Below are 115343 nucleotides of genomic sequence, written 5' to 3' on the forward strand. Positions count from 1 at the left end.
GCATCAGTTGGGACCACCAGGCAACGCTCTTCTTCTCCGCCTTGAACGAAGACAGCATGTATTCCCCGGACGGGATCTTGTAGGCAGCCGGATACCGGTAAAGCTCAGCGAGCTTAGCGGCCAGGACCTCAGGGCTGGCCTTCGCAGCCGCCGAGTTCGCGTCCAGGTTGGGGACGATCTTGAAGTTGCGACCGGAGAGCTGTGCCGCCTTCATCAGGCCGACCGTGATATCCCAGTTCCGCCCTGACAGACTCATGATGTTGACGGTGAAGCCATCGATACCGGCGTCCGACGCCTGCGTGATCTCGGTCGTAAGATCTGCGGTCAGCCAGTCCCCCGACCGCGCGGGTCGCGGTAGCGGTCGGTCCCGGAGCAACCCTCCCACCGAGGCGAACTTTCCGCCCTCGCCCGTCGGTGACAAGTAGTGGCGCGCGTAGTAGTCAGCGGCGGGCGGCTTGTTGTCCAGTGAGATGGGATAAGGCGGGAAGTAGTGAGCGAACACCTTCTTGCTGGAAGAATTAGAGGCGGCGATGCTGTACGCGCGGGCACTGGATGCTGGCGCCGCTGCCTGTGAAGCCGCGGCCTTCGGTGCCGGAGCGGTGGCCGGACTCGGCGCGGCCTTAGTCTCGATGGTCACTCTGAGCACAGGCCGCCGCGTCTTGTCGGTCCAGAAGGTATTACCTACCGCTGATTGTGAGTACCGCAACTCGAAGGCAGTGGTGCCCTTGACATTGATCGTCGTCAGCTTCGCCAGCTTGACGCTCAACTTCCGTCCAGCCACCGGCTTGGCCGATGGCTTGCTCAGCTTGGTGCTGCGGTGCTTCGGTGCCGTCTTCCGCGTCAGGGATTTCGTCGACCAGCTGGCTGATGACCCGAACACCACGAGTCCGGGCTTAGTGGCTCGCGTTGTCTTGGTGATGAGTTCCAGGGATGCCGACTTCACCTTGGCTCCAGCACCGAGAGAGGCCGTGTTGAATTTGAGGTAGCCGCGGTCCTGCTTTTTGGTGACGCTGATGTATGAGGTGCTCTTCTGCACCGCGCTGGGTCGTCGACTCGTGGTCCACGCCGCTTCGGAGGCCACGAGGGCAACCGTCCGGGTGACCGTCTTCGGTGCGTCCGCGTCCGCAGCCGGCGCCCCGAGGACCTGGGAGGCGAACAGCAGGACGACCGCCGTGACCAAGGCCAGCGGAACGTGCGACCTGCGGGTGGCGTGCGGGGGTACGGTGGCGCGTACGTCATTCATATTCATGTGAATCCTGACCGCGACTAGGCCCGAGAGTCGAACGCGCGGGGGCGCCTCGACCGACTTGCCGGAAGAGTACAGGAGATCTATAACAACCCGGTAACAGGTGTCTCAGTCCGGTAACACTCCGCGATGCACGATTCTCACCCGAAGGACGTGCTGGGCTTCCTTGTCGTCGTCGCGCTCTATGCCGAGTCGCCCACCTCGGTCACGGTCTTCACGCGCATTGTGCGAGGTCTAGAAGGCACCCCGCTTAGCCAGTACAGCGACCACCGTCTTGCACAGGATCAGCAGGTCGAACGTCAGCGTCCAGTTCTCGACATAGCGCAGGTCGAGTCTCACCGTCTCCTCCCAGCTGAGCAATGACCGACCGCTAACCTGCCAGAGCCCAGTCAGGCCGGGCGTAACCAAGAGCCGCCGACGGGCATCGTTGGCATATCCCTCCACTTCCGAGGGCAGCGGTGGACGGGGCCCAACCAGAGACATCGATCCGGCCAGCACGTTGAACAGCTGGGGCAGCTCGTCCAGGGAGAACTTCCGCAGGAGGCGGCCAACTCTGGTGATGCGCGGATCGTCCACCATCTTGAACATGACACCCATCTCCGGGTGCTGAGCCCGAAGCTCGATCAGCCGCGCTTCAGCATCCGTGTGCATCGACCGGAACTTCCACATCGTGAACTCCGAGCCGTCGAGGCCGACCCTCGTCTGCCGGAAGAACACAGGACCGCGGTCCGTCGCCTTGATCGCTGCAGCGATGAGCAGCATGATCGGGGCGATAACAACCAGCCCTACGCTCGTGAGGAGCAGGTCGGTAGTCCGCTTGATGACCCGCCGCCAGCCCTTGAACTTCGGCTGCTCCACATAGAGGAGCGGCAATCCGACGTGAGGCCTGATGTGCATGCGGGGACCAGCGACCTCGACCAAGCCGGGATGGACCAGCAGTTCGACGTCTTGGCCTTCGAGCGACCACGCAAGGCCTCTGAGGAAGTTGTGACGGGTGGCTTCGCTGCTCGTGACGGCTACCGCGTCACATCCGACTCGGCCAACCAATTCCGCAACATGCTCGAGGCTGCCCAGCACGTTGAGCCCTCGCTGACGAGCCCACCCGATCTCCTCGGCCGGAACACACACGCCCAGCACCTTCATCCCTGACTGTGGGTTGTCCGCGAGCAGCCGACCAAGGTCGGCAGCCCCGGCCGCGCTTCCGGCGATGAGAACACTGCGGAGTCCGTGGCCCTTGCGCTGGCGGGCGCGCAGGATGTAACGCGCGGCAAGCCGCACGCCAACACTCAAGCCAACCGCGATGGGCACAGCCACGACGCACAGGGTGAGGAGGCCAACCCGATTCATCAGACCGGCAGGAAAGGCTCCCGCCAAGATTGCGAGACCGCCGGCGCGGAGGACGGCCCTCAGCTCGTCTCCGCCCACCCCTACCTTGATGCGGTCGTAGCCCCGATTGGAGGCCACGGCCACCAGCCACAGCAGCGGGGCCGACGCCACCAGGGCAACGTTCTTCAGTGGGCTGAACCCGAACGGCCCGGTGACCAGGGACAGCGCGACTGCTAAGAGCGCGACAACCATGTCCGCGCCCATCAGAAGTCCGACATAACGGCGGCTCCACACCGAGAACCGGCCCGCGGCGGCGGTGCCACCGGCAGCGTCTACTCGGGCCTGCTCAACGGAATCCGCAACAATCGATGGGGTGGACGACTGGTCGTCGTGAGCCGTCTTCTCGGTGACGGTCCGGCCTTCGTCCGGCCAGGACTCGAACAGCTCCGCCACCGGCTGCGTCATGACGCTGTCGGCCTCGTGCCGCTTGGGCTCGAGCAGGACAGCGCTCTTGAGTTGTTCCATTTCCCTGTATCCCCCGATTAGTACGTCGCCCCCGCTGACGACTACCTAAATTATTTGGGGGATCATGATCAAGAGACCATGGACCAAGAGCATGAGCTTCACTCTCCAAGCAGGCGAGCTGCTTGGGGCCTCGATCGAATCTCCCCCGAGATATCTAGGCCTGGCCAGACTATCGCGATTCGGTCACCCATAGGGCGTTGAGACCGAATCGTAACCTTCAACTTCTGTCGATCGCGCGCGGAAGTTGATCATGATGACATGATCAACTTCACCCCGGCATCAGACCTTTACGCCAGGCGTCCGCGCGGTCGCCAGGCATTCGCCAGAGTCACCCCGAGTGTGCCGTGAACCACCGACTCCGGGTTGATCAAGATTAACCTCGCTGAGCGATCAACTCCCGCAGCGCAGAACTCGAAGTATGGGACGTATAAGGGAAGTAGCGGACTTCAGCGCCCACCGACGCCATGTCCCGCTCCAGCTTCAAGCCCTTGGGTGTGCCCCGCCAGTCGTCGCCCTTGAAGATCACATCGAAGTGGTGCTGCTCCCAAGCGGCGATCTTGTCATTCGCATACTCCGGGACGACCAGGTCAACCACATCAAGGGCCGCAACGACCTCAATTCGCTCCTCAAGCGGCACGATCGGATATTTATTCTTCATGCCGTACAGAACGTCGTCGCTCACCACGGCCGCAATAAGTCGATCACACATTTCCCGGGCACGCAGGAGAATATTGAGATGTCCAATGTGAAACATGTCCCATCCCCCGGGCACGTATCCAATTATTGGTCGATTCGGTTGTTTCATAATCGTGCTCTCCGTGCTCGCATGCACTGCGGACTAGTAAACGTGGATTCTTGCGAAGAACCGGGCCCCCATTGGGGACGTGATCAAAGATGCGAGCTCACCCTTGCGGGTGACCGACGCTCGGTCAGGCAACGGCGCTGCGTGTCACCGGCAGCAGTGCAGCATGCAGCTTCCGGCTCGACGTGGTGCGCATGGGAGCCAGCCGGATGAGCTGAGGGGCCTCGAGCGGCACGAGCTCATCCACCGCGCCGAAGATCACAGCGCCCTCCGGCGCATGGACCTTGGTTGACGAGACTTCGATGACGCCATCCACCCCGCGGACGTGCCTCAGCAGCGCCATGCGCTCGTGCAAAGGCACAACCGGTGGCCGACCATAAGTGATCTCGACGAGTTCGTCAGAGAAGGCTCCGACGATGAGCTTGGTGCATCGGCGGCGGGCCTCGGAAATCAGCCCCAGATCGCGCACGTTGAGCATGTCAAAAGAGCTGGCCAAAAAGCCGAGCATGAGAATCCCCCGAGTCTCTGTTGTCCCCCCGAATGGACCGCAACCTTCTCCAGTCCGAGACGAACGATACAGGACCCTGAGCTGTCGTGATAGTAGATGTCAGATGTGAGGTTCAGATCACACCGGCACCATGAGGCGGTGCGGCTCACCACCGTGCTCGAGGCGCCGACAACGGCCCGTGCTGGCGCTCAGCTGATGCGGAGAACATGGTCCGCACGACCAGCGCTACCCCGGACGATGCGGGCGTTGTCCTCGTCGTTGCCCAAGGTCCGGTCGAGCGCGCTCTCCGGCCCGAGACCGAAGCGGCGGTGCCGCGCGACCAGCCGGTGCTGGCGTACTGCGTCATCCAGTGCCACGAACCACGCCTCGTCCAGCATCGGCCGCACCTGGTCCCACGGGGGATCGGCCAGCAGTAGGTAGTTGCCCTCGGTGATCACCAGGCCCACCTCGGGGCCGATCTCCACCTCGTGTGCGATCGACTCCTCGATCTCCCGGTGGAACTCCGGCGCGTAGATCGTGTCGCTCGACTCCCGAATCCGCCGCAGCAGCGCCACGTAGCCGACCGCGTCGAACGTGTGCGGCGCTCCCTTGACCGGGGTCAGCCCGCGTCGTTCCAGCACCCGCTGGGACAGGTGGAAGGCGTCCATCCCGACCAGCGCGACCTTGCCCGGGTGCCGCCTCGACAGCTCGGCATACAGCTGGTCGGCGAGCGTCGACTTGCCTGAGCCCGGGGCGCCGGCGATGCCGAGCACTGACCGCCGACCTGAGGTCAGCAACCGCTCCGCCCGCTCCAGCAGTCGGGCCTCGCCGGGCCCGGGCCAGCTGATCGTCTCGGGCCCGCTCGGGTCACTCATGCGCTCAACGCTATCGGGCGCCCGCGGCTGCGGGTCAGCCGGCGAGCCGGTCGGCAGCGATGATCACGGCGGCGGCCGTCCAGGCCAGCGGAGCGACCGAGGCAGGGCTGCCGTCGGCCAGCACCTTCTCGGGCAGCGATCCCGCCGCTGTCCGGTGCCCGTCCAGCCAGCGCAACCGCTGCACCGTCGCCGGGCGCTCCTCCACCCAGGCCGAAGCCATGGCATAGCTGGAGCCGGCGGTGGTCCAGCTGACCCCGTCGTCGCGCCACGACCCCCCGGGCGCGAGACCGCCGGCGGGACGAGCCATCGCCGACTCCGCCTGCCGCCACGCCGCCACGACCTCCGGATCGGCCGACGCCGCGTACGGGGGCAGCAGGAAGGTGATCCCGAGGTCGGCGGTATCCGCCCCGTTCCCGGGGTGGCGGGGATAGCCGTCCGAGCCGAACGCAGCGGTGATGGACCCGGCCAGCTGGTCCGCGACGGCGGCGAACCGGTCCCGGGCCACCGGCTCCCCCGCGATCGCGTAGAGCGACGACGCGGCAGTCAGCCCGGCGCGCAGCAGTGCCGCCGTGGCCAGTGTCGGCTTCCGCTCGGACACCTCCCAATAGTCCGGCGAGGCGGGGGGCAACCCCGACGTCGGGTCGAGGACCTCCACGGCAGCAGCGGCTGAGCGGTCGAGCAGCTGGCGGTACCGCGCGATGAAGGACGCCCGCTGCTCGACCGGCAGTGCGGTCACCACCTCGTTCATGCCCCACAGTGCCCAGCCCAGGCCGTCCAGCTGGACCCCTCGGTCGTCGGGTACGCCGCTGCCGTCCGGCCGATAGCGGGCCTCGAACCGCCCGGACTGCGGCTGCACCGCCTGCAGGAAGGTCAGCACCCGCTCCGCGTCGGCCGCATGACCGGTACGGGCCAGGGCACTGGCGACCAGCGCCGCGTCGCGGGGCCAGACATAGCGCCAGGGCTCCGCCCACCCCGCCACCGCAACCCCGTACGGGCTGCTCAGCACGTGCAGATCAAGCAGGGCGTCGCGGACCATGGTCGACGAACCGAGCTCGGCCACCACGGGTACGCTGCCCTCAGCCAGCCAGGCACGCTGCTCAGCGGCCAGCCGCGCACTGTCCGCGGTGCCGGCGAGCACCCGGGTGCCGGGGACCAGGCTGGCCGGATCCGACACCTCCACCACCGCACCACCGGCCCCGAGCGCGAGCGTGGCCGAATAGAGCGGCCAGTACGCCGGTCGGGGGCGGACCACCGCGACGGCGACGACCGCACCCAGGACCAGCGCCATCGCGATCCCGGCGATGACGATGGCGCGCCGCCGCTTCCGCGTACGCCGGGCCGGGTGCTGTGCGATCGGCCGACGGGTGCGCGCAGTGCTCAGCCCGACGCTCATGCGCCCGAGCCTAGACGGCGATTCCCCGCCCCACTCGCCGGAAGCCGACTGCACGCGCTACTCTTCCCTCACGTGAGGGGAGAGTTTGCCCCTCATCGGCGTACCCAGCGACGATGCTGACCACCGGGCCATCCCTCCCCACCCGATCGGAACAGCATGAGCGTCTCCGTCCCCGCCCGACCCCCGGCCGACAACCCCGACCAGATCTCCGTCCTGCAGGCGCTGCGCTCGCCGCGCCGGCTGCGGACCGAGGTGCTGGCCGGCCTGGTCGTGGCCCTGGCCCTGATCCCTGAGGCCATCTCCTTCTCGATCATCGCGGGAGTCGACCCGCGGGTCGGGCTGTTCGCGTCCTTCACCATGGCGGTCACCATCGCCATCGTCGGCGGTCGGCCGGCGATGATCTCTGCGGCGACCGGAGCGGTGGCGCTGGTGGTGGCCCCCCTTACCCGCGAACACGGGATCGACTATCTGGTGGCCACCGTCATCGTGGCCGGCGTCCTGCAGATCGCCCTCAGCGCCATCGGGGTGGCCAAGCTGATGCGGTTCATCCCGCGGAGCGTGATGATCGGCTTCGTCAACGCCCTCGCCATCTTGATCTTCACCGCCCAACTGCCGCAGCTGATCGGGGTGTCGTGGCTGGTCTACCCGCTGGTCGCGGTCGCGCTGGCGATCATGGTCCTGCTCCCCCGGCTGACCACTGCGGTCCCGGCACCGTTGGTCGCCATCGTGGCGCTGAGCGCCTTCACCATCGCGTTCGGGGTCGGCGTGCCGACCGTCGGCGACCAGGGCGAGCTGCCCGACAGCCTGCCGGGGCTGTTGATTCCGAATGTGCCGCTCACGGTGGAGACCCTGCGGATCATTGCGCCGTACGCCATCGGCGTCGCCCTGGTCGGTCTGCTCGAGTCGCTGATGACGGCCAAGCTGGTCGACGAGGTGACCGACACCCGCTCCGACAAGACCCGCGAGGGCTGGGGCCAGGGAGTCGCCAACGTCGTCACCGGGTTCTTCGGCGGCATGGGCGGCTGCGCGATGATCGGTCAGACCATGATCAACGTCAAGGTCTCGGGTGCGCGGACCCGGATCTCGACCTTCCTGGCCGGGGTGTTCCTGCTCATCTTGGTCGTGGTCCTCGGTGACGTGGTCGGACTAATCCCGATGGCGGCCCTGGTCGCCGTGATGATCATGGTCTCGGTCGGCACCTTCGACTGGCACAGCATCCGCCCCGCCACCCTGCGCCGGATGCCACCGGCCGAGACCTCGGTGATGGTCATCACCGTCGCTGTCACCGTCGTGTCGCACAACCTCGCCTTCGGTGTCGTGGCCGGCGTACTGACTGCCATGGTGCTGTTCGCCCGGCGGGTCGCCCACCTGACCGAGGTGGTCCCGGTCAGCGACGCCGCCGACGGCACCCGGACGTACGCCGTTCGGGGAGCGTTGTTCTTCGCCTCCAGCAACGACCTCGTCGGCCAGTTCGACTATCGAAACGATCCCGAGCACGTGGTCATCGATCTGTCGGAGTCGCACGTCTGGGACGCCTCGAGTGTGGCAGCGCTGGACTCGGTGGTCAGCAAGTACGCCGCCCGCGGCAAGCGCGCTGAGATCGTCGGCCTGAACGAGGCCAGTGAGCAGCGGCACGCCCGGCTCAGTGGACAGCTGGGGGCCGAGAACTGATGGCTCACCTGCAGATCGGCCAGGTGGCGCAGCAGACCGAGCTCTCCATCCGGACCCTGCGCCACTACGACGAGGTCGGGCTGGTCACCCCGTCCGCGCGCAGCGGCGGGGGGTTCCGCCTCTATACCGACGAAGACGTCCAGCGGCTGCTGGTCATCCGCCGGATGAAGCCACTCGAGTTCACCCTCGAGGAGATGCGTCGGCTGCTGGCCGCCTTGGACGGGCTGGACGATCCCACCACCGATCCGGCCGGCCACGCCGAGGCCGCCAGCTTCGTGGCGCAGTGCCACGAGAAGGCCCGGCTGAGCTGTGAGCGACTGCAGCGGCAGCTGGCCTACGCCGAGGAGCTGACCGGGGTGCTCGGGAGCCGACTGCAGCAGCGCTAGCCGGTCTTCGCGGTGATCTGCGAGGCGGCGTCGCGGACCTCGCCGACCAGCTCCTCCAGCACGTCCTCGAGCACCACCACGCCCAGCAGCGTGCCCTGGTCGTCGACCACCCTGGCCATGTGCGACCCGCGCGCCTGCATCGTCTTGAGCGCGTCCCGCAGCCGGCTGTCGCAGCCCAGGGTGGCCATCGGGCGTACCCACTTGGCAGCGATCGGCAGCTCCCGCCGCGCCGGATCGGCCTCCAGCACGTCCTTGATGTGCAGATAGCCCAAGACGTTGACGGCGCCGTCGTCGTCGGTCCGGGTCACCGGGAACCGCGAGTAGCCGGTGTCGGCACACAGCTGCTCGACGTCGGCCAGGGTGCACTCCGGTCCGACCGACCGCAGCGTGGCCGTGGGCAGCAGGACCGCGGCAACCGTGCGACCACTGAAGTCGAGCGCACCGGACAGCAGGTCGTACGCCTCCTGGTCGATCATGCCCTCCCGCCGTGACTCGTCCACCAGGCCGCGGACCTCGTCGCGGGTGTAGGTCGACCCGACTTCATCCTTGGGCTCGACCCGGAGCAGCTTCAGCACCAGGTTGGCCAGGGTGTTCAGCAGCCACACCAGCGGACGCAGCACGGTCACCAGCAGCATCAGCGGTGGCGCCAGCAACAGCGCAGCCTGCTCCGGCTTGGCCAGGGCGATGTTCTTGGGCACCATCTCCCCCACCACGACGTGCAGGGTGACCACGATGGCCAGCGCCAGCACGAACGACACCGGATAGACCACCATCGGTGGCAGCCCGATGGCGGCGAAGACCGGCTCCAGCAGGTGGGCGACGGCGGGTTCGCCGATGGCGCCCAGCCCCAGGGTGCAGACGGTGATGCCCAGCTGGGAGCCGGCCATCATCGTCGACACGTCCTCCAGGGCTCGCAAGGTGGTGCGGGCCCGCCGCGAACCAGCCAGCGCCAACGGCTCGATCTTGGTCCGGCGCGCGGAGATCAGGGCGAACTCCGCCCCGACGAAGAAGAAGTTCAGTGCCAACAAGCCGACAGCGACGGCGACCGCTCCGAGGCTGGTCATGGGTGGCTCCGTCCGGCGCGTCGACCTCGGGGGGTGCTCGGCAGCGGCTCCTGCACCGACATCACGATGCGATCGATCCGTCGGCCCTCCATCCGCTGCACGGTCAGCGTGATGACGCGCTCACCGATCGGGTCCGGACCGTCGTCGTCCAGGTCGATCGCGTACGGCAGGCTGAACTCGACGTGGTCGCCCGCCACCGGCAGGGAACCGAGCCGCTCCTGCACGAGACCCGCGATGGTGTCGTAGTTCTCACCCTCCGGCACCGCGATGCCTGTCATGTCGGCCACCTCGTCGGGACGCAGCAGTCCCGACAGCGTCCAGCTGCCATCGCTGTTGTGCCGGCCGTTGACCCCCAGCCGATCGTGCTCATCGACGATGTCGCCGACGATCTCCTCGACCACGTCCTCCAGCGTCACCACCCCCGCGGTGCCGCCGTACTCGTCGACCACCACCGCGAACTGCATACCCCCGCCGCGCAGCAGGGTGAGCAGCGGATCGAGCTCCAGCGTCTCCGGCACCAGCACCGGTGGCTGGGCGACGTCTGCGACCCGTACCCGGTCGCGGTCGGCCACGTCCACCGCGACCGCATGCTTGATGTGCACCGCCCCGACCACCTCGTCGGTGTGAGCGCCGACCACCGGAAAGCGGGAGTGGCCGGTGGTGCGAGCGGCGTCGATGATCACCGACACCGGGTCAACCGCGCGGACGCTGTGCATCCGCACCCGGGGGGTCATGATGTCGTCGGCCGTCTTGTCCCGGAAGGCGATCGAGCGCTCGACCAGCGAGGCGGTCTCGTGGTCCAGCACGCCCTCGCGCGCCGACCGGCGGACCAGCGATCCGATCTCCTCGGCGCTGCGGACCGAGCGGAGCTCCTCCTGTGGCTCGATGCCCAGCGAGGACACGATGGCGTTGGCGGTGTTGTTGCACAGCCGGATCGGCCAGATCATCACCTTGGTGAAGCCCCGCTGGAACAGCTGGGTGGCCTTGCTCACCCGCAGCGGGTCGGCGATGGCGAGGTTCTTGGGCACCAGCTCGCCGAACACCATGGTCCCGACGTTGGCCAGCACCAGAGCGAGGGCGAGGGCCACCGGGGTGACAGCCCCGTTCGGCAGCCCGATCCCGGTCAGTGGCGTACGCAACAGCGCAGCCAGCGCCGGCTCGGCGAGGAAGCCGATGGCCAGATTGGTCACGGTGATGCCCAGCTGCGCGCCGGACAACTGGGTTGACAGGGAACGGAGCGCGGTCAGCACCCCCGCCGCCGAGGTGTCTCCGCCGGCCGCTGCGCGTTCGACTGTCGACCGGTCGACGGTGACGAAGCCGAACTCGGCCGCCACGAACACCCCGCAGGCCACGACCATGGCCACCGCAACCGCGAGCAGGATCCACTCGGTCATCTCACGTCCTCGGCTGAGTGGTGGACCGGGGACGGATGGTACTGCCGGGGGGCGCGCTGGGAGGACTGGTCATAGCCATGATCATCCAAGTTTAGCAACGCTGGAAAGCCCGAGCCGGGACCCGCCACGGCTCAGAAGGGGAACAGCGCGATGTAGATCACCAGGGCCAGGCAGAACGTCGCGGGCACCAGCAACAACCACCACGACCCGTCGTTCCCGGCGGCGTCGAGGACGGCCGGCGGGCTGGTGCGCTCGGCGGCACCAGGAGTGACGGCCTCCACCGCAGCGGAGGGGTTCGCCGCCGGGCCCGTGGCAGAGAGGTTGGTTGCCGCCATTGCGGTGCGTCGAGTGGCTCGCCTAGGCATCTGAAGTTCCGTCCCGCCGGGAGGAGCACAGCTGCTCCTCGGATACAGAGGTGACGACGCCCCGACGCCTGCCATTGCCGACTATAGGTTCGCCCCGACGCCGCTGCGGGCCGAGACCAAACCGAAACGCTGCGCCGTCGTCGGTCCCGGCAAAGGCCTGCGGGCCGAGACCAAACCGCAACGCTGGACCTAGGCTCGGCCAGGTGAACACTGACCCGGCGTACCCGGTCCAGCCGGTATCCAGCACCGCTCCTGCACTGGCCGGGCGGGTCGCTTTGGACCAGGAATGGCACGACCTCAGCTTCCTGCACTGGCGGGTGGACCCGGCGGCGGTGGCGCCGCTGCTGCCCGCCGGCACCCGACCCGACACGTACGACGGCTCGAGCTGGGTGGGACTGATCCCGTTCGAGCTGACCCGGGCCCGGTTCGGTTCCGGCCCACCGCTGCCCTGGGTCGGATCGTTCCCGGAGACCAACGTGCGGCTGTACGCGGTCGATGCGGCCGGCCGGCGCGGTGTGGTGTTCTGCTCCCTGGAGGCGTCCCGGCTGCTGTTCGTCCTCGGCGCCCGCTGGACGCTGGGGCTGAACTACACCTGGGCCCGGATGCGGATCGAGCGGCAGGAGGACCTGCTGACCTATCAGAGCCGCCGCCGGTGGCCGGGCCCCCGCGACGCCCGGACCCGGGCCGTGGTGCGGGTCGGCAGCACCGAGGTCCACGACGACCCGTTGGCCGACTTCCTCACCGCCCGGTGGGGACTGCACACCCGCCGCCTCGGGCGTACGTTCTTCCTGCCCAACATCCATCCGCGCTGGCCGTTGCTGACAGCCGAGCTGCTCGAGCTCGACGACACCCTGCTGGCCACGGCCGGCTTCCCCCAGCTGGCGGGGCGCGCCCCGGACTCGGTGCTCTTCTCGCCCGGGGTGCGGACTCAGTTCGGCTTTCCCGCCCGTCGCCCACCGTCGGAGCCGCCACGGGCCGACCAGTCTGTCGCCCAGGGGGACCCCGACTGGGACCGACGTCAGACCTAGCGTCTATAAAGGGCAGATGGACTTTCGCTATCTGGGCAACTCCGGACTCAAGATCTCTGAGATCACCTACGGCAACTGGCTGACGCACGGCTCCCAGGTGGAGAACGACATCGCCACCTCGTGCGTGCACGCCTCGCTGGACGCCGGCATCACCACCTTCGACACCGCCGACGTCTACGCCAACACGAAGGCCGAGACCGTCCTCGGCGAAGCGCTGAAGGGCACCCGCCGCGAGTCGGTCGAGATCTTCACCAAGGTGTTCGGCCCCACCGGGCCGAAGGGCCCCAACGACTCGGGCCTGTCCCGCAAGCACATCCTCGAGTCGATCAACGGCTCACTGACCCGGCTGCAGACCGACTACGTCGACCTCTACCAGGCCCACCGCTACGACTATGAGACCCCGCTCGAAGAGACCATGCAGGCCTTCGCCGATGTGGTTCGCGCCGGCAAGGTGCTCTATATCGGGGTCAGCGAGTGGACCGCGGACCAGATCCGGGCCGGACACGCGCTCGCCACCGAGCTCGGCGTCCAGCTCATCTCCAACCAGCCGCAGTACTCCATGCTGTGGCGGGTCATCGAGGGCGAGGTCGTGCCGGTCTCCACCGAGCTCGGCCTGAGCCAGGTCGTCTGGTCGCCGATCGCCCAGGGCGTGCTGACCGGCAAGTATCTGCCCGGCCAGACCCCGCCCGAGGGGTCGCGAGCCACCGACCAGGCGGGCGGGGCCAACGCCATCAAGCGGTTCATGAATGACGACACCCTCACCCGGGTGCAGGAGCTGAAGCCGATCGCCGCCGACCTCGGCCTGTCGATGGCGCAACTGGCCATCGCCTGGACGCTGCAGAACCCGAATGTGGCCACGGCCATCATCGGGGCGTCGCGGCCGGAGCAGGTGCAGGACAACGTCGGCGCCGCCGGAGTCAAGCTGTCGGCCGACGTGCTGACCCGGATCGACGAGGTGCTCGGCGACACGGTCGAGCGCGACCCGGCCCGCACCTTCGACAGCTCGCCGAAGACCCGCGAGACCTGAGCAGCCAGCCCGGGCAGGCGGGCCGCGGAATAGCGGCCCGCAACCCGGTGCTGGAATGACCATGAAGTCCATCGGGTTCTTGTCCTTCGGCCATTGGGGTCGCGTCCCCGGCTCCGCCACGCCCACGGCCGCCGACGCCCTGCGCCAGACGATCGAGCTGGCGGTCGCCGCCGAGGAGATCGGCATCGACGGGGCGTACGTGCGGGTGCACCACTTCGCCCGTCAATCCTCAACGCCCTTCCCGCTGTTGGCGGCGATGGCCGCTCGAACCAGCCGGATCGAGCTGGGGACCGGCGTGATCGACCTGCGCTATGAGAACCCGTACGCCATGGCCGAGCAGGCGGCGGTCGCGGACCTGATCAGTGGCGGCCGGCTCCAGCTCGGCGTCAGCCGGGGATCGCCCGAGACGGTGCTGAACGGCGCTCGGGTGTTCGGCCTCCAGCCACCCGAGGGCGTCTCCGAAGCTGACGATGCCCGCGAGCGAGCGCGCGTCTTCCGGGCGGTAGCCAGCGGGGCGAAGGTCGCACCGGCGAATCCGACCATGACCGGGTCGAGTGGCCTGGTTCCGGTGCAGCCACAATCACCCGGGCTCAGCGAGCGCATCTGGTGGGGGTCGGGCACCCGCGACACTGCCCGCTGGGCCGGCGAGCAGGGCTACAACCTGCAGAGCTCGACCCTGCTCAGCGAGGACACCGGCGTGCCGTTCGGCGACCTCCAAGCGGAGCAGATCGCCATCTTCCGCGATGCGTTCCAGGCGGCCGGGTGGTCGCGCACGCCGCGGGTCTCGGTCAGCCGCAGCATCATCCCGCTGGTCACCGACGAGGACCGGCACTACTTCGGCGGCTCGGCGGATGAGGATCAGGTCGGCCTGCTCGACGGCGTCCGCAGCCGGTTCGGCCGCAGCTATGTCGGCGAACCGGATGTGCTCGCCGAGGAACTGGCCCGCGACGCCGCCGTCCGCGAGGCGGACACCCTGCTGATCACGGTCCCCAATCAACTCGGGGTGGCCTACAACGCCCATCTGCTGGAGTCGATCGCGGAGCACGTGGCACCGGCGCTGGGCTGGAAGCCGAACACAGCGGTATCCGTCGGCGGCGATCCGGTGTCGTCCGCCTAGGTCAGCGGGGCGGTCCGGTGGATCGTCAGCTGTTCCTCACGCAGGTCTGGAACGATCGCCGACTCCTCAGGCGGTCTGGCGCGCCAGCCGCTGTTCGAGCTCGGCCACCCCGTCGCCGTGCAGCGATGCGAGGTACGCAGGTCGTCCCGCCATCGCCATGACCAGGTCGAGCTGCTTTCCTCGTACGGCCGGACCCTGGCCCGCTTCGAAGGACGAATCGCCGGCTTTCAGCGTGAGGCCGCTCACCAGGCTCTTGCTGTTGACCGCGAAGTCGCGCGTCGCGAAGAAGCGCGCGACCTCCTGCACACCTGACGGATCGGGCACCAGCTCCAGGCCGGCGGGGCGGGCGATGTCTTGGCCGTGGACGATGACTTCGCCCAGCATCGCCGCGTAGTGCTTGGTCGGCGACACCGTCTTGTCGGCAGCTGCCCGAAACATCGCCAGCGTTTCTTCCGGTGCGGCCCCGAGGTATCTGCTCAGCCGGCGCTCATTGTGCAGCTTCGAGTTGAACCCCGCCAGCACGATGCTGCGCAGCCAGGCTCCCGTTCCCGTGGTGGCCGCTGCGCTCAGATGCGCCACGACCTGGGACACCGACCAGTCACCGCACAGCGTCGGTTCTCGCCAGCGCTCGGTGTCCAACGACGACAGCGCATCGATCAGGCGGAATCTCTCCGCATGAATCGCTGCCCAGAAGTCGCGCTTGTCCATGGGTGTCTGCCTCCGTACTGGGCAACGATCGAGCTGCATCGCAACGATTCCGCGCCCGGGGTGCAGCCTCCCAAACCCCGGGGCGGCGGTTCGAGCGAGATCCGCCGGCCGACCGTTGCTTTACACTGTAATCACAGCCGTACCGTCGGCCAGGAAGTCAGGACACGTGCCTTGACGCCTGCCGCGCCCCGGACCCGATCCGCGGACGGCCCGCCGCTGGGTCCCCGCCCCAATTTCGACGCTCCACGCACGACCTGGCCAGAAAGTGTCTGTCATGACCGAACCCGAGTATGTGATCGGCGAGCGCTATCGGCTCCGCTCACGGCTGGGCAACGGGGGCATGGCCGAGGTGTGGTCAGCCGACGACCTGCGACTGGGCCGGGTCGTCGCCATCAAGCGGCTCTCCCCCGCGCTGGCCCTTGATCCGGTCGCGCAGGAGCGCTTCTCCCGTGAGGCCCAGACCTCGGCCGGGCTGAGCCATCCCGCCATCGCTGCCGTGTACGACACGGGCGCGGAGGTCGACGCGAGCGGCCTGAGCCTTCCGTACCTGGTGATGGAGCTGGTGGACGGCCCGACCTTGCGTGAGGTGCTGGAGCGGCGCGGGCGGTTGCCGGCTGCAGAGGCCCTGCGCCTGGTCGACGGGGTGCTGGCCGCCCTCGCCCACGCTCACTCCCGTGGTCTCATCCACCGTGACGTGAAGCCCGCCAACATCATGGTCAGCTCCAACGGGCAGGTGAAGGTGGTGGACTTCGGCATCGCCAGGACCGTCACCGATGCCGCGACCCGGCTGACTCAGACCGCAGCCGTCATCGGCACCGCCAGCTATCTGTCGCCGGAGCAGGCCAGCGGCAGGGCGGTCGACATCCGGAGCGATCTCTATTCCGTCGGCTGTCTGCTCTACGAGCTGGTCACCGGCCGCGCGCCGTTCGTCGGCGACTCGGCCATCAGCGTCGCCTATCAGCACGTCCGTGAGGCTCCAGTGCCCCCGTCTTCGCTGCGGCCGGAGCTGCCGGCCGGGGTGGACGCCGTCATCCTGACCGCCATGGCGAAGGACCCGGACCACCGGTTCGCTACGGCTGGCGCCATGCGGACCGCTATCGCCGCTGTCGACGTGGCGGGCGTCGTCGACGCAGCGTCCGCGGCCGGCTTGGTGAGCGACCAGACGGTCATCGCTGCGCGCCCGACCGCGCCGGTCCCGCCCGCCACCGCAGTCACCCAACCGGTCCTGCCCACCACCGCAGTCACCCGCCCGGTCCCACTGCCGGACGACTCAGGCTCGCAGCCACCCACGGCACTCCCAACCACCCAGGCCCTCGACGTACGCCCCGGACCGAAGCGCCGGCGCGGTCGGGCACTGCTGGCTGCCCTGTTCATCTCGGCCGTGGTGGCCCTCGGCTCCCTCATCACCGCGCAGGTCTGGGCGCCCGGACAGGCTTCGGCGCGGACGGTGCTGGTGCCGCTGGTGATCGGCCACTCGCCCCGAGACGCAGCGAAGGTGCTCAGTGAGACCGAGCTCACGATCGAGCGACTGAACGAGCCTGCGGACGACGACGTGGTGACGAGCCAGAGCCCGGAGGCCGGGCAGACCGCCGAGCGGGGCACGACCGTCCGGGTGACCTTCGGTTCCGGCGTACGGACCGGCACCGTCCCGGCCGGGCTGCGGGGCACCTCGGTGGAGCGCGCCGAGAAGCTGCTGGAGAAGGCCGGCTTCGACAAGCATGAGCGGCAGCAGAACGGCCGCCCCGGGGAGGCCGACGACGACGCCATCGTGGTCGGCGTATCGCCGGCCGAGGGGGTCACGGTCAGCGTGGACACCGTGGTGCTTCTGGTGCTCGGGCCGACGACGCGGTCCGCGCCCGAGCCGTCCACGACACGGAGCAACACGTCGACCGATGACAAAACGGCGACATCGACACCGGACGCGAAGGCGTCGGCGACGCCGAGCCCCACCCCGACAGCTGATCCCACGACCACCGCGCCCACGACCGCCACGCCCCGCCCGTCCGCCACGAGCACGACGACCCGTCCTCCGACACCGACCGCATCCAGCACGGCGGGCCCGGGACCGGACCCCACGACGCCGCCCGCGGGGAAGCCGACGAGCTCGAGACCATCCGCGAGTGCGCCGACCACGAGCGCGGCGAGCGAGCCTGCGGACGCGCCGGTGGGCGGCGGCTGATCAGCTCCCTGGGCGCCAGCGCAGCACCGGTACGCAGAGCAGCCCCGAGGCGACGCCGTCCCCGGCCCGGTCCAGCTCCTGCATCCGGAACCGTCGCCCGTAGCGCCGCACGCTGCGCTCAACCAGCTCGCCGACGACCGTGTCCTGGGCCAGTGCGTTGGCGGCGGTGTTGTGCACCGTGACCTCCAGCTCGTTGGCCCCCGTCCGTACCGCCGAGGTGAGCTCGACGACGTACGGCGGTTGCCACGCCACCCCACACTCCACCCCGTTGACCGACACCACGGCCACCTCGCCCACGGGCGGCGTCACCTGGACGCGATACGAGCTGCCCCGGATGCCGTCGGTGTCAGCCGTGCCCGCCGAGGTCGCTGCCACCGGACCGAGGTCGAGCAGCACCCGCTCCGCTCCCGCCGCGGACTCGAACGTCGTCGTGTAGGTGGCGGCGCCGGCGAACCCCGCCCGGGCCGGGTCGTCCTCCCACCGGTGCGGCAACGACACGGCGACCGCCGGTTCGGCCGCGAACCGCACCCGCCAGCCGCCGTCCAGGACCACGACGCGGTCGGGCCCGAGTGCCCCGGCTGCAGCCGGCGCCGCCGTGGCCGCGCCCGCGTCGGTGATGGCGTCGGACAGGATCAGCACGGTGGCCTGGTAGGCGTCGAGCTCGATCGGGATAGCGTCCCGTGCCGTCCCCGACCGGCGGACCATGCCGGTGCCGGCGTCCCACTCCTCGAACCCGGCGCGCGGTTCACGTGGGTGGACGGCGACCGACTGCTTGGCGCCGCCGGTGTTGACCACCAGATAGAGGTCGGTCGGCTGCTCGCCGTCGATGCGGCGATGCAGCACGCCGAGATCTGCCGAGGCCGGTTCGAGCCGGACGTCAGGAGCGACGACCCGGCTCAGCGCCGCCGGCAGCGCGCTGACGTCAAGATCTGCTGGTCCGACGGCGATCACCGTCCCGCCGGCGTCCGCCAGGGCGTCCAGCCACTCCTGCGTCGCCGCGGGGACGGCAGTGACGAAGGGCAGCACCACCACCGGGGCCGGCGCAATCGCACCCTGCATGACCGCGTCGTCATCGACGAGGTCGTAGTCCCAGCCACCCTGGCGCAGCAGCCGGGGGATGTCGGGCCCGACCTGGCGCCGCGTCTCCCGCCACAGGTCGAGCGACCCGCCGACCTCGGGACCGAGGCCGGGAAAGATGTCGTCGGCGGGGAGGTAGAGGCTGACGTCGGCCACGTGCGACCCCTGGCGCATCAGCCAGCACAGCCGGGTGAGGTACGCCGTGAGCTGCGGCATCGCAGGCCACCACGGGTTGCGGTCGTCCAACGCTCCGGCGGCGTAGAAGAACCAGCCCAGCCCGGGCGCATCCGCCGGTGAGTACGGCCAGCCGTGGCCGACCAGCTGGTTGACCCCGGACAGCAGGTGCTCGTGCGCCTCGCCCTTGAGGTCCAGCGGGGTGGCCCGAAACGATGGCGAGTGGACCCAGGTCCACACCTCCGAGGAGACCACGTCGCGGCCGTAGAGGTGCGCAGCCGAGGAGGCCCAGCGGGTCTGGGTGATCTCGGTCCAGCCCCACCCCTCCCCCTCGAAGCGGTCGGCGAACCGATAGCTGCTGACGGTGGCGGGCGGGACCCCGTATCCCTGGATTCGGAAGGCGACACCGTGTCCGGCCGCCCAGCGCTGGACGACGGCGACGAAGTTCTGCTCGTACAGCTCGATCAGGGTGCGGTAGTAGTCGCGGCGCAGCTGGTCCGATCCTGGCGCGTCGACGACCAGCTGGTACAGCCTCGGGGACAGCGGATAGCCGCGGCGGCGCTCGAACTCCGCCGGCAGCGCCGGAGTCCAGTTGGCGCCGTAGACCTCGAGGCTGTCGCAGAACACCGACCCCACCAACTCAGCCGGGACCGCGGCCAGCAACGCGTCCCCCACCACCCGCAGGTGGTGCTCAGTGGCCGCCCGGCTGTAGTGGTCGAGCACCGGACCCTCGGCGCCGGCGGCCGCTCGCTTCACGTTCTGCCCGGTCAGCTGCGCGTATGCCAGCAGCACCTGCCGCGGACCGACCCCGACCGGCACCCGGATCGTGCCGTCCACGACCGGGAGCGGACTGCAGTCGTCCGGCGGCTCCTGCACCGTGCCGGGGCCGACGAAGGCGGCGACCAGCTCGTCGCCCGGGAAGGGTGCCACCACAGGGACGTCCAAGGCGTTGGGACCGATCTCGCGGCGGTCCCAGTGCAGGCGGCGGGCGGCATGCTCGGCACCGATGTGGGGACCCCCGAAGGACCAGCCGCTGCCGAGGGTGAGGTCCAGCTGCAACCCGAGCTCGGCCGCCCGCTCCGCGGCATACCGCAGCCGCTCGCCGAACTCCGCCGACAGCAGTCGAGGGCTGCCCTCGCCAAGTGGATAGACGTAGGACACCTCCACCCCGCCGATTCCGGCCGCGGCCATCGCGGTGAGCTGGCGGTCGAGGTCGGCGGGCTGGACCTCCGGACCGAACCACCACCACCGCATCCGGGGCCTGCAGTCGGGTGGCGGATCGGCGAACCCGGCCCGCAGGTCGTCGAGGGTGGTGCGGCTCAACGTCGGCTCCTTCGCCGTGGGGGTCGTGCGTCAACCGGCCGGGGAGTCCCAGCCGGTCTGCGCAGTGGCGCAGGTGCCACGGAAGACGTACTGCGACGGCAGCTTGCGCTGGTGACTGGACCAGTCGATGGCCGGTCGGCGCTGCTCCTCGGGCAGATAACCGAGCCGATAGACCGCCATCAGCTCCAAGTCGTCGGGCACCGCGAGGAGCTTCTCGATCCGCTCCCAGTTGCCCGGCACCTCCATCGGGAAGGACACGAACTGGATCCCCATGCCGATCTCGACGGTCGTCAGCCAGACGTTCTCCATCGCCGCGCCCATGCTGAACACCGAGTAGAACGACGACAGCTCGCCAGGGCGATACTCGTTGCGGTCCAGCATCACCCCCAGCAGCAGCGGCGATCCGGCGACCAGCTTGCGGTTCTCCTCCCCGAGGGTCTGCGGCACCCGTAGCCGGTTCATCAGCTTCTGGCCTCGGGCGGTGAACACCTGGTTGGTGAACGGCCGCAGTGGTGCCGGCAGCTTGTCGAACAGCATCCCGTCGCGCCGGGTCTCCATCTCCTTGGCGCTGAAGCGGAAGTACGGCTTGTAGCGCTCGAAGAAGGTGCCGTTCGACATCGCCTCGGTCATGCTTTCGCCGCTGATGGTGGCGATCGCCTCGATGGTGGGCCGCTCCTCGACGATCACGAACCGCCACGGCTGACTGTTGAGCTGCGACGGGGCGCGGCCCGCCACCTCCATCAGCAGCCGTTGGTGCTCCTCGCTGACGGGATCGGGCAGGAACGGACCGTTGGTGGTCTTGCGTCGACGGACGACGTCGAGGAACTCCATGGTCTACCTCCAGGCCTTGACCAGCGCGGTGACGAAGAACGGTGCCGCCGACAACGCCACCATCGGGTGACGGCCAGTGTGCGTGCCGACGTACGGGATCAGCGCCAGCGGCACGACGGTGGGCAGCAGCGGTCGGGCCACCCGGCTACGGCTCCACAGCAGCGAGGTCAGCGCGGCACCGGTCAGCGTCGCCGTGGTGACATAGAGCGCGTGGTGCACCCAGTGCATCCCAGAGGTGTCCACCAGCCGGGCGGCAACGCTGGCGCCGAGGGCACAGTTGGCCAGGTAGCCGGCGGTGGCGGCTGTGACCAGGGCAACGGGAGCGGCGGTTCTCATGCCGCGACGCTAGCGCCCCCGTCGCCGGCCCGCAGCAGCAGGAGGCGGGCGGGGTGGCGCCGCTCGACCTGCCACCCCCGGCCGGCGACGGCAGCCAGCTCCGCCGCTCGATAGCTGCGGCGGATGGACAGCAGCCCGTCGTAGCGGACGAACGAGCCCCCTCCGAAGACCCGACTGGCCACCGAGTACCCCGCGTAGGCCGCCGCGCTGCGGGCCAGATCGCTGTGCACCACCAGCCGGCGCGCCAGCCGCTCGCTGTCGCGCAGCAGTCCGGCCAGCTCGGCGTCGTCGAGATGGTGCAGCACGTGGTTGGACACCACCACGTCGTACGTTCGTCCCTCGGCCACCAGCTCGCGACTGGTGGCACATCGGAAGCTGACTCCCGGCACCGGTGGCTGGGCCGAGGCGTACGCGTGGGCGCGCTCGTCCGGGTCGAGACCGACGACCTCCAGGCGCAGCCCGTCGCGCCGCGCCCAGCGGGCCAGCGACCGGGCCACGTCGCCGCCGCCGGACCCGACGTCAAGCACGGTGGTCGGCGTCGCCGCCGACAACAGCGGACGCAACCGGGCGGTGTACACGCCGCGCCAGCCGGCGACCAGAGCGTTCACCAGCCGGAACTGGGCGTACGTCCGCCGCAGTGCGTCCGGATCGCAGTCGGGGTCGTCCATTAGCTCGCGGGCGTCCCGGTCCCGGACGGCGAGTGGGACCCTCACGCGGTGACCCGGCGGGTCAGCAGCGCCGACTCCACCGTCAGCCCGGGGCCGAAGGCCATCGCAGCAATGCGCTGCGTGGAGGGGCTCGCAGCGATGCGCTGCGTGGAAGGGCTCGCAGCGTCGTGCAGGAGCGTTCGGAGAATGAACAACACGGTGGCGCTCGACATGTTGCCGAAGCGGCGCAGCACCTCACGCGAGGGTGCCAGCTGCTCATCGCTCAGCGCCAGCTCGTGCTGCACCCGGTCGAGGATGCTGCGACCGCCCGGATGAATGGCCCAGCGGTCGATGGCGCCGTACGGCTGCCCGCTCAGCGCCGGGTCGGCGGCGAGCAGCGGGGTCAGAGCCGACCGAATGTGCTCTTCGATGATCCGAGGGACATAGCTGCTGAGCACCATCTCGAAGCCGGCGTCGCCGATCTTCCACGCCATGTCGGTCTGGCCGTTGGGAGTCAGCACGGTCTCCATCGCGTCGACCTCGATCACAGGCGTCCCCGCCGGTACGGCCCGGGCGGAGACCACCGCCGCCGCAGCACCGTCGGCGAACACCGAGGAGGCGACGATCGTGTCGGCGTCGTTGGCGGAGCGCAGGTGCAAGGTGCAGAGTTCGGCGCAGACGATGAGCACGACGGCCTCCGGTTCGCTGCGACAGAACGACGTCGCGACGCGCAGGGCCGGAAAGGCGCCATAACAGCCCATGAAGCCGAGGTGGAAGCGCTGGGTGGCCGGGCTCAACCCGAGAGCGCGGACGACGAGGTGGTCCGGGCCCGGGGCGAAGAACCCGGTGCAGGAGACGGTGATGACGTGGGTGATGTCAGCCGCCTCGATGCCGGGGGCGGCCCGCACCGCCTGCTCGGCGGCGGACACGAACAGGGCCGGTGAACGCTCGACGTACACGTCGTTCCGGGCCCCGGTGGCCGAGCTGACGATGGCCTTCTCCCCCGCGTCATAGAAGACCGCGGCCCGATCAGGGTCCGCGACCGCCGTGGCGGCCAGCTCGTCGATCACCGTGTAGCGGGTCTCGATGGCGGAGGCGTCGAAGACGGCGCCGATGAGCCGACGACCGAGCCGGGTGATGTTCGGCTGCCCGGCGAACAGGTCCCGGATGTCAGCCTGTTGCATCGCGGTAGCCGGCACGGCGGTCTCGATCGATCGGATGCTCACTGTCATGCAGTCACCCGTTCGGGCACGGTGGGGCCTTTCGTCTGAGCGGCGTGCGTCCTCATGAGGCGCGGCACCTGCCAGCGTACGGCGGGCTTCCAGAACTGGTCAGCGCCGGTCGGCACCGGCACCCGGCTATCTCGAGCCACTCCAGCAGCGGGTCACGGCGGCGGGCTCGCTGCTTCGGCCGCCGTCACCCGCCTAAACTAAGAGGCTAACGATCAATGCACGAACAATGAGGAGTCCGGATGAGCCGTCGAGTCCCCCGCGGTGAGGGCTACTCCTGGCCGTGGCGCATCGGTTGGCGGGTGGAGTACGCGCTGATGCACATCTACGGCCCGGCGACGCTGGACGACGACCGCGATCCCAAGCGCCAGATGCGGGAGGAGCGCGACCGTCGCAAGGCCGCGTACGCCGCTCGCAAGGCCGCGCGCCGCTCCTGAGGCTCCGACGGCCACCATCCGATCGGCAGCAGTGCGCCCGGGTCGCCGGTGGAGTCGTCGTAGGCGGCGGGGTGTCGTCGATGGCCGTCTCACCTTGGAAATCTCGCAGTCCATGGGCCGAGTGAGGTCTTGGCGCAGGGCCGGCCGACGGCGGCCCCGGAACGCTGGAGCGGGCACCGCACACTTGGATCGGCTCGTAGTCTGTCCAGAGTGGTTTGAACCGAGCGTGACATAGTGGTCCCGCATTTTGGCAACAACCGGGTCACGAGCGCACGTCGACAGGTGGGTGCGACGGCGTGCCCTGGGGTAAAGGGATTCTCATGAGCGGCAATGCGACCTATCGGCACAGCAACGTGGCCATCTTGTCGGTGGCTGGGGTGGAGGCGCCGATCGTGGCCACCTCCGCGTCCTTCGACGAGCGGCTGGCAGCCACCTACGAGCGCACCGGGATGCGCTCGGGGATGCTCGAGCAGCTGGCCGGCGTACGCGAGCGCCGATGGTGGCCCGAGGATGTCAGCTTCGCCGATGCTGCCGCGATGGCTGGCGCCAAGGCCCTCGCCGAGGCCGGGATCGACCCGTCCCAGATCGGCATCATGATCAACAGCTCGGTGTCGCGCGCCTACCTCGAGCCGTCCTCGGCCGTGGCGGTGCACCACCAGCTCGGGCTGCCCACCAGCTGCCTGAACTTCGACCTGGCCAACGCCTGCCTCGGCTTCGTCAACGCCATCCAGCTCGTCGGCACGATGATCGACGCCGGTCAGGCCGACTACGCCCTCATCGTCGACGCCGAGGGATCGCGCCATACCCAGGAGGTGACCCTGGAGCGGCTGGCCGGTGAGGCCGCCACCGCCGACGACCTCCGGGCCGACTTCGCCACCCTCACCCTCGGATCGGGCGCCGCCGCCATGGTGCTCGGTCGCGCCGACCGCCACCCCGAGGGCCATCGGGTCATCGGCGGCGTCAGCCGAGCGGGCACCGAGCACCACGACCTGTGTGTCGGCGACCTCACCCGGATGCGGACCGACACCAAGAAGCTGTTCGAGGCCGGACTGGCGCTGGCCGTCGACACCTGGAAAGACGCAGCCGAGGACTTCGACTGGGCCGGCTTGGACCACATCGTCGCCCACCAGACGTCGGTGGTTCACATCCGCGGCCTGTGCAAGGTGCTCGGGGTGGACGAGTCGATGTTCCCCCTCACCCTGCCCGAGTTCGGCAACATGGGCCCGGCCGCCGTGCCGTTCACCCTCGCCCGCCATCTGGACCGGTTCGCCCCCGGCGAGCGGGTGCTGTTGCTGGGCATCGGCTCGGGACTGAACACCTCCTACGCAGAGATCGCTTGGTGACTGCCGCACCCCCCCGGTCCCTGCCGGACCGGCTGTCGACGATGCCCGGCATCGATCCGCGCTGGTCCCGCCTGGTCACCGCGACCGACAGCGAGGGCGTACGGCGCACCTGGCACCTGCTCGACACCCACGCCGGGCATAGCGGCGACCTGCCCGCGCGGACGCTGCTCTGCGTGCACGGCAACCCGACCTGGTCCTATCTGTGGCGTCGCTTCCTGGCCGAGGCCCCGGCCGGCTGGCGCGTGGTCGCCGTCGACCAGCTGGGCATGGGCTGGTCGGACCGGACCGCCGCGCCCCGGACGCTGGGCCAACGAGTCGACGACCTCGGTGTGCTCACCGACGCCCTGGGCCTGACCGGTCCGGTGGTCACCATCGCCCACGACTGGGGCGGGATCATCTCGCTCGGCTGGGCGCTGGCCCACCGCGAGCAGCTGGCCGGGGTGGTACTGACGAACACCGCCGTCTTCCAGCCCGCCGACTCCGCTCTTCCGGGGCTCATCCGCCTGGCCCGCAACCCGGCGCTGCGGACGACCGCCTGCGTCACAACCCCGACGTTCGTCCGCGCCACCACGGCACTCTCCCGGCCGGCCCTGTCCCGCGCGGTCCGCGACGCCTTCGCCGCCCCGTACGCCGACGCCGAGCAGCGTCAGGCCGTCGGTGACTTCGTCGCTGACATCCCCTTGGAGGCCGACCACCCCAGCCGCGCAGTGCTGGATGCCATCGCCGCCGGCGTCGAAGGACTCGACGTGCCCGCGTTGCTGCTGTGGGGGCCGCGTGATCCGGTGTTCACCGAGCGGTATCTGCACGACCTGCTGCAGCGGCTGCCGCAGGCCGACGTGCATCGCTACGCCGGCGCATCCCACCTGGTCACCGAGGACGCTCCGCAGGCGGCAGCCGACACCTGGCGTTGGATTCTCGACCACACCTACGACCCTCGGCCAGCCGTGACCCGACCCACACCGTTGTCGACGGCCGCCGACCAGCGCGATGTACCGCTGTGGCTGGCGACCACGGCCCGCCGTGACGACTCCGCCGTTGCGGTGGTCGAGCTCACCGCGGGCGCCGAGCCCGTCCGGATCAGCTTCGCCGAGCTGGACCGCCGGGTCCGCGACCTCGCCGCCGGCTTGGCCGCCGCCGGTGTCCGCGCGGGACAACGCGTCGCCCTCCTCGTCCCGCCCGGGATCGACCTCACCGTCGCGGTGTACGCCTGCTGGCGGATCGGCGCGGTCGTCGTCGTAGCGGACGCCGGCCTCGGCCTCACCGCCATGGGCCGGGCCCTGCGTGGCGCTCGTCCCGACCATGTGATCGCGATCCCCAAGGGTCTGGCCGCCATCACCGCCCTCCGGGTTCCCGGTCAGCGCATCGTCGCCGGCACGCTGCCGGCGTCAATCCGCCGCGCCTTCGGCGGTCCTCACACCCTGGCCGAGCTCACCGAGCGTGGCCGCGGCGCAGCGCTGCCCGCCGGTCCGGCGCCGACCGATGAGGCCGCTGTGCTGTTCACCTCCGGGGCCACCGGGCCGGCCAAGGGCGTGGTCTACCGCTTCGAGCAGCTGCAGGCGCAGCTCGGGCAGATCCGTTCGGGCTACGGCTTCGGCCCCGACGACCGCTTCGTCGCCGCCTTCGCCCCGTTCGCGCTGTATGGCCCCGCGCTCGGTGTCGCCGCCGCCGTCCCCGACATGGACGTCACCGCGCCGGCCACGCTGACCGCAGCCGCGCTCGCGGACGCGGTGGTCGCCGTGCAGGCCACGGTGGTCTTCGCCTCGCCGGCCGCGCTGCGCAACGTGGTCGCCACCCGCGCCGACCTGACCGACGAGCATCGGACTGCGCTGGCCGGCGTACGCCTGGTCATGTCGGCCGGTGCACCCGTACCGGTGTCGCTGCTCCGGGCCGTGCAGGAACTCGCGCCGAACGCCGAGGTCCACACTCCCTACGGGATGACCGAGGCGATGCCGGTGGCCGACGTCACGCTGACCGAAGTGGCGGCGGCCGGTCCCGGCAACGGGGTGTGCGTCGGGCGGGCGTTGCCCGGGATACGACTACAGGTCAGTCCGCTGTCCGGCACCGGCGTGGCCGACGGCGAGCTGACCGACCGACCGGGGGTGACCGGCGAGCTGTGCGTGTCGGCCGCCCACGTCAAGGACCGCTACGACCGGCTCTGGGCCACCGAGCGGTCGAGCTCTCGCACTCCCGGCTGGCATCGGACCGGTGACGTCGGACACTTCGACGATGCCGGACGGGTCTGGGTGGAGGGCCGGCTGGTGCACGTGATCACCACCGCCGACGGCCCCGTCACCCCGGTCGCGGTCGAGCAGCGGGTCGAGGAGCTGCCCGAGGTACGCGCCGCCGCGGCGGTCGGGGTCGGACCCGCCGGCACCCAGCAGCTGGTGGTCGTGGTCGTACCGGAGGCGCAGCTGCGCCGCTCGACGGTGCTGGCCACCCCCGAGCTCGCAGCGGCGGTCCGAGCCGCGGCCGGGCTGCCGGTGGCCGCCGTGCTGACCACCGCCGCGTTGCCGGTCGACATCCGCCATGCCTCCAAGGTCGACCGGGCAGCGGTGTCCCGCTGGGCGGACCGGGTGCTGGCCGGCCGCCGGGTGGGTCGACCGTGAAGGTGCTCGTCACCGGGGCCAGCGGACTCCTCGGCGCCGGCGTCGCCCGAGCTCTGGCCGAGCGCGGCGACCAGGTCACCGTCCTGCAGCGGCGTCCCAGTGGCCTCGGTCTGGCTGAGGTCCTCGCCGATGTGGCCGACGCCGCAGCGGTGTCCACCGCTGTCGCCGGCCACGACGCCGTGGCGCACCTGGCCGCGAAGGTGGACATCGTCGGCCACTGGTCGGACTACGAGCGCGTCAATGTGGCCGGCACGCAGTCGATCATCGATGCCTGCCGCACCCACGGAGTCGGGCGACTGGTCCAGGTCTCTTCTCCGTCGGTGGCCCACGGCGGATCCTCCCTGGTCGGGGTGGGTGCCGGCCCGGCGGATCCCGACCGGGCCCGTGGCCACTACGCCCGCAGCAAGGCGATCTCGGAGCGATTGGCTCTGGCCGCCGACGGGCCCGACCTGGCCGTGGTGGCGATCCGCCCACACCTGGTGTGGGGGCCCGGCGACACCCAGCTGATCGGTCGGATCGTGGAGCGAGCGCGCTCGGGCCGGCTGCCGGTGCTCGGATCGGGTGCGGCGCTGGTTGACAGCACCTATGTCGCCAACGCCGTCGACGCCCTGGTCGCCGCAGTCGACCACGCGCCGAGTGCCGCCGGACGGGCGCTCGTTGTCTCCAACGGTGAACCGCGACCGATCGCCGAGCTGATCGGCGACATCTGCCGTGCCGCCGGCGTGACGCCGCCGTCACGCCACCTGCCCACCGTCGTAGGACTGGCTGCGGGCAGCGTGGTCGAAACGGTGTGGCCGGTGGTCACCCGCATCACCGCCGCGGCCGATGAGCACCCACCGCTGACCCGCTTCCTGGCCGAGCAGCTCTCCACTGCCCACTGGTTCGATCAGCGACAGACCCGCGCCGCGCTGCACTGGACGCCGCGGGTGTCGCTCGACGAAGGTCTGACCGAACTGGCAACCTGGTACGCCCAGCACACTCCCTAGGGGTTCTGGCGGACCTCAGGGACGGTGGCCGTAGCCCTCCGCCTCGGCCAGATGCTCCATCGCATGGTCCGGGGACGCCGTGCGCCAGTCCGGCCAGGTCCGCGCTTCGTTGCGGGCCTGCTTCGCTCGAATGGCGGCGATGATCTCCTCCGGTTCCCAGCCGGCCCGCCACGCACCGTCGAGCGCCAAGATGATCACGTCGACCCACTCGGTCAGGTCCCGCGGGTCCTGTTCGATCTCCGCCAGCTCCTTGCGGATGTGGTCCAACACCCCATGGGTCCTCGGTCCGGGCCCGAACGTCTCGCGGCTCCAGGCGCGCTGCCGTTCCAGGTGAGCCGCGTCGATCGCCGGCGCGCCGGCGGGGTCGGACGCGGCACTCGGGTGGGTCACGTCCTCCTGCATCGGCACCGTCCTGGTCTCGCATCGTTGGTTGGTCGTTGCCCCGACGCTATCGTCGACCGGCGGTGCCGGAGTCGCAGCCTCCGAACCACGTCAGCGGCCCACGGCGGTGCAGACGCAGACACGATTGCCCTCGGGGTCGGCCAGGACGGTGAATGTCGGCGCCTGGTCGGCATCGACGACGGTGCCGCCGGCGGCGACCGCCGCAGCGATCCGTTCGTCAGCCACCTCGGCTGCGAGCCACAGGTCGAAGTGCCAGCGCTGCCGCGGCGGCTGATGCGGCTCGGTGCCCTGGAACCACAGACTGGGCACCCGCCCGGTCGGGTCGAAGACGGTGTCGTGGACGCGGTTGTCAGCGTCACCAGTGAGCAGGGCGGACCAGAACGGAGCGACGGTGTCCTCATCGGCCGTGTCGAGCGCGAGCTCCAGCTGCGTGACGGCGCCCGGCTCAGCCACCAGTCCCTGCTCCCTGGCCACGTCACTGATCCGCCGGGCCAGGTCGACATCGACCTGTGTCACCCACAACCCGGCCTCGCGGGTGCACACCGAGACGTCGACGATGCCACTGGTCAGTCGGAGGTCCGGCTGGTGAGCATCGGCTTCGGGAAGGGCGGTCACCGCAGTCACGAAGGCCGCAGCCGTGTGGGCGTCCGGCACGCGATAACGGGCGTGCAGCGCCTGCGCCAGCTTGCGCCAGTCGGCAAGGTCCGCGTCGAAGATCTGCTCGTTGGTGAGATGGTCCATGACGCCACGGTCGCACGCGGCACTGACAGTTCCGGCCACCGGACGACCCGTCGGCCACGGGTTCTCTACCGTGGTGCCTGGAGAACACGGGTTCTCCCGGACGAGGGGACAGCTCATGGCATTCATCACCGTCGGCACCGAGAATCGCACCGACATCGATCTCTACTACGAGGACCACGGCACCGGCCAGGCAGTGGTCCTGATCCACGGGTATCCGCTGGACGGATCCTCCTGGGAGAAGCAGACGACGGCACTCCTGGGTGCCGGCTACCGCGTGATCACCTACGACCGCCGCGGCTTCGGTCGCTCGAGCAAGCCGACGATCGGCTACGACTATGACACCTTCGCCGCCGACCTCAACACCGTGCTCACCACCTTGGACCTGTCCGACGTGGTCCTGGTCGGGTTCTCGATGGGCACCGGCGAGGTCGGCCGTTACCTCGGCACGTACGGCTCGGCCCGCGTCGCCAAGGCTGCCTTCCTCGGGTCGCTCCAGCCCTACCTGCTGCAGACCGACGACAACCCCACCGGCGTACCCCAGACGGTGTTCGACGGGCTGCTGGAGGCGGTGACCGCCGACCGCTACGCCTTCTTCACCGAGTTCTACAAGAACTTCTACAACACCGACACGTTCCTCGGTACGCCCCGACTGAGCCAGGAAGTCGTCGACGCGAGCTGGAACCTGGCCGCCAGCGCCGGCCCCACCGCCTCGGTGGCCGCGCAGCCGACCTGGCTCACCGACTTCCGCGCCGACATTCCCAAGATCGACGTCCCCGCACTCATCGTCCACGGCACCGCCGACAACATCTTGCCCATCGACGCCACCGGGCGTGAGTTCGCCAAGGCGCTGCCGAGTGCGGAGTACGTGGAGATCGACGGCGCCCCGCACGGGCTGCTGTGGACCCATGCCGCCGAGGTCAACGAGGCCCTGCTGACTTTCTTGGCCCGCTAGTTTCGCGACGCAGGCTCTCCGCGGGCGGGAGCGGAGACCCTGCACGGCCAGAGGGACATAGGCTGCCGGCATGACCGGCGAACGTTCAGCGCTTCTCGACCGCCTCGACGCGGAACGACGACATGTTCTGGCCGCGGTCGAGGGCCTCGGCGAGCAGGATCTGACCCGACCGGTCGCACCGTCAGGATGGTCCGTCGCACAGTTGGTCAACCATCTCGCCTACGACGATGAGCTCTTCTGGATCGGCGCGATCCTCAGCGGGGACCCTGCCTGCATCGCGGCGATCCGTGACGGCTGGAAGGTGCCAGTCACCTCCGGCGCGGCAGCGCTGGCCAACTACCGCCGCCAGTCGGCGGATAGCGACACCCTGCTCGCCGACGCGGATCTGGACGCCCCACCCCGCTGGTGGCCGCCGCACGACGTCTTTCCCTTCCCCCCGTTCGCAGCAGCCCGCGACTGCGTACTGCGAGTGCTCGTCGAGACCGCCACCCACGCGGGACACCTCGACATCGTCACCGAGCAGATCGACGGTCGCCAGCACCTCGTCGTCGCCTAGTCGCGCCCGCTGGCCCTTCAGCCATTCGCCGCGAAGGTACGTCACCCGGTGAGCTCCTCGGAGACCACCCACAGCCGCTGCAAAACGGCTTGGTCATGGGAGGCCGCGCTGGAGGTGACCAGCTTCGGGTGGCCGCGCACCTCGCCGAAACCACCGTGACCGTCGTACTCACCGCCCAGGACTGCGGAATCGGTGGCCGCGCGCAGCTGGGCAGGGCGCCCCGTGCGGCGTTCTGAGTGAGCAGCAGCACGAGCCAGCTGACAGGTAGGCGCAGCGCAGCTGGCGTGTTGCGGGCGAGCTCGGTGTGTTGGAGACGCCGGGATGGGTGCTCATTTCAAGGCGTCGGCGCAGGCCACTCCGGCCGTGGCGAACATCGACGCGTCGTCGGCGTTGATCTTGGTGGGGTCGCCGTCCCGCATCGCTGCCAGCGTCTGGGCGGAGGCGCCGTCATACATCTGGTCGACCATGCACTTGGCGAACTTCTCCGCCTTGTCCTTCGCCAGTCCCTGGTTCTGAATGTAGAAAGAGGTCAGGCCGTCAACGATGTCCGCCTTCGCCGGCTTCGCGTCGCCGTCCGTCGGTGCCGCCGACTCGCTGGCGCTGGATGTCCCCGCGCTGGGTGTGCCGGCGCTGGCCTCGGTCGACGGCGCCTGCTGGGTCTGTGCCGGTTGCTCGGCGGCCGGCTGGCCAGCGCCGTCCTCGCCGGCACAGCCGGTCAGCGCCAGAGCCGCCGTAGCGGCGAGGCCGGCGATCATGGTCAAGAGCCTGCGACCCATGGGTACTCCTTCGGTGGTTGCGGAAGAAGGAATGTAGCGGTTCGCCGGGTCAGCAGGGCGGCCGGAATGATCGCGACCGGGCCGATACGACCGCCACCCCGGAAGCGACCGGCAGGCGACGCGATTCTGCTGCGCCGAAGCTCTTGACGCCGCTGGTGCCGCCGTCCATCGTGGCTTCATGAGACGCCTCTTCACGTTCGTCGCGATGCTGGCCATGATCACGGTGGCCACGGTGGTGAACAGCCCGCAGGCTGCCGCCAGCAAGAAGATCGATGTCGGCCCGGTCAGCAGTGGCTGGGTGAAGCAGTGCGGATCCTGGGGCGGCACCCGCGGCAGCACCTGGGTCACCCTGTCGGGCGACTACGTCACCGTCCGCGACAGCTGCCGTGACGGGCGCGGAGTCAAGGGCGTCGTCACCATGCGGCGCAACGACAGGGTGTATACCTACACCTGCACCAATCTCCACGGGCAGGGAACCGAGGTGACCTGCAACTTCGACTGGTACGAAGGTTTCACCGGCTTCAAGACCATCGCCTTCTACTACCGGTCGTCAGCCAGCAGCTCCAGCTGGACGTTGGGCATGCTCGCCCACTGGCGCGACGGATAACGAGCGAGACTGCGGCGTCAGCGATCCGGACGGGGGTCAGCGGCCTGCGGTCCGGGTTCCGACTGCCCGCTCCAGGATCGCCACAACCCCGCGTACGCTCCGTCCGCGGCGAGCAGATCGTCGTGCGAGCCCAGCTCGGTGACCGTACCGGCCTCGAGCACGGCGATCCGGTCGGCGTCCCGCGCGGTCTGCAGCCGGTGCGCCACGCCGATCACGGTGCGACCGGCCAAGGTGGCAGCCAGCGCGTGCTCCGCTCGGCGCGCCGTCGCCGGGTCCAGCAGCGCCGTCGCCTCGTCCAGCACCAGGGTGTGCGGGTTCGCCAGCAGCACCCGGGCCAGGGCCAGCTGTTGCGCCTGCGCACCGTCGAGGCGGTGCGGTCCGCCGAGCACCGTGTCCAGCCCGTCGGGCAGCTCGGCCACCCAGTCGCCGCCGACCACCCGCAGAGCCGCGAGCAGCTCGTCGTCGTTCGCGCTCGGAGCGGCCAACGCGAGGTTGTTGCGGAGTGAGTCGTCGAAGACGTGGTGTTCCTGGGTGACCAGCACCACGTGTTCTCGACGTATCTCGGGCGGCAGGTCGGCCACCGACACACCGCCCACGGTGATCGTGCCGGTCCGTGGCCGCTCGATGCCGGCGATCAGCCGGCCGAGGGTGGTCTTGCCGGCGCCGGACGGCCCGACCACGGCCAGCCGCTCCCCCGGCTCGATCGCCAGCGAGACTCCGTGCAGCACGTCAGCGGCGGCATAGGCATAGTGCACCTCGGCCAGCTCGATCCGCTCGTCGCGCGGCCCGCGTCCCGCCGCCGGCCCAGCTCCCGTGTCCGACGCGGGACGCGGTTCGGCCAGGGCGCCAGCCAGCCCTTCGACGCGGGCGAAGGAGGCCGAGCCGCTCTGCAGTGTCTCGACCCAGATCAAGAGGGTGTCAAGGGGACCGGACAGCTGCCGCAGGTAGAGCACCGACGCCACCACGGTGCCCAGGGACACGGCCCCCTGGAAGTGCAGCAGGCTGCCGACCAGCAGCACCGCGGTCACGGCCACGGCATTGGCCACGTCGATGGACGGGAACAGCACACTACGCAGCCGTAACGTCGCCTCCTGGGTGCGCTCCGCCGCCGTCACCGCGTCCGAGCAGGCGGCCAGTCGTCGCTGCTGCAGTCCGAGCGTCTCGACAGTACGGGCGCCGGCGGCCGTACTGGACAACACCTCGGCGACCTCGCCTGCGGCGGCGCTCGAGGCGAGGTAGGCGTCGCGCGCGCGGCGCAGATACCAGCGCAGGGCGATTCCGACCCCGGCCAGGGCGGCAAGACCGCACAAACCCAGCAGCGGTGACAGCGCCAGCACCGCAACAACGATGATGCCGGCCTGGATCAGCGCGAACAGCAACTCGGGCGCCGCGTCGCGCAGGATCATCGCCACCAGACCCACGTCGGCGGTGGCGCGGGCGGCCAGGTCACCCGGCGCGGCCCGGTCCGCCGTCCGGGCCGGCAACCGAAGAACCCGATCCGTCAGCTGCTCGCGGAGCCGGGCGGCCGTTCGCTCGCCGAACCGATACCCGATGTAGCGGGCATAGCGACCGAGCACCAGCTGGGCGACGGCTGCCGCCACCAGGAACAGGCCCAGCCTGTCCACCTCAGCCACCCCGGCGCCGCTGCCCACCAGGTTGAGAATGCGGCCCACCAACCATGGAGCGACCAGCCCGGCCACGTTGAGGACCAACGTCGCGGCGAACATCGCCGCGTCGGCACGGACCAGGACCGCGGATGCGCGGCGGACCTCGGCGGTGCCGGCGATGGGGAGCACCCTGGTGTCGGTGGTCATGGTGTCGGTGGTCTTGGTGTCGGTGGTCATGGTGTGGCCGCCCCCGCGGCCGGATCGGCGCCGCGGAAGACCAGCGCGCGATAGTCGGCGTGGTCGCGGAGCAGCTCGTGGTGGCTTCCCCGCGCCACCACGGTGCTGCCGCGGAGCAGGCAGACGGTGTCGGCCCGGTCGAGCAGGAGCGGCGAGGTGGTGGTGATCACGGTGGTCCGGCGCGACCGCGCGGCGTGCAACCGCTCGGCGACCAGGCTCTCGGTGTGCGCGTCCACCGCGGAGGTCGGGTCGGCGGCGAGCAGCACCGCAGGTTCGGCGGCCACCGCGCGTGCCAGTCGGACCCGTTGGCGCTGACCGCCGGACAGGTTGCGGCCCTGCGCGTCCACCTCGGAGCGGAGCCCGGTCGGCAGCCCGGCGACCACGTCCTCGGCCGCGGCCACGCGCAGGGCGGCCGCGGCGGTGGCGTCGTCGACGTCGTGCCGTCCGGCCACCACCTCGGCCAGGGTGCCCCGGAACAAGTCGGCGTCGTTGTCGGCGACCAGCACCTGCTGCCGCAGCGCGACCGGGTCGAGCTCAGTCAGCGGTACGCCACCCCAGGTCACCGTCGACGCCTCGATTCCACCCAGTCGATCCAGCAGGGCGATAGCGTCGGCCTGCCGTGCGGTGGCCACCGCGACGAACGTCCCGGCGCCGACCGTGAGACCGGAGACGGGATCGTGCAGGTCGGCGGGGACCGTCGGCGGCATCCGGGCGCCACCCGCCGTCAGCGGGTCCCGGTCGAGGGCCAAGAAGTTGATCACCCGACGGGCGGCGACCAGGGCACGGCTGAGATCCATCCCGGCTTCGATGAAGAACGACACCGGCACGACCAGGACCGCCGCGTAGCCGTAGACCGCGACCAGCTGGCCCGGTGTGATGGTCTGCTCGACAGCCATCCGAGCGGCCAGCCACACCACCACGGCGAGGAACAGTGTCGGCAGGCCGAGACCCATTGCCTGGATGATGCTGGTGACGGCACCGACCCGATATCCCTGCTGCTGCAGCTGCTGCGACTCCTGCCGATACCGATCGCCGTACGCCAACTTCCCGCCGAGCCCGTTGAGCACGCCGAGACCACCGATGATGTCGAGGATCCGACCGGTCAGCTCGCCCTGGTGCTGGCGATAGGGCGTACCGACCTTCTGCAACCGGGAGAGGGCCGGGCCGACGACCACCGTGAGGACCGGAACGCCGGCCAGCACCACCACGGCGAGCAGTGGGGAGATCCGCAGCAGCAAGCCGGCGATCACCCCGTACGCGAGGACCGCACCGACCCCCGGACCGGTCGCGGTCAGCGCCCGCCCGATGGTCCACGCGTCCCCCAGGCCGATGGCCGTGATCTCACCGGTCCGGCTCTGACGCGTCAGCGACGCCCCGAGATGGACCGCGTGGCTGTTGATGGTGGTCACGGTGCGATGCGCCGCATCCATCCGTACCCGGGTCATCGTCCGGTGCCGCAGGATTGACAGCCAGGCGATGACCACCCCGACGACCAACAGCAGGACAGCCCACCACACCAGCGCGGTCGTGTTCTGCGTCCGCAGGCCTTGGTCGATCGCCACGGACAGCAGATACGGCGGCACGGCCAGCCCGACCGTCCACGCGGTGCCGAGCAGCGCACCGAGCAGCACCCGCCGTCGCTGGCAGGTGATCAACCACCACAGATAGCGCCATGGACCTGTCGTGGGCGGCGGGGCCAGGTCGCTGGGTCGTCGCATTCGCACCGCCTCTCGCGGGCGCAGCGTGCTGTGGACCCGCGTGGTCGAGAACGCACCAGTGCTTGGTACGCCGGCGCCGTACCCGAAGCCAACCACATCGCAGGCCTGCACTCGGCGCGGCTGGGCTGCGGACGCAGTGCTCAGCTCGGCGCGTTCAGCGACGGCCGGTGGATTGACCCTGCCGGTGTCCGACCTGCTGGCGGGTGAAGCCATAGCCGGCAGCGGTGTACATCTGAGTGAGATCGCCCCCGCAGAAGAGACTGACGATGTCGATGTCACCCAGCTGCTGGTGGAGGTGGTCGAGCAGCTGACGACCGCACCCGCTGCCCCGATGATCTATCGCCACGATCACGTCCTCGACATAGGCACGGAACCTGCCGTCCGTCACTGCCCGGGCGAAGCCCACCAGCCGGTCGCCATCCCAGGCGCCGACGCAGGGGTAGGAGTCGATGATCACCTGAAGGTCCGCCGACTCGCGCTCGGGCCACCACGACTCCTGGCGATAGAGCGCGCGGACCTCTTCGGCGCCAATACGGCGTTGCTGATGGGAAGCGACGACTACTGGCTCAGACACAACCATGATCGTCCCACGTCTGCCTGCGCGACGGGGCCGGCGCGGACCTGACCGCGACCCAGTCGTGCCACCCCCGGTGCCAGCCGGCCCGCGGACCGCGTGCCCGTTTCGTGCCATCAGGTTTCGGCAGAGCTGCAGCACGAAGAGCGCGACCACGCTGATGGCGCTGAGCACCGCGAACGGCAGGGCCGGTGTCATCGCGAACAGGGTCGCGAACAAGACCGGGCCGGCGAGCTCGGCCAGGACGAAGGAGTACTGGAAGACGGCGAGATATCGACTGCGGGCGGGTCCAGCCAGCGTGCTGACGAGCGCAGTGGAGGACGGGGCGTGCAGCACCTCAGCGGCACTCATCAGCGCGATGGCGACCACCAGCAGCGCGGCCGCAGCCGGCAGCGGCAGAGAGACGGCGACCGCGACGACAGCAAAGGCGACACACCACAGGACTGATGCTGTGCTGAGCACGCTCACCGAGGCCGACCGACGGGCCGCCGCCGCACCACGCGAGGAGAACATCGCCACCAGAAGCGCGTTGATCACCAGCAACGCTGCGGTGAGCCAGCCCGGACCGTCGAAGCCCGATCGGATCAGGGTGGGCAGCGAAAGACCGACGAAGAGGATGCACAGAGCGAACGCGCTGTTGATCAGCAGCAGTGCTCCGAACGCCCGGTCCCGTGCCATCATTCGATAGCCCCGGCTGAGGTGATCACCTCCGGTCGATCGATGCCGTTGCAGACCGACCGTGGCGACGAGCAGGACGCCGGCAACGGCGTTGCAGCTCGCCGCCGCCCACGCCAACGCCAGATACCCGCTGGTGAGGTTCAGCGAGATCACCGCTGCGGTGATCAATCCGCCGCCGACGATGCCGACGGTGCGGGCGGCATTCAGCTCACCGAACCAGTGCTCCATCGAGAGGGTGCTGTCGTTCTCGGCATAGTCGGCCAGCAGCGGGAAGACCGCTGACCAGAACAGTCGCACCCCGGCGACCATGATCGTGGACGCCACGAAGATCGATACCGGTTCACGGACGAACACATACGCCACGTACGCGGCGCTCTGCACGATCATCCCGACCGTGACGACCAGGCGCGGACCCACCCGGTCCATCAGCAGCCCAGCCACCACGGGAAGCGGCAGACCGACGAGCACGCTGGCACTCACGATGGCCCCGAGCGTGGGCAGTGCGACGTCGGTCACGACCGTGAAGTAGACGAGAGACAGGGGCAGGAAGAGCCCGCCCGACAGTGAAGCCGCAGCGAGTGACGCCGTAAGGGTGGCGTCTGGGCGTGAGCGCGTGAATCTGGACAAGGAAGGGATCACTTTCGATGGGAAACAGACAGGGCTGACTGCCCGACGAGCTCGCTGCTCGGCGGGTCGTTCAGCAGGGTCTGACGTCCATGACGCAGACAGTAGAGCCCCGGCCGCGCCGCGACAACCGACTATCGCCCGCCCCCATCCGTCGACGAACCGGCTGCTTCGGGCCGGATACAGGGGGTACAGGTCTCAAAGCCCCGGTGGCGACCGTCACCGGACCTTGACGAGAGGAACTCCGTGTCCGACTTCGACGAACCGACCAGCCCGACCGCGAACGTCTCGGCCGACCAGGGCTACAGCGACGACGACCAGGTCCAGATCGCGGACGCCTCCAACGACCCGTTCGCGGTCAGCGACGAGGTGGCCGCGCACCACGAATACACCCCTTCCGACAACGTCGACCTGAACGCCCTGACCCAGGACGGACCGGCGTTGGACGATCTCGACGCCGACGACCTGGATCCGGACGGACTGGACGCCGAGCTCGACGACTGAGCCGCAGCGAAGGCTGATCCCGCACCCGCCCTCGGGAGGAGCGCCCCGCCGGTCGCCGTACGAGTGTCAGCGGTCCAGCGCTGCCCAGAAGCGGAGCAGCTGCTCCACCAGCGCCGCCGGCTGTTCGACCGGGATCAACGTCCGGGCGCCCGACACCGTCACTACCTCGGCGCGCTGGGCCAGGGCGGCGGTGAGCGCCGCCTCCTCCGGCGTCAACTCGCCGCGGTCGTCGCTGGCTACCAGCAACATCGGCACGCGGCTGTCGCGCACCATCGGCTTCAGATCGGTGCGGCGCACGATGAAGGACTGGAGCGTACGCGCCAGGCTGGGGTTGCTGGTGCGAGCCAATGCGGCGTCGATGATGCCCATGGCCGCTGGATCGTCGCGCCGGGTGGCCTCGGTGAGCTGGGCGTCGGCGATCTTGGCCCGCAGAGGCCCGATCGGACCGGTGACCGCGAGGACATGGGCGAGCAGGCCCAGCTGCCGACGAAACCCCTGGGGCAGCGGATCGGCCGGCGCGCTGACCGCCACCAGGCTCCTGAGCCGGTGCGGGTGGGTGCCGGCAAGCTGATAGCCGAGGTGGCCTCCCCAGGCGTTGCCCACCCAGTCGACCGGCCCGACCTGATGGAGCTGGTCAAGCATCTCCACCGCCGCCTCCGCACACTGCTCGATCGTGGCGGCGCGGCGCAACCGGTCGGAGTCGCCGTAGCCGGGACCGTCGACGATCAGCAGCGTGCGGTGTGCGGCCAGCGCGGGCACCATCCGGTCCCAGCTGCGGCTGTCGACGAACATGCTGTGCCAGAGCACCGCCGGTGGTCCCTCTCCGAGACGATGGACAGCGATCCGGCCCAGGCGGGTCGGGACTCGGGTGGTGCTGCGTGTCGTGGTGGTCATGTTTCCTGTCCTTGGCGCCGGTTCGAGGTGATTAGCCTAGGAAGGCGCGACGCCCCCACGGGGCGCATACTGGGGCCTGCAACGTTGCTGCAACGCGGTGCCCGTGGGTCCTACAGTGTGGCCATGTCCATCCGGGTGGCCCTGTTCGGTGCAGTGCGCGCCAGCAGCACCGACCTCACCCAGCCCGCTCGCGACATCGCCGTGGGCGGTCCGCTGAGCCGTAGCTTGTTGGCTCGGCTGGCCTGGACGCCCGGGGTCCCCGTGATGTCGGACGAGCTGATCGCTGAGCTGTGGTCGGATCCGCCGTCGGCGGCCGCACAGTCCTTGCGGGCGCAGGTGTCCCGGTTGCGTGGCACGGAGCTCAGGGCGGTTCTTCGCGGCGGACGTGGTGGCTACTGTCTCGATATCCCTGCCGACGACGTGGATGTCGCTCGCTTCCGACGGTACGCCGGCGACGGGCTCGATCGCCGGGACCAAACGCTGTTGGATGAAGCAGAGCAGTGCTCCCGAAACGCACCATTGCTCAACTGTGAGGACGGACCGTTCGTCCGCCGCGGCAAGGCGGAGGTGTCGTCCACACGCCGAGCGGTCCTGCAGCATTTGGCCGAGCTGCACCTCGACCAGGGCCACCCACTCGCGGCGGTGACACTGCTGGCGGAGGTGCCCCCAGCGGTCAGGGCGGAGGCGCAGGCCATGCTGCTGGCCACGGCGCTGGCTCGGCTCGGTCGAACCGAGGAGTCACTGCTGGCCATCGACGGGTACGCCCAGGCCCTGGCCGATCGGTCCGGCCTGGACCCGTCACCTCGGCTCATCGACCTTCGCCAGGGAGTGCTTCGGGGTCAGCTCGATGCCCGCGATGATCGCCACGGGCCGATTCGTCACGGCATCCCCCGGCCCCTGACCAGCTTCGTCGGCCGAAGCGAGGAGCTGGCCATGATCAGCTCGGTACGTCAAGAAGCCCGGTTGGTCACACTGGTCGGACCCGGCGGGGTGGGCAAGACTCGGCTCGCGGTGGAGGTAGCGCGGCGCACCACCGCGGACATCGATACCGAACAGTGGCTGCTCGAGCTTGCCTCGCTGCAGGACGAGGAGCAGCTGGTCGCCGCCCTCGCTGAGCTGGTCCACAGTCCCAGTGCCGATCGCACCGGCCTGGTCCGACAGCTGACCGGTCGCCGCGCACTGTTGATCTTGGACAATGCCGAGCATCTGAGGCCCTCGGTGGCCGCGCTGACCCGGTTCCTGCTTGAGCACACCGACGGGCTCGCCATGATGATCACCAGCCGTGAGCCGCTGGGCATTCCCGGCGAGCGCGTGCTGCCGGTACGCCCTCTCCTCGGACCCGCCCTCGACGACGCGTGTCGGCTACTGACCGAGCGTGCGGCGGACGTAGGTTCCGACCTCGGCGACCTCGCCGCCGACGAGGTTGGAGCCCTGTGCCGACAGCTCGACGGGCTGCCGTTGGCTTTGGAGCTCGCGGCGGCTCGGACCAACGTGCTGGCCGTGGCGGAGATCGCCGAGGCCGTGCAGCTGGAGGACCACGGTCCCGGTCGCCACGACTCCCTCGGCAGCGCCGTCCGGTGGACCACTGACCGGCTCGAGCCTGGCCAACGCCACCTGCTGCGCCAGCTCGTCAACTTCGCCGGTCCGTTCTCCCTGGCGGCGGCGCGGGCCGTCTGCGAGGGAAGCCCTGCCGCCGTCTCCGCCGCCCTGCTGGCGCTAGTGCAGAAGTCGCTGGTGAGCTGCGACGTCGCCGACGGTGGAACGACGTACCGACTGCTGGAGACCACCCGCGCCCACGTGGCGAGCCAGGGTGGTGATGTCGACCTCGACGCCTGGCGCGCCCGGCACTGCTCCTTCTTCGCCGACGAGGCCGTCTCACTGGCCCCACTGCTGCTGGACCGGAGAGCAAGTGAGGCCCAACGCCGCCTGCTGACGATGCGGCCCGACCTCGTCCGCGCGGAACTGCACGCTGCCACTGTCGGGGATCCGGTCGCCGCGATCCGATTAGCGAGCGGCCAGGTCTGGCACTGGGTCCGCCGCGGCCAGCTCGGTAGCGGGCGGCGCCGTGGCGAGGCGGCACTCGGCTTGGCCGACGCCGCACCCGAGTCGGTCGAGCCGGCGCTCCTGGCCCAGTTGCTGCGCGGCCTGGTTGTCCTGTGCTACATGGGCGGTGACCTGGCGGCCGCCCGAGCGTACGCCGTCCGTGGGGTGACGGCGGCCGAGCAAGCCGGCCAGCCCGAGCTGGTCGCCGTGCATCTCGCCTTTGGCTGTTACTGGGAGGCCATGTTCGGTGATCACAGCGACCTGGCCGAGCGGATCGAGCAGGCCCGCATGCTGGTGCCGGCGTCGGCGCCGTGGGCGTTGTCAGAGGTGCTGATGCTTCGTGGACAGGTGCTGCGCTCCCTGGGCCGGCCCGATCTGGCGCTCGAGTCCCTGGCTGAGGCGGAGGCGGTCGGGAGCGCCTGCGGTCACAGCTGGGCGGTCATCCCGGCGATCGGCATCGCCGCCAAGCTGCTGGTCGAGCTGGGCCGCGGCCCCGAGGCGCTGCGCCGCTGTGTCGCCTCGACGCGGCGGGCGCACGCGGACCGTGACCCCACCTCGACGCTGGCGTCCTTGCATCAGGCCACCGGTGCGCTGGCGGCCGTCGACCGGCACCGCGACGGCGCCCGCCTGATCGCCGTCGTGGATCGGCTGGGCCGCCGGTACGGCTACGACCCGGCCGTGACTGAGCCGGACGCCGCACGCTACCGCCACGACGTCGCGGCCGGGCTGACCGGCCCGCAGTGGGACGAGGCGTACGCGGCGGGATGGCAGCTGGGCCTGGGGCAGGCGGTGGAGCTGTTGTCGGCGGTGGTTCGCGAAGGCAGCCCGGCTGCGGATGGGCGAGGCAGACTGCACTCATGAGATACCTCGAGATCGAAGGTCTGGGTCAGGTCAGCCGGGTCGGGTTGGGCACCTGGCAGTTCGGGTCGCGCGAGTGGGGCTACGGCGACGAGTACGCCTCGGGCGCAGCGCGCGCCATCGTGGCCCGCGCCCGCGAGCTGGGCGTGACCCTGTTCGACACCGCCGAGCTCTACGGCACCGGCCGGAGTGAGCGGATCCTGGCCGAGGCGCTGGGCGAGGAGCGTACGTCGGTGGTGGTGGCGAGCAAGGTGTTCCCGATCGCGCCCTTCCCACCGGTGGTCCGTCGCCGAGCCGCCGGCAGCGCGCGGCGGCTGAAGCTGGACCGAATCCCGCTCTATCAGGTCCATATGGCCAACCCCGTGGTTCCCGACTCGGTGATCATGCCCGGGATGCGCGAGCTGCTGGACTCCGGCCGGATCGGGGCGGTCGGCGTCTCCAACTACTCGCTGCAGCGATGGCAGCGCGCCGATGCGGCCCTGGGTCGGCCGGTGGTCAGCAACCAGGTGCAGTTCTCGCTCGCCAAGCCGGGGCCGCTGTCCGACCTGGTCCCGTTCGCCCAGCGGGAGAACCGGATGGTGATCGCCTACAGCCCGCTGGCCCAGGGGCTGCTCGGCGGTCGCTACGGTCCGGATCACCGCCCCGGCGGTGTCCGTGCGACGAACCCGCTGTTCGGCACCGAGAACCTCCGTCGGATCGCCGGTCTGCTCGACCTGCTGCGCGACATCGGCGGACGTTACGACGCGAAGCCGGCCCAGGTCGCGCTCGCCTGGCTGCTGTCGCTGCCGCAGGTCGTCGTCATCCCGGGCGCCTCCAGCGTCGAGCAGCTCGAGTTCAACGTGGCAGCGGCCGAGCTCGACCTGGACGTCGAGTCCCGCGCCGCGCTGACCGCCGCGGCGCAGGCCTTCTCCCCGGTGTCGGCGGGTCGGACGATGGTGGACACGCTGCGGGAGCGGGTCGGCCGCTGACGAGTTCCCGGTCGTCCACACCGCCTCGGTCACGCCGAGCGTCGACCACGAACCCCGGATGCGCTGGGCGGTAGGTCTGGCGGGAATGATCGGGCGGCTGCGGTGTTGCGGTGATGTGGACGACGACCAGCTGACCGGCGAGCCGGAGCTCGTGGACGTCGTGGTCATCGGGGCCGGTCAGGCCGGTCTGTCGGCCGCGTACCACCTGCACCGCCGCGGGCTGTTGCCGCTGGGCAGCACCGGCACCGCCGGCGCCGTGGGCCGCTTCGTCGTCCTGGACGCCAACCCGGCCCCCGGCGGGGCGTGGCAGCACCGCTGGCGCTCGCTGCGGATGGCCACCGTCAACGGCATCTACGACCTGCCCGGCATGGCCAAGCCGGAGCTCGATCCCCGCTCCCCCAGCGCGGACGCACTTCCGCCCTACTTCGCCGCCTTCGAGCGCACCTTCGACCTGCGCGTCCGCCGGCCGGTCGCCGTGACCGCGGTCCGGCGCGCCGACGACGATCCGCACGGCCGGCTGCGGGTCGAGTCAGCCGCGGGGGTATGGGCCGCTCGGGCCGTGGTGAACGCCACCGGCACCTGGACCCGCCCGTTCTGGCCCTACTATCCCGGGCGCGAGATCTTCCGCGGCCGCCAGCTGCACGTCGCCGACTACGTCTCGGCCGAGGAGCTCGCCGGTCAGCGGGTGATCATCGTCGGCGCCGGCGTCTCGGCGATCCAGCTGTTGGAGGAGGTCTCGCGGGTCGCCGACACCGTCTGGATGACCCGCCAGGAGCCACAGTGGGTCGACGAGCCGTTCGACGAGCCGGCCCGGATCGAAGCGATCAAGCGGGTGGAGGAACGGACCCGGGCCGGTTTGCCGCCCCAGAGCGTCATCTCGGTAACCGGCCTGCGCTGGACACCCTGGGCCCGCGAAGCCGAGCGCCGCGGAGTGTTGGTGCGGCACCCGATGTTCACCAGGATCGAGCCGGACGGGGTACGGATGCCCGACGGTTCGTTCATCGCCGCAGACGTGATCATTTGGGCGACCGGGTTCCGGCCGGCGGTCGACCACCTGGCCCCGCTGGGGATCCGCACCGCCGACGGCGGCATCCGCGCTGCCGACACCCGTGCCGTCGACGAGCCACGGTTGTATCTGATCGGCTACGGCCCGTCCGCGTCGACGATCGGAGCGAACCGAGCAGGGCGGGTAGCCGTGAACCAGATCCTGACCTCCAACCTTCCGGCGCGCAGCGACGCCATCGCCTGAGCCGGCTCATCGTCCGCCGCAGTCCTGCTAGTTTCCGGTAGGGCCAGTCAGCGGGCGGCGACGACGTACTCGTTCCGCGTTCGATCGAGGAGGATCCATGACCTGGGACGAGTTCTTCACCACGCCAGGCCGACTGCGCAGCCGGTCGATCAACGCCGAGAACCCGACTGGGGCGCCGGGAGCAGCAGCCCGCGAAGCGTCAGCGCTCGGCGTCGGCCGCAAGGGCCGCCCCGCGACCTCGCTCAGGGCTGGACAGACGACGACACTCGCAGACATCCGCGGGCCCGGCGTCATCAGGCACATCTGGATGACCGTGCCCGACCGGACGTCGGCTGGACCCTGGGTCCTACGCGACCTGGTCCTGAGGATGACGTGGGACGGCGCGGCGCGGCCGGCGGTCGAGGTGCCACTGGGCGACTTCTTCTGCAACGGCTTCGGGCAACGAGCCCTCGTCACCTCAGCCGCCATCGTGGTGGCCCCCACCGCCGGCATGAACGCCTACTTCGCGATGCCGTTCGCCGAGCACGCCAAGATCGAACTGATCAGTCAGCACCCGGGCGACGTCGACGGCATCTACTACCAGGTCGACTACAGCACCGGCGACCAGCTGCCGGACGAGCTCGCTCACTTTCACGCCCAGTGGCGTCGGTCCAACGGCACCACAGAACTGGGTCAAGACCACGTCGTCCTGGACGGCGTCCGCGGAGCCGGACGCTACCTGGGCACGTATGTCGCGATCACGGCGCTCGAGCGCTACTGGTGGGGTGAGGGCGAGATGAAGTTCTACGTCGATGACGACGCCGACTTCCCCACCCAAACCAGCACCGGCTTGGAGGACTACGCGGGCGGCGCCTGGGCCTTCCAAGATCGTCTCTCGAACGAGGGCCCGGTCGTCCCGGTGACCTTCTCTGCCCCCTACTGCGGATATCCGTACTACTCCGCCGAAGACACCAGCGCCCACTCGCCGTTCCTCCGCGCGACAGCGCAGTCGCACGCCATGTATCGCTGGCACATCCCGGACCCCGTCCTCTTCAGCTCCCGCCTCCGGGTGACCCTGCAGCAGATCGGTGCCTGGGACCACGGCCTCTTCGAACGCAGCGACGATATCTCCACCGTCGCGTACTGGTATCAGGTCGGCCTGACCCCGGCACCGGCCCTGGACGATGCGCGCGCACGGCGCCCGCGCTGAGGATTCGAGGAGAGGCCGGTGGCGTCCGGCCGGCGTCGACGGCTGAGCCGCCGACAACGTCGCGATGGCCGGTATTAGGGTGGCGGCGTCCGCACCTGGACGCTGACTTCACGAAGGAGATCGCCATGACGCAGCGCTTCGACGGTCGGGTGGTGTTGATCACCGGAGCGGGCTCGGGCATCGGTCGGGTCACGGCCCAGGCCTTCGCCCGCGAAGGAGCCATCGTGGCGGTGACCGACATCGACGAGAAGGGGGCGGCTCAGACCGCGGCCGACACTCCCGGTGGCTATTCCTTGGGCTTGGACGTGACCGACATGACCGCGGTACGCCAGGCCGTCGCGACCGTCCGCGATCGCAGCGGCCGCATCGACGTACTGATCAACAACGCGATGATCTGCTCGGACGACCCGCTCGCCCAGTTGAGCGAGGAGGCGGTCCTGCGCGAACTGGACGTCAATCTCGCCGGCGCCATCCGGCTCACCCAGGCCGTGCTGCCTGGGATGGTTGACGCCGGCTCCGGCGTGATCCTCAACCTGAGCTCGGTGAACGGGCTGCAGTACTACGGCAATGCCGTGTACTCGGCGGCGAAGGCTGGACTCATCTCCCTCACCCAGTCGGTCGCGAGCGAGCAGGGGCGCCACGGCATCCGCTGCAACGCGGTAGCACCGGGCACGATCGCCACTCCCGCCTGGCAGCAGCGGATCGACAACGACCCCCAGGTGCTCGATCGGCTCACCCAGTTCTATCCGCTCGGCCGGGTCGGCCAGAGCGAGGACGTCGCCCAGGCGCTGCTCTTCCTCGCCTCCGACCAGGCGTCCTGGATCACCGGAGTCACACTGCCCGTCGACGGCGGTCTGACGGCGGGCAACCTCGCGATGGTCACCGCCATGATGGCCGATCAGGCCGAGCGTACGGACTGACTACGCCTGCCACCAGGGTCGCAGCGGCAGATCGAGTCCGCCTCCGTGGTCGTCGTGCCGGGTGGCGAGCACCTGGTGCAGCTGGACGATGTCCCGCTCGAAGCCGAGCCGGGAGCCGGCCATGTACAGACCCCAGACCTTCGCCGTCGCCAGACCGACCTCGGACACCGCCTCGTCCCAGTGCTCGACCAGGTTGGCGCACCAGTCCCGCAGAGTCAGGGCGTAGTGCGGCCGCAGATTCTCCTCGTGCAGCACCTCCAGCCCGGCGTCCTGCGCCTCGCTGATGATCCGGCCGGACCCGGTGAGCTCCCCGTCCGGGAACACGTAACGGTCGATGAATCCCTTGGTCGCGGCCGCGCGCTGGTTGTCCGGCCGGGTGATGCAGTGGTTCAGCAGCAGCCCTCCGACCCGCAGCCGGGAGCGGAGGAAGCGGAAGTAGGCCGGGTAGTTGGCCACCCCGATGTGCTCGGTCAGGCCGATCGAGGAAACCGCGTCGAACTCGGTCTCGGTGATGTCGCGATAGTCGCCGTGGCGAACCTCGGCCAGCCCATCCAGCCCTTCGTCGACGACAGCCTGTTGCGCCCAGCCCGCCTGCTCGGCCGACAAGGTGATCCCGGTGGCGCGGACACCGCGACGGGCTGCGTACCTGACCATGCCTCCCCAACCGCAGCCGACGTCCAGCAGCCGGTCCCCCGGCTTCAGCCGCAGCTTCTCGAACACCAACCGGTATTTGTTCTCCTGGGCCTCCTCCAGGGTGGACTCAGTGGACGGGTAACAGGCGCAGGTGTACGTCATGGACGGGCCCAGGACGAAGGAATAGAAGGTGTTGGACACGTCGTAGTGATGGGAGATGGCGTTGGCGTCGCGGTTCCGGCTGTGCCGCAGTCCCTGCAGCGCCCGCCGCCACTGTGGCTGGACCTCCTGCGGCGGTGGCGCGATCGGCTTCAGGTGCTCAACGCCGAGGGAGCGGACGATCTCGGCCAGCACCCGGGCGGGCGGGCGGATGATCTGTACGTCGTCGAGGGCCTTGAGCAGCGGATAGGGATCACCCGGGTGCACGCCGTGCAGATCGAGGTCGCCGGCCACGTAAGCACGGACCAGTCCCAGCTCGCCCGGCGCGGTGGCCAGATAGTTGACTCCGCGGGACGATCGCAGGTCCAGGCCGAGGGCACCCTCGGGTCCCGCGGCGCTGCCGTCGTAGGCGGTGAATCGCACCGGAATCCCCCCGCCGAGCACCGTTTGCAGGATCTGGGCCAGGGACATCCTGGCCGGGGCCTCGCTCGCCTGCTGCTGCCGGGTCGTGGTCACTGTCGTCGCACCGCCTTCGCATAGAGGTTGAGAAAACGCCCGTCCGGGTCGTAGGTCTTGCGCGCGAGCCGGTACTCCGCGCCGCCGTAGAGGTCGTCGAACTCATCCTCGGCGTAATAGGCGTCGGAGTACAGGGACTTATGCCCGTCGAGTTCGCGCACCCGCTGCTCGATCCGGCGGTTCGTGGCGCCCTCGACGGCACCGGCCGGCACGGTGGACCAGAAGCCGACGTTGACGAAGGTGCGGCCAGCTGGCATCGGGTAGAGCGGCCAGGGCTGGCCCAGCCGCACCGGACACAGCCAGAGCGGTTCGATGGGCACCTGCGCCAGGAACCAGGTGAGGAACTCCACGCTCCGCTCGATTGGCACCTCGATGTCCTGCACGACACGCTCGCGCGGAGGTCGGCCCCGGGCTTGCTCGAAGCGGTCGACCAGGTGGAACCGCTGGTCCAGTGCGAGCAGCTTCCAATAGGAGCTGCTGCGCAGGTGCCGGCGTGGCCACCAGCGCCGCAGCCGGGGGTTCTGCGCGCCGAACGCCCGGGAGCACCAGAACCAATCGGTGTCCCAGCGCCAGAAATAGTCGCCCGCCGTCAGCCGGTCCTGCCGGACCCCGTCGTCGTGCTGGATCGAGCGGTAGTAGATGTCCTGCCCCGTGTAGTCGCTGACCGGGCCGGGATCGCTGGTCTGGGTGCCGAGGCACAGGTACGCCTCATCGGCGGCGAAGACGACGCCGTCGACGTAGTCGACCGGTACGCCCTCGAAGCTCCCGCTGTCCACCACCTCGGCCATCGCCGCGACGAGGTCGTCCAGCGCATGGAAGCGAACGTGCCGGAGCGCGACGTAGGGCTGGACCGGTTCCAGGGCGACCCGCAGCCGAGTCGCATAGCCGAGGGTGCCGTAGGAGTTGGGGAAGGCGCGGAACAGGTCAGGGTGCTGCTCCGCCGAGGCGGTGACGACGTCACCGGTCCCGGTCAGCACGTCCAGCTCCAGCACCGACTCGTGCGGCATGCCGTTGCGAAACGAGGCCGACTCGATCCCGAGTCCGCTGACCGCGCCGCCGATGGTGATGGTGCGCAGCTGAGGGATCACCAGCGGGCTCAAGCCGTAGGCCAAGGTGGCGGCGACCAGGTCCTCGTAGGTGCACATGCCGGCCACATCAGCGGTGCGGGCCTCGGGGTCGATCGCCAGCACGCCGGTCAGACCAGAAGTGTCCAGCCCTGGGACGCCGGTCCGCGTACGGGCCCGGAACAGGTTGGAGGTGGGCTTGGCCAGCCGGACCGGGGCCCCCGCCGGGATTCGCCGATAGCTTGCCCGCAGCCGTTCGACGCCGGCCGCGTGGTCGGTGACGGACACGCGAGTGGGAGCAGTCACACGTCCACGCTAGACCTGCACCGCCGGAGGCGCAGGTGGTCGCTCCGAGATCTCTTGTGTGGTGGAGGTCACAGGCTGTGGGGCGCTTCCGATAAGTCAGGCTTCACGCTTGCGCGCGCGGTATGCGGCGGCCTTGGCTCGGTCGCCACAGCCGGCCATGCCGCACCAGCGGCGACGGTGACCCCGGGACCGGTCGAGGAAGGGGTGGGTGCAGTTGGCGTCGGCGCACCACTTGAGGTTGTGGCGCGGCTCGTCGAAAAGCCGGATGCCGTCCCGGGCGACCGCGGACAGCCCCGCCGACCAGTCACCCGTCGTGGCGATCGTGCCGTCGGCAGACAGTGCCGGGACGGGGTCAGGTCGCGCCGCGAAGTCGTTGATGATCCGCCGGTCGTCGTCTGGCAGCCGGTGGTCCGGGTGGTCGATCAGCGCGGTCACCGTCCGGAAGAGCGCTTCCCGCAGGAGGAGGGCTCGGTCGAGGATCATGTCCGGCTGATGCGGTTCGACGACTGTGTCGCCGACCTCCAACGCGCCTGATGCGTTGAGCCAAGCGATCACATCCGCATCGCTGTGAAGGTTCTCCACCCGCGCGGTGTGTCGTTCGTTGAGGGTGCCGATGAAGTCGAGCGCCAGGTTGTCGGACACGAAGACGATTCCCACGTCACCATCTTGACCGGTGACACCGGCTTATGCAACGGTGACGGCATGACATCACCGGTTCAAGAGGTGACGCAGGGTCGCCCCCTCGGGGCGCCAGGAATGGTGCGATATCTGCTGATCGCCGTCGCGGTACGGATGGCGGACGCGGGCGCGGCGGTCGGGGTGGTGTTGCTGGCGGCGGCACGGCTGCCGTCGGACTCGAGCGGCCGGGTCGGCGGGGTACTGGTCGCCTGCTTCGCAGTGCCGCACCTGCTCGGGCCGGTGGTCGGTCGGCGGCTCGACCACACCGCCGACCCGCGTCGCCTGCTCGCCGTCGGATACGTCGTCTACGCCGCGGCCGTGGTCGCAGTCGTGGCATCACTCGGCCGGGCGCCGTGGCCGGTCGCGGCCGGCTGCGTCCTCGTCGGCGGCTGCTGCGGTCCACTGCTGACCAGCGGCCTGTCCAGCCAGCTCGGCGCGGTCAGCCGTGACGGGGAGCGGAGTGCGCGCCGCGCCCAGGCCCTGGACGCTGTCAGCTACGGCTTGGCCGGTACCGTCGGACCCGCCGTGGTGGCCGCGCTGGCGACCTGGTCGAGTCCGGCTGCGGCACTCCTGACCCTGGGCGGCGCGGCGACGGTTGGCGCCGCGCTGTGCGCTGGACTGCCTGTCCGCGATGGCCCCGACGAGCAGCCACAGGATCCGCTGAGCCTGGGCGCCGTCTTGGCTCTGCTGCTCCGCGACGGCCGCATACGGCGGGTGAACGGCGCCACCATGATGATCAACGCCACCCAGGGCGGCCTGGCGATCGTGGCCGTCGCGCTATCGATGAGCTACGACGTGTCGGCGAGCCTGGCGGCCACGCTCATCGTGGCGATGGGAGCCGGAAATCTGCTTGGGGCGGGTGTCCTCTCGGTGTGGCCGCTGCGGGGCGAGCCGGATCGGCTGGTCGCGCGCGCCAGTGTGGTCGTCGCCATGTGCACGGGTGCGGTCGCCGCGGCGCCATCCTACGGCTGGGGCGTCGCCACATTCGCCGCGCTGGGAGCCGCGAGCGCCATCTTCGTCACCGCGACCTTTGCCGCACGGGCCCGCTATGCGCCGGCCGGTGCGACAGCGCAGGTTTTTGCCTCGATGGCCGGGATCAAGATCGCCGCCGGCTCGGTCGGCGCAGCAGTGGCGGGCGTAGCGGTCGGCGGCAACCCGCATCTCTTCCTCGGCGCGACGACAGTGATCATCGCGGTGACGGTGCTGGTCCTGGCAGTCGACCGACGGCTGAGCATGGCGGAGACCGGAGCCACCCACACCGCCGAGGTCCGCGCGAGTGGAAAGTGCTGACGATCTGTTGTCGTCCGCGTCAGCATCCAGTCTCAAGGAGGTCCACCGTGGCCTTGGGACTCGATCCCGAGGCCGCTGACCGCGCCGCCGATGGTGATGGTGCGCAGTTGCGGGCCTGCGGATCAATCGAGAGCACCTCGAGTGGGAGCATTCACACGTCCACGCTAAACCTGGGCCGCTGCCTTGAATACACCGTGTCCGTCCTACCGGAGGTGTAGGAATGAAGTGCGCCGCCACGACAAGGAGAGCTGATGGCTCAGTACGCCGTTCTGATCTACGCCGCCGATTCGGCCCACGCGCCACAGGCCAGCGCGACCGACACCGAGGTCTGCGACAACCACGCCGACGAGCTGTCCGACGACGGGTCGATGCTCGCGGCGTACGCGCTGACGCCACGAGATCTGGCCACATCGGTGCGCTCCGACGGCATCACCGACGGGCCCTTCATCGACGCCGAGAAGATCGTTGTCGGGTTCTATGTGATCGAGGCGGCCGACCACGACGCGGCCCTGGCGATCGCAAGCACCAACCCGGTGATCGGCGAAGGAGGCGGCGTGGAGATCCGACCGCTGCACAGCGGCGGGACGGTGGAGCGGCCCAACCGATGACGAACTGGGCCCCGGCCCAGTCGCGGGTGTGGGAGGAGGCGCCGACAGTCAATCGCCGGAGTCAGCATCCAGTCGCTCGAGCAGGTCCACCGCGGCGCGCGCATAGTCGCCGATCCACCGGTCGTAGATGCGTTTGATCGGCAGCGGCGAGAGCGTGAGGCGCCGTTCCCGTCCGACCCGGTGGCCGGCGATGAGATCTGCGGCCTCGAGGACGCGGAGATGCTGCAGGGCCGTCGTGCGATCGATCTCGGGGAACAGCTCGCACAGCTCCCCCGTGGCCTTGGGCCCGTTCCGCAGCGCGTCGAGCATGCGCCGGCGAAGCGGCGAAGCAAGCGCTTTGAACACTTGATCATCGTCCGAAGGCTTGTGCACTGCACTTGACATGTTGTAAAACTACAACATGAATCAAGAACCCCTCTCCTTCACCGTCAGCGGGCGCGTCGCACGGCCGGTCGCAGAGACCTACGAAGCGGTCGCCCACCCCGAGCAACTGTCGAAGTACTTCACCACCGGCGGCGCCCGCGGCCGGCTCGAACCCGGCTCAGACGTCAGCTGGGACTTCGCCGATTCACCCGGCCGGTTCCCGGTCACTGTGGTCGAGGCCGACCCGCCGCGGCGACTCGTCATCCGCTGGGGCGGCAGCGCGTCGGTCGAGCCGCAGACCACCGTGACGTTTCTCTTCGAGCCCATCGACGGCGGCGCACGTACGCTCGTCACCATCTCCGAAGCGGCCTGGCTGAACACGCCTGAGGGCGCGAACAGCGCATTCAACAACTGCGAGGGCTGGAGCAGCATGCTGTCAGCGCTGAAGGCCTGGGTCGAGCACGGCATCAACCTGCGCGAAGGCTTCTACGTCTGAACATCACCATCAGTACGCCGGCAGCGTCCGTCGTCGCATGATCACTCGTCGCCGTAGCTAGCGACCGAGGATCTTCTGCAGGGCTGCGATCAGCCCGGCTCGCTCCTGCGACGTGAGTGGTTCAAGGAGCTCGTCCTGGGCGCCGGCCAACTCGGCGTGGATCTGGTCCAGCCTGGCTCGTCCTCGCGGTGTGATTCGGACGAGGTTGCGCCGCGGATCCGCCGGGTCCGGGCGGCGCCGCACGAACTGCTGCTCTTCGAGTTCGAGTACTCGTTGGGCCACGTCCTTCCGGTCCATGTTCAGGCGACTGCCGATCTCGGCCTGACTGCAGGGGCCGAACTCCTCGACGGCACAGAGGATCGCGTAGTGGTAGCGGCCGGCCCCAAGGGAGTCGAAGACCTCCCGACTGCGCCGGCCGGCGTTCGCCGCAATCTGGGTGAGCAGCCAGCTGGGCGTCTCCAGCAATCGCTGTGGTGGACGATCGGGCACAACAACCCCCTTGCGTTGGTGACACCAACGATATACTTTGCGTTGGTGTCACCAATCATAGGAGAGACATCGTGAGTGAGCAGCCACGGCCGTGGATGGTTCTCGGTGCGGTGGTGAGCGGTCAGTTGATGGTCGGGGTCGACGCGACCATCCTGGCCCTCGCCCTGCCCAGGATGGCCGCCGAGCTGCAACTGTCATCACAGGGTGTGGCGTGGGTGATGGCTGCGTATCTCCTGGCCGCGGGCTCGCTGGGAATCGCCGGCGGACGGGTTGCCCAGGCAGTCGGGTATCCGCGCGTGATGACACTGGGTCTGATCACCTTCGGTCTAGCCTCCGCGATCGGCGGAGCGGCCGATGTCGGCTGGATGTTGATCAGTGCACGAGTCGCCCAGGGGGTCGCCGCAGCCGCGATGACGCCGGCGGCGATGGCGCGACTCTCGGCCGCGTTCCCCGATCAGGGCCGCGATCGGGCGTACGGCGTCTTCGGAATGATCATGGGCAGCGGGACGGCCATCGGGCTACTGCTCGGAGGGCTGTTGACTCAGCTAGCGAGCTGGCGGGCGTGCATGTATGTCAATGTCGCCTTCGTCGTGGTCGCACTGATCTTCTCAGCCCTCGCCGGGGACGACGTCGAGCGCTCGCCGGGTCATGGACGCGGCGCCTGGCGTGGCGCCATCCTGGCCGCGGGCGCCGCACTGATCATCCAGGCGCTCACAGTCGTGGACCAGCCTGGGCAAGCAATGGCCTTCGGGGTCGCCGGCGTCCTGGTGCTGGTGGGGTTCGCGGCTTCCGACCGACGCTCGATGGCTCCGTTGATCCCGGCCGTGCTGTTCGGCAACGCGACCAGGCGGGTCGCCTACTACGGCTTGTTCCTGTGGGGTGTAGCCACGATCGCCACGTTTGTGTCGGCGAGCGGTTCGCTCCAACGCGACCATCACCTCGCACCGCTGGCGACCGGTGCCTTGTTCTCGATCTACCCGGCCGCCATCCAACTGGGCCTGTTCTGCTCCCGCCGCCTCGGCGTCCGGCCACCGGACCGACAGATCGGCGTCGGACTTGCCTCGCTCGGCGCCGGACAGATCATCTTCGCGATCTCACCGACAAGTCTCACCGCGGTTCTCATCGCGCTCGGAGTCATGGGGCTGGGGACCTCACAAGTCATGCCGGCCGCGAACAGCGCCATGAACCGTGACGCCGGACCGCACGCGGGAGTCGCGGGCGCCGTCGGAACCACGTTGCAACAACTCGGAGCCAGTGTTGGTCTGGCCATTCCCGTGGCCCTGGCTGCCGTCACCGTCCATGCGACCAGCATCGCCGTCGGCGTCACGGCACTGGCGCTGATCATGGGGTCGGCCCTCGCCCTCCGCCGACGCCCGCGATCAACCGTCATCCCGACTCCTACGGACAGAACCCCGGCATGAAGTTGCAGCTGCGCAACGTGGCGCGAAGGCCGTAGTCGTTCCCAGCGCGAAGGCACGAAAACCTTGTCGGTCTTCCGTCTAATCCACCTTCCACCCCTCCCAAGGAGAAACCATGGACCAGAAGTCGCTCGCCGAGCTCCGCACCTTCTATGCATCCTTCGGTCAACTGCCACTGCCGGACGGTACCCGCATCACCGAGACCACGCTGGGAGGCGTACCCGCCGTTGAAGTCGAGGTGCCGCAGGCCGACCGCACGGTGGGAACGCTGCTCTACTTGCATGGCGGCGGCTATGCCATCGGCGCGGGCCATACCGGGGTTCCGCTCGCTGCCGCACTCGCAGCGCGGGCAGGACTGCGCGCCCTGTCCCTCGACTACCGGCTCGCTCCCGAGAACCCCTTCCCCGCAGCCATTGAGGACGCGCTCGCGTCGTACCGGCAGCTGGTCAGCGACGTCGACCCCGCCGGACTGGTGCTCGCGGGCGATTCGGCCGGCGGCGGCCTCGCGCTGGCCACCGCGATTGCCGCGCGTGAGGCCGGACTTCGCCTCCCGGCGGGACTCGCTGCGTTCTCGGGATGGTTCGACCTCACGCTGTCCGGCGCAAGCCTGAGGGGCAAGGAGGACGTCGATCCCGTCTTCGACGCCGCGGACGTCCGCGAGTATGCGGACCTCTACCTTGCCGACAGCGACGGTCGTGATCCGCTCGCCAGTCCCCTTCTCGCCGATCTACGTGGCCTGCCCCCGCTGCTGCTTCAGGTCGGCTCACGAGAGGTCCTGCTCGACGACAGCACCCGCCTCGCAGCCCGTGCCGCCACCGCAGACGTCGACGTCGCACTCGAGGTGTACGCGGGAGCAACCCACGTCTTCCAGCACAACCACGCCACTGACCCAATCGCCGCGCAGGCGCTTGACTCCGCGGCATCGTTTCTTCAACGACAAATTGCGCGTCGATGAACAGGTGAGCGGCGCCCTTGCTGCTTCAGCCAGCCTGCCGTGGATGGCGGACCCCGATATCCCATGGTGGGGAATGCCTGCTTGCGGGATGGTAGGCGCATGCCTCAGGAAGCAGATCTGTCCATGGTGTACTCGGGCGCGGTCGACGAGGTCCTTGCCTCAGCGGATCTGTCTAGGCAAGCGAGATCACTCGACGTCATCTATGACCTGGCGCAGGAAGCTGGTGTGGATGTCAGCTCCGTGGTTGTGGACGCTGGCTGCGGCACGGGTGGGCGCAGCCTCGAGCTGATCCGTCGCACCGGATGCCAGATTGACGGAGTTGAGTTGCTGCCGCAGCTGATCGAATGGGGAACGGCCGAGACCCTCGCCGCTGGGCTGGGCGACAAGATGCACTTTCACCAGGGGTCGATCCTGGATCTGCCGTTCCCGAAAGGTTATGCCGACGTGGTGCTCTGCACCGACGTCTTCGGGCTCATCGAAGACCTTCCACGGGCGATCGCTGACTGCGCACGCGTACTCAAGCCGGGTGGGGCGATGATCAGCCAGGTCACGGTTGCCACAGATCGGATGGCTGCCTTCGAGCAGGCTGAGCTCGACGCCAGTCAAGGCACGGTCGCGGCCAGCATGGACCAGTCCAACCTGGAACGGGCACTGTCGCCATATTTCACGGTTGCGCAGTCGGTGACCCTTGGCAGCCAACATCGCCTGCAGGCGGTGGAATCCGGGGATTGCGAGACCCTGAAGAACCTCGTGCGCGCCTCTAGGTTGATGACCTGGCCCGATACCTACCGCGCCGAGCATGGAGCTCTCGCTTATCGAACAGCGTTGACCGAGGCACTGTGGGGGCCGTACCAGCTTCTGGGCAAGCTTTCGCCGATCGTCTACCTGCTACGACTTCGGTCGACGCTGTGACGATGTGAGTAAGGATGCGGCCGCGCATGGCCACGACTTGCAGCGGGTGTACGGGCCGCTGACCTGGGACCTCTACGACAAGTTGGACGTCTCGTTGCAGCCCCGCAGCCCTGACTGGTTGCGAGGGCTGGCCGCAGCTCTGCTGCCAGCGAATGGGCGCCTGCTGGATGCTGGCTGTCGAAACGCCGCCCACCTTGTTCAGATTGTCCGTGATCACCCGGGCGTCAGCGCTGTCGGTGTGGAGCCCGTACCCATCCACGTCCGGGCTGCGGAAGAAGCCGTCGCCGCGGCTAATATGACGGACAAGATCACCATTATGGCCGGCGAGATTGCGACCATCGCGCAGTCGGGGCAGGTCTTCGATCTTGTCTGGTGCCGTGACGTGCTGGAGCAGGTGGCCGACTTAACCGCAGCGGTCGCCGATCTTGCCAAGTTGACTCGTGCAGACGGTTCGCTCCTGGTCTTCACGACTGTCGCCACAAGCAGCCTGACGGCCGAGGACGCCGTGCTCCTTGGCCATCATCTGGGCAACGTGCCCGAGAACCTGTCGAGGGCCGCAGTCGAGGGCGCTTTCGTTGCCGCTGGATTGCACGTGGTGGCGACCCACGAGATCGGTACGGAGTGGCGGGAGTGGGAGGAAGAACGCAGCCAACCCGTGTCCACTGCACTGCTTCGGCTCGCGTCTGCGTCGCAATCGTGCCAGGTTCGTCTCCGCTCACGGGGAGGAGATCGGCGCGCACGTGGAGGCCAACCTGCACTGGGAGGCCTATCAGTTCCTCGGGAAGCTGCTGCCCCTCGTCTACGTGCTCCGCCAGATAGGACGGCTCTCGATTACGCCCTGAGCCTCCGGTTGGGCTGGAGTTTCGTGCGCAAGGCCTAGCTCGGTGGTTGACGAGGCGCTAGCGGCGACAACCGTCCCCTCCGCCCTTATCCGACACATAGCTCAGCGATGGTCAACCTCTCGTTATCTCGACTGGTGGTTGCAGAAAGCTAATGACCACCTCCCTCGACCGAGCGGGGCGGATCGGCGAACTCTCCGACGAGCCGGGGATGAGGCAACCGATCGGCCCTTCGCAGTTCCACTGGAATACCATAGGCACGCATCAGCCCGCAGCAGAGTGACCTTCGGAGGCTGTCGCGGCTAGCCCTGCCAAGCCGTCCACCGACAAGTTGACGGCGCTCCCGTGAATGCCGGGGCCTGGGATGCGGTTCGTGAAACCCTCGAGAGCGGCGGGTACGGAGCCCCTTGCACACGCGCCGTCGACACAGTTCGCGTCGTCAGCGAGTAATGCCGTCTAGTCGGGCGGCACACCCGCAGCCCAGCACTAGTCGCTGACTCACCGTCCCCGAGGAGATCCACCCTGAGGGTCCGACTAGTCTGAGACCAACTTTGGATTGCCATAAGGCATTGATCGAGTAACTCGTAGCGGCGAGCCTGGTCTAGGCTGCTTCCAGCGGCACGGCGTGCCGGTCGGCCACTGCGTGCGTCCCACAACAAAGGTCCCGGGCAGAGTCGGAGTCCTGATCGCCACTCGCTGCCAAGGCTGGAAGGACGAGTGGCCGCCAGCCAGCGTTGATCTTGGCGATCCTGATGTCAGTGCCAGGCACTGGACACGAGTGCGTTGTCGTCGGCGGGCAGAAACGCTCGGAGCCACTGCGCGACGCAGACAAGAGCCAAATCCCAAACCGTCCTCAGCCTGGAGATTTCACCCCTTTGCTCGGCAGCGCAAGTCAATCTTCCACCTTGCACTCTTGACCCATCTATCCAGTGTAAAACACCGCTATGGGAACAATCACGCTACGCGAAAGTTGGTCGCGTTGGGGCGGCACGGGAGACCAAGTTATCACCATCGTTCAAGGAGCGCTGGCCACAGTCGGAGGCGTGAACGGAACTGAGGAGACGCCTCTATACTGCTTGATAACTACACCCCCCGATGATGAAACGCGCTACGACTCCGCGGACGACTTGAAAGCTGGTCTCAGCGAGTTGAAGGCTATAAAAAAGGTGGAGGTTGTCGTAGGCGACTCCTCTGACGGCGTAGTCGCGACCATCACCTTCAACAACCAATCTCCGGCTGCTCGGCTCGAGGTAGCAGGGAGCGACAGGATTGCGGTACAGGGCGTCCGACAAGAACTTCGACATCTCCTCGATAGTGGGAAGCGATGGCCCAAGTCTCCGACGGTGATCTTGTTAATAGGAGCAGTGATCGGGATGCTCTTGGGGCTCGCGGGCGGTATAGGTTGGACCTACGTTCCTTTTGGTTGGCTTCCTGACAATCTCATCGGTTCCATCATCTATGGTTTGATCTACGGAATCTTCTATCTCCTGCTCTTCGGTGGCGTCTTCTACTTGGTGCGATGGGCCATGCCCGCCCTCGAGCTGATTCCACCGGGAAGCATCCCGCGCCTCATCCGGTACAAGGCGAGGATTGTATCGCTAACGCTTTTCATTATGGGGGCTGTTGCTACCACCATCATCGGAAGGGTGTTGGGAGGGGGAAGCAGTTGACGCCAGGGCGGACGCTTGGTGCTCAGCAGGCAATAGAGGGTCGTCGACCCCCACACTGGCATGACCCTACAACCGGCCAAGGATGGCCGACTCGGGGTCCGTCAGTCCAGTGTCCGGAAAGTCGACACCGTAGCGTCCAGCCGCGATGCGCTCCACTCCACGAGGAATTGTCCGCTCCACTTATCACTGTCAGGAGGTCGGCGACCGACCTGCGTGCCTTCCGCACGAACCCCGGCTACCCGGGCGCCGCAAGGGTCGGCTACCGGGTGCTTCCCACGCGGGTTTGGTATTGCGTGGGGTCCCGCACAACAGGCACCTTCTGACAGTTCGGCAGCCGTGTGACCGGTTGGCGTCCACCTCACAGACTTTCGTCACTGGTCTTTACACTCTTAGAGATCTCGCAGTGGCAGGTTTCAGTGCCGTGGTGGATTAGTCAAGGTAGTTGCCATCATCAGCCGGGCGATTGAGGCATCGAAGAACACTGGGGCGAGGGGCCGCTTTGACGCTGGGCAAGGCCCGCATCGCGAAGACGGCGCATATCGGCGATCTAGGGTCCGTGCCCCTCGTCGAGCTGCTGACCCTTCCGTGGAGGGTTCCTCCGGCTAGTTGACCTGATCACCGAGACGTCGCCGTGCGCCGCGTGACAGGCTGCGTGTATGGCCACTACCCAGAAAAGATGGTTTGAAAGACCACCTGCAAGTGCGCGGGATGTCCTCATCTAGAGAGCGAAGGGCCTCCCTGAGCGTGCCCTACGGTTACCTCGCATACCGACCGGAACTAGCCTGAGAGGCTTCGTCAGACATGCGCCAAATACACGTGGTCCACATCGGCCCAACGTTTGGTCGGGAGCGGCCAACACCCAACGAGCTCGTTACACCGGAGGACCCCGACCCGGTAGCGGACTGCTGCGCTACCGAAACCTAGACCGCCGCCGGAATCGGCGATCGCTACCGCCGGATGCAGACTTGGCTGACGGAAGCGCGGACGCCTTGCCGCTGGGCGCAATCGACCCATGTCGCCCACCGTGCCGGAGACGAAGTCACTCTTCACGAGATCCTGGATCACAAGATTGGCGACTTGCATCGCCACGCGGGCCATGCCGACATGCCCCCGTGAGCAGCTGACGGATCAGTAGGCCTACTGTCGAGCCGCCGCAACCTTCCGAACGAGGTCGACTGGCCGGCGCACGACAGGCGGTTGCTGATCCTCATCAACGAGTTCGGCTGACAGGCTTGCGTGCTGTGCTCGCTAGAAGGCCCGCGATGGACCGCAGGGATCGGCTTACTTGCCCGTATCCCGACGAGGGTCGGCCCTCTCGTGCGCTCAATCGCGGCGCCGCGCGTGACTGAGCTTCTCGCTTCGCTGTTGGCACTACGAGCGCGGCCTGGCTCGAGTGGCGATCCTCGGGGCACGAGGTGGTCCGGGTGGGGCCGCCTGAGAGAATCGAACTCTCGACCTACGCATTACGAGTGCGTTGCTCTGCCATCTGAGCTAAGGCGGCCTGTGCCACCGCAGGCGGCGGCACGGTTGCCCACTATATCCAGCGCGGCCAATTCGTCGAAATCAGATCCTCAGCAGGTGGTGCCCTCGACCGGGGTCACCCCGTCGACGAAGTAGCGGGTCACCAGTGCGCGGATGCAAGGGCTCTGCCCGTACGCGAGATGGCCCTCGCCGCGAAGCGTGACCAAGACTCCCGAGGTGAGCTGCTTGGCCATGCCCTGGGCGTACGCGTATGGCGTGGCCGGGTCGCCGGTGGTGCCGATGACCACGATCGACGGCGCACCCGGGCCGGTGATGCGGCCCACCGACTTCACCGGCGCGACGGGCCACATCGGACACAGATAGTCCGGCCCCAGGTAGCGGCCCATGGTGGGTGCCTGCTTGACGGTCGTGGCGAACTCGGCGTCGGCGCCGGAGATGCCGTCGTCGTCGGTGTCGAGACAGCGGATGGCCGGGAAGGCGTAGGTGGACTGGCCGTAGCGCCCGGCCTCGTCACGTTGGTTGTATTGGTCGGCCAACCACAACAGACGCTCGCCGTTGCGAGCGACGGACGCCTCGGTCAGGGCGGCGGCCAGCACCTGCCAGCCGCGCTCGTTGGCGTACAGCGCTTGCACCAGCCCGGTCACCGCGAGCTGCTGGGTCAGCTCCCGATCGCCCACCGCGAGCGGCTGACCGTCGAGCCGGTCCCAGAGCGCGACGACACTACGCAACACCTCCGACCGGCTGCCGCCCAGCTGGCATCGCTGGGCGACGCACCACTCGGCGAAGGAGCTCAGGGCGGCGTCGAACCCGCCGCTCTGGCCGACGCTCTCGTCATCGGTGATGTCGACGGCACCGTCCAGCACCATCCGGCCCACCCTCGGCCCGAACAGCTGGGCATATGTCGCGCCGATCTCGGTCCCGTACGACGACCCGAAGTAGTTGAGCCGCTCGTCGCCGACCAACCTCCGGAGCAGGTCGAGGTCGCGGACCGTGTCAACGGTGGAGATGTGCGCCAGCAGCGGGCCGGAGCGCTGCAGGCAAGAGGCGCCGAACTCGCGGTTGGCCGCGATCAAGGCGGCCTTCTCGGCCTCGTCGTCGGGTGAGCCGTCGAGGGCGGTGTACGTGTCCAGCGCGCGATCACCGAAGCAGCGCACCGGAGTCGAGCCGCCCACACCACGTGGGTCCCAGCCCACCACGTCGTAGTCCTGCAGCCCTTCCAGCCCGACGTAGTCCACGTACGCCACCCCACTGCCACCGGGTCCACCGGGGTTGATGAACAGCGAGCCCTTGCGCTGCGGACCGGTCGCGGGACGCATCGCGAGGGCCAAGGTGATCGCCTCGGCGTCCGGCTCGGCGTAGTCCAACGGCGCCAGTACGGTGGCGCACTTGCGGCCGTCGCCACAGTCGCGCCACTCCAGGGGCTGCTGCTGATAGCGGGCCAGGCCACTGCCCGGAGGCGGATCGGCGAAGCCGGCAGGGCGTACGTCCGGCGCCGGTGCGACCGGACGGGAGTCGAGGGCGGTGACGGTGCTGGACGGCAGCGGGACCTCAGGGGCGGATTCTCCATCCTGGCCCGGCAACGCCGAGCAGGCGGTCAGCAGCACGGCGGTCAGGCCGGCAACCAGCCCTGCCCGTGCACCGCGCCCCATGCCGAAGGAGCCTACCCGCCGGTCAGCGAGCGAGAGATCAGCGACGTCGGCGGGCGCGCGGCTTGGGACCGTCGGGGTCGCGCTTGTCGTAGGCCTGGCGCGAGCCACAGACACTGGCCTTGGAGCAGCTCATGGTGGCGCCGCTGGCGCTCATCCGAACCACCACCGCGTCGGCCGGCACCGAGTGAGCGACCACGACACCTTCACCGTCATCGGTGGTGACCCGCTCCCCGACCGCCGGCGCATCCCGGGCGAACTCGGCGTAGAGCGGGTGCTCGTATTTCAGGCAGCACATCAGCCGGCCGCACGCGCCGGAGATCTTCATCGGGTTCGGCGGCAGGTCCTGGACCTTCGCCAGCCGCAGGCTGACCGGCTCGAAATCCTTGAGAAAGGTGGCGCAACACAGGTCACGCCCGCAGTTGCCGATCCCACCGGTGAGGCGGGCTGCGTCGCGGGAGCCGATCTGGCGCAGATCGATGCGTGCCCGCAACGTCCGGGCCAGCTCGCCCACCAAGACACGGAAGTCGACCCGGTGCGGGGCGTTGAAATAGATGACGGCGAGCTTGTCGACGTCGCCCTGGTCGATGTAGTCGACGGCCACCACCTTCATCGGCAGCCCATGCTTCTTGATCAGCTTCTTGGCGACCAGCTTGGCCTCGGCGCGGCGGCGGCGGTTTGCCTCGTCGCGCTCCAGGTCGGCCGGTGTCGCCGGTCCGGCACAGGCCGGCAGATCCACGAAGTTGGTGTCGGCGTCATCCACCCACTCCGGCGCCCAGACACACTCAGCCACCTCCGGGCCCGACTCGGTCGGGACGAGCACCTTCTCCCCCACCCGGTACGTCCGTGCCCCGGGATCGAGATAGTAGAGCCGCCCGTACCGCTCGAAGGAGACGGCCATCACCTGTGCCATGCAGACAGCCTAAGCCCCCACGCCAGCGTGGACAGCGGCCAGCGGGAAGTGCCGCGAGCCCGGCGGACGTGAGTCCGCCGGGCCGCAGGGGTGCAGGAGCCGGGGGGACAGTCCCGCACCCGGGATCGGGGCTACTTGAGTCGGAGAACCTGACCGATGTAGATCGAGTTCGGGTTCTTGACGGTCTTCTTGTTCAGCTTCCACAGACCCTTCCAACCGCCCTTGACGTGGTGGCGCTTGGCGATCTTGGCGATCGTGTCCCCGCGCTTGACCCGGGTGGTCTTGGTGGCCTTCGCGGGGGCGGACTTCTTCTTGGCGGTGGCCTTCTTCTTGGCGGTGACCTTCTTCTTGGCCGTCACCTTCTTGCTCTTGGAAGCCACCTTCGACGAGCCGGGGTTTCCGGCCGGGGTCGCGTTGCGGCTGGCGTTTCCGGTGGACTTGGTCAGTCCGGCACGCTTGCCACAGGTGGGCCAGGCACCCGGGCCCTGGGTGGCCAGGACGCGACGAGCCACGGCGATCTGCTCGCTCTTGGTCGCCCGGTGGGCCGAGCTGGCGTACTTCGCACCGCCGAAGCCCCGCCAGGTACGCGGTGAGAACTGCAGCCCGCCGTAGTACCCGTTACCGGTGTTGATCTTCCAGTTGCCACCGCTCTCGCACTTGGCCACCCGGTCCCAGACGGTGCCCGCGGCTGCGGCGGAGGTCGTGCCCATCCCGGCGATGCCGAGAGACAGGGCGACTGCGGCAAAGACGCCGACGAGTCGCTTCATGATCTTTGACGTCAACAAGACATTCCCTTCCTGACTGACGCCTGTGAAGTGAGCTGACGGGTTCGGGCTGTCAGGCGCCCGGCGCCGATGCATTTCCGCATCGGCACTTCACCCCAGGGCAGCGCGTCTTCGCGATACCCGGTTGGTTCCTCCACCTTCGCTGCGCCCGGGACTGTCCCGGCAGAGGTGCCCGCCCAGCGAAGCTCGGCGTAGCGGGCACGCGATCTCGTGGCCATATCCGATGCCCACGAGCCATCCCCGAACATTTCGGATCCGTGATGTAGATAACGGAACGGATACGAAACTGGACTCACCGTAAGTGAAGACGAGGTCGGGCGCAACCCTGCGGTAGGGCGCAGTTCGCAGGGGGCTGAAACCACAGATGCCCCGATCCGCGAGGACCGGGGCATTGAGGAGGTTGTCGGAGAGAACGCTCGGGGGTTCGTACCCTCCGGCAACCTGACTAAACCGTACTAAAGATGCACAGGAAAATGAACCCCGACCGTGACCGCTCGAGCAAACTCTGGACAACAGATGAAGACCTGATCAACCCTCCACCAACCCGATCATGGTCGCTTCCACCGCCAGCAACGGAGCCACATTCGTCTCCAGCGCGGTGCGGCAGCCGAGCAGCGCATCGATCCGGCGCAGCGTCGACTCCGTGGTCGACTTCCTTGCCAGCACCGTGATCTGAGGCGCCAGGTCCTGGTTGACCAAGGGCGCCCCGCTGTTGGTCTGGATGCTCAGCACATCGCGATAGAGCCCGGTGAGCTCAGTCAGTGCGCGGTCGATGGCGTCCCGCTGGAACCGTTTGCTCCGGGCCTTCTGCTGGTCCTCCAGCTCCTTCATCGCGGCCTGAGCCTGGCGCGGGCGGGCGCCCTTGGTGCCGAACCCCAGCGCCTCCGACAGCGCGGCTCGTTCCTTCGCGTCCAGCTCCGCGGTCGCAGCGGAGGCCTCCTCGGCGCAGGCGTCGACCAGGGCGGCGGCGCTGCTCAGGCACGCACCCAGGCCGTTCAGCCGGGTCGGGATGAGCAGCACCTCACGGCGGCGTTGCCGGGCCGCGTCGTCGCGAGCCAGCACCCGCGCCCGGCCGACGTGGCCCTGCGACACCCGGGCGGCGTACGCGGCCAGCTCGGGGTCGACGCCGTCCCGCCGGATCAGCAGCGCGGTCACGGCAGCCACGGTCGGCGTCTGCAGGGTGAGCGACCGACACCGGGACCGGATCGTGACCACCACGTCGTCGGCCGTGGGGGCGCACAAGATCCACACCGTCTTGGGCGCGGGCTCCTCAATGCTCTTCAGCAGGGCGTCCGCCCCGCGCTCGGTCACCCGGTCGGCGTCCTCGACCACGATCACCTGCCGACGGCCGAGCGTCGGGCTCATCGCTGCCCGTCGGACCAGGTCGCGTACCTCGTCGACGCCGATGGACAGCATCTCGGTGCGGACCAGGGTCACGTCGGGGTGGGCGCCGCTCAGGGCGGTGCGGCACTCGTTGCACTGTCCGCAGCCGCCCCGCGGACACTGCAGTGCCGCCGCGAAGGACCGGGCGGCGTTGGACCGGCCGGACCCGGGCGGTCCGGTCAGCAACCAGGCGTGGGACATGGCGTGCGCCCCGCCCGTCACCGCCCGCTGCAGGGTGGCCACCGACCGCTCCTGACCGATCAACTCGACCCACACCCCGGTCATCCCCGCCGGAGGTTCCGCAGCGGTCAGCGGATCGCCGGTCTGCACCTCGGTCATGGGCCCAGTCTGCCGGAGCGCTCCGACAACAGTGCCGACACCCGCTCGGCGATCGTGGCGGCGATGGCGTCGATGGTGCCACGCGCGTCCAGCACCAGATAGAACTCGGGCTCGCGGGCGGCCAGCTGCACGAAGTGCTCGCGGGCGCGTCGGTGCAGCTGCTCGCCGGCGCCCTCGAGCCGGTCCTTGTCCACCTTGGCGTTCACGGCATCGACCGGATCGGCATCGAGGAGGATGGTGAGATGCGGGCGCAGGTCCTCGGTGGCCCACCGCGCTACCTTCTCCACCTCGTCCAGGCTCAGCACCCGACCCGCGCCCTGATAGGCGAGCATCGAGTCGACGTAACGGTCGCAGACCACCACGGCCCCGCGATCCAACGCAGGCCGCACCACGGCATGGACGTGGTGCGCCTTGTCGGCGGCGTAGAGCAACGCCTCGGCCCGGGGCGAGATGTCGCCGGTGACCGGGTCGAGCACGATCCGCCGGATCTGCCCACCCAGCACCGTGTCGCCGGGTTCGAAGGTCCGCACCACCTCCACGTCGCGGGTGGACAGCCAGCGGACCAGCCGCTCGACCTGGGTCGACTTGCCGACCGCGTCGCCGCCCTCGAAGACGACGAACAGGCCACGCTCGCTGCGTACCCCCGCCGTCATCGAGCGAGCTTCTTGGCGGCCTTGGCCCAGTCCTGCACGAAGGTGTCTCGTGCCTTGCGGACCTGGCGGAGCTCGTGCTCGTACGTCCGACCCAGCTCGAAGGCCTCCATCGGGGTGCCGGCCAGGGCGCGACTGCGGATGTCCTCGGCGGCCTGCCAGTGGGTGGTGGCGGCGGTCAACAGCCGTCGGGTCGGGGTCAGCCGTTCGCGTAGGCGTCCCACCTGCTTCGGCAGCACCGGCGCAGCCACGTCACTGACCCGGAACAGGTGGTCAAGGGCCTCGGCCGCCGCATTCCACGTCTGCGGGGTGGCATCGGAGCTGAGCCGACCGGACGCCTTGAACACCGTGTCCAAGGTGGTGTCCACCAGCGCGCGCAGCACCTGCGACGCCGGCTGAGTGGCCACCTCACCCACCCGCGGTGAGCGGGTGGCGGTGACGAGGCGCTCGAGCAACGTCAGATAGCGCTCGCCGCGCAGCCGCGATCGCAGCCCTGAGGTGTCGTCGGGCGACCGGGGAACTCCGCTCCGCGACGACTCCTCGACCTTGCCGGCCTCCAGGTCGACCTGGCCGACCAGCCAGCGCAGCTCTTCCTCCAGATCCTCGAGCCACTCCGGGTCGAGCACCGGCGACATGCCCTCCAGCTCAGCCTTGAGCCGGGCTGCGTGCTCGCGCAGGGCCCCTGCCGCCGTCGGGTCACCGGCGCGGACGGCCAGGTCAGCGGTCAGCAGGTCGCGCAACCTCGTCGCCAGCACGGTGGAGACGAACTCGCTGAACGGAGCGTCGGCACTGACCGGCCGCGGCCGCGGGAAGTCGGTCAGCCCGGTGGCGGGAGCACCCAGCCGGGTCACCAGCGCCGGGAACCGGCTGACCTGGGTGGCGCCCGCACCGACCAGCACCGCGTCGAGGTGCGCGGCCTGCTCCTCGGTCAACCCAGCCCGGGTGGGGGTCAGCATCACCTCGCGGAACCGGGCGGTGGTCAGTCCCCCTCGCCGGACGGTGACCTTGTCATCGCGGAGCAACGCCAAGGTGGTGCCTCGGTCGTCGCGGAGGGCGAACTCACGTCGTTCGCAGGTCATGGCGGCCACCGCGCCGAGCGTGGCCCGGCGGCGGAACGGCCGCACCAGGTCCGCGAACTCCTCCGGCAGGTCGCCGGTGTCCATCGGCTCGATCCGTTCCTCGGGCAGCAGCGGCTGCCACTGCGGCGCCCCGAGATACCACTCGCCGCGTCCGTCCAGCACCCGGTGGGCCAGCAGCACCCCGGACCGGATCAACCGGTGATCGGTGGAGTCGAGCAGAGTCACGTCGATGGTGTAGCCGGCGTTGTGCCCCGCCCGGGTGACCAGGTTGTGCAACCCGAGCTCCGGGCTGATCAGCCGCGGCGCCGCCGTGCTGTACGGCATGTCATAGAGCAGCTGGCCGACCGGCGACACTGTGGTCTCCGGCTTGCCGGCGCCCGCCTTAGCTGCCTTGGACTTCGTCGCGACCTGCTTGTGGTCGTGCTTGGCGTCCGTACGTTCGCGCGGGTCCGACCGGCTGTCCTTGCTCACGGGTCAACCTTGCCACGCCGAAGAGGGATCACGGCTCAGGAGTCAGCGGTCGCCGCAGCTGTCTTCTTGGCCGGCGCAGTCTTCTTCGCCGCCGCCTTCGTGGCGGGTGCCTTCTTCGCCGCGGCCTTCTTCGCCGGCGCCTTGCGGACGGCGGTCGACTTCTTGGCGGCGGCCTTCTTGGCCGGTGCCTTGCGCGCCGACTTCTTCGCCGGCGCCGGTCCCTTGGCGCGCTTCTCCGCGAGCAGCTCGGCCGCCCGCTCGCTGGTGATCGTCTCGATCTCGTCGCCCCGACGCAGGGTCGCGTTGAACTCGCCGTCGGTCACGTACGCGCCGAAGCGGCCGTCCTTGATCACCATCGGGTTGCCCGAGACCGGGTCGTTGCCCAGCTCCTTCAGCGGCGGCTTGGCCGCCGCCCGGCCACGCTGCTTCGGCTGGGCGTAGATCGCCTCGGCCTCGTCGAGCGTGATGTCGAAGATCTGCTCCTCGCTGGCCAGCGAGCGGGAGTCCGTCCCCTTCTTCAGATACGGACCGTAGCGGCCGTTCTGCGCGGTGATCTCGACCCCGTCGGCGTCCACCCCGACGACGCGCGGCAGGCTCATCAGCTGCAGCGCCTGCTCCAAGGTGACGTCTTCGATGGTCATCGACTTGAACAACGATCCGGTGCGTGGCTTGGCGCTCTTCGGGGCGTCCTCGGGCAGCTGCTCGGTGACGTACGGACCGAACCGGCCGTTCCGGGCGACGACCAGGTTGCCGGTCTCGGGGTCGATGCCGAGCTCGCGCTCCTCCCCCATCGGCTTGCTCAGCAGCTCACGGGCCAGGTCGACGGTGAGCTCGTCGGGCGGCAGATCGTCGGCTACGTTCGCGCGACGCTCCTCGCTGTCCTCGACATAGGTCCCATAGCGACCGACGCGGACCACGATGTCGGAGTCCACGTCACCGACCGGGAAGGTCGACAGCTTGCGGGCGTCGATGTCGCCGAGCTCGGAGACCAGCTTCTGCAGCCCTTCATGATCATCTTCGGAGCCGAAGTAGAAATCGGTGAGCACTTCCAGTCGCTCGGCGCTGCCGCCGGCGATCTGGTCCAGTACCCCTTCCATCTCAGCGGTGAAGGCATAGTCGACCAGGTGCGGGAAGTGCTCCTCGAGCAGCCGGGTGACAGCGAAGGCCAGCCAGGTCGGCACCAGGGCCGAGCCCTTCTTGAACACATAGTCGCGACTGGTGATGGTGCGGATGATCGACGCATAGGTCGACGGCCGCCCGATCTCCAGCTCTTCCAGCTTGGCCACCAACGACGGCTCGGTGTAGCGCGCCGGCGGACGGGTCTCGTGCCCGGACGCGGTCACCTCGTCGGCCCGCAGCGACTGACCCTGGGTGAGCTGCGGCAAGCGGGTCTGCGCGTCGTCGGACTGGCTGCCCTCGGCCTCGTCGACCGCCTCGACGTAGGCCTTGAGGAAGCCGTGGAAGGTGATCGTACGACCGGAAGCGACGAAGGTGCACGGATCGCCGTCCGGCCGCTCGGCGTTGATCTTGACGGTGATCGACTGGCCCTCGGCGTCCTTCATCTGGGACGCGACGGTGCGCATCCAGATCAGCTCGTAGAGCCGGAACTGGTCGCCGGTGAGGCGGGTCTGCGCCGGGGTCTGGAAGACCTCTCCGGCGGGCCGGATGGCCTCGTGCGCCTCCTGGGCGTTCTTCACCTTCGAGGTGTAGACGCGAGGGCGGTCGGGGAGATAGTCGGCACCGAAGAGCTGACGGACCTGGTTGCGGGCCGCGGTGATCGCCGTGTCCGACAGCGTCACCGAGTCGGTACGCATATAGGTGATGAAGCCGGCCTCATAGAGATCCTGTGCCACCGACATCGCCCGCTGGGCGGTGAAGCCCAGCTTCCGCCCGGCCTCCTGCTGCATGGTGGTGGTCCGGAACGGGGCGTACGGCCGGCGGGTGTAGGGCTTCGACTCGATGCTCTGCACCGCGAAGGCGGCCGAGCGCAGTGACGTGGCCAGGCGCTGCGCCTCGGTCTCGTCCAGGTGGACCAGCTGTTCTTTGCCGCGGGCGACGATCCCGCCACGGGAGTCGAAGTCGCGACCCTGGGCGACCCGCTGGGTCCCGACGTGGGTGAGCCGCGCCGGGAAGAGCGGTGGCTCCGCCTTGGCGCCGGCGTCGAGGACAGCGTCCAGGTCCCAGTACGAGGCACTGCGGAAAGCGATCCGCTCCCGCTCCCGGTCGACCACCAGGCGGGTGGCGACTGACTGCACCCGACCCGCCGACAGTCGGGGCATGACCTTCTTCCACAGCACCGGGGAGACTTCGTAACCATAGAGCCGGTCCAGAATCCTCCGGGTCTCCTGGGCGTCGACCAGATCGGTGTCGATGTCGCGCGGGTTGGCCACCGCGTCGGCGATGGCCTGCGGGGTGATCTCGTGGAAGACCATCCGCCGTGCCGGCACCTTCGGCTTGAGCTCCTGCAGCAGGTGCCAGGCGATCGCCTCGCCCTCGCGGTCACCGTCGGTCGCCAGCAACAGCTCGTCCGCGCCGGCCAGCGCCTCCTTGAGGGAGCGCATGGTGGCCTTCTTGTCCGGGTTCACCACGTAGAGCGGCTCGAAGCCGTTGTCCACATTGACCCCGGTCCGGGCCCACTTCTCGCCTTTGTATTTGGCGGGAACCTCGGCGGCACCGGTCGGCAGGTCGCGCACGTGACCGCGGCTCGACTCGACGATGTAGCCATCACCGAGGAAGCTCGCGATCTTGGTCGCCTTGGTGGGGGACTCGACGATCACGAGCCGCCTTCCCCCTACTTTCCCTGCCACGCTGGTCCTCTCCCACCTTGTTCGACGACTGCTGCCGCCGATTGTCGCTGCCACTCAGCCACGCCGAGTCGCACAACCCATCAGATGCTAGTGCCTGCTGTCAACCGATTCGCGCAGGTCCCATCCGGTCGGCGATGTGCCAGGCGGTCCCCGCCGGACCGCATACTGGGAGGGTTCCCCGGAGGGTCGGGTTGAATCAGCTGAGCAGGAAGCCGTCCACGATGAGCTTTCGCGCCTGCGCCACGATCTCGGGTCGCATCACCTCGACGTCGACCTCGAGGATCTGGGCGACGACGTCGATGATCTGTCCGAGCGGCAGCTCGCCGTCGCAGGCACCCAGCACCCCGCCCAGCGCGGTGTCGACCTCGACCGCCCGCCGGAAGCCCCGCTGCTGGCGCAGCACGATGTGCTGCGGGTCGGCGCTGCCGGGAGTGGCGAAGGACTCCTCCCCGATGTCGTCGGCCAGCCGCCAGCGCCCGGCGAGGATGTCGGCGTCGCTGCTGCGCTGCTCCAGGTCGAGAGCCTCCCGCTGAGCGGTGAGGGCGACCCCGATCGGCTGCTCCACCCCGAACGGCCAGTCCTCGAGCTGCAGGTGCGGCACCGCCCGGCCGGTCTTGTGCAACACCACCCAGCCCATCCCGACCGCCTCGATCTGGAGTCGCTCGAAATATTCCAGCCACTGCCGGTAGCGCGCACGATAGTCGGTCGAGCCGCCAAGGCCGGCGTCGGTCAGCCACAGCTCGATGTATTCGAGCGGATCGAGCGTCTCGCGCTGGATCACGACGGCATCGCAGCCAGTCGGCTCGATCCAGCTCCGCAGCCGGTCGGTCCAGTCCTCGCCGCTCACGTGCGCCCAGTTGGCCAGCACCTGCAACGTACCGCCGTCGGCCAGCCGGTCCACCCCGTGTTCCACCACGTGCCGAATCAGGCCGTCGGCCTCGAGGTCCCCCTCCCGATAGGTCAGCCGCTCGGCGTCAGGCCGGGGCGGCGACATCACGTACGGCGGGTTGGTGATGATCAGGTCGAAGAGCTCGTCGGCCACCGGCTCGTACAGGCTGCCGGTCCGAACGTCGACGTCGACGTCGTTGAGGGCGAACGTCAGCCGGGACAGCGCTACCGCTCGCGGGTTCAGGTCGGTGGCGACCACGGCGTCGGCGTGCCGGGCCAGGTGCAGGCTCTGCACCCCGCAGCCGGTGCCGAGGTCCAGCGCCCGACCGACCGGTCGCCGCACGCTGAGCTGGGCCAAGGTGGTGGAGGCCGGTGAGACGCCCAGGACGAAGTCGGGACGGATGGGCGAGACCACCGTGTCCAGCCCCGGTGACAGGTCGGACACGATCCAGCCGCTGGCCCCGTCGTCGCTGGCGTACGGACGGATGTCGACCTCGGCGCGTACCTCGCTGCCGGCCTCCGCCAGCAACCCGGCCTGGAGCAGCGGCTCGACCAGCCCTGGCAGGGCCCCCTCCAGGGCCGCCCGGTCCACCGGCTGCTGCAGCGGCCAGAGTGCCGTCAGCACCGGCAACGGTTGACGGGAGCATCCCAGCGCGCGGACGGCGGCCACCGTGGCGTTGCGGCCCAGGGCGCGGTGAGCGCTCTCCCCGATCAGGTCGACCACGGCGTCCACCGTGTAGTCGTGCAGCTCGAAGGCGGCCCGCAACGCGGTGCAGAGATCGCGCTGTGCTGGGCTCAGCTGCTGCTCGGTGGTCAACGTCTCCTCGGGCATGGTCCCCATCGTCGCACGCAGCCACCCGATCCCCCGATCGTCGACTGCGGGGTCAGTCGCTCGCTGTTGCTCGACTGCGGGGCCAGTCGCTCACTGTTGCTGGGCTGCGGCCTTGCGTCGCTTCTCGTCCGCAACCACCGCGGCATAGCTCTCGCGCTCGCGCACCAACCAGCTCGGCGGGTCCGCCAGCAGGGCGTCGATCTGCTGCTGCGTCAGCGCGTCACTGACCTCGGCGCGGCTCAACCCGGAGTTGGACACCCCCAGCTTGCGGGCCACCACGTCGCGCGGGAACGGACCGTTGCGACGCAGCTCCTCCAGCCACGCGGGGGGATGAGCTCGCAGCTCCTCCAACTCGTCGCGGGTGAGGCTCGACCGCTGGAACTCCTCCGGCGCGGACGGCAGGTGGATACCGAGCTTGTTGGCGGCGGTCAAGGGCTTGAGGGTCTGGCTCACACCTGACAGCGTAACCGCGACGGCCGCCGCCGAGGTCTGGTGGAATAGCCTGCTCGGAGTACGCGGCCGCTCACCGGCCGCCGGACGAGGAGCAGCGTGGACGGCGAGGAACGGCACCCGATCGGGCTGCGGGTCGGTTTCGTCCCCGGGGTGACGACGACGAAGTGGGAGAAGATCTGGGCCACCCGCTTCCGGCGTACGCCGCTGGACGTGGTCGCGGTGAGCGAGAGCGAGCAGGTCGCGGCGGTGCTCGACGGCCGGGTCGACATGTGCTTCATTCGGCACACCGGCCCGCTGCCGCGGGATCGGGTGCACGCCATTCCTCTCTATCGCGAGGTGCCGGTCGTGGTGGTCGCCAAGGACCACCCCGTGTCGCTCTTCGAGCAGGTCACCCTGGCCGACCTGGCCGACGAGGAGCTGCTGACCGGGTCGCTGGACGACGCCGTCGACCTGGTCGCGGCCGGTCACGGCATCATGATCGTGCCGCACGCGATCGCCAGGTCGCACAGCCGCCGCGACCTCGTCTATCGCGAAGTGAGCGACGCGCCGGACACGGAGATCTCCCTGGTCTGGGCGATCGAGCACCCGAGCGAGCTGATCGAGGAGTTCATCGGCATCGTCCGCGGTCGGACCGAGAACAGCTCACGCTCGCCTCGGGCGGCCGCGGCCGAGCCCGCGAAGAAGGCTCCCGCCGGCAAGGCGCGGGCGTCCAAGGCGACGGGCAGCTCCACCGCGCCGCGGCGACACGTCCCGCGACGACGCGGCCGACCCGGCTCGCGCGGCGGCTGAGAAGCTGCCCGCCAGGCCCCGGACTCGGCGATGCTGCGCATCAGTTGCGCTGAGGCCTACGTCCGCCACGCCGCCCAGAGGGTGGCGTACGCACCGCCGCCGGCCACCAGCTCCTCGTGGGAGCCCAGCTCGATGATCCGGCCCGCCGCCATCACCGCGATCTGGTCGCACTCTCGCGCCTGGGTCAGACGATGGGCCACCACGACGGCGGTCCGACCGGCCAACAGCGCCCGGGCCGACTGCTCGAGCTCACGGGCGCCGGCGCTGCCGGCCTCGGCGGTCGCCTCGTCCAGGATCACCACCGGCGGATCGACCAGCGCCACGCGGGCGAGCGCGAGCTGCTGCGCCTGCGCGGCGGACAGCGGGTGCTCGCCCTCCCCCACCCGGGTATCCAGGCCGTTCGGCAGCGCCGGCCACCACCGGTCGGCACCGACCAGGGCCAACGCGTCGGTCAGCGCGTCGTCGTCCGCGTCCGGAGCGGCCAGCAGCAGGTCCTCACGCAGCGTGCCGCGGAAGGTGTGCACCTCCTGCGTGACCACGCCGACCCGCTCTCGCAAGGCGACCGGTCCGAGCTCACCCAGGTCCACGTCCCCGATGCATACCGCGCCGGCGGTGGCGGGGAAAACGCCGCCGAGGATGGCGGCCAGTGTCGTCTTGCCGGCCCCGCTCTCCCCCACCACGGCGAGCGAGCGACCGACCGGCACCACCAGGTCGATGTCACTCAGCACCGGTTGCCCGGCAACGTAGGCGTGGCCGACACCCCGGGCGGTGATACCGGCCGGCACCGGCGGGCCCACCGGCCGTCCGGCGGCGGGCGGCGGCAGGTCGGCCACACCGACCAGCCGGGCCAAGGCGGCCCCGGCCGACTGGACCTGGTCGAAGCTGAACATCAGCGTGCCCAGCGGACCGAAGAGCCGATGGAACATCAGCGCGGCCGCGGTCACCGCACCGACCGAGACCGCGTCGCCACGGACGAGGAAGAAGCCGGTCAGCAGCAGCGCGGTCAGACCGACGGCTTCCGCCAGGTTGATGGTGTTGGCGAAGGTCAGCATCGCCCGGGCCGCGCGCAGGGTGGCCGTGATCGCTCCGCGCGAGTCACGCTCGACCCTGGCGGTGTGGCGGCGCTCGATGCCGTAGGCGTGGATGGTGCGCGCGCCCTGCAGTGCCGACAACACTGTGCGCGAGCGGACCGCGGCGGCGGCGCGCGACTCGGCGTAGAGCGGCCCGGAGACCGGCAGATACCAGCGCAGGCTGAGCACGTACACCGGGAAGACGACGAGGAACGACACGGCGAGACGCCAGTCCAGCGAGGTCAATCCGGCCATCGTGATCACCACCGTGACCAGCGCGCTGAACACGGCGGCGACCACCGGAACCGAGGTGTTGATCACCTCGACGTCCTCGGTCACCCGGGACGCGACATCGCCGGTGCCGGCGTGCTCGAGCGTGGCGGCATCCATCGTCAGCGCCCGCTCCATCACCTCCTCGCGCAGGTCAGCGGCCATCGAGACACCGAGCTGGTCGCACCAGCGCTGGGCGACCGCGGTCAGCACCCCGGCCACCAGGGCACACACCACCAGACCGGCCACCAGGCTGAGCACCTGCCTCGGTGTGCCGCCGGAGATCACCACGTCGACCATCCGGCCGAGGAGCAGCGGGACCACGATGGCGAACGTGCTCGCCGCGACGGTGGCCAGCGCCGCCAGCACGGCGCGGCCGCGTCGGCGCCCGGTCAGGGCACCCAGCTCCTGCCAGCTCCGCCGGGCCGACGCGACCGGCAGGATCTGACGCGCGCTCATCGCAGCACCACCTCGGCGTAGCGGGGGTCGGCCAGCAGCTCGACGTGGGTGCCGTGGGTGGCCGTCCCGGTCCGGTCGATGAAGACCACACGGTCGCAGCGGGACAGCAGCGGCGGGCTGCTGGTGAGCAGTACGGTGGCCCGGTCGGGCTGGGCCCGTAGCTCGCGGATGCCATCGGCCATCTGGCCCTCGGTGACCGCGTCGACGGCCGTGGTCGGGTCGCGCAGGACCAGGATCGGCCGGTCCGCCAGCAATGCGCGGGCCAGGGCGATGCGCTGCTGCTGCCCGCCGGAGAGATTGCTCCCGTGGTCGAGTAGTTCTCGGTCGAGTCCGTCCACCAGACCGTCAGCGGCGGCGGCACGCAGCACCCGGTGCAACCCCGCGTCGTCCACCGAAGCGTTACCTTCCTGGTCGGTCCGCAGCGCGTCGCGGAGCGTGTCCCCGAACAGGTCGACGGTGTGCGGCTCGACCAGCAGCTGCCCGCGCAGACTCTGCGGATCGATCCGCGCCAGGTCCGTCCCAGCCAGTCGCACCGTGCCACGCTCCGGCTCAGCCGCACCGCTGACCAGCGCGCTGACCCGGTCGGCGACACCCACGTCGACGGTGACCACTCCGGTGACCTGGCCCGGTTCGACGGCGAGGGTGAGGGCGTGCAGCCCCGGCCCGTCGACCGCGTCCAGCAGCAGCGGCCCGGGCGCGGCAGCTGCACCGGAGTGCACCGCGATCTGCGGTGCGCTGAGCACCTCCGCCACCCGGTTGGCACAGGCTCGGGCGGTGGCGAAGGCGAACACGCAGTCGGCGATTCCGCGTACGGGGTCGCTGACGAAGGCCGCCAAGCCGACCACGGTGATCAGTTCGCCGACGCTGATCCGTCCCTGCAACGCGAACATCCCGGCGAACCCCGCCACCACGGCGAGCAGCAGACCCGCGGTGAAAGTGGTCGCGCCCAGGAAGGTGGAGCTGGCGCGCGTCGCGCCGACGGTGGCGGCGAGCGAGTCACGGCTGACCCGGCGATAGCGGGCGGTAGCCACGGGCACGCCGCCGAAGCCGCGCAGTGGCCGCAGTCCGGCGAGCAGGTCTGCGGCCAGGCCGGCTGTCCGGCCGGCCATCTCCTGCCGGGCCGCGGTGCGCCGCTCGACCCACGGTCCCAACGCGTTGAGCCCGAGCATCAACAGCGGGATGCCGACCAGGATGCCCAGGCCGAGGGCCCAGTCGATCCGCAGCAGCACGACCGCCGACACCGTCAGCCCGACCAACGCCGCGGCAACACGGGAGCCGATCTCCAGCACCCGCGCCGCCCCGGTGGTATCGGAGGTGGTGATCGACAGCAGCTCCCCGTTGGTCCGGTCGGTGCGGATGCCGCCCGGTGCGAGCAGTCTGCTGATCACCTGCAGCCGCAGGTCGTGGCTCTCCTCCAGCTGGGCGGTCTCGACGAACCAGAAACCGGCGCGCCAGCTGTAGGTGAGGACGGCGAACAGAGCCAGCAGCCCGATCACGGAGATGATCATGGCGGTCCCGTTCGAGGTGGCCACGGCGCGGTCGATGATCAGACCCATCGCCACCGGCACCAGAGCTTCGCAGGTCTGGTGCGAGGACCAGAACAGCGAGCTCAGCGCCAGCCGGCGCCGACGTCGTCGGAAGAGACCACCGATGAGACGGCGGCCGGTCACCTCGGAACGGTAGTCGAGGGCAGCCCGTCCGGTGCGCCGGGCGCGGCGGACCCCGGGGCCGGGAACGGGCCGCAGTGGTGCCGTCCGATCGGGATCACCGTCGGGGTGTTGGAGACCGGGTCGGCGATGACGGCGGCATTCATCCCGAACACTTCGCGCATCGTCTCGGTGGTGATCACCTCCGACGGGCTCCCCTGGCGGGTGATCTTGCCGTCACTCATGGCGATCAGGTGGTCGGCATAGCGGCAGGCCAGGTTCAGGTCGTGCATCACGATGACGATCGTCGTGCCACGGCGTCGGTTCAGATCGGTCAGCAGATCGAGCACCTCGACTTGGTGGGACAGGTCCAGATAGGTGGTCGGCTCGTCCAGCAGCAGCAGGTCGGTCTCCTGGGCCAGCGCCATCGCGATCCAGACCCGTTGGCGCTGTCCGCCGCTCATCTCGTCGATGGAGCGCCCGGCCAGCTCGAGGGTGTCGGTGGCGGCGAGCGCCTCGGCCACGGCCTGGTCGTCGGCCGCCGACCACTGCCGGAACCAGCCTTGGTGCGGATAGCGCCCGCGACCCACCAGGTCGGCCACGGTGATCCCCTCCGGGGCGATCGGCGCTTGGGGGAGCAGCCCCATCATCTTGGCGACCTCTTTGCTCGGCATGGAGTGGATGCTCCGCCCGTCCAGCAGCACGGACCCGGCCGTCGGCTGCAGCAGCCGCGCCAGGCCGCGCAGGAGCGTCGACTTGCCGGAGCCGTTGGCGCCGATGATCACCGTCACCTGACCGCTGGGGATATCCACCGACAGGTCGTCGACGATCTGTCGCTCGCCGTATCCCAGCGAGAGGTTGACCGCCTGCAGGCTGTGCCGCTCTATCGGCGCATCCATCAGCACCATCTCTAGCCCCCACTTCCGCCGCGGTTCGAGACCACGAGTAGATACAAAAGGTACGGTGCCCCGACGGCGGCGGTGAGCACCCCGACCGGCAGCTGCGTGGGCAACAGGTGCTGCCCGACGAAGTCGGCGGCGCTGACCACCACCGCGCCCACCAGCGCGGCCGGCACCAGGGCGATCCCGGTGCCACCGGTGAGCCGGCGAGCGATCGGACCGGCGACGAAGGCCACGAAACCGATGGGGCCCGCCGCCGCGGTGGCAACGGCGGCCAGCGCGACGGCGAAGACGATCAGTGACAGCCGTGACCGCTCCACCCGGACGCCGATGCTCTTGGCCGTGTCGTCACCCAGCTGCAGACCGGACAGCGAACGGCCGGCCCACAAGGTGACCGGGCCGATCACCAGCAGCAGCACCAACAGCGGCCCCATCTTGTCCCGGGAAGCACCGTTGAGACTGCCGGTGAGCCACAGCAGCGCGACCTGGGCGTCGAAGACGTCGGCTCTGGTCATCAGGAAGTCGATCACCGAGGCCATCATGGCCGCGATGCCGATGCCGACCAGGACCAGCCGATAGCCGGCCACACCGTTGCGCCAGGCAAGGCCGTAGATGATCAACGCGGTCAGCAGGGCACCGACGAAGGAGAAACCCGACACGGCGTAACCGCTCTGGCCGAGCATCAAGATCGCCACCACCGCGGCGGCGCTGGCGCCGGACGTGATGCCGATGATGTCCGGGCTGGCCAACGGGTTCCTGATCATGGACTGGAAGATCGCGCCGGACAACCCGAAGCAGACTCCGACGGCCATGCCGGTGGCCACCCGCGGCAACCGGAGCTCGTGGACGATGAAGTCGGTCGCCCGGGTGCCACGTCCGGTCAGCGACAAGAAGACGTCGCGCAGCCCGATCGGGAAGTCACCGGCCACCAACGAGGCGCAGAAGACAACCGCCAGGATCGCTCCCAGGACGATGCTCACCAGCCAGGTCCGGCGGCGAAGCAGATGACGTACCCGGTGCACGGCGGCGCCGGCATCGCCCGGGACGACGTAGCGGTGCCCCGCCGTGCCGAGCGGTCGCTCCGACCGGGTCGTGGTCACAGCTCGGCCAATTTCCGTCGGCGGACCAGGGCGATGAACACCGGGGCGCCGATCACCGCAGTGACGATGGCGACCTGGACCTCGCCCGGACGGGCGATGACGCGGCCGATGATGTCCGCGCTGAGCAGCAGGATCGGCGCCAGCGCCATCGAGTACGGCAGTGCCCACCGGTAGTCAGGACCCACGATCATGCGGGCCACGTGCGGGATGGTGAGACCGATGAACCCGATCGGGCCGCAGGCGGCCGTGGCCCCGCCGCAGAGCAGGACGACCACCGCCGCCGCGCCAGCCCGGGACCAGCCGACGCTGGCGCCGAGTCCACGAGCGACGTCTTCGCCGAGCGACAGGGTGTTCAACACCCGGCCCAGCAGCAACGACAGTGCGCAGCCGACCAGCAGGAAGGGGGCGACCTGGGCGACCACGGTGAGGTCCCGTCCCGCCAACGCGCCCACCTGCCAGAACCGGAACTGGTCGAAGGTTGCCTGGTCGAACAGCAGGAAGGAGGTAGTGATGGCGCCGAACAGCGCACTCAGCGCTGCGCCCGACAACGCGAGCTTGATCGGGGTCGCGCCGTCACGACCCAGGGAGGCGATGCTGTAGACCACCACGGCGGCCAGGCCGGCGCCGACGAAGGCGAACCAGACATAGCCGAGCAGCGACGACACGCCGAAAACCGAGATGGCCAGGACCACGAACAGCGCAGCACCTGCGTTGACACCCAAGATGCCCGGGTCGGCCAGCGGGTTGCGTGCCACGCCCTGCATCACCGCTCCGGCCAGGCCCAGCGACGCGCCGACAAGCACCCCGAGCAGGGTCCGCGGCAGCCGCAGCTGCATCACGACCAAGTGGTCGGTGTTGGCGGAGTCGTAGTGGCGGACGGCATCCCACACACTGGCCAGGCTGATGGTGCGGGCGCCGATGGCCAGGCTGAAGAAGCACAGCAGGCCGACCACCGCGCAGCACGCCAGCAGACCGACCAGCCGGGTCGACAGCCGCCGAGCGGGCGCCCGGTGCGGCACCACGCCGGCTGGGCGCGACGCCAGCTGCGTACTCATAAGGCAAGCCTAACCTGCGCCGTCGGGTCCGGGGACCACGAGCAGCATCGCGCCCACCCAGTGGGCACCCCGTCCGCGAGGTCAGTCGAGCGAGTCGACCACGTGGCGGGTCGCCTCCGCGATCAGTCGGTCGTCATAGCCGGCGTCGCGGTCGGTGCGGCTGGACAGTACGGCCACAACGATGGGCTGGCGTCCCGGCGGCCACACGATGGCGAGATCGTTGCGGGTGCCGTACCCGCCCGCTCCAGTCTTGTCGCCGACCCGCCACCCGGCAGGGACCCCCGCACGAATAAGCCCGTTCCCGGTGGTGTTGCCGCGAAGCCAGCCGGTGAGCAGCGCCCGGTCGTCGGCCGGCAGCGTGGGCTCGACCGCATAGCGGCGCAACGTGGTGGCCAGCGCTCGCGGGGTGCTGGTGTCCCGCTCGTCGCCGGGTGTGGCCTCGTTCAGCGTCGGTTCGGTGCGGGCCACGTGGGTGGTGTCGTCACCGACCTGTTCCAGCGCGCGGTCGAAGGCCGCCGGTCCGCCGAGCTGGTCGACCAGCAGGTTCCCGGCGGTGTTGTCGCTGTAGCGGACCGCAGCGTCGCACAGTGCCCGCAGGGTCATGCCGTCAGCCACGTGGCGCTCGGTCACGGGTGAGTAGGTCACCAGGTCAGCCGCGGAGTAGTGGATGACGCGATCGAGTTCGGCCGAGGAGGACTGCCGCAGCACAGCTGCCGCAGCCAATGCCTTGTAGGTCGAGGCGAACGCGAACCGCTCGTCGGCGCGGTAGGCGACACCTCGACCCGTACCGGTGTCGATCGCGAGTACGCCCAGACGTGCGTCGAAACGCTCCTCCAGCCTCGCGAAGGCGGCGGCGACCGGAGTCGGCGCCGACGAGCTAGCCGGGGCACCCGCCGACGGTGTGGTTGCGACCGAGCCAGGGATCGGACCGGACTCGGCGGAACAGGCGGCGGCGGGCAGCAGGAGCGTTGCGGCGAGGACGGTGCTCAGCGATCGCGGCAGGAAGGGCATGCCGGTCAGCCTGCGGGATGCGGGTCATGCTGTCCAAGACGGGAACGATCCGTCCAGGCGTTCCGGCATCAGGTCGGGGAATGGATGTGGCAGCCGGATTCCCCCGGCCGACAGCCGGGCCTGGCTGTTGGAAGGTTTCAATTTGACCTAGGTTGGTCTCACCGTCCGACCCACTCGGCCCCCAGGAGCACCAACGATGCACTGTTCTGCCCCCACCCCTGTCCGTTTCGACCACCGAGAGGACGGCTTCGCCCTCGGCACCGCCACCCCGCGGCTGTCATGGCAGATCCCGACTGCGGATCCCGACTTCACCGTCACCGCCTCGGAGGTGGAACTGACGCTCGCTTCGGAGGCGCCCCGGACCGCCGTGATCGACTCACCCGAGCAGGTCCTCCTCGACTGGCCGTTCGAGCCGCTCGCTGCGCGCGACCGCGGCACGGTGCGGGTCCGGGTCCACGGCGGCGCGGACTGGTCACCGTGGAGCGAGCCGGCGTCCTTCGAGGTCGGCCTGCTGTCCCCCGCTGACTGGAGCGCCCGCTTCATCACCGGCGTCGGGGTCGGCGGCAAGGGGGAGTCCGCCCCCGTGCTCAGCCGCACCTTCGTGGTCGAGGAGAGTCCCGAGCGAGCCCGGCTCTACATCACTGCGCACGGGCTCTATCTGGCCAGCCTCAACGGGCAGCGCATCGGCGACATCGAGCTGGCCCCGGGGTGGACCAGCTATGCCCACCGGCTGCGGTTCCAAACCTTCGACGTCACCCCGCTGCTGCAGCCGGGTGAGAACACCCTGGAGATCATGCTGGGCGAAGGCTGGTATCGGGGACGCTTCAGCTTCCGCGGTGAGGACGCGCTCTACGGCGACGAACTGGCGGCACTGGCCCAGCTCGAGCTGACCGACGCGACCGGACAGATCACCACCGTGATCACCGACGACGACTGGGAGTCGCGCGGCTCCATGATCACGGCCAACAACCTCTACGACGGCGAGCATCGCGACCTCACCATCACGACCGTGCCGCACGGCACGACGATGATCACCGACGCCTCGCTCGACCGGCTGGTGGCGCCGGAGGGACCACCGGTGCGCCGCGTGGCCGAGGTCCCGGCGGTACAGCTGATCACCTCACCGAGCGGTCAGCAACTGATCGACTTCGGCCAGAACCTGGTCGGGTGGGTCCGGCTCACGGTCCGTGATCTTGCTCCGGGGAGTGTGGTCACCCTGCGACACGCGGAAGTGCTCGAGCACGGCGAACTGGGCGTACGCCCACTCCGGTCCGCCAAGGCCACCGACTCCTGGGTCGTCGCCGGTGGCGCGGAGGAGGTGCTGGAGCCCTGCTTCACCTTCCACGGGTTCCGCTACGCCGAGGTGAGCGGTGCCACCGTCACTGCCGCCGACGCGGTCGCCGTGGTCCTCAGCTCCGACCTGGAGCGGACCGGCTGGTTCGAGTGCTCCGACGACGAGGTCGCCCAGCTGCACGAGAACGTGGTCTGGGGCATGCGCGGCAACTTCGTCGACGTACCCACCGACTGTCCGCAGCGCGACGAGCGGATGGGCTGGACCGGCGACATCCAGGTCTTCAGCCCGACGGCGAGCTTCTTGTTCGACAGCGCCGGCTTCTTGTCCTCCTGGCTCAAGGACCTGGCCGCGGAGCAGGGCGACGATGGCTCGGTGCCGTTCGTCATTCCGGACGTGCTGCGCACCGACGACTCCCCCAGCGCCTGCGCCTGGGGTGACGCGGCCACGATCATCCCGCTGGTCCTGCATGAGCGGTTCGCCGACCGCGGCGTCCTCGCCACCCAGTACGACAGCATGCGGGCCTGGACCGACCACATCGCCGAGCTGGCCGGGGACGACCACCTGTGGACCGGCGGCTTCCAGTTCGGTGACTGGCTCGACCCGTCCGCACCGCCGAACGACCCGTTCGCCGCCAAGGGCGATCCCGACGTGCTGGCCACCGGCTATCTGGTCCGCTCCGCCACCATGACGGCCCGCGCCGCCTTCGTCCTGGGCCACCACGACGATGCCACGCACTACGCCGCCCTGGCCGAGGCAGCGCGGACGGCCTACCTCGCCGCGTACGTGACCTCGACCGGCCGCATCGTCAGCGACGCGCCGACGACGTACGCGCAGGCGCTGGCCTGGGACCTGATCACCGACCCCGCCCAGCGCCGCGGCGCCGGCGACCGGCTGGCCGACCTGGTCCGCGGCTCGGGATTTCGGATCTCCACCGGATTCATCGGGACGCCACTGATCACCGACGCCCTGACCCGGACCGGCCACGTCGACGTGGCGTACCGGCTGCTGCTGGAGCGGGGATGCCCGTCGTGGCTCTATCCGGTCACCATGGGCGCCACCACGATCTGGGAGCGCTGGGACTCGATGCTGCCCGACGGCACCATCAACCCCGGCGAGATGACCTCGTTCAACCATTACGCCCTGGGCGCGGTGGCCGATTGGCTGCACCGCAGCGTCGCCGGGCTGGCGCCGGCCGAGCCGGGCTATCGAACGTTGGTCGTGCAGCCACGGCTGGCCCACGGGCTGACCAGTGCCTCGGCTCGGCACCGCACGCCCTACGGCGAGGCGTCGACCGGCTGGCGCCGAGAAGGCGGCGAGGTCACCCTCGACCTGGTCGTCCCCGTCGGCAGCACGGCGCTGGTCACGCTGCCCGGGAGGGACACCCAGCTCACCGTCGGTCACGGCCACCACACCTGGACGGTGCCGGATCCGGTGCCCGAGCCGGCCGCCCCCGCGACGGTCCGGGACCTGTTGGACCACCCGGTGCTGCTGACGCAGGTGATCGAGCTGCTGTGCAGTCATGGCCTACCGGCCGACACGGCCTACGTCGGCACCCGGCTCCGCGGCTATCTGGACCGACCGGCGGCGACCGCGGTGGACGCTCTCGCCGCTCTGTTCGATCGGGACAGCCACGCGGTCGGCGACGACCTTCGGGCACTGCTCGCCTGACGGGGCGCCTGGAAACGTCGAAGCCGGCCGTCGATGCCCAGCAGGGCAGCGACGGCCGGCTTCGTTGGTGCTGGGTCGGCGCTCAGGTCTTGGAGCCGGAGAGAGCGATGCCCTCGACGATCTGCCGTTGAGCGATGATGAAGATGATCAGCAGCGGTACGGCGGCCAGGGTGGCGGCCACCATCAGGCTGGTCCAGTCTGAGGAGTAGGCACCTTTGAACTGGTTCACCAGCAGCGGGAGGGTGAACTTATCCTCGCTGTTGAGAAAGATCAGCGGATAGAAGAAGCTGTTCCACTGGGCCAGGAAGGTGAAGATCCCCAGGGCCACCATCGGTGTCCGCAGCAGCGGCAGGATCACGGTGAAGAAGATCCTGACCCGCGACGCCCCATCGATCGAGGCGGCTTCCTCCAACTCGACTGGGATACCCCGGACATACTGGCGGAGCAGGAACACGCCGAAGGCGTTGAACAGCGACGCCGGGACAATCAGCGCCAGGTGGGTATCGATCCACTGCAGGTATCCCAAGATGATGTACAGCGGGATGACCGTCAGCTGGACCGGCACCATCAAGGTGGCCAGGAACACCATGAACAGCGCGTTGTTGCCGGTGAACCTGATCCGGGCAAAGGCGTACGCAGCCATCGCGGACGTCAGCACCGACACGACCACCACGACCGCGGCGATGTAGAAGCTGTTCAGATAGCCGCGGATGAAGTCCGCACCGGCCCAGGCATTCGGATAGTTCTCCGGCGCCCAGTCGATGGGGAACAGCTTCGGCGGTTGCATGAAGATCTCACCCAACGGCTTGAACGAGCTCAGCACCATCCAGATGAAGGGCAGCGCCATGCAGATCGCGCCGATCGCGAGGAGCAGGTGTAGCGGGATCCGCGACCAGCGAAACGGCGGCTTGTGCTCGGTGTCGTCATCGTGCCGATGCGCTTCGACGGCTTGGACCTGGATGTCAAGTGGGTTCGTAGTAGTCATTCTGTGTAGTGCACCCATCTCTTCTGGGCCAGCATCTGTAGGCCGGTGAGGGCAAGAAGACAAAGGAACAAGATGATCGCGATGGCGGACCCGAGCCCGAAGTTGAACTCGACGAACGCCTTCTGGAAGATCTCGTACACGATCGTGCGCGACGCGGACGGCGCGTTCGGGCCCATGAATACATAGATGTAGTCGAATATCTGGAACGATCCGATGATCGACGTGATGGACAAGAACAAGATCGTCGGCGACAACAGCGGGATGGTGATGCTCCGCATCTTCTGCAGCTCCGACGCCCCGTCGATGTCGGCCGCCTCGAGCAGCGACCGCGGGACATTCTCCAGACCGGCCATCATCATCACGACCTGATACCCCAGGCCCTGCCAGATGCCGACGATGGCGAAGGCCGGGATGACGAACCGGGCATCCTGCAGCCAGTCCGGCGCCGGCAGTCCCACCCGGCGAAGCGAGGTGTTGAGCGGGCTGATCTCCGGGTTGAACAGGTACAGCCAGATCGCAGCCACGGCCACGCTGGACGTGACCACCGGAGCAAAGTAGAACGCCCGATAGAGCGACTTCGTCCGCACCTTCTGCAGCATGTACGCCACGGCGAAGGCACCGATCATCGTCCCAGGAACCGACAACACGGTGTACCAGATGGTATTGAGTGCCGACTCCCTGAACTGTGGGTCGTTGAAGATGTTGGAGAAGTTGCTCAAGCCCGCGAACGACCTCGTCCCGAACCCGTCCCAGTTTGACAGGCTCAGGATGAACGCGAACACCAGTGGGCCGAGCATGAATACGAGCAGTCCAAGCAACTGGGGCCCCAAGAACAGCAAGGCGAACCGGTTGTCCCTTCGCCGCGCCCGCTTCGCCGCTGGCCGTTCCGCCGGCCTCTGATACTTCGCCGGCGCCGCTCCCGCCTCGGGTTGTGGGTCAACTAGCGTGGCCATGGCGATCAGGCGTTCAGCAGTGCGACGAGGGTGTCCGCGTACTTCTTGGGGGTCTGGTTCTTCAGATCCTTCAGCAGCACGTCATTCTTCAACGGGAAGTCGGACGCCTTCTTGGCGCTGCGAATCAGCGGCAGCGGCACGGCGTAACCCTTAGCGGCGACCTCGGTGAAGAAAGCACCGTTGGGCGGATCGTTGCCCTCGGTCACGACCTCGTCGAGTCCAGCGATGGACGGAACCGCGTTGCCGCCACCAGCCAGCCGGAACTTCTGACCCTCGAGGCCGCAGTAGTCGGCGACGAACTTCTTGGCCGCGTCGGGATCCTTCGCCTTCGCGTTGATCGACATACACGCCGTGAACACGGCTACCGGCATGACCTCCTTGCCGCTCTCCGAGGGCATCGGAGCGATGTCATAGTCGACAGTGGCCTTCAGCTTCTTCAAGTTGGGCAGGATCCAGCGGCCGTACTGAATGGTCGCGAGCTGGCCGCTGTAGAAAAGCGCGTCAACACCTTGACCCTTCGGCAGCGAGCCGGCGTAGGTGATGTTGCCCGAACCGAACTGCTCGAACAGCCAGCCGATGGTCTCCTGAGCCTTGGCGTCCTCGTTGAAGACCGCCTTGCCGCTGTCGTCGAACACGGACCCGCCGAAGGTGGTGATCCAGCTGAACAGGTCCCCCCAGCCGGACTCGAACGCCATCCCGCGCTTGCCGGTGCCCTTGACCTTCTCCAGCAGATCGGTCAACGTGTCCCGGTTCCAGGTGCCTGCCTCGTAGGCGACAGCGGGGTCCTGCGCCACACCAGCGGTGGCGAGCATCTTCTTGTTGAACCAGAACACCTTGGGATTGCAGTCGACGCCGACGCCGTAAATCTTGTCGTCATCGGACTGGGCCCACTGACGAAGACCTGGGTACGTGGCGTCGAAGACCTTCTTGATGCTTTCGTCCCCGCCGAGATCGGCCAGCACGTTGGACTCGATCGCCTTGGAGATGAGGGTGTCACCGACGTAGAAGGCATCCGGTGCGGTGCCACCCGAGAGCTGGGTGAGCATCTTGCTGGCGTAGTCACCGACGACGTTCTGCCAGGTGACCTTCATCCCGGAGGTCTTCTCGTAGTTCTTGTTGTATTCCCGGAAGCGTTCGGCTTCGCCTGGGTTGGCCCACGAGCCCCAGGTGACGGTGCCGCCACCTTCGCCGCCGCCATTGGATCCACCGCCCGGGCCGCCGCTGCTCCCTCCCCCGCACGCGGTCAACACGGTGCTGCCGGCGGCGACTCCCACACCCGCCAACGCGGTGGTGGACAGAAAGCGGCGCCTCGAGAGCGTGCGGTCAAATGCTGCTGCTGGTTCTCTCACGGTCTTCCTCCTTGAATACCGAGGTCACAGGCCTGGACGGCTGCGTCACTACCGAGGGGCATTTCCGCTCCACAATCGGTTGCCGGCGGTCGTCGCCCTCCTATTCACGCGACCGATGCCGGCGGGAAATCTCCCTCGACATGTGACTTGTATCACGAAAGCCCGGTCCCGTCAGGTGCGCCCAGCGGCGCGTCTGCGGAGACGTGACCGAACTGAGATCGCCCCCCAGTTCGTCCAGCAGGTCGCGGAAGAGCCGGCGCAAAATCGAGCGATCACCTCCGAGTTGACGTCGAGGATGATCGCTCCACCCGGTAGCCAGCGCCGGTGAGCACCTCCACGGGCACCGGCCGATGGCGAGTGCGGGGGCGATCGTGGAGGTCGAGTCGTTCAGCGGACGGGCCAACTCCCGCCCCCACACCCGCGTTGCCGGCGTCCAGGGCGATGTCGGCGAGGGTCACCCGCCGCGGCCTGGCCTGGAAGGTCGATCACGTCGAGCCGACCACGCTGACGTGTCCGTCGTCGTCGCGCTGACCACGGGCGCGGGTGTGAAACAGACCGGCTCCGCCGCTCAGATAGGTGGCCTCGAGGCCAACGTCGTCTGGCCAGATCGCGGTCATAGCGCCGGGTGGCAGCGGCAGCGGCAGACCGATCATCCCGTCGGTGCCGCGCGGTACCACGGTCCCGTCGGCATCGACGATGCGTAGGTCGAAACCGGCCACGGCTCCGGCCGGTCTGACCACCATCGGCCATCCCGTCTCGGGCAGCCAGCTCTGCTCGGTCACGGGTACACCGAGGTGCCGGTCCAGCCACGTCTGCAGCGACGGGTCACACCGGCCCTCGGCCAGGCACAGCAATCGGAGGCCGGCGAGGTCCCGGCCGATGTTCACCTCCCCGGCCGGATCGTTGTCGGACCAGGCGCGCAGGGTCCGGCCCGCGGCGGTCAGCACGGTGACCCGGAGCTCGGCCAACACCCGCCGGAGGGCCTCGGGCTCAGGGTCCAGGCCGCCCTCCCACAGCACGGTGGTGGCACCGACCAGCAACGGGCCGTACACGGCTGCGGTGTGGGAGACCACCGAGGAGAGATCGCCGACGGTGAGAACTACATCCGTTGGACGCAGCCCGACCAGGGCACGCATCGCGTACCCGCAGGCCACGGCGTAGCCACCCGAATCATGGACCAGCTCGAGCGATTTCCCATCCGGGGCCGCCGACGGCAGGAGGTAGAGCGGGGCGGACGCCGGCATCGACACGCAGGTGGCCGGTTCGAAGGAGCCGGGCCGCATCAGCATCGCCCAGTCGAGGTCACGCGGCTCAACCAGCCGGGCCGGGGACTGCTCCCGCTGCAGCACCACCCAGTGCACTGGCTGGTACGTCGCCTCGTCCAGCGCGGCTTCGTAGCGCTGCTGGAGGTCGATCACCCGGTCGACCTCCAACACACAGGAGGCCGTGATCACCACCACGGGGCGGGTGCCGTCGATCCGAGCCGCCAGCCCACTCGGGGTGGAGCTGGTGGGGACGACAACGTGCACGGCACCGATCCGGGCACAGGCGAGCATGGCGATCACCGCCTCGGCGATGGTCGGCAGGAAGATCATCACCCGGTCGCCCGGGGCCACGCCGAGGCCGCGCAGGGCGCCACCGAGCTGGGCCACCTTCTCCAGCAGCTCGGCATAGCTGTAGGTCCGCCGGACTCCGGTCACCCCGGAAAACACCAGGGCCGGCTCGTCGGCGCGGCCGCGGATGACGTGGCGGTCAAGGGCGTTGAAGCACACATTGAGCCGGCCGTCAGGGAACCAGCGCGCCAACGGCCTCGCCGTGTCATCAAGCACCGTGCGCGGGGTCACATCCCAGTCGACGGCACGCGCCTGCTCACCCCAGAAGCCGGTCGGATCGGCCACGCTCCGTTCGTACGCGTCTTGGATCTCCATCCGCACTCCTCCCAGAGATCGACCTCCGGTCGTCCTCAGTCGACGGATGGTCCGCCGACGTACGCTGCACAGTATGTCCAGTGCTCTGCTCGACCGGCCGCGCAGCACCTTGGCCCGGGTCGTTCGCGAGAAGGTCGCCGGCTCCGACTTCGAGAACGCTCATCAGCGCATCTGGCACACCCCCGGCGAGCGGTGGTACGGCGAGCAGGACCCGATCTGGCGGGTGCATGCCGACACCTCGATGTTCATCGGTGGTATCCGGGCCCTGCTGCTGCAGTCGCTGCACCCGGTGGCGATGTATGTCGTCAGCGAGCACTCCGGCTTTCGCGGGGACCCGTGGGGTCGGCTGCAGCGGACCAGCCATTTCCTGGCCACCACGACCTACGGCACTATCGAGGCCGCCGAGCTGAGCATCGCCAAGGTCCGCGCCATCCACGCCTTCCTGCACGGCACCATGCCCGACGGGCGGTCGTACCGCGCCGACGACCCGCACCTGCTGCGCTGGATCCACCTGGCCGAGGTGGACAGCTTCCTGACCACCTATCAGCACTTCGGCGCGGCGACGCTGGCTGCGGCCGACGCTGACCGCTATGTCGACCAGGCGGCCCAGGTGGCCGAGCGGCTCGGCGCCGAACGGGTGCCGCACAGCGTGGCCGAGCTCGAGGCGGGCCTGGCCGAATACCTACCCGAGCTCGGCTGGTCGGCCCCGGCGCAGGCGGCCGCCGACCTGCTGCTTCGCGAGCCGCCGTTGCCGCGAGTCGCCCGGGTCGGCTATGCCGTGCTGGCGGCGGGCGCCATCTCGACGTTGCCGCCGTGGGCCAGGGCCCAGCTGCGGTTGCCGACGTTGCCGTTGTCTGACCGCCTGGTCGCGCGGCCGTTGGCGTCGGCCGCCGCCAGGTCACTGCGCTGGGCACTGTCCGGCTGAGATGGTGCGCCCACGGCGTGGGTCACGGCGGGCGTGACATCTGTCATCGGGTTTTCTGATCGAGCTCACATCGACCGGTGAGGTGACGCACTACCAGCCCCTCGGATCACGCGAGACGGTGGAGTCATGAGCACACGAGACGCAGGCGGCCCCCTGCCCGGGGTATCCCCCGACACCCAGGATCACGCACCCACGACCGCCCCGGGCGCCCCCGCGCCGGGCCAGCCGATCGGCGTGCCGCAACCCGGCAGCGCTCCCGCCCCTTCGACGGCACCTGTCCCGCCGCTGGTGCCCCCGGCACCGCCGGCGCTGCCGGTCGAGCAGCGTGAGTATCACCATTTCCTGCGCACGCCGCGGGCCCGGTGGTGGCGGGGGGCGCTGGCCATCGTCTCGCTGGTGGTGGCCTTCCTGGTCGTGAACTTCGGCCTGAGCATCGTCGGTCTGCTGATCGATGCGTTCACCGGCCGGTCCAGCCTGGAGCAGCTCCAGAACGGCGAGGTCACCGTGACGCCGATGCTGTTCTTGATGAACAACCTGTCGCTGGCCGCGATGATCCCGGTCTCGATGCTGCTGCAGTGGGCCTTCTTCGGTCAGCGCCCGCGTTGGCTGAGCTCGGTGCAGGGCGGATTCCGCTGGGCCTGGTTCGGTCGCGCTGCGGTGATCATCGTCCCGGTCTGGCTCGTGTACGTCACCCTCAGCTATGTCTTCCAACCCGAGGCGCTGGGCGACCGGATCGGCGCCGACGCAGTCTTCATGCTGGTCGTCGTACTGCTGACCACCCCGTTCCAGGCAGCCGGGGAGGAGTACGCCACCCGTGGTCTGATCGCACGCTCGGCGGCCTCCTGGTCGGCCAACCCTCGCGTCGCCCTGGTGATCGGCACCGTCGTGGCCAGTGGGCTCTTCATGGTGGCGCACGTGGCCACCGACCCGTGGCTGCTGGCGTACTACTTCATCTTCGGCGCCACGTTGAGCATCGCCGCCTGGCGTACCGGTGGGCTCGAGGTGCCGATCCTGATCCACGCGGTCAACAACTTGTTCCTGATGATCCCGATCGCGCTGTACGGCAACATGGCCGAGGTCTTCGAGCGCGGACCCGGCTCGGGCGGACCTGTGATGCTGATCCCGATCGCGGTCCTGATCGCCGTCACCTTCGGAATAGACCGCTGGGCTCGTCGCCACCACGTGGTCCGCAGCAGCGCCCCGGGGGCGGCGCAGCATGGCTGATCAACCGCGTGAACGCGAGGTCGCCATCGAGGTACGAGGACTGCGCCGCAGCTATGCCACCGGAGGGCGCCAACGCTCGACTGGATCGACGATCCGTCGAGGTGCACTGCGGCTCCCGCCGAACTCGAGCACTTCGACGGCTGGCTCCTTCGAGGCGGTCCGGGGTATCGACCTCCAGGTGCGGCGTGGCGAGCTCTTCGCTCTGCTCGGCACTAACGGCGCCGGCAAGACCTCCACCCTGGAAGTGGTGGAAGGGCTGTCGGCGCCCAGCGGCGGCACCGTCCGGGTGCTGGGGCTCGACCCGTATGCCGACCGCGCCATGGTCCGCCCGCAGATCGGCATCATGCTGCAGGAGGCCGGGTTCCCCGGTGGGCTGACGGTCACGGAGATGGCGACCACCTGGCAGCGCACCTTGATCGACGCGCGCGGAGTCGAGGAGACCCTCGAGCTGGTGGCACTCGGCCACCGCCGCACGGTGGCCATCGACAACCTCTCCGGTGGGGAGCGCCGCCGACTCGACCTGGCCCTGACCCTGATGGGCCGACCGACCGTCGTGTTCCTCGACGAGCCGACCACCGGCCTGGACCCGGAGAGCCGGCACAACACCTGGCAGCTCATCCGTTCGCTGCTGGACGAGCAGACCACAGTGCTGCTGACGACGCACTATCTAGAGGAGGCCGAGGTGCTCGCCGACCGGATCGCGATCATGCACGCGGGAGAGATCGCGCGAGAGGGCACGCTGAGCGAGATCGTCGCCCGACAGCCGACCCAGATCTCCTTCACCCTGACCGCGGACGCGGCGGCGGACGACCATCTGGTCCACCTTCGCCAGGTCGGCGGCGCCGGCTTCCACGCCGAGCGGCGCGCCGATGCTCACCACGTCCTGCTCGAGACCTTCGACGCCCAGCCGATGCTCACCCGGCTGCTGGGCTGGGCCGACGGGCGTACCGTCCTCGGCGACCTGCGGGTGCTACCCGGCACCCTCGAGCAGGCCTTCCTCGATGTCGCCCGCCAGTCCGGGTCGCCGAGCGGATCCCCGTTGGCGGCGGCAGCATGAGCACCGTCGACACCACTGCTGCGCCCTCGGCCGCGAGCCTCAGGGCGGGCGGAGGGTTCCGCATCGAGCTCGGTCGTGCCCTCGCCCTCGGCCGAGCCGAGACCACCTTGTTGTTACGCAACCCGACCGCCCTGGTCAATGCACTGCTGCTGCCACTCCTGCTGGTGGGGTTGTTCGCCCTGGTCGGTGGCGGAGCCGGCAGCAGCGGCCTGTTGATCGGGCTGGTCGCGGGGATGGGGCTGCTGTTCATCGTCTACTACACCAGCGTGACCGCCGTCGTGGCCCGCCGCGAGGAACGTACGCTCAAGCGCTTCTACACCGGGCAGGCCAGGCCGGTCACCATCCTGGTCGGGATGGCGTTGCCGCTGTTCGCGTTGCTCGGGCTGCAGGTCCTGGTCGGTACGGCGGCGATCGGGGTGCTGGTCGGACTCGGTGCGCCGGGGCGCTGGTGGTTGCTGCTTCCCGCGGTCGGATTGGGGGCGCTCGCCTGGTGGGCACTGGCGCTGGCGTCGACCACGTTCACCAAGACGGTCGAGTCGGCCCAGATCACCACCTTGCCGCTGATCATGGTCGCGCTGCTGCTGTCCGGGGTGTCGCTGCCGCTGGCGGTGCTGCCCGATGCTGTGCAGCTCCTGGCCCAGCTCAGCCCGATGTATCCGGTGATGGACCTGGCGCAGCTCGCTCTGGGACCGGTGACAGCGATGGGAGAGCAGGTCAGCGGAGCGTCGCTGTGGCGGGCAGTCGGTGTCGACGTCGCCGTGCTCCTGGCGTGGATCTGGCTCAGCGCCGACGTGGCCCGGCGCCGGTTCCACTGGGAGCCGCGACGGTGAGACGTCTGCAAGGATCACCCGCATGAAGAGCACCGTGGGCCTGCAGACCAACACCCGCCGGTTGGAGCTCTACATCAGGATCTCGCTCTACGTCCTGCTGGGGTTGGAGCTGGTCCTGCTGTTGGGCTGGGCCGCTGAAGCCTCCATCCGGTCCGCCAGTGGCGCCCTGATGGTGACCCTGGTCGGCTTGGGGATCCTGCACGTCGCGGCGAACATCGCCGTCTGCCGGTGGGCGATGACGGCCATGCGCCGTCTTCCGCTCCGGCTGACCGCGATCCACCTCGGCTGGATCCTGGGCTGGGTCCTGCTCTCGGTAGCGCTGGTGGCCACCACCATCTCCGCCGTCGGATCGCAGGGCAGCTGGCCGGCCAGCGTGATCGTGGCCGTGGCCGCGCCGCTGGGGGCGATCTCGCCGGTGGTGTCCTGGCGGCTGATGCTGGCGCTGACCGTCGGATGTGGCGTGGTCACGTCGGTCGTGGTGACCGAGCTGCAGGACCAGGGGCCGGCGTTCGCCCTGGGGATGGGGATGCCGCTGACCATCGGGCTGGTGGGCATCGTGATGTCGTTCTGGCTGTCCGGCTGGATGCTGCGCGTGGTGTGGGAGCTTGACGAGGCGCGCGGCAAGGCGGCGCAGCTGGCGATCGCCGAGGAACGGCTGCGGATCGCCCGCGACCTGCACGATGTGTTCGGGCGTACCCTCGCCACTGTTGCGGTCAAAAGCGAGCTGGCGGCGGAGCTCGTCCGCCGGGGCCGGAGCGAGGACGCCACCGCCGAGATCAGCGCCGTACGAGCGATCGCCGACGACGCGGGACGAGAAGTCCGCCAGATCGTCCGCGGCTATCGAGAGGTGGAGGTGGCCGCAGAGCTGGAAGGCGCCCGCTCGCTGCTCGACTCGGCCGGCATCCGCTGCGTGGTCCGCGGAGCGTTCCCCATCGACCTCGACCCGGCGGTGGCGTCGGCGCTGGGGTGGACCTTGCGGGAGGCGGTGACCAACCTGATCCGGCACAGTCGAGCGAGCGAGTGCTTCATCACCGTCGAGGTGGGCGACACCGTCAGCCTGGTGGTGACCAACAACGGCGGGACGACCGCACCACGGACCCCCGGCGGAAGCGGCGGCAACGGGCTGGTCGGGCTGGCGGAGCGGCTGCGTGCGGTCGGTGGCGACCTGCGCTTCGAGCAGGTCGGGGACCGCTTCACGCTGCAGGCCCAGGCACCCCGGCGCGGTTCGGCCTTGATCGCCGGCGTCCAGCCGGCCGGGGTGAAAGGGGCGGCATGATCCGGGTGCTGCTGGCTGACGACGAGACCCTGATCCGCGACGCCCTGGTATCGCTGCTGGGTCTGGAGGACGACATCGAGGTGGTCGCCGTTGCCGCCTCCGGGCCGGAGGCTCTGGCCAACGCCCGCCATCATCGTCCGGACGTGGCGCTGCTCGATCTGCAGATGCCCGGACTGGACGGAATCGCGGTGGCGCAGGAGCTTGGGACGGTGCTGCCCGAGTGTGCCTGTGTCATCGTCACCTCCCACGGACGGCCCGGCTATCTCAAGACCGCCCTGACCGTCGGCGTCCGCGGGTTCCTGCCCAAGACGGTGTCGGCCTCGGTGCTGGCGGGCGTAGTCCGGACCGTGGCCGCGGGCGGGCGGTACGTCGACCCGGAGCTCGCCGCAGAGGCCATCGGCGCCGGTGACTCACCGTTGTCGGCGCGCGAGGCCGACGTGTTGTCTCTGGCCGGCGAGGGCAGTCCGGTGGAGGAGATCGCCGCCCGGGCCTCACTGTCGGTCGGCACGGTCCGCAACTATCTGTCGTCGGCGGTGACCAAGCTCGGGGTGGCGAACCGGCACGAGGCGGTCCACCGGGCCCGGGAACGCGGCTGGATCTAGACCGCGCCCGACTCGCGGCGGTTGGCGCTCAGCCCCGGTCTGCCGGTGTCGCAGCCGACCATGTCGCGGACGACCCTCCTCAGTTCGGCGATGGGCTTCGGCGATGAGCTGTGGCCCGGGGTCAAGGTGTCAACCAGCGGCTGGGCGACCCGGCTCGATCGACGGCGCGACCGGTCCGGCGGCCGCCGCCGGGTTGGGTCGGGGCTGGAAGCGCGGCTCCAGCTTGGCCCGCTTGGCCTGCCAGAGGATGAGGGCCAGCACGATGCCGTGGGTGACCAAGGCGACGATCACATCGATCGGGGCGCCCGCGCTCGTCTCGCTGACGAACGCTTCCTCCCAGCCGCCGACGGTGATCACCACGAAGAAGATCCCGACGTTGTTGACGGCGTGCAGCACGATGGCCGCTTCCAGCCCGCCGGTGCGCCAGGTCAGGACCGACGCCGTGATGGCGAAGACGGCCAGGCTCGAGAACACCCACGGATCCGAGCTGCCGTGGGCGGCGGCGAACGCAGCCGTGCTGATCACGGTCGGGACCAGGAACGCCAGCAGCGGCCGGCTGAACCAGGAGCCGATCGACTCGGTCAGCAGCCCTCGGAAGAAGTACTCCTCACCGGCGGCCTGGAACGGAGTCATCACCAGCGTGATGAGGAGCAGCACCGCCCACTGCGCCGGCCGCGGGGACGTCGCCGGGGCGAGCACCGCGCTGAGTCCGAGGTAGATCGCCCACACCGGCACCACCACGACCACGCAGCGGACCAGCCATCGCCAGCGGATGTGGCCGGCGACCGACGACACGAACCCGGGCCGGATCCGGTGCGCGATCCAGACGGCGAAGACGGAGGAGGGGATCAACACGATCAGTGTGAGGTTCACCAGGATGAATCCCCCGGGGCCGAGGTCGCTGGTGTCGGTGGCGAGTTCCGCGATCCAGTTCAGCGGGTCATCGACCCCGACGACGGCGCCGCCGATGCCCACCAGCAGGGTGGCTAGGTTGATCGAGACGAAGGCGAAGATGCCGGCCAACAGCAATGCCAGCAGCGGACGCCACCAGCGGTGCCGCGGTCCGCGGAGCATCTGCGGGTATTCCCGGGGCTCGTCCGGCAGCGCGCTCACCGGCCGCACCGGGACCGGATACGGCGGTTGACCGTAGGGACTGGGTAGCCCGGCGCCGTAGGGGTGCTGCTGGGCATACGGGTTCTGTTGGGCATACGGGCTCTGCTGGGCATACGGGCTCTGCTGGCCGTACGGGTTCTGCTGGGCGTACGGATTCGGCTGCCCCTGCGGACCTGGCTGGACAGCTGACTGCGCGGCCGGCTGGGCGTACGAGGGCTGGCCGTACGGGGACTGGCCGTACGGGCCCGGCTGGCCGTACGGGCCCGGCTGGCCGTACGGGCCCGGCTGGCCGTACGGGCCCGGCTGGCCGTTCGGGCCCGGCTGGCCGTACGGGCCCGGCGGCTGACCGGGGTGCCCCACCCCTGCGCCGGCGGGCGGCAGGGACGGATCGGACGGTTCCGGTGGCACCGGGGGCGGAAACCCGGCGAGTGCCGGGTCCGGCTCCGGGTGCGCCGGTGGGCGGTCGTCCGCGGACGAGGAGGGTCGCTTCGGCTCATCGGTCATGGTCGGTCAAGTCTGCCACCCGCGCCGCGGGATTCCGCCACCGGTGCGGGCGCGGGAGCAGCCGCCGTCAGCGCACCGTCACCCGGGCCCGGGCAGTGACACCGTTGACGGTCACCTCCAGGGTCGCCGTGCCGCGACGCTGTGCGTGGAGTAGCCCGGTGGTGGGGTCATAGCTGACCACAGCCCGACGATCCCGATGATCCGCGTCCCGGTGGTCCGCAGCCCGATGATCCGCGTCCCGGTGGTCCGCCTCCGCGACGATCACGCCGCTACCGCCCCACTGTGCGGTGACGGGCCAGGCGACCGGTACATCGCGGTCGCCGTCCTGCCGCAGCGTCGCCGACACCGCAGCCGTGGCACCGACTCGCAGGGTGGCGGGTGCGGCCAGCGTGAGCCGGTCGACCCGAGCGTGCGTCTCGACCTGCATCCAGGCGGTCCGGGCACCCGGCTTGGCGGGGGCACCAACCACCCCACGCGCCGGGTTGAGACCGAGCATCGACCAGCCGGTGAACCCACCACGGTCGGCCGAACCGGAGGGGTTCTTGCCGGAGTTGCCGTTGATCATCCGCGTGACACCCCCGGAGGCGTCGGCGTGGAACACCCCGACGTGGCCGTTGATCTGGGCCACCGACTTGCCGGACTCGGCCCGGAACCGGGTGAGCAGCCGGTCGAAGGCCGCGGCCTCATAGCGGTCGGTGAGCTGGCTCGCCTTGTCCGGATGCGGGTCATCCACCGGGTGATGGTTGAAGATCAAGACGCCGGTGATTCGGCGGTCGCGGTCGGCCGCGGCCAGCTGTCGTTCCAGCCACCGGAGCTGGTCGGTGTTTCCCTGCGGATGCAAGGTTCCGCTGGACGAGTCCAAGGTGATGATCTTGGTGCCGGCGAGATCGCGGACGGTGGTCGATGGGCCGAAGACCGACTCGAAGTTCGAGATGGCGCCACCCATCACCTCGTGGTTGCCCGGAACATAGACGTACGGGATCCGGTCCCCCACCTCCTCGTCCAGCAGCCGTTTGGCCAGCGCGAAGTCGATCATGGCTGCCTCGTCGACGAAGTCGCCGTTGATCACCAGCAGGTCAGGCTCGGCCGCGACGATCTCCCGCAGCGCCCGTCGGCCGGCCTGCACCAGGTCGCTGTCCGGGTCGCGGCCGACGAACTGGGTGTCGCTCAGCACGGCGATCCGCTGCGGTCGGTGGTCGACCGTCCCGGAGGTCAGGAGAGCGGGGTCGTGCACGTACGGTGCGGCGGGCTGTTCGACGTCGACCGGGATCTGGGCCCGCAGGTCCGAGATCTCCAGGCGGTCGGTATAGCTCACGTCAGAACGGATCTCCATGAAGCGGATGGCCGTAACGGTGAGCGGGTACGGCGTGCCGGCCGGCACGCCGAAGCTGACCTTCCGCCAGCCCGTCCAGGTCACGTGCTCGGCGTCCAGGTTCGTCGATGTGCCGTCGCCCTTGGTCACCTGGATCCGTGGCCACTCCTCTTTGCCGGTGCCGCGGATCCACATGGTCAGCGCCTGGGGCTGTCCGGCGACCGGCAGTGGTCTGACCGGGACGGCATACATGCCACGGGTGGCGGTGGACTGGCTGAAGTCCAGGTCGAGGGCGAGCGCGGGCTGCTGCTCGGGGCCGGTGGCGGCCGACAAGGTGCCGGTGGCGCGGGCGGTCTGCACCGTCCACTGGGACGCATCCGCGAAGTCAGCCACGACCTGTTCGGTGAAGCCGATGGTGACCGGCACCGTGACCACGTGCCCCAGCACAGTGAAGGTGACGGCCGACGAACCGGTGTCGGTGGTCGGGGTGATGGTGAAGCTGTCGGCGGAGCCGGCCGTGACCTCGACGCCCGGTGCGGCCTCGACCTCGACGTCCCGGGTCTCCACCGGCACCCGGTGGCCGTCGACATCGACGGCGGTGAGGGTGACGCTGCCGGTGGTGCTGCCGTCGGGCAGCGCCACGACCGTCCGAGACGGGACCAGCCGCGTCATCGTCCCCAGCACCCGCAGCGTCACCGCCGCAGCGTCTCGGCGGGCACGGAAGGTGACGGTGGCCTCGCCGGTGCGTCGGCCGACCACGACGGCATCGGCCGTGCCCTTCTTGGCGCTCACCCGCGCCACGTTACCGGGGGCGACCCGGAAGGTGCCCCGCACGTCCGCGGCGGCGAGGTTGCCGTCCAGGCCGGTGGCGGTGAGCGTACGGCTGAGGCCCGGCAGCAGGTCGTGCGAGCCGTCAACCGACAGACCGACGGGCGGTTCGAGGACCGGGCGTACGGCCACGCCCGAGAGGCGCTCCGGCGCGCTGGAGCGGAAGACCAGGGCGTTGGCGTCCGGCCGCTCAGCACCGTCCGACGGCCGGTTGACGAGCACCGGATCCACGGTTCCGGCTGGACGGGCCACCAAGGTGGTGGAGCCACCACCATCGAGGTTGACCGCGTTCCACACGCCCAGCTCCTGCATCAACCCGGCAAGCTCCTGCACCGTCATGCCGTGGGCGTCGCCCTGCCGCCCGTCGACGGTGACGACGCGCAGCATCGTGCCGTCGCGACTGACCCCGATGGCGGTACGCCCGGCCGTCGCCTCGTCCGCGGTGGTCAGTCGACCGTTCTCCAGCAACCGCTGACTGCCGCCCACGGCCAGGTCGACGTTGGCGCTGGCCTTGACCGTGATCCCGATGGCGGACCCCTTCTTCAGCCCGGCCAGACGGTCCACGGCGGTCCCGCGGGCGACCACCAGGGTCGTTCCCGCGGGAATGGCCCGGCTCTCGGTGATGGCGCTGCGATCGTCTGAGACGGAGGTGACGACGCCGTTCACCACGGTCGCCACCCGGACCGCCTCGTCGGCCGTCAGCAGCCGGGCCACCGGGAAGGCACCCCATACCTGGTTGAACAGGCCCAGCGAGTTCGGCGCAAAGGTCGACGAGTTGACCGAACGCACCTGCTGCACGTCACCCGCGACGGTCACAGTCGCGGCCGACATCAGCTCCTGGACCGCTGCCTTGCCATTGGTGACGGTGAAAGACTGTCGCGGGTCGGAGCCGGCGGTCCGCAGTCCTTGGCTGGGCGAGATGTTGGTGCCGATGGGTGCGTCCGACCGGTTCATGTCCCAGTAGTCGCCGTTCACCGCGGCGACGGCCCGGGACTGGCGGGTCAGGTCGCTGATCGTGGAGTTCGACCCCGCCACGGTGCCGCCGTCGACCACATCGAGCGACAGCGTCGGCGTGGTCAGGTCGGCGGTCATCACATGACCCGTCACCCAGCCGCCGGGTTGGAGGCGCTGGAACGACGTCAGCTCGAGGCCGGGAGCGACGGCGACTGACCGCTCCCGCCCCAGCGCCGAACCGCCCGCACGGAGATCGGGCTTGCCCAAGGGTTCGGCCGTGGCGGGTTCGACCAGAGCCACCGAGCCCAGCGTCAGTCCGGCGAGGGCCACCACTGCGGTGCGGACCAACGTACGACGGGTCATGAGCGTCCTTCCAGCGGAACAGCGACAGTTCACTCTGGCACGTCTAGGTAACTAATTGCCATGGTTCGGTAAACATCAGGCAACTCATTACTGCGCCGCCGACTCGTTATCCGCATCCGGATTGGGCGCGCGGAGAATGCGGACCGAGCAGACGGTCTAGCCGACGACCGAATCGTCTGCCGCAGGCGGCGCCGCCCGGGGGTCTGATGCAGCATCGGACTCATCGCTCTCCACAGCGGCTGCGAACCACCGCGTGATCGAGGTCGGATGAGTGATGGCGGTCCCCACCACAACTGCATATGCACCAGCATCGATGCAGGCTCTGGCCTGGGCGGCGGTGTGGATACGGCCCTCCGCCAGGACAGGCACCGCGACCTGAGCAGCCAAGTCTGCGAGGAGGTCGATATCGGGGCCATCGGTCGGTCGACGGCTGTCCGTGTAGCCAGCGAGGGTGGTGCTGATGAGGTCGGCGCCAGCCTGCTGGCTGGCGAGCCCATCGCCGAGATCGCCGACATCGGCCAACACCAGTGCGCCGGTGCGTTCGTGGATGGCTTTGACGGTCTCAGCCAAGGTCAGCCCATCGGGGCGTGACCGGCGGGTGCCATCGATGGCAACGATGTCAGCGCCCGCCTCGACCACGGCTAACGCATGTTCAAGCGTCGGAGTGATGAACATGCCGTCGGATCCAACTTTCCAGAGGCCGATTTGCGGAACGACCACCGCTGCATGGATCAGGCGGATGTCAGCTAGCCCTTGTGCTCGCACGCCAACCGCTCCACCGAGCACCACGGCCTCGGCCATCCGGCGCATCACGTCGGGATCGCGCAGCGGCTCGCCCGGATAGGCCTGGCACGAGACGACCAGACCGCCTCGCAGTGCGGCCACGGCTGGTGCGACCGTCTTAGAGCCGCCAATGTCGATACGAAGCGGGGGTCTCGGCGTGATCACTCCGACACGCTGCTGCGGACTGCCAGGTGATCTTGGTACCTCCGGTACAGGTTCCGCGCCGCGGGCATTGTCGAATTGGGACTGAGAAAGTGCGAGAACTCGAACGTGATCACCTTCTCCACGTACGGCTGCACCACGTCCAGCTTATGGGCCAGCTTGCGCCAGTCCAAGGGCGGGAACTTGATGTGCACGTCTCGATCGAACGACTCCAAGTTGGACCACAAAGTGATGCCGGCCTTGGACGCGACCTCAGCCGTGGCTTTGGTCAACTCCTCGAGCGCGAGCAGATCCGCCGTCCCATCTTGGAATGCGCAATAGTCGACGAGCCCGGAATAGGCGCCAAGAATCTCCGCCCAAGCCCGCGCGTGCTCGTCGACGCTTCGTGCAGTGCTGTGCGGCCCTGCGGCCTGATCGGTCCTCCCGTGGAAGAACGGGGAGACCAGGATGGGTAGATCGCTGATGCTGCGAATCTCGGTGGCGAGTGCGACGTTGATATCGACGATCCGCATGCCGGAGTCGAAGGTCTCGTGCGGCAGGTACCAGCCCCGGAAGGCCGGTGAGCTGCCGTACGTCTCGAACATCTCCCGGAGATAACGCCGGTTGATGTCCACCTCGACCGTCCAGTCGTTGCGATGCCAGTGGTAGCCGGAGTCGTACAGGCCGAAGAAGAGGCCGATGCCGCGCTCCGCTGCGAGATCGAGAAACATGCGGACCAGATCCACGTAGACCGGCAGTACGGGTCGGTGCGCGGCGATGGTCCGAGACGGACAGGCGAGCTTTTCCTGATACCCGGTCCTGATCATGATCACAGTGTCGATACCCGCCTCGACGAAGGTGTCGAACTCCCGTGCCCATTCGTCCGGGCCCCAGTTCTGGGAAGCGATGTCGTGGCTGATCTCGTCCAGGAAGGTCCCAGTGATCGGCAGATAGCTCATGGTCGGTTCAGCTCTCCTTGATGGCCGAGCCGACGGAACCGGCTGAGGTGTAGGCATCGGACAGAAGTGCGACGGCGCGAGCACCGTCGCGAGCGGTCACCCGCGGTGTGCCGCGGCCTGCGACACAATCGAGAAAGTGAGACGCCTGACGAACGAATCGATCCCCGCCCGGCACCTCGATGACCGATCTGTGGCCGTCAGGTGTGAGCAGCGACAGCGTGCCCGTGGCATAGTCGAGCTCGAGCCGCCCCTGAGTGCCGGAGACACTGACGACCGCTTCCCCGGGAGCGGTTCGCCAACTGGCCTCGATCACTCCGAGTACGCCGTCCTCTGATCGGAGGGTCACCACGGCGCTGTCCTCAACGTCAAGGGCTGGGCCGCGATCCGTAGCCGTCGTCGCAACCACCGCGACGATCCGCTCGATCTCGCCGATCACGTATCGGAACAGATCCAGCGAGTGCACGGAAGTGTCCATCAGGACCCCTCCACCAGAGACGTCCGCTTGTGCGAACCAAGAGGACTCCACCCCGTCCAGCGGGCCGGAGAAGCGGTTCCGGAAAGACAGCACTCGACCGATGCGACCCTCACGGACCAGATCCCGCATCGCCTCGATCTCGGGCTGGAATCGGTGGCAGAAGCCGACGGTGAGGAAGGCGACACTGTCGTCGGAAGCCGCGACCATTGAACTGCACTCGTCGTTGGTGCGGGCCATCGGCTTTTCGCACAGCACGGGCACCGCTGCGCCGAGGGCGAGCAGAGCCGCGTCGTGGTGTCCCGACGGTGGGGTACAAATGCTCACGGCATCAAGCTCAGCTTCTTCGATCATCCGGGCAATATCGGTGTACGCAGTGATGCCGAACTCGGCCGCCACTTCCGCGGCCGCCCGTGGATCGGTGTCGGTCACCGCGACCAAGGTGGCTCCTGCCGCCCGGTAGGCGTTCAGGTGGGTCCGTCCGATGGTGCCGGCGCCGACGACGCCGACTCGCGGGCCGCTCACAGCCCCGCACCCGTCAAGACGTCAGCGATCTGGACTGGGTGTCCAGTCGTCGCTGATCGGCGGCCTGCAGCCAGGATGGCGAGCACCTCAAGAGTTGTGTCACGCCCGATGGGGGACGTTCCGCTCGCAGCCATACCGATCGCGGCCGTCATGGTGTTGGCATAGAAGCCTTGCGCGTCCGAGATCTCGGTTTGGCGCACACCGTTGGCGCCATAAACCGTGGCGTGGAACGACACCGGGGTGTCACGCACAGTCGCGATGACGATCCTGGGGCCATCAGGATGGCTGATCACCGTGACGTCGCGGCCGGCCGAGTGACTCTGCTGGACCGACGTAGCACCGGTTCCCAGGACGGCCACCGCCGCCTCGACGGTGTGGATGCCGTAGTTGTACCAGTCGCCGGGACCGACTGCGACCACGGTGCTCGACGTTTCGGCGGAGTCAGTGCTCAGCGCACCGAGCTCGGCGGCGAAGTGGAGCGCCGAGCAGCTCATCACCGGCGTCTCGAACTTCTCCGCCAGATCGAAGAGCTCAACCGCCTGTGCAACCTCGAGGGCCATCGGCTTGTCGATATAAGTGGCGATGCCGGCTTCCAGGAAGGTCCGTGCGAGGTCTGGGTGGTGGGCTCCCCCGTCGTAGTCGTCCAGCACGAGTGCCAGATCGATCGATCCGATCAACTCCGCAGGGTCGGTGACGACCCGCTCGATATCGAACGCGGCTGCGAGATCCGGAGCGTCGCTGTGACGTCCCGAGAGTCCGTCCTTCCCACTGCTCCAGACGCCGACCACGCGACCCCCGTCAACAACCGCGGGCTGCCCCCCGACACCGTTGAGCAATCCGGCGAAAACGCCCGCGTGCGAGGTGTTCGTGCCGATGATGCCAACTCGAATCATTTGCTGTTACCTGTCCTTTCGAAGTCACCGCTATCCGCCTCTGCGGATGGCCATCCTGAGTTCGTACTGGTCTGCTCGGTAGACCGAGGTCGTGCTTTCTATCTGTCGGTCCCGTTCGTCGAGCCCGATCCGGTGCATCCGTAGCGCCGCCGATCCCGGTGGGGTGCCGAGCATCGCCGCCTCACAGACATCGAGGACGACGGCCTTGACGACTTGTTCCGCCCGGACCACCCGCACCTCGTATGACCTCTGGAGAATGGCGTACAACGACCCGGTCAGGTCTTCGCTCAGGAGCCCCGGCGTCCGAGACGCTGGAATGTGGGTCGTCTCCAAGCAGATCGGCTCTCCGTCAGCGAGCCGAATCCGGCTGACTCGGAAGACATGATCTTCGGGTGCGATCCCCAGCTCCTCACCGAGGGCCCGTCCGGCGGGCACCTCATCAGCCGCCAGCAGGCGCGACGAGGCGGTCTTTCCCCGGATCTCCATGTCCTCACTGAAGGAGCTGAGCGACTGCGTCTTGGAGATGGTCGGTCCCGCGACGAAGGTGCCGGCGCCCTGCACCCGGTACACCAGGCCAGCCTCGCTGAGGGCATTCAGCGCGAGCCGTATGGTGGCTCTGCTGACGGCGTGCGTCTTGGCAAGATCCCGCTCAGTGGGTAACAGGCTGTGCGGAGCGAGGCCGCGAATCTCGGCCGCGAGCGTCTTCCGGATTCGTTGGTGCTTAGGCAGTTCGGAACCATCAACGTTCTCGGACATTTCATCCACCACTTCCCCCGCCGTTCCACGGAGTTCGGTCACTTCATCCCAGTGACAGCGATCCCTTGCACGAAGTACCGCTGGGCGAACATGAAGATGACCACCGCAGGCAGCGTGAAGATCAAGCAAGCTGCCATGAGCGGGCCCCATGCGACCCCGTGCTGGCCGAAGAAATTGTACAAGCCGATGGACAGCGTGTAGTTCTCCTCCTGATTCAAGTAGATCAAGGGCAACAAGAAGTCAGTCCAGGTCGCGACGAACTGGAAGATCGCCACCGTCGCCAGTGCCGCCTTGGCCTGTGGGAGAACCAGCTGAAGGTAGATGCGGAGCTCAGAAGCACCGTCGATCAGCCCGGCCTCGCGGAGCGAATCCGGTACTGCGGTGAAGAACTGTCGCAGCAGGAAGATGTAGAACGGCGAGCCGAAGAACGCCGGGATGATCAGCGGCCAGAGCGTACCCACCGCGCCGGCGCGGTCCCACAGCAAGTACAGCGGGATGAAGGTCACCTGTGCGGGGAGCATCATGGTGGCGAGCACCGTGAGGAATACGGCGTTGCGCCCCTTCCACTGGAGTTTCGCAAGCCCGTACGCCACCAGCGGGCAGGAGACCAAGGTCCCGAGCACGTTCAGCAGCACCAGTAGCACCGTGTTTCCCAGATATCTGAGAAAAGGCATCGACTGCATGGCCTCGGTGAAGTTGCTGAGGACCCAGCGGTCCGGCAGCAGTTTCGGCGGGACCCGGAAGATGTCGGTGGATGTCTTGAACGCTGTTGTGATCATGACCGCGAACGGAACCAAGAACGCAAGGCAGATCACGATCAGGATCAGGTGATAACTCAGCTTTCGACCGTGGTAGCGGCGTTGCGACCGCTTCTTCGCCGGGGTCGGTCTCACCGCCCGATGAGCGTTGTCATTCACGAGACTACTCACTGCCATAGTGCACCCACCGCTTGGAGGTGATCACGATCAGCAAGGTCAGGGCACCGATCACTAGGAAAAGTATCCATGCCATTGCCGCCGACTCACCCATCTTGAGGAAAACGAAAGCATTCTGAAACAGGTACATCGTGTAGGTGAGCAACGAATCACCGGGCCCGCCGCTCGCCGCATTTGCGCGACTCTGGGTGAGCAGGTAGGTCGGAGCGAAGATTTGCAGTGCCCCGATGATGCCCATGATCAACTGGAACAAGGTGACGGGCGTCAGGGTCGGCCAGGTGATATGCCAGAAGCGTTGCCAGGTGTTGGCCCCGTCGACGGCCGCAGCCTCGTGCAGTTGTTGTGGAACTTGCTGCAGCGCGGCAAGGTAGATGACCGCCGTCCCGCCGATGCCCCAGAGCGTGATGATGATGACCGCCGGCCTCGTCCACACGGGGTCCGCGAGCCAGTTCGGTCCGGGCAACCCAATGCGTCCGAGGAGTTCGTTGAGGTAGCCGTACTCGGCGTTGAAGACCCAGCGCCAGAGGTACGTGGCGGTGACCACCGGCACGATGGCGGGAAGGTAGACAATCGCCCGGTACAGCGGCTGGCCGCGCACGGGGAAGTTGAGTGCCAACGCCACCATCAGGGCCAGGGCCAGACCAAGCGGTACGCCGACGACTGCGAGGTAGGTGGTGTTGATGATCGATCGCAGGAACTTCGGGTCATCGAGCAGCGTGGCGTAGTTCTCCAGGCCGACCCACTTAGGTGACTGGAAAAGGTTGAAGTCGGTGAAGCTGTAGTAGAGCGATACCACGATCGGCCCGGCCATGAAGACCAAGAACCCGATGATCCACGGGGTCGAGAATCCCAATCCTGCGATCCGTACCTGACGCCGACGCCGTCCGGTCGCCAGCGCGACCTCAGCCATAGCTCTCGGCCGCGGTGGCGACCTCGGCGTACGCCGCGGCCGGCGTCTTGGCCAACCGGGTGATCTGGTCATCAGCCGTTGCTAGATCAGAGGTGTACTGCGCCAGACTCGGCTCGCTGGGCATCGTGACCGCGTTCTCGCTGGCGAGCAGGTCGAGGAAGACGTCGAAGTCCTGGATGTCGCTGTAGGCGTTGTCTTTCAGCAGGGAGGCTCGGCTGGGCAGGTTGGAGAGCGCCTTGGTGAAGGTACGCATGGCGTCTGGGGAGAGGAGGTACTTCATGAACTCCCACGCCTCATCGGGATGCTGGCTGTTGCTCGGAATGAACAGCGTTCCGGAGGCAACCAGCGTCGTGGAGGCCAGGTCGGGACGGTCGTCGGGGTGCGGGATCGGCACGACACCCCAGTCGAGGTCGGGTGCGAACTCCTTGATGAAGGCCGGCTGCCATTCTCCGTCGATCACCATCGCGAGCTTTCCCTGGTAGAACGGGTTCTGTGGCGACTGGTAGTCGCCGAATCCGGAGGCGAAGCGGTCGATCTGCTTGACGCCATACTTCTTGATGACGTTGTCGACATAGAAGTCGGCGCCGGCGATGTTGGCCGGGTTGGCGGGGGTCGGCTTGCCGTTGTCATACCAGCTTCCGCCGAAGGTGGCACCGAGTAGGCGGTAGTCGACCGCCGCACCGCCAGTTCCACACAGACCAAGCTGACTGATCCCCTTGCTGTCAGCTCGCGTCAGCTCCTCGATCGCTGCGGCCCATTCGCCGGTGGTCTTCGGGGGGTTCTTAAGTCCCGCCTTGGCGAAGAGTTCCTTGTTGTAGAACAGGGCGTAGTTGTTCACCGCGATGGGCAGTTGGTACAGCTGATTCTCGTACTTGCAGGTGTCCAACGTCGCTGGCACGAAATCGTTGAGGTCGAACTTATCCCGCTGGATGTACTCATCGAGTGAGCGGATGACGCCCTTCGAGGCCCACGACCCAGTCGCAGTGCTGAAGTTGTCCGAGATGTCAAAGACTCCTTTGCTGCCGGTCATGGCAGCAAGCTGCGCCTGCGTGTCGGGGTTCGAGACACCTCTGACGATGATGTCGGACTGGCTCGCGTTGAACTTCGCGATCACCTCCTCGAGGGCCTTGGCCTCCTGGCCAGTCCAGAGATAGGAGAACGTGATGGTGACCTGCTCCCCACTCGCAGTGGAGTCCTCTGAACATCCCGCCAGCAGTCCAACGCCGGCACTCGCAGCCGCTGTCAATCCGACAAACCTTCGACGCGACATAACACCTGGTCCAGGCACTGAGTCCTCCGCTCGTTGATTGGTTGTCAAGATTCTGGAGTCGCAGATCACCGTGGTCAATATTGGACCGTACCTATCTCGACGGTTTACATGATCGTAACGTCCAGCAACCTCATGCGGACGGCTTTTCTCGCGGTCGACACCGCTGCTGGACTGGCAGTGACACTTCAGGTGGTTCTGAAAGGTACCCACCAATTTGTCGCCATCCTTGTTATCGCTCCTGCTGGGTGCTACCACCAGCGCGACATGCGCACGGTCGGCGCGGCGCGCCAAGACAGAGGGCGAGCGGACGCCGGCATGGCCACCATGCTTGGCGTCCGGCCAATCGGACCGACGTCTCGCAAGCCTTCCTTGGCCTGCGCGGGTCCGATCATCTGTGGCAGCAGGATGCGCCTGCCTCCGCTGGGAGGGACGAAGTCCTGGACACCGCTGCTCACGAAGGTCCGATAACGCACATCACGCCCGCACCCCCAGCGGGGTACGGGCGTGACAGATGTGCTGCGACGCGGCTGCGTCAGTTCCGGCGCTCAGTCTCCTGCCGGGTCGCGGCCTCGTCGGAGGTGGTCCGGGGATGCTCGTTCACCGCACCCGGGGCGTTGCCCGGCAGTCCGTCCAGGCCCGGGTTCGGCTCCGGGTCGGCCATCGCCATGCCGCGGCGCGAGCTGATGAAGACCGCGACCACGATGATGGCCAGGGCGACCAGAGCGATGACGAAGCGGAAGCCGTTCGGGTCGTCGCTGAGCGGCGACATGGCCACGACGGCCGGGGCGATCAGCACCGCGACCAGGTTCATCACCTTGATCAGCGGGTTGATGGCCGGACCAGCGGTGTCCTTGAACGGGTCGCCGACGGTGTCACCGATGACGGTCGCCTCGTGGGCCGGTGAGCCCTTGCCGCCGTGGTGACCGTCTTCGACCAGCTTCTTCGCGTTGTCCCACGCGCCACCGGAGTTGGCCAGGAACACCGCCATCAAGGTGCCGCAGGCGATGGCGCCGGCGAGGTAGCCCGCCAGGGCCGGGGCGCCGAGGCCGAAGCCGACGGCGATCGGAGCCAGCAGCGCCAGCAGACCGGGGGTGGCCAGCTCACGAAGCGAGTCCCTGGTGCAGATGTCGACGACCTTGCCGTACTCCGGCTTGCCGGTCCCCTCCATGATCCCGGGGATCTCGCGGAACTGGCGGCGGACCTCGAACACGACAGCGCCGGCAGCGCGACCCACCGCGCTGATGGCCAGGCCGGAGAAGAGGAACACCACCGCGGCACCGATGATCAGACCGACCAGGGTCTGCGGTGCGAACACCACCGACTCAGCGGTGAACTCGTTGTAGCGGTCGGCGAGCACTGCACGAATGGCATCGGTGTACGAGCCGAACAGCGCGGTCGCGGCCAGCACAGCGGTGGCGATCGCGATGCCCTTGGTGATGGCCTTCGTGGTGTTGCCGACCGCGTCCAGCTCGGTCAGGATCTGCGCGCCTTCACCGTCGACGTCACCCGACATCTCGGCGATGCCCTGGGCGTTGTCGGAGACCGGACCGAAGGTGTCCATCGCGACGATTACGCCGACGGTGGTCAGCAGGCCGCAGCCGGCGAGCGCGATGGCGAAGAGGCCAACGATGCCGGCCCCACCGAGCAGGAAGGCGCCGTACACAGCCGCGGCGATCACCAGGGCGGTGTAGACCGCGGACTCCAGACCGACCGCGATACCCGAGAGGACCACAGTGGCCGCGCCAGTGAGCGAGGTCCGGCCGACGTCTTGGACCGGTCGATCCTCGGTGCCGGTGTAGTAGCCGGTCAGCGCCAAGATGATCGCGGCGAGCACGATGCCGATCAGCACCGAGCCGAAGGCCACGATCCGCGGGTCGTCGATCGGCACTGACGAGAAGTCCATGTCGGCGACTTCGAGGCCGGCGAAGGAGGACGGCAGATAGGTGAACGCGGCGATGGCGCAGAGCACGGCGGAGATGCCGGCGGAGAGATAGAAGGCCCGGTTGATGGTCTTGAGACCGTTCTCGCCGGCTCGGGGCTTGGTCAGGAAGACGCCGACGATCGCGGTCAGGACGCCGATGGCGGGGACGATCAGCGGGAAGACCAGGCCGTACTCACCGAAGGCTGCCTTGCCGAGGATCAAGGAGGCGACCAGGGTCACCGCATAGGACTCGAACAGGTCAGCTGCCATGCCGGCGCAGTCACCTACGTTGTCGCCGACGTTGTCGGCGATGGTGGCGGCGTTGCGGGGGTCGTCCTCGGGGATGTTCTGCTCGACCTTGCCGACGAGGTCGGCACCGACGTCAGCGGCCTTGGTGAAGATGCCGCCGCCGACGCGCATGAACATGGCGAGCATCGCGGCACCGAAGCCGAAGCCCTCGAGCACCGTCGGCGCGTCGCCGCGGAAGATGAGCACCACCAGCGAGGCACCGAGCAGACCGAAGCCGACGGTGGCCATGCCGACGTGCGCGCCGGTCCGGAACGCGATCTTCATGGCCGGGTTACGGCCTTCGGAGCGAGCCGCGGCGGCGACCCGGAGGTTGGCTCGCACCGCCAGCCACATGCCGAGATAGCCGATCAGGGCTGACAGGAAGGCGCCACCGAGGAACGCGACAGAGCGCGCGATCTTCAGGGTCCAGTCGCCGAACGCCCCGTCCCCGTGCACGGGGAGCAGGACGAGGAGGAAGAAGGCGATGAGCGCGAACGGCGCGAGGGTCTTGAACTGCCGGCCAAGGTAGGCACTGGCACCTTCTTGGACCCCGCGGGCGATCTCTTGCATGTTCGTGGTGCCTTCGCCCGCGGCGAGCACCTCACGGCGGAAGACCATCGCCATCACGACTGCCACCAACGCGATGGCTGCGACGATGGCCACGAAGGTCAGGTTGACCCCCGACAGTGTGACGGCGAGGGGCGTCACTTCCAACACTGGAAGCAGGGACATACAACGTCCTCCTGGGACATGGGGGAAAGCACCGCCGGTACGGCGCGACGGGGCAGTCTAACCACTAGCAGCACTGGTTTGCTGTGACGGGTTGCCCCTCGGAAGGCCACCAAGCCGTTTCGTCGGCGCTCGGACGCCGTGCCACGCTAGACGACGTGACCGCTTCCTTGTTCCAGCCCTTGACCCTGCGTGATGTGACCATCCCCAACCGAATCTGGCTCGCTCCGATGTGCCAGTACTCCTGTCTCGACCACGACGGCATGCCGGGGGACTGGCATCTGGTGCACCTCGGCGCTCGGGCCACCGGGGGCTTCGGTCTGGTGATGACCGAGGCCGCGGCCGTGTCGCCTGAAGGTCGGATCACGCCGGAGGACGCCGGCATCTGGAACGACGAGCAGGCGGACGCCTGGGGCCGGATCGCCCGCTTCATCTCCTCCCAGCACGCGGTGCCCGCCATCCAGCTGGCGCACGCCGGGCGCAAGGCGTCCACCTTCTCCTTCTGGCAGGAAGCGGCGGGAAGCATCCCGGCCGAAGCCGGCGGGTGGCCGACCGTCGCCCCTTCCCCTGTGGCTTTCGACGGTTTCACCGCCCCCACCGAGCTCAGCCAGGACGGCATCGCGAAGGTCATCACCGACTTTGCCGCCGCGGCTGCCCGAGCAGATCGGGCCGGCTTCGAGGTGGCCGAGATCCACGCCGCCCACGGCTATCTGCTGCACGAGTTCCTCTCGCCCCTGTCGAACCACCGCACCGACTCCTACGGCGGATCATTGGAGAACCGGGCCCGGCTGCTGCTCGAGGTCATCCGCGCCATCCGTGAGGTCTGGCCGGCCGGCAAGGCGCTGTTCGTCCGGTTCTCGGGGACGGACTGGGTGGCGGACGGTTGGTCGGTCGAGGAGACCGCGCAGGTGTCGCGCTGGGCGGGTGAGCTCGGAGTGGACCTGGTCGACGTCTCCAGCGGCGGCAACGTCGCCCGGGCGCCGATTCCCGTCGGACCCGGCTATCAGGTGCCGCTGGCCTCGCAGGTCCGCACGAGTGCCGGGCTGCCCACCGCGGCCGTCGGCCTGATCACCGACCCGGCCCAGGCAGAGGCCATCGTGTCCGATGGCCATGCGGACGCGGTGTTGCTGGCCCGCGTCGCGTTGCGCGAGCCGTCCTGGCCGCAGCGGGCAGCCCACGAGCTTGGCTCCGCGGGAACAGACGCGCCGTATCCGCCGCAGTACGCCCGGGGCGCCTGGCCCGAGGAGCGGGCGCTGCGCCGCAGTGCCTGAGCCCGCGCCCTGGCTCGACCCCGCCCGGATCCGATATCGCCACCTGCTGCCCGCCCGAGCGGGGGTGACCACCGACTGGCCCGCCTGGACGCCGGCGCCGGTCCGGGCGGCGTGGGCCGATCAGGGGGTGGCCGCCCCGTGGCGGCACCAGGTCAGCGCGGCCGAAGCAGCCCATGCCGGGCAGCACGTGGTGCTGGCCACCGGCACGGCGTCGGGCAAGACGCTGGGTTATCTGCTGCCCGTCGCTGCGGCGACCTACGGTGGTCCACAGGCCTCCGCCCCCGCCGCGCAGTCGCTGCGGCACGAGCTGCTCCGGCCACGACGGCCGCACACCGCCCTCTATCTCTCCCCCACCAAGGCGCTCGCCCACGACCAGCTCCGGGTCTGCACCGAGCTGGGGCTGTCGTCGTGGAACGTGACCACGCTGGACGGCGACAGCGATGCCGTCGAGCGGGAGTGGGCCCGCGAGCACGCCGCGTTCGTGCTCACCAACCCCGACATGCTGCACCTGTCGGTGCTGCCGGCCCACGCCCGATGGGCCTCATTCCTGCAGTCGCTGCGCTATGTCGTGATCGACGAGTCGCATCGCTATCGCGGGGTGTTCGGATCGCAGGTGGCCGCCGTCGTACGACGGCTGCGCCGGATTGCGGCGTCGTACGGAGCGTACCCGACCTTCGTGCTGGCGTCGGCGACCAGCACCAACGCCGCTGAGGCGGCCGCGGAGCTGCTCGGGGTGCCCGCCACCGACGTCGCCGTGGTCGACACCGACGACTCGGCCCATGGTGAGGTCGAGATGGTGCTGTGGGAGCCCGCCGGCTCCACCGACGACGAGGCTGCCGACCTGCTGGCGGCGTCGGTGGAGTCGGGTCGCCAGACGATCGCGTTCATCCCGTCCCGCAGGATGGCCGAGCTGGTGGCGGTCCGGGCCGCCCGTCAGGCCCCGGACCTGCGGATCGAGTCCTACCGCGGCGGCTACCTCCCCGCGGACCGCCGGCGGCTGGAGCGTGACCTGACCGCGGGTACGCTCCGCGGCGTCGCCACCACCAACGCTTTGGAGCTGGGCGTCGACATCGCCGGCATGGACACGGTGCTGATCTCCGGCTTCCCCGGGACCCGCGCCGCCCTATGGCAGCAGGCGGGCCGCGCTGGGCGCCGCGGGACGCCGGCCAGCGTGGTGCTGGTGAGTCGCGCCAACCCGCTCGACGCCTACTTGTTCGAGCATCCCGAGCTGCTGTTCGATGAGCCGGTCGAGGCCACCGTGCTGCACGCCGAGAACCCGTACGTCCTCGGCCCGCATCTGGCCGCCGCCGCCCAGGAGCTGGCCTTGGTGCCGGCTGACGCTGAGCTGTTCGGTCGGGCCTTCGCGCCGCTGGTGGACCGGTTGACCCGGCAGGGCCTGCTCCGGAGACGACCGACCGGTTGGTTCTGGACGCGGACCGACCGGGCGGTGGACGCCATCGACCTGCGCTCCGCCGGGGGCCACTCAGTGGAGATCATCGAGGAGCCCACGGGACGCGTGCTGGGTCACGTGGATCGCTCCGCGGCCGACGCGACGGTGCATCCCGGCGCCGTGTATCTGCATCAAGGCGACAGCTATCTCTGCGACGCGCTCGATCTGGACAACGATGAGGCGCTGGTGCACGCCGATCGGCCCGGCTACTTCACCCAGCCGCTGGTTCAGTCCGGCATCACCGTGGTGGCCGAGCAGGAGTCGCGGCCGCTCGGAGCCGGGCGCGTCCACCTGGGGGAGGTACGCGTCACCTCCCAGGTCACCGGGTTCCTCCGCCGCGATGAGAAGACCGGGAACGTCTGGGACTCGACCCCGCTCGACCTCGACCAGCACGCACTGCAGACCACGGCGATGTGGTGGACCCTCGACCCGGCTGACACCGGCGACCTCACCATGGCCCAGCTGGCGGGTGGGGCGCATGGCGCCGAGCACACCGCGATCGGACTGCTGCCGCTCTTTGCCCCCTGCGACCGCTGGGATGTCGGCAGTCTGTCGACGGCCCTGCACGCCGACACCGGCCTCACCACCGTCTTCGTCCACGACGGTCAGCCGGGCGGCTCCGGTTTCGCCCGCCGTGGCTATGAGCAGGTCGAGCCCTGGCTCGGGGCGGTGCTGGAGCGGCTCCGGTCCTGTGCCTGCGAGGCGGGCTGCCCGGCGTGCATCGTGTCGGCCACCTGCGGCAGCGGCAACCAGGTGCTGGACAAGGTGGCCGCCACCGCCTTGGTGACGCTGCTGCATGGCTGACCGCCAGGCACGAGGTCCGGGGACATAATGGGTTCATGATCCCCGTCGCCGTCATCCTCATCCTCCTTGTCGTGATCTTCACGGTCGCGGTGCTGGTGAGCAACCCTGAGGTGTCGGAGCTGTCGATCTTCGGCGCGAAGATCGACGTCACCGACGGCGGGGTGTTCTTCACCGGTGCCGCCGCAATGTTGGTGCTGATCCTGGCTCTCGGCCTGTTGTGGCGCGGGGTCAAGCGCCAGCGTGCCCGCCGGCAGGAGATCCGGTCGCTGAAGGCTGCGGCCGGGAACGGCAGCTCGGCTGCGACGCCGGTGTCGCGCAAGAAGCAGAAGCCAGCGACGCTGTCCGACTCGTCGGCCCGCAGCTCCGACGCAACGCCGGCATCCACACGCTCCGACGCAACGCCGGCATCCTCACGCCCCGACCCCGCACCGACGTCTCGGCCCACCACCGCAGCGGACCGGAGCGGCACCGACTCCGCGGCAACCCCCGCATCCGGCGAGGGCGCCGAGATGACCGCCGCCGAGCGGGCCGCGCTGCTGGACGAGGCCGAGCGCGCCACCGACGACGGTCCGGCGAGATGAGCTTCTTCGAGATATTCGAACCTGGGCTCAGACACCTCCGAGAAGAAAAGGACCGCCAGAAGATGCTCGTCTCCAAGCCAACCCCCGGTGGTGGTGCCCCGCTGGGCATCGATCTCGACGGCGGCAAGGCCAAGATCACCATCCCTTCGGCCAAGGGTGCAGCTGCCCCGCCGGCAGCAGCAGCTAAGGCATCGACGAAGCCGACAGGGGACACGGGACCGGACGGGAACACGGGACCAGACGGGGCGGCTGCCAGCGGGCCGACCGCGGACGACGTCGACGTCGCTGGTCGCTGAACCGGTCTAACCAGGCTGCACGGGACCCGCGTGCGCCGTCGCCGTCACCCGCCGGGGCAGACCGGGAACGCGGGTCGTCACGGGCGCCATCA

Annotated in this window: 97 protein-coding genes, 1 tRNA gene and 1 riboswitch (2 of these 99 running past the window's edge); of the genes, 39 read left to right on the top strand and 59 right to left on the bottom strand. The window is 69.0% G+C overall.

Annotation, left to right across the window (positions count from 1 at the left end; genetic code table 11):
• The 6 genes from AC1XX3_RS10255 to AC1XX3_RS10280 form a co-directional block, all read right to left on the bottom strand.
• Positions 1 to 1243, bottom strand: partial view of a glycoside hydrolase family 71 protein gene (locus AC1XX3_RS10255; RefSeq protein ID WP_483320986.1) — the 5' portion only. It extends 800 nt beyond the left edge of the window; 1243 of the gene's 2043 nt are visible here — the first part of the coding sequence; the start codon lies at positions 1241 to 1243; its stop codon lies beyond the left edge, outside the window.
• 237 nt (positions 1244 to 1480) lie between these two features.
• Positions 1481 to 3097, bottom strand: a complete 1617-nt coding sequence (locus AC1XX3_RS10260) for a sugar transferase (protein WP_483320987.1) — start codon at positions 3095 to 3097, stop codon at positions 1481 to 1483.
• A gap of 373 nt (positions 3098 to 3470) precedes the next feature.
• A complete protein-coding gene (locus tag AC1XX3_RS10265) occupies positions 3471 to 3902 on the bottom strand; it encodes an FAD synthase family protein (RefSeq protein ID WP_483320988.1) in 432 nt (143 codons plus the stop codon).
• A 124-nt stretch (positions 3903 to 4026) separates the two neighbouring features.
• A complete protein-coding gene (locus AC1XX3_RS10270; RefSeq protein ID WP_483320989.1) occupies positions 4027 to 4407 on the bottom strand; it encodes a hypothetical protein in 381 nt (126 codons plus the stop codon).
• A 188-nt stretch (positions 4408 to 4595) separates the two neighbouring features.
• On the bottom strand, positions 4596 to 5261 hold the full coding sequence (locus AC1XX3_RS10275; protein ID WP_483320990.1) for a nucleoside/nucleotide kinase family protein: 666 nt from the start codon (positions 5259 to 5261) through the stop codon (positions 4596 to 4598).
• A 34-nt stretch (positions 5262 to 5295) separates the two neighbouring features.
• Entirely contained in the window at positions 5296 to 6654 is a 1359-nt protein-coding gene (locus AC1XX3_RS10280) for a glycoside hydrolase family 15 protein (protein ID WP_483320991.1), read from the bottom strand.
• A gap of 156 nt (positions 6655 to 6810) precedes the next feature.
• Here AC1XX3_RS10280 and AC1XX3_RS10285 point away from each other — a divergent pair, with 156 nt between their 5' ends.
• Positions 6811 to 8325 carry a SulP family inorganic anion transporter gene (locus tag AC1XX3_RS10285; RefSeq protein WP_483320992.1) on the top strand — a complete coding sequence of 505 codons (1515 nt, stop codon included), beginning with the start codon at positions 6811 to 6813 and terminating at the stop codon, positions 8323 to 8325.
• On the top strand, positions 8325 to 8711 hold the full coding sequence (locus AC1XX3_RS10290) for a MerR family transcriptional regulator (RefSeq protein ID WP_483320993.1): 387 nt from the start codon (positions 8325 to 8327) through the stop codon (positions 8709 to 8711). Before AC1XX3_RS10285 ends, AC1XX3_RS10290 begins: the two co-directional genes overlap by 1 nt.
• Here AC1XX3_RS10290 and AC1XX3_RS10295 read toward each other — a convergent pair.
• The 3 genes from AC1XX3_RS10295 to AC1XX3_RS10305 all read right to left on the bottom strand — a co-directional run bounded on the left by AC1XX3_RS10295 (position 8708) and on the right by AC1XX3_RS10305 (position 11504).
• Entirely contained in the window at positions 8708 to 9775 is a 1068-nt protein-coding gene (locus AC1XX3_RS10295; protein WP_483320994.1) for a hemolysin family protein, read from the bottom strand. The genes AC1XX3_RS10290 and AC1XX3_RS10295 overlap by 4 nt on opposite strands.
• A complete protein-coding gene (locus AC1XX3_RS10300; RefSeq protein ID WP_483320995.1) occupies positions 9772 to 11169 on the bottom strand; it encodes a hemolysin family protein in 1398 nt (465 codons plus the stop codon). The genes AC1XX3_RS10295 and AC1XX3_RS10300 overlap by 4 nt, the downstream gene beginning before the upstream one ends.
• 131 nt (positions 11170 to 11300) lie before the next feature.
• The gene (locus tag AC1XX3_RS10305; protein ID WP_483320996.1) at positions 11301 to 11504 is read right to left on the bottom strand and encodes a hypothetical protein; all 204 of its coding nucleotides are present in this window, start codon (positions 11502 to 11504) and stop codon (positions 11301 to 11303) included.
• 233 nt (positions 11505 to 11737) lie between these two features.
• Here AC1XX3_RS10305 and AC1XX3_RS10310 point away from each other — a divergent pair, with 233 nt between their 5' ends.
• The 3 genes from AC1XX3_RS10310 to AC1XX3_RS10320 are packed head-to-tail and all read left to right on the top strand — an operon-like array spanning position 11738 to position 14706.
• Positions 11738 to 12562: a YqjF family protein gene (locus AC1XX3_RS10310; protein ID WP_483320997.1), complete on the top strand. Its 825-nt coding sequence runs from the start codon at positions 11738 to 11740 to the stop codon at positions 12560 to 12562.
• Positions 12563 to 12578: 16 nt separating this feature from the next.
• Positions 12579 to 13589, top strand: a complete 1011-nt coding sequence (locus tag AC1XX3_RS10315) for an aldo/keto reductase family protein (protein WP_483320998.1) — start codon at positions 12579 to 12581, stop codon at positions 13587 to 13589.
• A 55-nt stretch (positions 13590 to 13644) separates the two neighbouring features.
• Positions 13645 to 14706, top strand: a complete 1062-nt coding sequence (locus tag AC1XX3_RS10320) for an LLM class flavin-dependent oxidoreductase (protein ID WP_483320999.1) — start codon at positions 13645 to 13647, stop codon at positions 14704 to 14706.
• Between the two features lie 66 nt (positions 14707 to 14772).
• Here the strand turns inward: AC1XX3_RS10320 and AC1XX3_RS10325 are convergent, their stop codons facing one another.
• A complete protein-coding gene (locus AC1XX3_RS10325) occupies positions 14773 to 15414 on the bottom strand; it encodes a maleylpyruvate isomerase family mycothiol-dependent enzyme (protein WP_483321000.1) in 642 nt (213 codons plus the stop codon).
• Positions 15415 to 15688: 274 nt separating this feature from the next.
• Between AC1XX3_RS10325 and pknB the strand changes: the two genes are divergently transcribed.
• Entirely contained in the window at positions 15689 to 17593 is a 1905-nt protein-coding gene (pknB, locus tag AC1XX3_RS10330) for a Stk1 family PASTA domain-containing Ser/Thr kinase (protein ID WP_483321001.1), read from the top strand.
• On the opposite strand, the gene AC1XX3_RS10335 is transcribed toward pknB, so the two are convergent.
• The 5 genes from AC1XX3_RS10335 to AC1XX3_RS10355 are packed head-to-tail and all read right to left on the bottom strand — an operon-like array spanning position 17594 to position 23213.
• Positions 17594 to 20167, bottom strand: a complete 2574-nt coding sequence (locus tag AC1XX3_RS10335; RefSeq protein WP_483321002.1) for a glycosyl hydrolase — start codon at positions 20165 to 20167, stop codon at positions 17594 to 17596.
• Between the two features lie 30 nt (positions 20168 to 20197).
• Positions 20198 to 20998 (bottom strand): nitroreductase family protein, encoded by an 801-nt coding sequence (locus AC1XX3_RS10340; RefSeq protein WP_483321003.1) that lies wholly within the window; start codon positions 20996 to 20998, stop codon positions 20198 to 20200.
• Positions 20999 to 21001: 3 nt separating this feature from the next.
• Positions 21002 to 21334: a hypothetical protein gene (locus AC1XX3_RS10345; RefSeq protein ID WP_483321004.1), complete on the bottom strand. Its 333-nt coding sequence runs from the start codon at positions 21332 to 21334 to the stop codon at positions 21002 to 21004.
• Positions 21331 to 22047 (bottom strand): class I SAM-dependent methyltransferase, encoded by a 717-nt coding sequence (locus tag AC1XX3_RS10350; protein ID WP_483321005.1) that lies wholly within the window; start codon positions 22045 to 22047, stop codon positions 21331 to 21333. The genes AC1XX3_RS10345 and AC1XX3_RS10350 overlap by 4 nt, the downstream gene beginning before the upstream one ends.
• Complete coding sequence (locus AC1XX3_RS10355; RefSeq protein ID WP_483321006.1) at positions 22044 to 23213, bottom strand: type III polyketide synthase; 1170 nt, start codon at positions 23211 to 23213, stop codon at positions 22044 to 22046. The genes AC1XX3_RS10350 and AC1XX3_RS10355 overlap by 4 nt, the downstream gene beginning before the upstream one ends.
• Positions 23214 to 23452: 239 nt before the next feature.
• On the opposite strand from AC1XX3_RS10355, the gene AC1XX3_RS10360 reads away from it, so the two are divergent.
• The 4 genes from AC1XX3_RS10360 (at position 23453) to AC1XX3_RS10375 (ending at position 28582) form a co-directional block, all read left to right on the top strand.
• Positions 23453 to 23647: a hypothetical protein gene (locus AC1XX3_RS10360; protein WP_483321007.1), complete on the top strand. Its 195-nt coding sequence runs from the start codon at positions 23453 to 23455 to the stop codon at positions 23645 to 23647.
• Between the two features lie 320 nt (positions 23648 to 23967).
• Entirely contained in the window at positions 23968 to 24990 is a 1023-nt protein-coding gene (locus AC1XX3_RS10365; RefSeq protein WP_483321008.1) for a 3-oxoacyl-ACP synthase III, read from the top strand.
• Positions 24987 to 27596 carry an alpha/beta fold hydrolase gene (locus tag AC1XX3_RS10370; RefSeq protein WP_483321009.1) on the top strand — a complete coding sequence of 870 codons (2610 nt, stop codon included), beginning with the start codon at positions 24987 to 24989 and terminating at the stop codon, positions 27594 to 27596. Before AC1XX3_RS10365 ends, AC1XX3_RS10370 begins: the two co-directional genes overlap by 4 nt.
• The gene (locus AC1XX3_RS10375) at positions 27593 to 28582 is read left to right on the top strand and encodes an NAD-dependent epimerase/dehydratase family protein (RefSeq protein WP_483321010.1); all 990 of its coding nucleotides are present in this window, start codon (positions 27593 to 27595) and stop codon (positions 28580 to 28582) included. The genes AC1XX3_RS10370 and AC1XX3_RS10375 overlap by 4 nt, the downstream gene beginning before the upstream one ends.
• Positions 28583 to 28597: 15 nt before the next feature.
• Here AC1XX3_RS10375 and AC1XX3_RS10380 read toward each other — a convergent pair whose 3' ends face one another.
• Both AC1XX3_RS10380 and AC1XX3_RS10385 read right to left on the bottom strand, forming a co-directional pair.
• Positions 28598 to 28984, bottom strand: coding sequence for a dATP/dGTP pyrophosphohydrolase domain-containing protein (locus AC1XX3_RS10380; protein WP_483321011.1), 387 nt, complete (start codon positions 28982 to 28984; stop codon positions 28598 to 28600).
• A 90-nt stretch (positions 28985 to 29074) separates the two neighbouring features.
• Positions 29075 to 29725 carry a VOC family protein gene (locus AC1XX3_RS10385; protein WP_483321012.1) on the bottom strand — a complete coding sequence of 217 codons (651 nt, stop codon included), beginning with the start codon at positions 29723 to 29725 and terminating at the stop codon, positions 29075 to 29077.
• A 115-nt stretch (positions 29726 to 29840) separates the two neighbouring features.
• On the opposite strand from AC1XX3_RS10385, the gene AC1XX3_RS10390 reads away from it, so the two are divergent.
• Both AC1XX3_RS10390 and AC1XX3_RS10395 read left to right on the top strand, forming a co-directional pair.
• Complete coding sequence (locus AC1XX3_RS10390) at positions 29841 to 30677, top strand: alpha/beta fold hydrolase (RefSeq protein WP_483321013.1); 837 nt, start codon at positions 29841 to 29843, stop codon at positions 30675 to 30677.
• A gap of 70 nt (positions 30678 to 30747) precedes the next feature.
• On the top strand, positions 30748 to 31233 hold the full coding sequence (locus AC1XX3_RS10395) for a mycothiol transferase (RefSeq protein WP_483321014.1): 486 nt from the start codon (positions 30748 to 30750) through the stop codon (positions 31231 to 31233).
• 329 nt (positions 31234 to 31562) lie between these two features.
• Here the strand turns inward: AC1XX3_RS10395 and AC1XX3_RS10400 are convergent, their stop codons facing one another.
• Positions 31563 to 32009, bottom strand: a complete 447-nt coding sequence (locus AC1XX3_RS10400; RefSeq protein WP_483321015.1) for a hypothetical protein — start codon at positions 32007 to 32009, stop codon at positions 31563 to 31565.
• A 178-nt stretch (positions 32010 to 32187) separates the two neighbouring features.
• Here AC1XX3_RS10400 and AC1XX3_RS10405 point away from each other — a divergent pair, with 178 nt between their 5' ends.
• Positions 32188 to 32616 (top strand): hypothetical protein, encoded by a 429-nt coding sequence (locus AC1XX3_RS10405; protein WP_483321016.1) that lies wholly within the window; start codon positions 32188 to 32190, stop codon positions 32614 to 32616.
• A gap of 17 nt (positions 32617 to 32633) precedes the next feature.
• Here AC1XX3_RS10405 and AC1XX3_RS10410 read toward each other — a convergent pair whose 3' ends face one another.
• The 3 genes from AC1XX3_RS10410 to AC1XX3_RS10420 form a co-directional block, all read right to left on the bottom strand.
• Positions 32634 to 34460 (bottom strand): ABC transporter ATP-binding protein, encoded by a 1827-nt coding sequence (locus tag AC1XX3_RS10410; protein WP_483321017.1) that lies wholly within the window; start codon positions 34458 to 34460, stop codon positions 32634 to 32636.
• The gene (locus AC1XX3_RS10415; protein WP_483321018.1) at positions 34457 to 36178 is read right to left on the bottom strand and encodes an ABC transporter transmembrane domain-containing protein; all 1722 of its coding nucleotides are present in this window, start codon (positions 36176 to 36178) and stop codon (positions 34457 to 34459) included. The genes AC1XX3_RS10410 and AC1XX3_RS10415 overlap by 4 nt, the downstream gene beginning before the upstream one ends.
• A 154-nt stretch (positions 36179 to 36332) precedes the next feature.
• The gene (locus AC1XX3_RS10420; protein WP_483321019.1) at positions 36333 to 37946 is read right to left on the bottom strand and encodes an MFS transporter; all 1614 of its coding nucleotides are present in this window, start codon (positions 37944 to 37946) and stop codon (positions 36333 to 36335) included.
• A 354-nt stretch (positions 37947 to 38300) separates the two neighbouring features.
• Between AC1XX3_RS10420 and AC1XX3_RS10425 the strand changes: the two genes are divergently transcribed.
• Positions 38301 to 38558 (top strand): hypothetical protein, encoded by a 258-nt coding sequence (locus AC1XX3_RS10425; RefSeq protein ID WP_483321020.1) that lies wholly within the window; start codon positions 38301 to 38303, stop codon positions 38556 to 38558.
• A 66-nt stretch (positions 38559 to 38624) separates the two neighbouring features.
• Here AC1XX3_RS10425 and AC1XX3_RS10430 read toward each other — a convergent pair whose 3' ends face one another.
• Positions 38625 to 39452, bottom strand: a complete 828-nt coding sequence (locus tag AC1XX3_RS10430) for an alpha/beta fold hydrolase (RefSeq protein ID WP_483321021.1) — start codon at positions 39450 to 39452, stop codon at positions 38625 to 38627.
• Positions 39453 to 39575: 123 nt separating this feature from the next.
• Here AC1XX3_RS10430 and AC1XX3_RS10435 point away from each other — a divergent pair, with 123 nt between their 5' ends.
• The 5 genes from AC1XX3_RS10435 (at position 39576) to AC1XX3_RS10455 (ending at position 46679) form a co-directional block, all read left to right on the top strand.
• Positions 39576 to 42356, top strand: a complete 2781-nt coding sequence (locus AC1XX3_RS10435) for an AfsR/SARP family transcriptional regulator (RefSeq protein ID WP_483321022.1) — start codon at positions 39576 to 39578, stop codon at positions 42354 to 42356.
• Positions 42353 to 43321 carry an aldo/keto reductase gene (locus AC1XX3_RS10440; RefSeq protein WP_483321023.1) on the top strand — a complete coding sequence of 323 codons (969 nt, stop codon included), beginning with the start codon at positions 42353 to 42355 and terminating at the stop codon, positions 43319 to 43321. The genes AC1XX3_RS10435 and AC1XX3_RS10440 overlap by 4 nt, the downstream gene beginning before the upstream one ends.
• A gap of 58 nt (positions 43322 to 43379) precedes the next feature.
• On the top strand, positions 43380 to 44570 hold the full coding sequence (locus AC1XX3_RS10445) for an FAD-dependent oxidoreductase (RefSeq protein ID WP_483321024.1): 1191 nt from the start codon (positions 43380 to 43382) through the stop codon (positions 44568 to 44570).
• A gap of 97 nt (positions 44571 to 44667) precedes the next feature.
• Positions 44668 to 45759, top strand: a complete 1092-nt coding sequence (locus tag AC1XX3_RS10450; protein WP_483321025.1) for a glycoside hydrolase family 172 protein — start codon at positions 44668 to 44670, stop codon at positions 45757 to 45759.
• A gap of 125 nt (positions 45760 to 45884) precedes the next feature.
• Positions 45885 to 46679 (top strand): SDR family NAD(P)-dependent oxidoreductase, encoded by a 795-nt coding sequence (locus AC1XX3_RS10455; RefSeq protein ID WP_483321026.1) that lies wholly within the window; start codon positions 45885 to 45887, stop codon positions 46677 to 46679.
• On the opposite strand, the gene AC1XX3_RS10460 is transcribed toward AC1XX3_RS10455, so the two are convergent.
• The 3 genes from AC1XX3_RS10460 to AC1XX3_RS10470 all read right to left on the bottom strand — a co-directional run bounded on the left by AC1XX3_RS10460 (position 46680) and on the right by AC1XX3_RS10470 (position 50014).
• On the bottom strand, positions 46680 to 47987 hold the full coding sequence (locus AC1XX3_RS10460; protein ID WP_483321027.1) for a class I SAM-dependent methyltransferase: 1308 nt from the start codon (positions 47985 to 47987) through the stop codon (positions 46680 to 46682). It lies immediately after the preceding gene.
• Positions 47984 to 49357, bottom strand: a complete 1374-nt coding sequence (locus tag AC1XX3_RS10465) for an FAD-binding oxidoreductase (protein WP_483321028.1) — start codon at positions 49355 to 49357, stop codon at positions 47984 to 47986. Before AC1XX3_RS10465 ends, AC1XX3_RS10460 begins: the two co-directional genes overlap by 4 nt.
• A 96-nt stretch (positions 49358 to 49453) precedes the next feature.
• Entirely contained in the window at positions 49454 to 50014 is a 561-nt protein-coding gene (locus AC1XX3_RS10470; RefSeq protein ID WP_483321029.1) for a CGNR zinc finger domain-containing protein, read from the bottom strand.
• A 45-nt stretch (positions 50015 to 50059) separates the two neighbouring features.
• Here AC1XX3_RS10470 and AC1XX3_RS10475 point away from each other — a divergent pair, with 45 nt between their 5' ends.
• Together AC1XX3_RS10475 and AC1XX3_RS10480 are read left to right on the top strand one after the other, a co-directional pair.
• Entirely contained in the window at positions 50060 to 51325 is a 1266-nt protein-coding gene (locus tag AC1XX3_RS10475; protein ID WP_483321030.1) for an MFS transporter, read from the top strand.
• A gap of 251 nt (positions 51326 to 51576) precedes the next feature.
• Positions 51577 to 51933 carry a YciI family protein gene (locus tag AC1XX3_RS10480; protein WP_483321031.1) on the top strand — a complete coding sequence of 119 codons (357 nt, stop codon included), beginning with the start codon at positions 51577 to 51579 and terminating at the stop codon, positions 51931 to 51933.
• 48 nt (positions 51934 to 51981) lie between these two features.
• On the opposite strand, the gene AC1XX3_RS10485 is transcribed toward AC1XX3_RS10480, so the two are convergent.
• Positions 51982 to 52317 carry an ArsR/SmtB family transcription factor gene (locus AC1XX3_RS10485; protein WP_483321032.1) on the bottom strand — a complete coding sequence of 112 codons (336 nt, stop codon included), beginning with the start codon at positions 52315 to 52317 and terminating at the stop codon, positions 51982 to 51984.
• A 16-nt stretch (positions 52318 to 52333) separates the two neighbouring features.
• Between AC1XX3_RS10485 and AC1XX3_RS10490 the strand changes: the two genes are divergently transcribed.
• The gene (locus tag AC1XX3_RS10490; RefSeq protein WP_483321033.1) at positions 52334 to 52792 is read left to right on the top strand and encodes an SRPBCC domain-containing protein; all 459 of its coding nucleotides are present in this window, start codon (positions 52334 to 52336) and stop codon (positions 52790 to 52792) included.
• Positions 52793 to 52849: 57 nt separating this feature from the next.
• On the opposite strand, the gene AC1XX3_RS10495 is transcribed toward AC1XX3_RS10490, so the two are convergent.
• Positions 52850 to 53281, bottom strand: coding sequence for a MarR family winged helix-turn-helix transcriptional regulator (locus AC1XX3_RS10495; protein WP_483321034.1), 432 nt, complete (start codon positions 53279 to 53281; stop codon positions 52850 to 52852).
• Positions 53282 to 53352: 71 nt separating this feature from the next.
• Here AC1XX3_RS10495 and AC1XX3_RS10500 point away from each other — a divergent pair, with 71 nt between their 5' ends.
• The 5 genes from AC1XX3_RS10500 (at position 53353) to AC1XX3_RS10520 (ending at position 59075) form a co-directional block, all read left to right on the top strand.
• Entirely contained in the window at positions 53353 to 54702 is a 1350-nt protein-coding gene (locus tag AC1XX3_RS10500) for an MFS transporter (protein WP_483321035.1), read from the top strand.
• A gap of 112 nt (positions 54703 to 54814) precedes the next feature.
• The gene (locus tag AC1XX3_RS10505) at positions 54815 to 55654 is read left to right on the top strand and encodes an alpha/beta hydrolase (protein ID WP_483321036.1); all 840 of its coding nucleotides are present in this window, start codon (positions 54815 to 54817) and stop codon (positions 55652 to 55654) included.
• Between the two features lie 99 nt (positions 55655 to 55753).
• A complete protein-coding gene (locus tag AC1XX3_RS10510; RefSeq protein WP_483321037.1) occupies positions 55754 to 56566 on the top strand; it encodes a class I SAM-dependent methyltransferase in 813 nt (270 codons plus the stop codon).
• 4 nt (positions 56567 to 56570) lie between these two features.
• On the top strand, positions 56571 to 57446 hold the full coding sequence (locus tag AC1XX3_RS10515) for a class I SAM-dependent methyltransferase (protein WP_483321038.1): 876 nt from the start codon (positions 56571 to 56573) through the stop codon (positions 57444 to 57446).
• A gap of 1002 nt (positions 57447 to 58448) precedes the next feature.
• Complete coding sequence (locus AC1XX3_RS10520) at positions 58449 to 59075, top strand: hypothetical protein (protein ID WP_483321039.1); 627 nt, start codon at positions 58449 to 58451, stop codon at positions 59073 to 59075.
• A 1425-nt stretch (positions 59076 to 60500) separates the two neighbouring features.
• Here the strand turns inward: AC1XX3_RS10520 and AC1XX3_RS10525 are convergent.
• The 10 genes from AC1XX3_RS10525 to AC1XX3_RS10570 all read right to left on the bottom strand — a co-directional run bounded on the left by AC1XX3_RS10525 (position 60501) and on the right by AC1XX3_RS10570 (position 72803).
• Positions 60501 to 60576, bottom strand: a tRNA-Thr gene (locus AC1XX3_RS10525).
• A 70-nt stretch (positions 60577 to 60646) separates the two neighbouring features.
• The gene (locus tag AC1XX3_RS10530; protein WP_483321040.1) at positions 60647 to 62206 is read right to left on the bottom strand and encodes an alpha/beta hydrolase; all 1560 of its coding nucleotides are present in this window, start codon (positions 62204 to 62206) and stop codon (positions 60647 to 60649) included.
• A 37-nt stretch (positions 62207 to 62243) separates the two neighbouring features.
• The gene (locus AC1XX3_RS10535) at positions 62244 to 63116 is read right to left on the bottom strand and encodes a PSP1 domain-containing protein (RefSeq protein WP_483321041.1); all 873 of its coding nucleotides are present in this window, start codon (positions 63114 to 63116) and stop codon (positions 62244 to 62246) included.
• A gap of 131 nt (positions 63117 to 63247) precedes the next feature.
• Positions 63248 to 63883 carry a transglycosylase family protein gene (locus tag AC1XX3_RS10540; protein WP_483321042.1) on the bottom strand — a complete coding sequence of 212 codons (636 nt, stop codon included), beginning with the start codon at positions 63881 to 63883 and terminating at the stop codon, positions 63248 to 63250.
• 23 nt (positions 63884 to 63906) lie between these two features.
• Positions 63907 to 64076: riboswitch (cyclic di-AMP (ydaO/yuaA leader) on the bottom strand.
• A gap of 353 nt (positions 64077 to 64429) precedes the next feature.
• Positions 64430 to 65623, bottom strand: coding sequence for a DNA polymerase III subunit delta' (locus AC1XX3_RS10545; protein ID WP_483321043.1), 1194 nt, complete (start codon positions 65621 to 65623; stop codon positions 64430 to 64432).
• A complete protein-coding gene (gene tmk / locus AC1XX3_RS10550) occupies positions 65620 to 66276 on the bottom strand; it encodes a dTMP kinase (protein WP_483321044.1) in 657 nt (218 codons plus the stop codon). Before tmk ends, AC1XX3_RS10545 begins: the two co-directional genes overlap by 4 nt.
• On the bottom strand, positions 66273 to 67823 hold the full coding sequence (locus AC1XX3_RS10555; RefSeq protein ID WP_483321045.1) for a CHAD domain-containing protein: 1551 nt from the start codon (positions 67821 to 67823) through the stop codon (positions 66273 to 66275). Before AC1XX3_RS10555 ends, tmk begins: the two co-directional genes overlap by 4 nt.
• A gap of 35 nt (positions 67824 to 67858) precedes the next feature.
• On the bottom strand, positions 67859 to 70630 hold the full coding sequence (gene topA, locus AC1XX3_RS10560) for a type I DNA topoisomerase (protein WP_483321046.1): 2772 nt from the start codon (positions 70628 to 70630) through the stop codon (positions 67859 to 67861).
• A gap of 196 nt (positions 70631 to 70826) precedes the next feature.
• Complete coding sequence (locus AC1XX3_RS10565; protein WP_483321047.1) at positions 70827 to 72350, bottom strand: DUF7059 domain-containing protein; 1524 nt, start codon at positions 72348 to 72350, stop codon at positions 70827 to 70829.
• 90 nt (positions 72351 to 72440) lie between these two features.
• Entirely contained in the window at positions 72441 to 72803 is a 363-nt protein-coding gene (locus AC1XX3_RS10570) for a DUF5997 family protein (protein WP_483321048.1), read from the bottom strand.
• 96 nt (positions 72804 to 72899) lie between these two features.
• On the opposite strand from AC1XX3_RS10570, the gene AC1XX3_RS10575 reads away from it, so the two are divergent.
• Complete coding sequence (locus AC1XX3_RS10575; protein ID WP_483321049.1) at positions 72900 to 73592, top strand: LysR family substrate-binding domain-containing protein; 693 nt, start codon at positions 72900 to 72902, stop codon at positions 73590 to 73592.
• Positions 73593 to 73648: 56 nt separating this feature from the next.
• Here AC1XX3_RS10575 and AC1XX3_RS10580 read toward each other — a convergent pair whose 3' ends face one another.
• The 6 genes from AC1XX3_RS10580 to bla form a co-directional block, all read right to left on the bottom strand.
• Positions 73649 to 75391 (bottom strand): ABC transporter ATP-binding protein, encoded by a 1743-nt coding sequence (locus AC1XX3_RS10580; RefSeq protein ID WP_483321050.1) that lies wholly within the window; start codon positions 75389 to 75391, stop codon positions 73649 to 73651.
• Entirely contained in the window at positions 75388 to 77061 is a 1674-nt protein-coding gene (locus AC1XX3_RS10585) for an ABC transporter ATP-binding protein (RefSeq protein WP_483321051.1), read from the bottom strand. Before AC1XX3_RS10585 ends, AC1XX3_RS10580 begins: the two co-directional genes overlap by 4 nt.
• Positions 77058 to 77945 (bottom strand): ABC transporter ATP-binding protein, encoded by an 888-nt coding sequence (locus AC1XX3_RS10590; RefSeq protein ID WP_483321052.1) that lies wholly within the window; start codon positions 77943 to 77945, stop codon positions 77058 to 77060. The genes AC1XX3_RS10585 and AC1XX3_RS10590 overlap by 4 nt, the downstream gene beginning before the upstream one ends.
• 2 nt (positions 77946 to 77947) lie before the next feature.
• Positions 77948 to 79036, bottom strand: coding sequence for a FecCD family ABC transporter permease (locus AC1XX3_RS10595; RefSeq protein WP_483321053.1), 1089 nt, complete (start codon positions 79034 to 79036; stop codon positions 77948 to 77950).
• On the bottom strand, positions 79033 to 80091 hold the full coding sequence (locus AC1XX3_RS10600; RefSeq protein ID WP_483321054.1) for a FecCD family ABC transporter permease: 1059 nt from the start codon (positions 80089 to 80091) through the stop codon (positions 79033 to 79035). The genes AC1XX3_RS10595 and AC1XX3_RS10600 overlap by 4 nt, the downstream gene beginning before the upstream one ends.
• Before the next feature lie 81 nt (positions 80092 to 80172).
• The gene (gene bla / locus AC1XX3_RS10605) at positions 80173 to 81102 is read right to left on the bottom strand and encodes a class A beta-lactamase (RefSeq protein WP_483321055.1); all 930 of its coding nucleotides are present in this window, start codon (positions 81100 to 81102) and stop codon (positions 80173 to 80175) included.
• A gap of 196 nt (positions 81103 to 81298) precedes the next feature.
• Between bla and AC1XX3_RS10610 the strand changes: the two genes are divergently transcribed.
• Positions 81299 to 84064 (top strand): family 78 glycoside hydrolase catalytic domain, encoded by a 2766-nt coding sequence (locus tag AC1XX3_RS10610; RefSeq protein ID WP_483321056.1) that lies wholly within the window; start codon positions 81299 to 81301, stop codon positions 84062 to 84064.
• An 82-nt stretch (positions 84065 to 84146) separates the two neighbouring features.
• On the opposite strand, the gene AC1XX3_RS10615 is transcribed toward AC1XX3_RS10610, so the two are convergent.
• The 4 genes from AC1XX3_RS10615 to AC1XX3_RS10630 all read right to left on the bottom strand — a co-directional run bounded on the left by AC1XX3_RS10615 (position 84147) and on the right by AC1XX3_RS10630 (position 89279).
• Complete coding sequence (locus AC1XX3_RS10615) at positions 84147 to 85049, bottom strand: carbohydrate ABC transporter permease (RefSeq protein WP_483321057.1); 903 nt, start codon at positions 85047 to 85049, stop codon at positions 84147 to 84149.
• The gene (locus AC1XX3_RS10620) at positions 85046 to 85846 is read right to left on the bottom strand and encodes a carbohydrate ABC transporter permease (protein ID WP_483321058.1); all 801 of its coding nucleotides are present in this window, start codon (positions 85844 to 85846) and stop codon (positions 85046 to 85048) included. The genes AC1XX3_RS10615 and AC1XX3_RS10620 overlap by 4 nt, the downstream gene beginning before the upstream one ends.
• A 161-nt stretch (positions 85847 to 86007) precedes the next feature.
• Positions 86008 to 87351, bottom strand: a complete 1344-nt coding sequence (locus AC1XX3_RS10625; protein ID WP_483321059.1) for a type 2 periplasmic-binding domain-containing protein — start codon at positions 87349 to 87351, stop codon at positions 86008 to 86010.
• 485 nt (positions 87352 to 87836) lie between these two features.
• Positions 87837 to 89279, bottom strand: coding sequence for an AMP-binding protein (locus tag AC1XX3_RS10630; RefSeq protein WP_483321060.1), 1443 nt, complete (start codon positions 89277 to 89279; stop codon positions 87837 to 87839).
• Between the two features lie 73 nt (positions 89280 to 89352).
• Here AC1XX3_RS10630 and AC1XX3_RS10635 point away from each other — a divergent pair, with 73 nt between their 5' ends.
• The 6 genes from AC1XX3_RS10635 to AC1XX3_RS10660 all read left to right on the top strand — a co-directional run bounded on the left by AC1XX3_RS10635 (position 89353) and on the right by AC1XX3_RS10660 (position 95193).
• Positions 89353 to 90204, top strand: coding sequence for an oxygenase MpaB family protein (locus AC1XX3_RS10635; RefSeq protein ID WP_483321061.1), 852 nt, complete (start codon positions 89353 to 89355; stop codon positions 90202 to 90204).
• 126 nt (positions 90205 to 90330) lie between these two features.
• A complete protein-coding gene (locus tag AC1XX3_RS10640; RefSeq protein ID WP_483321062.1) occupies positions 90331 to 91428 on the top strand; it encodes a CPBP family intramembrane glutamic endopeptidase in 1098 nt (365 codons plus the stop codon).
• Entirely contained in the window at positions 91421 to 92485 is a 1065-nt protein-coding gene (locus tag AC1XX3_RS10645) for an ABC transporter ATP-binding protein (RefSeq protein ID WP_483321063.1), read from the top strand. The genes AC1XX3_RS10640 and AC1XX3_RS10645 overlap by 8 nt, the downstream gene beginning before the upstream one ends.
• Entirely contained in the window at positions 92482 to 93315 is an 834-nt protein-coding gene (locus tag AC1XX3_RS10650) for an ABC transporter permease (RefSeq protein WP_483321064.1), read from the top strand. Before AC1XX3_RS10645 ends, AC1XX3_RS10650 begins: the two co-directional genes overlap by 4 nt.
• Before the next feature lie 22 nt (positions 93316 to 93337).
• Positions 93338 to 94591, top strand: coding sequence for a sensor histidine kinase (locus tag AC1XX3_RS10655; protein WP_483321065.1), 1254 nt, complete (start codon positions 93338 to 93340; stop codon positions 94589 to 94591).
• The gene (locus tag AC1XX3_RS10660) at positions 94588 to 95193 is read left to right on the top strand and encodes a response regulator transcription factor (RefSeq protein WP_483321066.1); all 606 of its coding nucleotides are present in this window, start codon (positions 94588 to 94590) and stop codon (positions 95191 to 95193) included. Before AC1XX3_RS10655 ends, AC1XX3_RS10660 begins: the two co-directional genes overlap by 4 nt.
• Positions 95194 to 95322: 129 nt before the next feature.
• On the opposite strand, the gene AC1XX3_RS10665 is transcribed toward AC1XX3_RS10660, so the two are convergent.
• From AC1XX3_RS10665 to AC1XX3_RS10715, 11 genes are all read right to left on the bottom strand, one after another.
• Positions 95323 to 96810: a CPBP family intramembrane glutamic endopeptidase gene (locus AC1XX3_RS10665; protein ID WP_483321067.1), complete on the bottom strand. Its 1488-nt coding sequence runs from the start codon at positions 96808 to 96810 to the stop codon at positions 95323 to 95325.
• Positions 96811 to 96877: 67 nt separating this feature from the next.
• Positions 96878 to 100267: a phosphodiester glycosidase family protein gene (locus AC1XX3_RS10670; protein WP_483321068.1), complete on the bottom strand. Its 3390-nt coding sequence runs from the start codon at positions 100265 to 100267 to the stop codon at positions 96878 to 96880.
• 156 nt (positions 100268 to 100423) lie between these two features.
• Positions 100424 to 101152 (bottom strand): N-acetylmannosamine-6-phosphate 2-epimerase, encoded by a 729-nt coding sequence (locus AC1XX3_RS10675; protein ID WP_483321069.1) that lies wholly within the window; start codon positions 101150 to 101152, stop codon positions 100424 to 100426.
• A gap of 59 nt (positions 101153 to 101211) precedes the next feature.
• On the bottom strand, positions 101212 to 102150 hold the full coding sequence (locus AC1XX3_RS10680; RefSeq protein ID WP_483321070.1) for a DUF4434 domain-containing protein: 939 nt from the start codon (positions 102148 to 102150) through the stop codon (positions 101212 to 101214).
• A gap of 7 nt (positions 102151 to 102157) precedes the next feature.
• Positions 102158 to 103147, bottom strand: coding sequence for a Gfo/Idh/MocA family protein (locus AC1XX3_RS10685; protein WP_483321071.1), 990 nt, complete (start codon positions 103145 to 103147; stop codon positions 102158 to 102160).
• The gene (locus tag AC1XX3_RS10690; RefSeq protein WP_483321072.1) at positions 103144 to 104040 is read right to left on the bottom strand and encodes a Gfo/Idh/MocA family oxidoreductase; all 897 of its coding nucleotides are present in this window, start codon (positions 104038 to 104040) and stop codon (positions 103144 to 103146) included. Before AC1XX3_RS10690 ends, AC1XX3_RS10685 begins: the two co-directional genes overlap by 4 nt.
• A gap of 30 nt (positions 104041 to 104070) precedes the next feature.
• Complete coding sequence (locus AC1XX3_RS10695) at positions 104071 to 104838, bottom strand: GntR family transcriptional regulator (protein WP_483321073.1); 768 nt, start codon at positions 104836 to 104838, stop codon at positions 104071 to 104073.
• Complete coding sequence (locus tag AC1XX3_RS10700) at positions 104835 to 105713, bottom strand: carbohydrate ABC transporter permease (protein WP_483321074.1); 879 nt, start codon at positions 105711 to 105713, stop codon at positions 104835 to 104837. The genes AC1XX3_RS10695 and AC1XX3_RS10700 overlap by 4 nt, the downstream gene beginning before the upstream one ends.
• Before the next feature lie 4 nt (positions 105714 to 105717).
• Complete coding sequence (locus AC1XX3_RS10705) at positions 105718 to 106641, bottom strand: carbohydrate ABC transporter permease (RefSeq protein ID WP_483321075.1); 924 nt, start codon at positions 106639 to 106641, stop codon at positions 105718 to 105720.
• Positions 106634 to 107887: an ABC transporter substrate-binding protein gene (locus AC1XX3_RS10710; RefSeq protein WP_483321076.1), complete on the bottom strand. Its 1254-nt coding sequence runs from the start codon at positions 107885 to 107887 to the stop codon at positions 106634 to 106636. Before AC1XX3_RS10710 ends, AC1XX3_RS10705 begins: the two co-directional genes overlap by 8 nt.
• Before the next feature lie 556 nt (positions 107888 to 108443).
• Entirely contained in the window at positions 108444 to 110852 is a 2409-nt protein-coding gene (locus tag AC1XX3_RS10715) for a sodium-translocating pyrophosphatase (protein WP_483321077.1), read from the bottom strand.
• Positions 110853 to 111007: 155 nt separating this feature from the next.
• Between AC1XX3_RS10715 and AC1XX3_RS10720 the strand changes: the two genes are divergently transcribed.
• From AC1XX3_RS10720 to AC1XX3_RS10735, 4 genes are read left to right on the top strand one after another with little or no spacing between them, the layout of a single operon-like run.
• Positions 111008 to 112120, top strand: coding sequence for an NADH:flavin oxidoreductase/NADH oxidase (locus AC1XX3_RS10720; protein WP_483321078.1), 1113 nt, complete (start codon positions 111008 to 111010; stop codon positions 112118 to 112120).
• Positions 112113 to 114374 carry a DEAD/DEAH box helicase gene (locus tag AC1XX3_RS10725; protein WP_483321079.1) on the top strand — a complete coding sequence of 754 codons (2262 nt, stop codon included), beginning with the start codon at positions 112113 to 112115 and terminating at the stop codon, positions 114372 to 114374. Before AC1XX3_RS10720 ends, AC1XX3_RS10725 begins: the two co-directional genes overlap by 8 nt.
• A gap of 35 nt (positions 114375 to 114409) precedes the next feature.
• Positions 114410 to 114955 (top strand): hypothetical protein, encoded by a 546-nt coding sequence (locus AC1XX3_RS10730; RefSeq protein WP_483321080.1) that lies wholly within the window; start codon positions 114410 to 114412, stop codon positions 114953 to 114955.
• Entirely contained in the window at positions 114952 to 115251 is a 300-nt protein-coding gene (locus tag AC1XX3_RS10735) for a DUF6191 domain-containing protein (RefSeq protein WP_483321081.1), read from the top strand. Before AC1XX3_RS10730 ends, AC1XX3_RS10735 begins: the two co-directional genes overlap by 4 nt.
• A gap of 6 nt (positions 115252 to 115257) precedes the next feature.
• On the opposite strand, the gene AC1XX3_RS10740 is transcribed toward AC1XX3_RS10735, so the two are convergent.
• Positions 115258 to 115343, bottom strand: the 3' portion of a protein-coding gene (locus AC1XX3_RS10740; RefSeq protein ID WP_483321082.1) for an Rv3654c family TadE-like protein. It continues 283 nt past the right edge of the window; 86 of the gene's 369 nt are visible here — the last part of the coding sequence; the start codon falls outside the window, past its right edge — the gene reads right to left on this strand; its stop codon occupies positions 115258 to 115260.

It is taken from the genome of Microlunatus sp. M237 (assembly GCF_056896895.1).

What these genes read in the sequence shown, in the direction of transcription:
- AC1XX3_RS10260 (WP_483320987.1), bottom strand. Translation starts at nt 3,097, where the DNA reads ATGGAACAACTCAAGAGCGCTGTCCTGCTCGAGCCCAAGCGGCACGAG.
- AC1XX3_RS10265 (WP_483320988.1), bottom strand. Translation starts at nt 3,902, where the DNA reads ATGAAACAACCGAATCGACCAATAATTGGATACGTGCCCGGGGGATGG.
- AC1XX3_RS10270 (WP_483320989.1), bottom strand. Translation starts at nt 4,407, where the DNA reads ATGCTCGGCTTTTTGGCCAGCTCTTTTGACATGCTCAACGTGCGCGAT.
- AC1XX3_RS10275 (WP_483320990.1), bottom strand. Translation starts at nt 5,261, where the DNA reads ATGAGTGACCCGAGCGGGCCCGAGACGATCAGCTGGCCCGGGCCCGGC.
- AC1XX3_RS10280 (WP_483320991.1), bottom strand. Translation starts at nt 6,654, where the DNA reads ATGAGCGTCGGGCTGAGCACTGCGCGCACCCGTCGGCCGATCGCACAG.
- AC1XX3_RS10285 (WP_483320992.1), top strand. Translation starts at nt 6,811, where the DNA reads ATGAGCGTCTCCGTCCCCGCCCGACCCCCGGCCGACAACCCCGACCAG.
- AC1XX3_RS10290 (WP_483320993.1), top strand. Translation starts at nt 8,325, where the DNA reads ATGGCTCACCTGCAGATCGGCCAGGTGGCGCAGCAGACCGAGCTCTCC.
- AC1XX3_RS10295 (WP_483320994.1), bottom strand. Translation starts at nt 9,775, where the DNA reads ATGACCAGCCTCGGAGCGGTCGCCGTCGCTGTCGGCTTGTTGGCACTG.
- AC1XX3_RS10300 (WP_483320995.1), bottom strand. Translation starts at nt 11,169, where the DNA reads ATGACCGAGTGGATCCTGCTCGCGGTTGCGGTGGCCATGGTCGTGGCC.
- AC1XX3_RS10305 (WP_483320996.1), bottom strand. Translation starts at nt 11,504, where the DNA reads ATGGCGGCAACCAACCTCTCTGCCACGGGCCCGGCGGCGAACCCCTCC.
- AC1XX3_RS10315 (WP_483320998.1), top strand. Translation starts at nt 12,579, where the DNA reads ATGGACTTTCGCTATCTGGGCAACTCCGGACTCAAGATCTCTGAGATC.
- AC1XX3_RS10320 (WP_483320999.1), top strand. Translation starts at nt 13,645, where the DNA reads ATGACCATGAAGTCCATCGGGTTCTTGTCCTTCGGCCATTGGGGTCGC.
- AC1XX3_RS10325 (WP_483321000.1), bottom strand. Translation starts at nt 15,414, where the DNA reads ATGGACAAGCGCGACTTCTGGGCAGCGATTCATGCGGAGAGATTCCGC.
- pknB (WP_483321001.1), top strand. Translation starts at nt 15,689, where the DNA reads ATGACCGAACCCGAGTATGTGATCGGCGAGCGCTATCGGCTCCGCTCA.
- AC1XX3_RS10340 (WP_483321003.1), bottom strand. Translation starts at nt 20,998, where the DNA reads ATGGAGTTCCTCGACGTCGTCCGTCGACGCAAGACCACCAACGGTCCG.
- AC1XX3_RS10345 (WP_483321004.1), bottom strand. Translation starts at nt 21,334, where the DNA reads ATGAGAACCGCCGCTCCCGTTGCCCTGGTCACAGCCGCCACCGCCGGC.
- AC1XX3_RS10355 (WP_483321006.1), bottom strand. Translation starts at nt 23,213, where the DNA reads ATGACAGTGAGCATCCGATCGATCGAGACCGCCGTGCCGGCTACCGCG.
- AC1XX3_RS10360 (WP_483321007.1), top strand. Translation starts at nt 23,453, where the DNA reads ATGAGCCGTCGAGTCCCCCGCGGTGAGGGCTACTCCTGGCCGTGGCGC.
- AC1XX3_RS10365 (WP_483321008.1), top strand. Translation starts at nt 23,968, where the DNA reads ATGAGCGGCAATGCGACCTATCGGCACAGCAACGTGGCCATCTTGTCG.
- AC1XX3_RS10380 (WP_483321011.1), bottom strand. Translation starts at nt 28,984, where the DNA reads ATGCAGGAGGACGTGACCCACCCGAGTGCCGCGTCCGACCCCGCCGGC.
- AC1XX3_RS10385 (WP_483321012.1), bottom strand. Translation starts at nt 29,725, where the DNA reads ATGGACCATCTCACCAACGAGCAGATCTTCGACGCGGACCTTGCCGAC.
- AC1XX3_RS10390 (WP_483321013.1), top strand. Translation starts at nt 29,841, where the DNA reads ATGGCATTCATCACCGTCGGCACCGAGAATCGCACCGACATCGATCTC.
- AC1XX3_RS10395 (WP_483321014.1), top strand. Translation starts at nt 30,748, where the DNA reads ATGACCGGCGAACGTTCAGCGCTTCTCGACCGCCTCGACGCGGAACGA.
- AC1XX3_RS10400 (WP_483321015.1), bottom strand. Translation starts at nt 32,009, where the DNA reads ATGGGTCGCAGGCTCTTGACCATGATCGCCGGCCTCGCCGCTACGGCG.
- AC1XX3_RS10405 (WP_483321016.1), top strand. Translation starts at nt 32,188, where the DNA reads ATGAGACGCCTCTTCACGTTCGTCGCGATGCTGGCCATGATCACGGTG.
- AC1XX3_RS10410 (WP_483321017.1), bottom strand. Translation starts at nt 34,460, where the DNA reads ATGACCACCGACACCAAGACCACCGACACCATGACCACCGACACCAGG.
- AC1XX3_RS10415 (WP_483321018.1), bottom strand. Translation starts at nt 36,178, where the DNA reads ATGCGACGACCCAGCGACCTGGCCCCGCCGCCCACGACAGGTCCATGG.
- AC1XX3_RS10430 (WP_483321021.1), bottom strand. Translation starts at nt 39,452, where the DNA reads ATGACCACCACGACACGCAGCACCACCCGAGTCCCGACCCGCCTGGGC.
- AC1XX3_RS10435 (WP_483321022.1), top strand. Translation starts at nt 39,576, where the DNA reads ATGTCCATCCGGGTGGCCCTGTTCGGTGCAGTGCGCGCCAGCAGCACC.
- AC1XX3_RS10440 (WP_483321023.1), top strand. Translation starts at nt 42,353, where the DNA reads ATGAGATACCTCGAGATCGAAGGTCTGGGTCAGGTCAGCCGGGTCGGG.
- AC1XX3_RS10445 (WP_483321024.1), top strand. Translation starts at nt 43,380, where the DNA reads ATGCGCTGGGCGGTAGGTCTGGCGGGAATGATCGGGCGGCTGCGGTGT.
- AC1XX3_RS10450 (WP_483321025.1), top strand. Translation starts at nt 44,668, where the DNA reads ATGACCTGGGACGAGTTCTTCACCACGCCAGGCCGACTGCGCAGCCGG.
- AC1XX3_RS10455 (WP_483321026.1), top strand. Translation starts at nt 45,885, where the DNA reads ATGACGCAGCGCTTCGACGGTCGGGTGGTGTTGATCACCGGAGCGGGC.
- AC1XX3_RS10475 (WP_483321030.1), top strand. Translation starts at nt 50,060, where the DNA reads ATGACATCACCGGTTCAAGAGGTGACGCAGGGTCGCCCCCTCGGGGCG.
- AC1XX3_RS10480 (WP_483321031.1), top strand. Translation starts at nt 51,577, where the DNA reads ATGGCTCAGTACGCCGTTCTGATCTACGCCGCCGATTCGGCCCACGCG.
- AC1XX3_RS10485 (WP_483321032.1), bottom strand. Translation starts at nt 52,317, where the DNA reads ATGTCAAGTGCAGTGCACAAGCCTTCGGACGATGATCAAGTGTTCAAA.
- AC1XX3_RS10490 (WP_483321033.1), top strand. Translation starts at nt 52,334, where the DNA reads ATGAATCAAGAACCCCTCTCCTTCACCGTCAGCGGGCGCGTCGCACGG.
- AC1XX3_RS10505 (WP_483321036.1), top strand. Translation starts at nt 54,815, where the DNA reads ATGGACCAGAAGTCGCTCGCCGAGCTCCGCACCTTCTATGCATCCTTC.
- AC1XX3_RS10510 (WP_483321037.1), top strand. Translation starts at nt 55,754, where the DNA reads ATGCCTCAGGAAGCAGATCTGTCCATGGTGTACTCGGGCGCGGTCGAC.
- AC1XX3_RS10530 (WP_483321040.1), bottom strand. Translation starts at nt 62,206, where the DNA reads ATGGGGCGCGGTGCACGGGCAGGGCTGGTTGCCGGCCTGACCGCCGTG.
- AC1XX3_RS10535 (WP_483321041.1), bottom strand. Translation starts at nt 63,116, where the DNA reads ATGGCACAGGTGATGGCCGTCTCCTTCGAGCGGTACGGGCGGCTCTAC.
- AC1XX3_RS10540 (WP_483321042.1), bottom strand. Translation starts at nt 63,883, where the DNA reads ATGAAGCGACTCGTCGGCGTCTTTGCCGCAGTCGCCCTGTCTCTCGGC.
- AC1XX3_RS10545 (WP_483321043.1), bottom strand. Translation starts at nt 65,623, where the DNA reads ATGACCGAGGTGCAGACCGGCGATCCGCTGACCGCTGCGGAACCTCCG.
- tmk (WP_483321044.1), bottom strand. Translation starts at nt 66,276, where the DNA reads ATGACGGCGGGGGTACGCAGCGAGCGTGGCCTGTTCGTCGTCTTCGAG.
- AC1XX3_RS10565 (WP_483321047.1), bottom strand. Translation starts at nt 72,350, where the DNA reads ATGCCCGAGGAGACGTTGACCACCGAGCAGCAGCTGAGCCCAGCACAG.
- AC1XX3_RS10580 (WP_483321050.1), bottom strand. Translation starts at nt 75,391, where the DNA reads ATGAGCGCGCGTCAGATCCTGCCGGTCGCGTCGGCCCGGCGGAGCTGG.
- AC1XX3_RS10590 (WP_483321052.1), bottom strand. Translation starts at nt 77,945, where the DNA reads ATGGTGCTGATGGATGCGCCGATAGAGCGGCACAGCCTGCAGGCGGTC.
- AC1XX3_RS10600 (WP_483321054.1), bottom strand. Translation starts at nt 80,091, where the DNA reads ATGAGTACGCAGCTGGCGTCGCGCCCAGCCGGCGTGGTGCCGCACCGG.
- bla (WP_483321055.1), bottom strand. Translation starts at nt 81,102, where the DNA reads ATGCCCTTCCTGCCGCGATCGCTGAGCACCGTCCTCGCCGCAACGCTC.
- AC1XX3_RS10610 (WP_483321056.1), top strand. Translation starts at nt 81,299, where the DNA reads ATGCACTGTTCTGCCCCCACCCCTGTCCGTTTCGACCACCGAGAGGAC.
- AC1XX3_RS10615 (WP_483321057.1), bottom strand. Translation starts at nt 85,049, where the DNA reads ATGACTACTACGAACCCACTTGACATCCAGGTCCAAGCCGTCGAAGCG.
- AC1XX3_RS10620 (WP_483321058.1), bottom strand. Translation starts at nt 85,846, where the DNA reads ATGCTCGGCCCACTGGTGTTCGCGTTCATCCTGAGCCTGTCAAACTGG.
- AC1XX3_RS10630 (WP_483321060.1), bottom strand. Translation starts at nt 89,279, where the DNA reads ATGGAGATCCAAGACGCGTACGAACGGAGCGTGGCCGATCCGACCGGC.
- AC1XX3_RS10635 (WP_483321061.1), top strand. Translation starts at nt 89,353, where the DNA reads ATGTCCAGTGCTCTGCTCGACCGGCCGCGCAGCACCTTGGCCCGGGTC.
- AC1XX3_RS10640 (WP_483321062.1), top strand. Translation starts at nt 90,331, where the DNA reads ATGAGCACACGAGACGCAGGCGGCCCCCTGCCCGGGGTATCCCCCGAC.
- AC1XX3_RS10645 (WP_483321063.1), top strand. Translation starts at nt 91,421, where the DNA reads ATGGCTGATCAACCGCGTGAACGCGAGGTCGCCATCGAGGTACGAGGA.
- AC1XX3_RS10650 (WP_483321064.1), top strand. Translation starts at nt 92,482, where the DNA reads ATGAGCACCGTCGACACCACTGCTGCGCCCTCGGCCGCGAGCCTCAGG.
- AC1XX3_RS10655 (WP_483321065.1), top strand. Translation starts at nt 93,338, where the DNA reads ATGAAGAGCACCGTGGGCCTGCAGACCAACACCCGCCGGTTGGAGCTC.
- AC1XX3_RS10660 (WP_483321066.1), top strand. Translation starts at nt 94,588, where the DNA reads ATGATCCGGGTGCTGCTGGCTGACGACGAGACCCTGATCCGCGACGCC.
- AC1XX3_RS10665 (WP_483321067.1), bottom strand. Translation starts at nt 96,810, where the DNA reads ATGACCGATGAGCCGAAGCGACCCTCCTCGTCCGCGGACGACCGCCCA.
- AC1XX3_RS10670 (WP_483321068.1), bottom strand. Translation starts at nt 100,267, where the DNA reads ATGACCCGTCGTACGTTGGTCCGCACCGCAGTGGTGGCCCTCGCCGGA.
- AC1XX3_RS10680 (WP_483321070.1), bottom strand. Translation starts at nt 102,150, where the DNA reads ATGAGCTATCTGCCGATCACTGGGACCTTCCTGGACGAGATCAGCCAC.
- AC1XX3_RS10690 (WP_483321072.1), bottom strand. Translation starts at nt 104,040, where the DNA reads ATGATTCGAGTTGGCATCATCGGCACGAACACCTCGCACGCGGGCGTT.
- AC1XX3_RS10705 (WP_483321075.1), bottom strand. Translation starts at nt 106,641, where the DNA reads ATGGCTGAGGTCGCGCTGGCGACCGGACGGCGTCGGCGTCAGGTACGG.
- AC1XX3_RS10715 (WP_483321077.1), bottom strand. Translation starts at nt 110,852, where the DNA reads ATGTCCCTGCTTCCAGTGTTGGAAGTGACGCCCCTCGCCGTCACACTG.
- AC1XX3_RS10730 (WP_483321080.1), top strand. Translation starts at nt 114,410, where the DNA reads ATGATCCCCGTCGCCGTCATCCTCATCCTCCTTGTCGTGATCTTCACG.
- AC1XX3_RS10735 (WP_483321081.1), top strand. Translation starts at nt 114,952, where the DNA reads ATGAGCTTCTTCGAGATATTCGAACCTGGGCTCAGACACCTCCGAGAA.